This is a genomic window from Vibrio hangzhouensis (genome assembly GCF_900107935.1).
Classification (GTDB): Bacteria; Pseudomonadota; Gammaproteobacteria; order Enterobacterales; family Vibrionaceae; genus Vibrio; species Vibrio hangzhouensis.
In genome coordinates this window covers 1-115,343 of the sequence record NZ_FNVG01000012.1, presented here as the reverse complement: position 1 = coordinate 115,343, position 115,343 = coordinate 1, and the positions used below count along the sequence as shown (strand labels likewise).

103 protein-coding genes and 1 pseudogene (1 of these 104 running past the window's edge) are annotated in these 115,343 nt (G+C 46.9%); 44 read left to right on the top strand and 60 right to left on the bottom strand.

From position 1 onward, the window contains the following. Positions 1-665 carry the 5' portion of a medium chain dehydrogenase/reductase family protein gene (locus C4S60_RS13415; RefSeq protein WP_103880865.1) on the bottom strand. It extends 394 nt beyond the left edge of the window, so the window shows 665 of its 1,059 coding nt (coding positions 1-665); it begins with the start codon at positions 663-665; the stop codon falls past the left edge of the window. A 144-nt stretch (positions 666-809) separates the two neighbouring features. On the opposite strand from C4S60_RS13415, the gene C4S60_RS13410 reads away from it, so the two are divergent. Continuing rightward, complete coding sequence (locus C4S60_RS13410; protein WP_167390984.1) at positions 810-1,685, top strand: LysR family transcriptional regulator; 876 nt, start codon at positions 810-812, stop codon at positions 1,683-1,685. A 110-nt stretch (positions 1,686-1,795) separates the two neighbouring features. Here the strand turns inward: C4S60_RS13410 and maiA are convergent, their stop codons facing one another. The 6 genes from maiA to C4S60_RS13380 all read right to left on the bottom strand — a co-directional run bounded on the left by maiA (position 1,796) and on the right by C4S60_RS13380 (position 9,594). After that, complete coding sequence (gene maiA, locus C4S60_RS13405) at positions 1,796-2,461, bottom strand: maleylacetoacetate isomerase (RefSeq protein ID WP_103880863.1); 666 nt, start codon at positions 2,459-2,461, stop codon at positions 1,796-1,798. Further along, the gene (locus C4S60_RS13400) at positions 2,461-3,495 is read right to left on the bottom strand and encodes a fumarylacetoacetate hydrolase family protein (protein ID WP_103880862.1); all 1,035 of its coding nucleotides are present in this window, start codon (positions 3,493-3,495) and stop codon (positions 2,461-2,463) included. The genes maiA and C4S60_RS13400 overlap by 1 nt, the downstream gene beginning before the upstream one ends. Position 3,496: 1 nt before the next feature. Beyond that, a complete protein-coding gene (locus C4S60_RS13395; protein ID WP_103880861.1) occupies positions 3,497-4,630 on the bottom strand; it encodes a homogentisate 1,2-dioxygenase in 1,134 nt (377 codons plus the stop codon). Next, positions 4,623-5,696: a 4-hydroxyphenylpyruvate dioxygenase gene (gene hppD / locus C4S60_RS13390; RefSeq protein WP_103880860.1), complete on the bottom strand. Its 1,074-nt coding sequence runs from the start codon at positions 5,694-5,696 to the stop codon at positions 4,623-4,625. The genes C4S60_RS13395 and hppD overlap by 8 nt, the downstream gene beginning before the upstream one ends. Positions 5,697-6,079: 383 nt before the next feature. Beyond that, positions 6,080-7,501, bottom strand: coding sequence for an anaerobic C4-dicarboxylate transporter (locus C4S60_RS13385; protein ID WP_103880859.1), 1,422 nt, complete (start codon positions 7,499-7,501; stop codon positions 6,080-6,082). A gap of 242 nt (positions 7,502-7,743) precedes the next feature. Then, positions 7,744-9,594 (bottom strand): ABC transporter ATP-binding protein, encoded by a 1,851-nt coding sequence (locus tag C4S60_RS13380; RefSeq protein WP_103880858.1) that lies wholly within the window; start codon positions 9,592-9,594, stop codon positions 7,744-7,746. A 462-nt stretch (positions 9,595-10,056) separates the two neighbouring features. Between C4S60_RS13380 and C4S60_RS13375 the strand changes: the two genes are divergently transcribed. From C4S60_RS13375 to C4S60_RS13360, 4 genes are all read left to right on the top strand, one after another. Further along, the gene (locus C4S60_RS13375; protein WP_425275130.1) at positions 10,057-11,052 is read left to right on the top strand and encodes an arginine deiminase-related protein; all 996 of its coding nucleotides are present in this window, start codon (positions 10,057-10,059) and stop codon (positions 11,050-11,052) included. A 404-nt stretch (positions 11,053-11,456) separates the two neighbouring features. Next, on the top strand, positions 11,457-12,275 hold the full coding sequence (locus C4S60_RS13370) for an NAD-dependent epimerase/dehydratase family protein (protein ID WP_103880856.1): 819 nt from the start codon (positions 11,457-11,459) through the stop codon (positions 12,273-12,275). A 35-nt stretch (positions 12,276-12,310) separates the two neighbouring features. Beyond that, positions 12,311-13,738, top strand: coding sequence for a sugar porter family MFS transporter (locus C4S60_RS13365; protein WP_103880855.1), 1,428 nt, complete (start codon positions 12,311-12,313; stop codon positions 13,736-13,738). A 58-nt stretch (positions 13,739-13,796) separates the two neighbouring features. After that, on the top strand, positions 13,797-14,975 hold the full coding sequence (locus C4S60_RS13360) for a lactonase family protein (protein ID WP_160111365.1): 1,179 nt from the start codon (positions 13,797-13,799) through the stop codon (positions 14,973-14,975). A gap of 46 nt (positions 14,976-15,021) precedes the next feature. Here C4S60_RS13360 and C4S60_RS13355 read toward each other — a convergent pair whose 3' ends face one another. The 6 genes from C4S60_RS13355 to C4S60_RS13330 all read right to left on the bottom strand — a co-directional run bounded on the left by C4S60_RS13355 (position 15,022) and on the right by C4S60_RS13330 (position 20,355). After that, positions 15,022-15,882 carry a DMT family transporter gene (locus C4S60_RS13355; protein ID WP_103880853.1) on the bottom strand — a complete coding sequence of 287 codons (861 nt, stop codon included), beginning with the start codon at positions 15,880-15,882 and terminating at the stop codon, positions 15,022-15,024. Positions 15,883-15,894: 12 nt separating this feature from the next. Beyond that, positions 15,895-16,887: a zinc-binding dehydrogenase gene (locus C4S60_RS13350; protein ID WP_103880852.1), complete on the bottom strand. Its 993-nt coding sequence runs from the start codon at positions 16,885-16,887 to the stop codon at positions 15,895-15,897. A 77-nt stretch (positions 16,888-16,964) separates the two neighbouring features. Next, the gene (locus C4S60_RS13345; protein WP_160111364.1) at positions 16,965-17,945 is read right to left on the bottom strand and encodes a 2-dehydro-3-deoxygalactonokinase; all 981 of its coding nucleotides are present in this window, start codon (positions 17,943-17,945) and stop codon (positions 16,965-16,967) included. 51 nt (positions 17,946-17,996) lie between these two features. Then, positions 17,997-18,683 (bottom strand): RraA family protein, encoded by a 687-nt coding sequence (locus C4S60_RS13340; RefSeq protein WP_103880850.1) that lies wholly within the window; start codon positions 18,681-18,683, stop codon positions 17,997-17,999. Positions 18,684-18,685: 2 nt separating this feature from the next. Then, positions 18,686-19,339, bottom strand: a complete 654-nt coding sequence (locus C4S60_RS13335; protein ID WP_103880849.1) for a bifunctional 4-hydroxy-2-oxoglutarate aldolase/2-dehydro-3-deoxy-phosphogluconate aldolase — start codon at positions 19,337-19,339, stop codon at positions 18,686-18,688. A gap of 2 nt (positions 19,340-19,341) precedes the next feature. Next, on the bottom strand, positions 19,342-20,355 hold the full coding sequence (locus C4S60_RS13330; protein ID WP_103880848.1) for a C-terminal binding protein: 1,014 nt from the start codon (positions 20,353-20,355) through the stop codon (positions 19,342-19,344). A gap of 208 nt (positions 20,356-20,563) precedes the next feature. Here C4S60_RS13330 and C4S60_RS13325 point away from each other — a divergent pair, with 208 nt between their 5' ends. From C4S60_RS13325 to C4S60_RS13310, 4 genes are all read left to right on the top strand, one after another. Then, the gene (locus tag C4S60_RS13325; protein WP_244183098.1) at positions 20,564-21,046 is read left to right on the top strand and encodes a TRAP transporter small permease; all 483 of its coding nucleotides are present in this window, start codon (positions 20,564-20,566) and stop codon (positions 21,044-21,046) included. A gap of 1 nt (position 21,047) precedes the next feature. Then, entirely contained in the window at positions 21,048-22,334 is a 1,287-nt protein-coding gene (locus C4S60_RS13320) for a TRAP transporter large permease (RefSeq protein WP_103880847.1), read from the top strand. Positions 22,335-22,592: 258 nt separating this feature from the next. Next, on the top strand, positions 22,593-23,588 hold the full coding sequence (locus C4S60_RS13315) for a TRAP transporter substrate-binding protein (protein ID WP_103880846.1): 996 nt from the start codon (positions 22,593-22,595) through the stop codon (positions 23,586-23,588). 80 nt (positions 23,589-23,668) lie between these two features. Further along, entirely contained in the window at positions 23,669-24,958 is a 1,290-nt protein-coding gene (locus tag C4S60_RS13310; RefSeq protein ID WP_103880845.1) for a nickel pincer cofactor-dependent isomerase, group 22, read from the top strand. Positions 24,959-25,013: 55 nt separating this feature from the next. On the opposite strand, the gene larB is transcribed toward C4S60_RS13310, so the two are convergent. Genes larB through larC form a run of 3 tightly spaced genes read right to left on the bottom strand, consistent with a single transcriptional unit; the run spans position 25,014 to position 27,695 of the window. Next, positions 25,014-25,673, bottom strand: a complete 660-nt coding sequence (gene larB / locus C4S60_RS13305) for a nickel pincer cofactor biosynthesis protein LarB (RefSeq protein ID WP_103880844.1) — start codon at positions 25,671-25,673, stop codon at positions 25,014-25,016. Then, the gene (larE, locus tag C4S60_RS13300) at positions 25,658-26,482 is read right to left on the bottom strand and encodes an ATP-dependent sacrificial sulfur transferase LarE (protein WP_103880843.1); all 825 of its coding nucleotides are present in this window, start codon (positions 26,480-26,482) and stop codon (positions 25,658-25,660) included. The genes larB and larE overlap by 16 nt, the downstream gene beginning before the upstream one ends. Continuing rightward, a complete protein-coding gene (gene larC, locus C4S60_RS13295) occupies positions 26,457-27,695 on the bottom strand; it encodes a nickel pincer cofactor biosynthesis protein LarC (protein ID WP_103880842.1) in 1,239 nt (412 codons plus the stop codon). The genes larE and larC overlap by 26 nt, the downstream gene beginning before the upstream one ends. A 278-nt stretch (positions 27,696-27,973) precedes the next feature. Here larC and C4S60_RS13290 point away from each other — a divergent pair, with 278 nt between their 5' ends. Both C4S60_RS13290 and C4S60_RS13285 read left to right on the top strand, forming a co-directional pair. Continuing rightward, entirely contained in the window at positions 27,974-28,555 is a 582-nt protein-coding gene (locus C4S60_RS13290) for a HupE/UreJ family protein (RefSeq protein ID WP_103880841.1), read from the top strand. A gap of 189 nt (positions 28,556-28,744) precedes the next feature. After that, the gene (locus C4S60_RS13285; protein ID WP_160111363.1) at positions 28,745-29,401 is read left to right on the top strand and encodes a GntR family transcriptional regulator; all 657 of its coding nucleotides are present in this window, start codon (positions 28,745-28,747) and stop codon (positions 29,399-29,401) included. A gap of 227 nt (positions 29,402-29,628) precedes the next feature. Here the strand turns inward: C4S60_RS13285 and C4S60_RS13280 are convergent, their stop codons facing one another. Beyond that, positions 29,629-33,501, bottom strand: a complete 3,873-nt coding sequence (locus C4S60_RS13280; RefSeq protein ID WP_244183097.1) for an Ig-like domain-containing protein — start codon at positions 33,499-33,501, stop codon at positions 29,629-29,631. 501 nt (positions 33,502-34,002) lie between these two features. Beyond that, the gene (locus tag C4S60_RS13275; RefSeq protein WP_103880838.1) at positions 34,003-34,476 is read right to left on the bottom strand and encodes a Dps family protein; all 474 of its coding nucleotides are present in this window, start codon (positions 34,474-34,476) and stop codon (positions 34,003-34,005) included. A 655-nt stretch (positions 34,477-35,131) separates the two neighbouring features. Between C4S60_RS13275 and C4S60_RS13270 the strand changes: the two genes are divergently transcribed. From C4S60_RS13270 to C4S60_RS13240, 7 genes are all read left to right on the top strand, one after another. Beyond that, positions 35,132-35,818, top strand: coding sequence for a DeoR/GlpR family DNA-binding transcription regulator (locus C4S60_RS13270; protein ID WP_103880837.1), 687 nt, complete (start codon positions 35,132-35,134; stop codon positions 35,816-35,818). A 59-nt stretch (positions 35,819-35,877) separates the two neighbouring features. After that, the gene (gene fucP, locus C4S60_RS13265; protein ID WP_103880836.1) at positions 35,878-37,179 is read left to right on the top strand and encodes an L-fucose:H+ symporter permease; all 1,302 of its coding nucleotides are present in this window, start codon (positions 35,878-35,880) and stop codon (positions 37,177-37,179) included. Between the two features lie 66 nt (positions 37,180-37,245). Next, complete coding sequence (locus C4S60_RS13260) at positions 37,246-38,994, top strand: L-fucose isomerase (RefSeq protein ID WP_103880835.1); 1,749 nt, start codon at positions 37,246-37,248, stop codon at positions 38,992-38,994. Positions 38,995-39,052: 58 nt separating this feature from the next. Further along, positions 39,053-40,501, top strand: coding sequence for an L-fuculokinase (fucK, locus tag C4S60_RS13255; RefSeq protein WP_103880834.1), 1,449 nt, complete (start codon positions 39,053-39,055; stop codon positions 40,499-40,501). Next, entirely contained in the window at positions 40,494-40,928 is a 435-nt protein-coding gene (gene fucU, locus C4S60_RS13250; protein ID WP_103880833.1) for an L-fucose mutarotase, read from the top strand. The genes fucK and fucU overlap by 8 nt, the downstream gene beginning before the upstream one ends. Before the next feature lie 12 nt (positions 40,929-40,940). Then, positions 40,941-41,591 (top strand): L-fuculose-phosphate aldolase, encoded by a 651-nt coding sequence (locus tag C4S60_RS13245; RefSeq protein WP_103880832.1) that lies wholly within the window; start codon positions 40,941-40,943, stop codon positions 41,589-41,591. Between the two features lie 48 nt (positions 41,592-41,639). Further along, positions 41,640-42,788 carry an iron-containing alcohol dehydrogenase gene (locus tag C4S60_RS13240; RefSeq protein ID WP_103880831.1) on the top strand — a complete coding sequence of 383 codons (1,149 nt, stop codon included), beginning with the start codon at positions 41,640-41,642 and terminating at the stop codon, positions 42,786-42,788. Between the two features lie 97 nt (positions 42,789-42,885). On the opposite strand, the gene C4S60_RS13235 is transcribed toward C4S60_RS13240, so the two are convergent. The 3 genes from C4S60_RS13235 to C4S60_RS13225 form a co-directional block, all read right to left on the bottom strand. Beyond that, entirely contained in the window at positions 42,886-43,614 is a 729-nt protein-coding gene (locus tag C4S60_RS13235) for a nitroreductase family protein (RefSeq protein WP_103880830.1), read from the bottom strand. A gap of 42 nt (positions 43,615-43,656) precedes the next feature. Continuing rightward, on the bottom strand, positions 43,657-44,724 hold the full coding sequence (locus C4S60_RS13230; RefSeq protein WP_103880829.1) for an acyltransferase: 1,068 nt from the start codon (positions 44,722-44,724) through the stop codon (positions 43,657-43,659). Between the two features lie 439 nt (positions 44,725-45,163). Then, positions 45,164-45,823, bottom strand: coding sequence for a pyridoxamine 5'-phosphate oxidase family protein (locus C4S60_RS13225; RefSeq protein ID WP_103880828.1), 660 nt, complete (start codon positions 45,821-45,823; stop codon positions 45,164-45,166). 89 nt (positions 45,824-45,912) lie between these two features. On the opposite strand from C4S60_RS13225, the gene pdxR reads away from it, so the two are divergent. Further along, a complete protein-coding gene (pdxR, locus tag C4S60_RS13220; protein ID WP_103880827.1) occupies positions 45,913-47,358 on the top strand; it encodes a MocR-like pyridoxine biosynthesis transcription factor PdxR in 1,446 nt (481 codons plus the stop codon). Here pdxR and C4S60_RS13215 read toward each other — a convergent pair. The 3 genes from C4S60_RS13215 to C4S60_RS13205 form a co-directional block, all read right to left on the bottom strand. Continuing rightward, on the bottom strand, positions 47,351-47,890 hold the full coding sequence (locus C4S60_RS13215) for a hydrolase (protein ID WP_103880826.1): 540 nt from the start codon (positions 47,888-47,890) through the stop codon (positions 47,351-47,353). The genes pdxR and C4S60_RS13215 overlap by 8 nt on opposite strands. Further along, complete coding sequence (locus C4S60_RS13210; protein ID WP_103880825.1) at positions 47,891-48,775, bottom strand: LysR family transcriptional regulator; 885 nt, start codon at positions 48,773-48,775, stop codon at positions 47,891-47,893. 234 nt (positions 48,776-49,009) lie between these two features. Continuing rightward, positions 49,010-50,014 (bottom strand): linear amide C-N hydrolase, encoded by a 1,005-nt coding sequence (locus C4S60_RS13205; protein WP_103880824.1) that lies wholly within the window; start codon positions 50,012-50,014, stop codon positions 49,010-49,012. A gap of 169 nt (positions 50,015-50,183) precedes the next feature. On the opposite strand from C4S60_RS13205, the gene C4S60_RS13195 reads away from it, so the two are divergent. Beyond that, the gene (locus tag C4S60_RS13195) at positions 50,184-50,618 is read left to right on the top strand and encodes an Mpo1 family 2-hydroxy fatty acid dioxygenase (protein ID WP_103880822.1); all 435 of its coding nucleotides are present in this window, start codon (positions 50,184-50,186) and stop codon (positions 50,616-50,618) included. 57 nt (positions 50,619-50,675) lie between these two features. Here C4S60_RS13195 and nhaD read toward each other — a convergent pair whose 3' ends face one another. Continuing rightward, positions 50,676-52,118: a sodium:proton antiporter NhaD gene (nhaD, locus tag C4S60_RS13190; protein WP_103880821.1), complete on the bottom strand. Its 1,443-nt coding sequence runs from the start codon at positions 52,116-52,118 to the stop codon at positions 50,676-50,678. A gap of 236 nt (positions 52,119-52,354) precedes the next feature. Here nhaD and C4S60_RS13185 point away from each other — a divergent pair, with 236 nt between their 5' ends. Then, positions 52,355-52,918 (top strand): SPOR domain-containing protein, encoded by a 564-nt coding sequence (locus C4S60_RS13185; RefSeq protein ID WP_103880820.1) that lies wholly within the window; start codon positions 52,355-52,357, stop codon positions 52,916-52,918. Here C4S60_RS13185 and C4S60_RS13180 read toward each other — a convergent pair whose 3' ends face one another. Both C4S60_RS13180 and C4S60_RS13175 read right to left on the bottom strand, forming a co-directional pair. Then, on the bottom strand, positions 52,919-53,785 hold the full coding sequence (locus C4S60_RS13180) for a glycerol kinase (protein WP_103880819.1): 867 nt from the start codon (positions 53,783-53,785) through the stop codon (positions 52,919-52,921). Between the two features lie 137 nt (positions 53,786-53,922). Further along, entirely contained in the window at positions 53,923-54,879 is a 957-nt protein-coding gene (locus tag C4S60_RS13175) for an AEC family transporter (RefSeq protein WP_103880818.1), read from the bottom strand. 132 nt (positions 54,880-55,011) lie between these two features. Between C4S60_RS13175 and C4S60_RS13170 the strand changes: the two genes are divergently transcribed. Next, a complete protein-coding gene (locus tag C4S60_RS13170; RefSeq protein ID WP_103880817.1) occupies positions 55,012-55,593 on the top strand; it encodes a TetR/AcrR family transcriptional regulator in 582 nt (193 codons plus the stop codon). Between the two features lie 63 nt (positions 55,594-55,656). Then, the gene (locus C4S60_RS13165; RefSeq protein WP_103880816.1) at positions 55,657-56,514 is read left to right on the top strand and encodes an alpha/beta hydrolase; all 858 of its coding nucleotides are present in this window, start codon (positions 55,657-55,659) and stop codon (positions 56,512-56,514) included. Positions 56,515-56,977: 463 nt separating this feature from the next. Here the strand turns inward: C4S60_RS13165 and C4S60_RS13160 are convergent, their stop codons facing one another. After that, positions 56,978-58,309: a fibronectin type III domain-containing protein gene (locus C4S60_RS13160; RefSeq protein ID WP_103880815.1), complete on the bottom strand. Its 1,332-nt coding sequence runs from the start codon at positions 58,307-58,309 to the stop codon at positions 56,978-56,980. 478 nt (positions 58,310-58,787) lie between these two features. On the opposite strand from C4S60_RS13160, the gene trpS reads away from it, so the two are divergent. The 6 genes from trpS to C4S60_RS13125 all read left to right on the top strand — a co-directional run bounded on the left by trpS (position 58,788) and on the right by C4S60_RS13125 (position 64,273). Beyond that, positions 58,788-59,810, top strand: coding sequence for a tryptophan--tRNA ligase (gene trpS / locus C4S60_RS13155; protein WP_103880814.1), 1,023 nt, complete (start codon positions 58,788-58,790; stop codon positions 59,808-59,810). 346 nt (positions 59,811-60,156) lie between these two features. Then, positions 60,157-60,429 (top strand): polyhydroxyalkanoic acid system family protein, encoded by a 273-nt coding sequence (locus C4S60_RS13145; RefSeq protein WP_103880812.1) that lies wholly within the window; start codon positions 60,157-60,159, stop codon positions 60,427-60,429. 153 nt (positions 60,430-60,582) lie between these two features. After that, a complete protein-coding gene (locus tag C4S60_RS13140; protein WP_103880811.1) occupies positions 60,583-61,215 on the top strand; it encodes a phasin family protein in 633 nt (210 codons plus the stop codon). 30 nt (positions 61,216-61,245) lie between these two features. Further along, positions 61,246-61,617, top strand: coding sequence for a phasin-related domain-containing protein (locus C4S60_RS13135; protein ID WP_244183096.1), 372 nt, complete (start codon positions 61,246-61,248; stop codon positions 61,615-61,617). An 81-nt stretch (positions 61,618-61,698) separates the two neighbouring features. Next, positions 61,699-63,258 (top strand): wax ester/triacylglycerol synthase family O-acyltransferase, encoded by a 1,560-nt coding sequence (locus tag C4S60_RS13130; protein WP_103880809.1) that lies wholly within the window; start codon positions 61,699-61,701, stop codon positions 63,256-63,258. An 85-nt stretch (positions 63,259-63,343) separates the two neighbouring features. Then, the gene (locus tag C4S60_RS13125) at positions 63,344-64,273 is read left to right on the top strand and encodes an alpha/beta hydrolase (RefSeq protein ID WP_103880808.1); all 930 of its coding nucleotides are present in this window, start codon (positions 63,344-63,346) and stop codon (positions 64,271-64,273) included. Between the two features lie 63 nt (positions 64,274-64,336). Here C4S60_RS13125 and C4S60_RS13120 read toward each other — a convergent pair whose 3' ends face one another. The 6 genes from C4S60_RS13120 to C4S60_RS13095 form a co-directional block, all read right to left on the bottom strand. After that, entirely contained in the window at positions 64,337-64,969 is a 633-nt protein-coding gene (locus C4S60_RS13120) for a TetR/AcrR family transcriptional regulator (RefSeq protein WP_103880807.1), read from the bottom strand. Between the two features lie 44 nt (positions 64,970-65,013). Next, positions 65,014-65,520, bottom strand: coding sequence for a DUF2505 domain-containing protein (locus tag C4S60_RS13115; RefSeq protein ID WP_103880806.1), 507 nt, complete (start codon positions 65,518-65,520; stop codon positions 65,014-65,016). A 64-nt stretch (positions 65,521-65,584) separates the two neighbouring features. Next, complete coding sequence (locus C4S60_RS13110) at positions 65,585-67,597, bottom strand: SDR family oxidoreductase (protein WP_103880805.1); 2,013 nt, start codon at positions 67,595-67,597, stop codon at positions 65,585-65,587. 436 nt (positions 67,598-68,033) lie between these two features. Beyond that, positions 68,034-68,573: a glutathione peroxidase gene (locus C4S60_RS13105; protein WP_103880804.1), complete on the bottom strand. Its 540-nt coding sequence runs from the start codon at positions 68,571-68,573 to the stop codon at positions 68,034-68,036. Positions 68,574-68,863: 290 nt separating this feature from the next. Continuing rightward, a complete protein-coding gene (locus tag C4S60_RS13100) occupies positions 68,864-69,124 on the bottom strand; it encodes an acyl-CoA-binding protein (RefSeq protein ID WP_103880803.1) in 261 nt (86 codons plus the stop codon). Positions 69,125-69,236: 112 nt separating this feature from the next. Then, positions 69,237-70,916, bottom strand: a complete 1,680-nt coding sequence (locus C4S60_RS13095; RefSeq protein WP_103880802.1) for a GMC family oxidoreductase — start codon at positions 70,914-70,916, stop codon at positions 69,237-69,239. Between the two features lie 883 nt (positions 70,917-71,799). On the opposite strand from C4S60_RS13095, the gene C4S60_RS13090 reads away from it, so the two are divergent. After that, positions 71,800-73,188, top strand: a complete 1,389-nt coding sequence (locus tag C4S60_RS13090; RefSeq protein ID WP_103880801.1) for an SLC13 family permease — start codon at positions 71,800-71,802, stop codon at positions 73,186-73,188. 66 nt (positions 73,189-73,254) lie between these two features. Here the strand turns inward: C4S60_RS13090 and C4S60_RS13085 are convergent, their stop codons facing one another. Together C4S60_RS13085 and C4S60_RS13080 are read right to left on the bottom strand one after the other, a co-directional pair. Beyond that, complete coding sequence (locus C4S60_RS13085; protein WP_103880800.1) at positions 73,255-73,857, bottom strand: SGNH/GDSL hydrolase family protein; 603 nt, start codon at positions 73,855-73,857, stop codon at positions 73,255-73,257. Positions 73,858-73,922: 65 nt separating this feature from the next. After that, positions 73,923-74,600 carry a DUF2057 family protein gene (locus C4S60_RS13080; RefSeq protein ID WP_103880900.1) on the bottom strand — a complete coding sequence of 226 codons (678 nt, stop codon included), beginning with the start codon at positions 74,598-74,600 and terminating at the stop codon, positions 73,923-73,925. Positions 74,601-75,144: 544 nt separating this feature from the next. Between C4S60_RS13080 and C4S60_RS13075 the strand changes: the two genes are divergently transcribed. After that, on the top strand, positions 75,145-76,146 hold the full coding sequence (locus C4S60_RS13075) for a BamA/TamA family outer membrane protein (protein ID WP_146060868.1): 1,002 nt from the start codon (positions 75,145-75,147) through the stop codon (positions 76,144-76,146). A gap of 139 nt (positions 76,147-76,285) precedes the next feature. Next, a complete protein-coding gene (locus tag C4S60_RS13070) occupies positions 76,286-77,161 on the top strand; it encodes a LysR family transcriptional regulator (RefSeq protein ID WP_103880798.1) in 876 nt (291 codons plus the stop codon). A gap of 65 nt (positions 77,162-77,226) precedes the next feature. Here the strand turns inward: C4S60_RS13070 and C4S60_RS13065 are convergent, their stop codons facing one another. Further along, positions 77,227-78,987, bottom strand: a complete 1,761-nt coding sequence (locus tag C4S60_RS13065; RefSeq protein WP_103880797.1) for a sensor domain-containing diguanylate cyclase — start codon at positions 78,985-78,987, stop codon at positions 77,227-77,229. A gap of 156 nt (positions 78,988-79,143) precedes the next feature. Next, positions 79,144-81,105 (bottom strand): glycogen debranching protein GlgX, encoded by a 1,962-nt coding sequence (gene glgX / locus C4S60_RS13060; protein WP_103880796.1) that lies wholly within the window; start codon positions 81,103-81,105, stop codon positions 79,144-79,146. A gap of 437 nt (positions 81,106-81,542) precedes the next feature. Here glgX and C4S60_RS13055 point away from each other — a divergent pair, with 437 nt between their 5' ends. The 6 genes from C4S60_RS13055 (at position 81,543) to C4S60_RS13030 (ending at position 88,770) form a co-directional block, all read left to right on the top strand. Continuing rightward, positions 81,543-82,871: a maltoporin gene (locus tag C4S60_RS13055; RefSeq protein ID WP_103880795.1), complete on the top strand. Its 1,329-nt coding sequence runs from the start codon at positions 81,543-81,545 to the stop codon at positions 82,869-82,871. 87 nt (positions 82,872-82,958) lie between these two features. Then, the gene (locus C4S60_RS13050; RefSeq protein ID WP_103880794.1) at positions 82,959-83,819 is read left to right on the top strand and encodes a MalM family protein; all 861 of its coding nucleotides are present in this window, start codon (positions 82,959-82,961) and stop codon (positions 83,817-83,819) included. A 465-nt stretch (positions 83,820-84,284) separates the two neighbouring features. Continuing rightward, entirely contained in the window at positions 84,285-85,586 is a 1,302-nt protein-coding gene (gene lamB, locus C4S60_RS13045) for a maltoporin LamB (protein WP_103880793.1), read from the top strand. 68 nt (positions 85,587-85,654) lie between these two features. After that, positions 85,655-86,470 (top strand): MalM family protein, encoded by an 816-nt coding sequence (locus tag C4S60_RS13040; RefSeq protein ID WP_103880792.1) that lies wholly within the window; start codon positions 85,655-85,657, stop codon positions 86,468-86,470. Between the two features lie 105 nt (positions 86,471-86,575). Further along, the gene (locus C4S60_RS13035) at positions 86,576-87,733 is read left to right on the top strand and encodes a tetratricopeptide repeat protein (RefSeq protein WP_103880791.1); all 1,158 of its coding nucleotides are present in this window, start codon (positions 86,576-86,578) and stop codon (positions 87,731-87,733) included. A 323-nt stretch (positions 87,734-88,056) separates the two neighbouring features. After that, on the top strand, positions 88,057-88,770 hold the full coding sequence (locus C4S60_RS13030; RefSeq protein ID WP_103880790.1) for an oligogalacturonate-specific porin KdgM family protein: 714 nt from the start codon (positions 88,057-88,059) through the stop codon (positions 88,768-88,770). 80 nt (positions 88,771-88,850) lie between these two features. Here C4S60_RS13030 and C4S60_RS13025 read toward each other — a convergent pair whose 3' ends face one another. From C4S60_RS13025 to C4S60_RS13015, 3 genes are read right to left on the bottom strand one after another with little or no spacing between them, the layout of a single operon-like run. Next, on the bottom strand, positions 88,851-89,951 hold the full coding sequence (locus C4S60_RS13025; protein WP_167390983.1) for an ABC transporter permease: 1,101 nt from the start codon (positions 89,949-89,951) through the stop codon (positions 88,851-88,853). After that, positions 89,948-90,874, bottom strand: a complete 927-nt coding sequence (locus C4S60_RS13020; protein ID WP_103880789.1) for an ABC transporter ATP-binding protein — start codon at positions 90,872-90,874, stop codon at positions 89,948-89,950. Before C4S60_RS13020 ends, C4S60_RS13025 begins: the two co-directional genes overlap by 4 nt. Beyond that, entirely contained in the window at positions 90,875-91,822 is a 948-nt protein-coding gene (locus C4S60_RS13015) for an HlyD family secretion protein (protein ID WP_425275131.1), read from the bottom strand. A 432-nt stretch (positions 91,823-92,254) separates the two neighbouring features. Between C4S60_RS13015 and C4S60_RS13010 the strand changes: the two genes are divergently transcribed. The 5 genes and pseudogenes from C4S60_RS13010 to C4S60_RS23890 all read left to right on the top strand — a co-directional run bounded on the left by C4S60_RS13010 (position 92,255) and on the right by C4S60_RS23890 (position 95,695). Then, positions 92,255-93,208, top strand: a complete 954-nt coding sequence (locus tag C4S60_RS13010) for a M23 family metallopeptidase (RefSeq protein ID WP_103880787.1) — start codon at positions 92,255-92,257, stop codon at positions 93,206-93,208. After that, positions 93,112-93,496: pseudogene (locus tag C4S60_RS13005) on the top strand (bactofilin family protein); the annotation flags it as partial. The gene C4S60_RS13010 and the pseudogene C4S60_RS13005, both read left to right, overlap by 97 nt. Positions 93,497-93,937: 441 nt before the next feature. Continuing rightward, positions 93,938-94,714 (top strand): ferredoxin-type protein NapG, encoded by a 777-nt coding sequence (gene napG, locus C4S60_RS13000; RefSeq protein WP_103880785.1) that lies wholly within the window; start codon positions 93,938-93,940, stop codon positions 94,712-94,714. Continuing rightward, positions 94,714-95,568: a quinol dehydrogenase ferredoxin subunit NapH gene (gene napH / locus C4S60_RS12995; RefSeq protein ID WP_103880784.1), complete on the top strand. Its 855-nt coding sequence runs from the start codon at positions 94,714-94,716 to the stop codon at positions 95,566-95,568. The genes napG and napH overlap by 1 nt, the downstream gene beginning before the upstream one ends. Next, positions 95,561-95,695, top strand: a complete 135-nt coding sequence (locus C4S60_RS23890) for a hypothetical protein (protein ID WP_279626950.1) — start codon at positions 95,561-95,563, stop codon at positions 95,693-95,695. The genes napH and C4S60_RS23890 overlap by 8 nt, the downstream gene beginning before the upstream one ends. A gap of 24 nt (positions 95,696-95,719) precedes the next feature. Here the strand turns inward: C4S60_RS23890 and C4S60_RS12990 are convergent, their stop codons facing one another. The 9 genes from C4S60_RS12990 to C4S60_RS12950 form a co-directional block, all read right to left on the bottom strand. Next, positions 95,720-96,487, bottom strand: a complete 768-nt coding sequence (locus C4S60_RS12990; RefSeq protein ID WP_103880783.1) for a hypothetical protein — start codon at positions 96,485-96,487, stop codon at positions 95,720-95,722. After that, positions 96,484-96,867 carry a hypothetical protein gene (locus C4S60_RS12985; RefSeq protein ID WP_103880782.1) on the bottom strand — a complete coding sequence of 128 codons (384 nt, stop codon included), beginning with the start codon at positions 96,865-96,867 and terminating at the stop codon, positions 96,484-96,486. The genes C4S60_RS12990 and C4S60_RS12985 overlap by 4 nt, the downstream gene beginning before the upstream one ends. Before the next feature lie 105 nt (positions 96,868-96,972). Beyond that, positions 96,973-97,677, bottom strand: a complete 705-nt coding sequence (locus C4S60_RS12980) for a Crp/Fnr family transcriptional regulator (protein ID WP_103880781.1) — start codon at positions 97,675-97,677, stop codon at positions 96,973-96,975. Between the two features lie 212 nt (positions 97,678-97,889). Continuing rightward, on the bottom strand, positions 97,890-98,492 hold the full coding sequence (locus C4S60_RS12975) for a 2OG-Fe(II) oxygenase (RefSeq protein ID WP_103880780.1): 603 nt from the start codon (positions 98,490-98,492) through the stop codon (positions 97,890-97,892). A gap of 238 nt (positions 98,493-98,730) precedes the next feature. Continuing rightward, a complete protein-coding gene (locus C4S60_RS12970; RefSeq protein ID WP_103880779.1) occupies positions 98,731-100,053 on the bottom strand; it encodes a CoA-disulfide reductase in 1,323 nt (440 codons plus the stop codon). A gap of 68 nt (positions 100,054-100,121) precedes the next feature. Next, entirely contained in the window at positions 100,122-101,534 is a 1,413-nt protein-coding gene (locus C4S60_RS12965) for a cation:dicarboxylate symporter family transporter (protein ID WP_103880778.1), read from the bottom strand. A gap of 25 nt (positions 101,535-101,559) precedes the next feature. Then, positions 101,560-101,943, bottom strand: a complete 384-nt coding sequence (locus tag C4S60_RS12960; protein WP_103880777.1) for a RidA family protein — start codon at positions 101,941-101,943, stop codon at positions 101,560-101,562. Positions 101,944-101,970: 27 nt separating this feature from the next. Then, a complete protein-coding gene (locus C4S60_RS12955; RefSeq protein WP_208623269.1) occupies positions 101,971-102,636 on the bottom strand; it encodes a helix-turn-helix transcriptional regulator in 666 nt (221 codons plus the stop codon). Positions 102,637-102,970: 334 nt separating this feature from the next. Next, positions 102,971-104,782: a trans-sulfuration enzyme family protein gene (locus tag C4S60_RS12950; RefSeq protein ID WP_103880775.1), complete on the bottom strand. Its 1,812-nt coding sequence runs from the start codon at positions 104,780-104,782 to the stop codon at positions 102,971-102,973. A 132-nt stretch (positions 104,783-104,914) separates the two neighbouring features. Here C4S60_RS12950 and C4S60_RS12945 point away from each other — a divergent pair, with 132 nt between their 5' ends. Then, the gene (locus C4S60_RS12945) at positions 104,915-105,370 is read left to right on the top strand and encodes an Lrp/AsnC family transcriptional regulator (protein ID WP_103880774.1); all 456 of its coding nucleotides are present in this window, start codon (positions 104,915-104,917) and stop codon (positions 105,368-105,370) included. 29 nt (positions 105,371-105,399) lie between these two features. On the opposite strand, the gene C4S60_RS12940 is transcribed toward C4S60_RS12945, so the two are convergent. From C4S60_RS12940 to C4S60_RS12895, 10 genes are all read right to left on the bottom strand, one after another. Next, positions 105,400-106,407: a substrate-binding domain-containing protein gene (locus C4S60_RS12940; RefSeq protein ID WP_103880773.1), complete on the bottom strand. Its 1,008-nt coding sequence runs from the start codon at positions 106,405-106,407 to the stop codon at positions 105,400-105,402. A gap of 59 nt (positions 106,408-106,466) precedes the next feature. Next, the gene (locus tag C4S60_RS12935; RefSeq protein WP_103880772.1) at positions 106,467-107,108 is read right to left on the bottom strand and encodes a bifunctional 4-hydroxy-2-oxoglutarate aldolase/2-dehydro-3-deoxy-phosphogluconate aldolase; all 642 of its coding nucleotides are present in this window, start codon (positions 107,106-107,108) and stop codon (positions 106,467-106,469) included. Positions 107,109-107,147: 39 nt separating this feature from the next. Continuing rightward, the gene (gene edd / locus C4S60_RS12930) at positions 107,148-108,947 is read right to left on the bottom strand and encodes a phosphogluconate dehydratase (protein ID WP_103880771.1); all 1,800 of its coding nucleotides are present in this window, start codon (positions 108,945-108,947) and stop codon (positions 107,148-107,150) included. Between the two features lie 39 nt (positions 108,948-108,986). Next, positions 108,987-109,469, bottom strand: coding sequence for a gluconokinase (locus C4S60_RS12925; protein ID WP_103880770.1), 483 nt, complete (start codon positions 109,467-109,469; stop codon positions 108,987-108,989). A 33-nt stretch (positions 109,470-109,502) separates the two neighbouring features. Next, entirely contained in the window at positions 109,503-110,780 is a 1,278-nt protein-coding gene (locus C4S60_RS12920; RefSeq protein ID WP_103880898.1) for a TRAP transporter large permease, read from the bottom strand. A gap of 151 nt (positions 110,781-110,931) precedes the next feature. After that, on the bottom strand, positions 110,932-111,477 hold the full coding sequence (locus tag C4S60_RS12915; RefSeq protein WP_103880769.1) for a TRAP transporter small permease subunit: 546 nt from the start codon (positions 111,475-111,477) through the stop codon (positions 110,932-110,934). Positions 111,478-111,532: 55 nt separating this feature from the next. Next, a complete protein-coding gene (locus tag C4S60_RS12910; protein WP_103880897.1) occupies positions 111,533-112,537 on the bottom strand; it encodes a TRAP transporter substrate-binding protein in 1,005 nt (334 codons plus the stop codon). Between the two features lie 412 nt (positions 112,538-112,949). Beyond that, the gene (locus tag C4S60_RS12905) at positions 112,950-113,438 is read right to left on the bottom strand and encodes a porin family protein (RefSeq protein WP_103880768.1); all 489 of its coding nucleotides are present in this window, start codon (positions 113,436-113,438) and stop codon (positions 112,950-112,952) included. Positions 113,439-113,685: 247 nt separating this feature from the next. Beyond that, entirely contained in the window at positions 113,686-114,285 is a 600-nt protein-coding gene (locus tag C4S60_RS12900; protein WP_103880767.1) for a hypothetical protein, read from the bottom strand. A gap of 81 nt (positions 114,286-114,366) precedes the next feature. Next, positions 114,367-114,747 carry a hypothetical protein gene (locus C4S60_RS12895; protein WP_103880766.1) on the bottom strand — a complete coding sequence of 127 codons (381 nt, stop codon included), beginning with the start codon at positions 114,745-114,747 and terminating at the stop codon, positions 114,367-114,369. Positions 114,748-115,343: the final 596 nt, after the last annotated feature.

The window sequence follows — 115,343 nt, the reverse complement described above, 5'->3', positions numbered from 1 at the left end:
AGATGCTCCCCCCCAATAGGGTCGAAGGCGGCATCAACACCTTCGGGAAAGTGTGCATGCACTTCTTCAACAAAGTCTTGTGACTGGTAGTCTATGTGAGTCGCGCCTAACCTGCGGACAACATCATGCTTTTGATGAGACGCCGTTCCTAACACCTTCACGCCCGCTAAGTTGGCTAGCTGAACCAGAGCCGAGCCGACGCCTCCGGCTGCAGAGTGAACCAGAATGGTTTGGCCTGGTTGGATGTTGGCTTTTTTAAACAGCATACAGTGAGCTGTTAAGTAGTTCAGACACAGACTGCAAACCTCTGCAGGGTCCAGGTATTTCGGAAAACGCACCAGGAAATCTGAAGAAATACACAGATACTCTGAGTAGCAGCCAAAGTTTGGGTTGAGACCGACAACATGGTCACCAACGTTGAAGTCAGATACTTCACTGCCTATTTCATCGATGACACCAGTGAAATCATATCCCGGGGTAAAAGGAGGCTTTGATGCTAATGGATAGCCTCCTCGTCGGGCCATAATATCAGCCCATCCGACACCTGCTGCCAACACCCTGACTCGTACTTGTTTATGATTCGGTTTAGGTAAGCGTTCAGTGAGGGAAACAAGATGGGTAGGATCTCCGTAGCTATTTACAACGATTTTTAAGTTACCTTTCATTAGACGCTCCTTTCATTCGGTTAGGCTTCTGACAGCATGACAAGTCGAATTCATTTATGACGGTGATTTACAAAACGATGTAACAATTTTAATATTCACAAATAAAATAATGAATGGGTAAATGTGATAGGTGGTTATTCAAATATGAATATCGATTGGCGCTCTTGGCACATGTTTTTGGCGATTGTTGACAGTGGTAGTCTCAATCATGCAGCCAAATTGCTTGGCAGTTCACAACCAACTTTAAGTCGACAACTGCTCGCTTTGGAAACACAGCTGGGACGTAATTTGTTTGACCGTAGTACGCAGGGGTTAACGCTCACAGACTTTGGCAAGATGTTGCTGGAAGAGAGCCGCAGTATGGCCGTGTCTGCAAACAGACTTCAAAGACTTGTTCAGGGGCAAGATATTACGTTGTCGGGTAGTGTGCGGTTGTCAGTGAATGAGATGATTGCTCAGTACCATTTGCCAGCGATATTAGCTGAATTTCTAGACCTTTATCCGGAGTTGCAAGTACAGGTTGTCGTGACTAATCAGGTATCCAATCTTGATAAGCGTGATGCGGATATTGCTATCAGGATGTTTCGCCCACACCAGCAAGATTTAGTCATGAAGTATTTATTCGACATCGAGCTTGGAACATACGCCAGTAATGCTTACTTGCAATCTGCAGGAACGCCAACGACGCCGGCAGAGCTCGCTACCCATAGAATCCTTGGGTATGATCGTGATAAGCAGCTTGAAGAGGGATCTTCTGCATTAGGGTGGCCAATAAAAAACGACGAGCTTTGTTTTCGAACCGATAATATGCCATTGATGCTTGAAGTTGCCTGCAATGGTGGCGGGGTCATATTTACTCATTCCCATGTCGCAGAAAGATTAGGGCTGACGCGTATTGATTGTGGGATTGATATTCCGGACTTGCCCGTTTATCTGACTTGTCATAGAGATGTACAACATAACCGAAAAATACGCGTTCTGATGGACTTTTTGACAGAAAAACTGAAAATCAGCGAATGAACCTGGCACTAGTGACGAGCCTGAGGGGCCGAGGTTAGACAAGTATCAAACACGGTGATGATGCGATCCTTGCTTTGGGGTATACCACTTTATCAAGTTCTCCACCGATATCAGACCACCGCATCTTTTTGCCGTTCAGGTTCTGCAGCCTGAAAAGCCGGGTGGGTTCTCAGGTGCGCACCTATGGCACTGATGATAGGAAAGGCAGTCAAATCGACGTTAAATCGCTCGGCGTTATAGAGTTGCGGGACCAGACAGACATCAACTAGCGTGATGTCATCCCCGACACAGCACAACCCCGAGACCTTAGCCAGTTTTTTTTCTAGTGCGTGAAAACCGATTTCAATCCAGTGACGCATCCATTGTTGCCTGCTATCGTCATTCATCACAAACTGCTGACTGAGATGCTGAATGACTCGTAGGTTATTGATCGGATGAATATCGATAGCGATATCCTGGGCCAGTGCCTTGACCCAATACCTTTCTTGGCCCGACTCGGGTGTCAGCCTTGGCGTGGGATAGTGGTCATCCAGGTAATCGATGATGGTCAGTGACTGATTGAGCACCATTTCCCCCCCTTCAGGGGCGGGGGCGACCAGCACTGGTACCAACTCGTTGGCATTGAGTGCTGAGAACGCTGCCTTATGCTGTTCACCACCGTCTTTAACAAGATGAACGGGTACCGCCTTGTAGGGTAGCTGCTTTAGGTTTAACGCAATACGCACCCTATAAGCGGCTGAGGAACGCCAGTATTCATACAGAACCAAGTCTGACATCAAGCCTCCTGAGCGTTAGGTGGGCGGTACGGCTGAACCACTTGCTCTATAGTGCCAAAAATGCTTTGGCCGTCGGCATCCTGCATGTCCAGTTTGATAGTGTCACCAAAGCGCATGAAAGATGTCGTGGGTTTTCCGTCGCGAATGGTTTCTATCATGCGTCGCTCTGCAATGCAGGAGTAGCCAACCCCACCTTCTTCTATAGAGGTACCGTAGTCGGTGCCTTGTTTATTGGACACGGTACCCGAGCCAATAATGGTGCCCGCAGAAAGTGGGCGCGTTTTGGCGGCGTGGGCAACGAGCTCGGCAAAACTGAAGGTCATATCAACACCGGCATTGGGGTAGCCAAAAGGTTCCCGGTTGTAGGTTGAGATAAGGGGAAGGTGCACTTTGCTGTCTTGCCATGCCTTGCCAAGTTCATCTGGTGTTACAGCCACTGGTGAAAAGGCCGACGAGGGTTTCGACTGGAAAAAGCCGAATCCTTTCCCCAACTCCTGGGGAATCAATCCTCTCAATGACACGTCATTGACCAGCATTAACAGTCGAATGGACTCTGCCGCCTCATCGGTTGTGCTGCCCATCGGTACGTCACCGGTAATAACGGCCACTTCACCCTCAAAGTCGATTCCCCACTCTTCACTGCCCATGGTGATGGGCGTGCGGGGGGCGATAAAGGCATCCGAGCCGCCCTGATACATTAAAGGGTCGCTCCAGAAACTCTCGGGCATTTCGGCACCGCGGGCTTTGCGTACCAGTTCAACATGGTTCACGTAAGCGGAGCCGTCGGCCCATTGGTACGCTCTCGGTAAGGGAGACTCGCAGTTTTCCTGATTGAAGGGGATTGCCTGAAGCAAAATGCCCTGATTGAGTCCCAGAGAAACCTCTTCGAGTAGCGGTTTTACACGATGCCAGTCATCCAGCGCGGCTTGTAGGGTGGGTGCGATCTCCGGAACGGTGATGCAGTGTCTGAGATCGCGGCTAACCACCACCAGTTGGCCATCGCGAGTATGATTATTTAACGTTGCTAATTTCATCTTAACTTCCTGTCTTCCAACTGTAGACGTATTCGGTATTTTCAACGTCACTCGCCGCCTGGCTATGTTGGAGTGCGTTGCGGGTGTCAATCATGACAGCCACTTCGTCAGTGAAGGTTTTTTTCGCTTCTCTGCCAGCCTGAAAAGCTTTGGGGTGCGGACCGTGGGTGAATCCAGCCGGGTGGAAAGTCACCATGCCCGCTTCAATGTTGTCACGACTGAAGAAATCCCCTGCGTGGTAGAACAGCACTTCGTCATAGTCGTCATTGTTGTGATAGAACGGCACTTTTAATGCGCCGGGATCGCTTTCGATGGGTCTTGGCACAAAGGTGCACACAACAAACCCGTTGCCTACGAATGTGGTGTGGGCTGATGGCGGCAAGTGGTAGCGATGAGACATTAAAGGTCGTATGTCGCGCCAGTTCAGTTTGAGTACCGACAGGTCGCCATGCCAGCCAATCGCGTCCAGTGGATTGAACGGGTAGGTAATGACGTTGACCTTATTGTCCCGTTTGAGCGCAACTTGGGTCCGTTTCTCGCTGTACTGTGCTTTAAACTTGTCGTTGATGGAAGGGGCTTCCAGTACGGCTGGGTCAAATACAGCGTGCTGGCCAACGATGCCTTTGTCAGGCAAGGCGTAGGCTGAACCGGTATTTTCAATCATCAGGATGAATAACGGGGATTCAGGCTCAAGACGCCAGTTCGTTGAGCGAGGGATCATGACGTAGTCTCCCTCGCTGACGTGCAAATGTCCGTAGTCGCAATATAGATCAGCACTGCCCTGATGAATGAACAGCAGCTCATCACCGTCCCCGTTACGCGCTAGCTGAGGCATTGCCTCATGGAGACGCCAGACCCGGACCTTACACTCGTTATTGTGTAACAGATCGGGTACTGACCAGGGAGAGTTGTGATGCGCTTGTTGTACCTGATTAAAGTTAAACGCTCTCGGTTTTAGCTCCCCTTCCCATTCACTCCAGCCGGTTGGAGCATGCTGGTGGTGAAAATGCGTTGCGGGGCCAAAAAATCCTTCCCGACCTGCTTCGCGTTCGTAGATTGCCTGCTCTGGAAAGTCGGCATGCGCTTGTTTCGAGTAGGTGCCTTCCCGATGAGGAAACGTCGGCCATTTACGCATCGTCCAGTACTCCTCTGCGAATTTGATCTTCTTCTATTGATTCAAACAGGGCCTTGAAATTGCCCTCGCCAAAGCCTTCGTTTCCTTTGCGTTGGATGATTTCAAAGAATACGGGACCGATGACGGTTTGAGTAAAAATCTGCAGTAAGATGCCGTCTTTCATCGGTGCACCGTCAATGAGAATGCGCAGATCTCTGAGTCGTTTGACGTCTTCGTTGTGACCTTCCACTCGAGAATCTACTTTTTCGTAGTAAGTATCCGGGGTCGGCATAAACTCCATGCCTCTGTCGCGCAGGGTCTGCACCGTTTGGTAGATATCATCCGTGGTCAATGCGATATGCTGGATGCCTTCTCCGTTGTATTCTCGAATGAACTCTTCGATCTGTGACTTGTCATCGGAAGATTCATTGATGGGAATGCGGATCTTGCCACAAGGCGCGGTCATTGCTCGGCTCACTAAGCCGGTGAGTTTGCCTTCGATGTCAAAGTAGCGGATCTCGCGGAAGTTGCCCAAGCGCTCATAAAAGCCTGACCAGGTATCCATTTGTCCCTGTTTCACATTGTGGGTGAGGTGGTCAAGTTCGTAGAGTCCAACATCTTGCTCAGCGAGGCGCTTATCCGCATCGGGATAGAACTTAAAGTCCACATCATAAATACTACTGCTGCCGTAGCGGTCGACAAAATACAGCAAACTTTCGCCAATCCCATAGATGGCAGGGATGCTGAGCTCCATGGGGCCAATTTCAGTTACGTATTGCTTGCCGCCATTGTCGAGAGCATGAGCCATGGCTTTGCCTGCGTCTTTCACACGAAATGCCATACCACAGACCGAGGGACCGTGAATTTTGGCGAACGCTTCTGCCTGACTGTGCGGTTGAGCATTGACAATAAAGTTGATGTCGCCCTGACGGTACAACCATGCCTCTTTGGAGCGATGCTTAGCGATTTCTGCAAAGCCAAGCGAATCGAATAATCTTTTCAGATCATTGATGCCTTGCTCATTGGCCGCGGTATATTCGACGAACTCAAAGCCATCGGTGCCCAGAGGATTGAAGTTGATGCTCATGAAACTTTCCTTTTGATAGTTGTAACGGTTCCCACTTCCGGGGAACTTAATGTAGGCAGGCGTTGTTCGCCCTTCTATAAAACTGGACAACAAGTAAAAAAAAAGAAACCGACTCAAGGATTTAGTTCAAAAGCGCTGATAAAGTCACTTTGTAACATTTTTGCTACAAAGTGGATGTTTCTGTCATTGTCCGGAAAATGCACATTTTTAACTTATTGAAAGATAAGCGTGAAAAAACAGGATCGTGAGAGGGCTCACAGTGTGCTACAAGGTGTAAAAATTAATAAAAAACAGTACAACCACCTTTACGTGGTTCCGTTATGTGCATCAATTACAATAAAAAAACGGAGCCAGTGGCTCCGTTTAACTGATGACGAGGGGACTTAAGCAATCCTCAGCGTTTCACTGCTCAAACGATTCATATAGCTATTGACTGCAAACGCCAGTCCAGCGATGGCAATGGCCCATAGCCAGATAGGCAGCACGCCGGTAGAGAGGGCGTAACCAATGCTGGTAGCCGTAAAGACACCAATAAAGCCCGGAATCAGGAAGCTGTGGTTTAAGATGTATTTGCCGATTCTTGTGGTACCTGAGCGGTCAAAGGTGATCGCGGCAAGATCGGATGGATAGAATGGGAAGAAATAATAGGCATAACAGGCAGGTAATACGCCAATCAATACTTCTGCCGGAATACCAAGGGCGAAGCCCAGAGGTAACATAATGGTCAAGACCGCCGCCTGACTTTTCAGGAACACGGACGAGACATACATGGCAATGGCGAAGGTCCACGGGTGAGTTTTCACCACATCTTCGACCAGACTGATAATGTAGGGTTTGTTGTAAGCGATGATGGTGTCACTCATCCAGGCAATACCAAAGATGATGATGACCGCACTCATACCAGCGATAAACACGTTGGTGTTGACGATTTTTTTCGGATCTACATTGGTGGTTAATAGGATGATGGCACCGACTGACAACATTAGAAATTGCAGTGCTGTTGACGTCTTAACACCATCTGGAAGCAGTCCGAGATCTTTACCAAACATGGCGACGCAAATCACCGTCAGGATACCGAGTAAGAAAACCGTGAGACCGCGTTTGGCTTTCTGATCTTCCTGTTGACCGGTTTCATCTGTGCTGGTTTCGCTGGTGTCAATCAATTGCGCTTTGAACTGAGGATCCTTGCAGCGCTCTAGGAATTCTGGATCGTCGTTCAGTTCTTTACCGCGCTTAAGGCTCCAGGTGGCGGCAATCAGCACACCTGTCAGTGTTGCCGGGATAGTTACCAGTAGTACCTGACCCAGTGTGATGTCGAGGTGGTTAGTTGCTGCTGTAGCCATTACCACGGCGGCGGCAGCAGCGATTGGGCTGGCTGTGATGCCCATTTGAGAAGCTATCGTGGAGATGGCCATGGGGCGTTCCGGGCGAATTCCGCGTTTGATGCTTACGTCATAAATTACCGGCAGGAGAGGGTATACCGAGTGACCCGTTCCGACTAACACCGTCAGGGAATAGGTACAAAGTGGCCCGAGGAAAACAACTTTGGAAGGGTGTTTACGCAGTAAGCTCTCAGCGTACTTTACTAACAGTTTTAGACCGCCAGTGGCTTCGAGTGTGGCGGAAGCGGCGACAACCGCAAGGATGATCAGCATAACGCCAATCGGAGGTTTGCCCGGAGCGATGCCAAAGACGAAGCTTAGAATGGAGACGCCTAATCCGCCCAGCAAGCCAAAGGCGATGCCGCCGTAGCGAATACCAACAAATATCACTGCCAAAAGTAGCAGCATATGAACATAAAACATAACAACTCCTTTTACTCTACGATGAAATCATCATACGACCGTGTAATTGGCAAATTACTGATCTCAATGAGGTAAAACGTATAAATTCAAACAAGGTTACAAATTTCAATAGCCGGTCACATTATTGAGGAGTCACTCGCATTTGAGTGGAATCAAGATCAACGGTACGAGTAATGAGCCGCAAAAAAACGAAAAAAGCGGAGCCCTGAGACTCCGCTTTGTTTGGTGAAATAGAACTGAAGTTAAGCGACGTTGCTAGCGTCGTCTTCGGCGCCAATAAACCCGCCGGTCTGATGAGCCCAAAGCTGGGCATAAATGCCCCCTTGAGTAATCAACTCCTGATGGGAACCTTCTTCGACGACTTCGCCTTTATCCAGCACGATCAAGCGATCCATCGCCGCAATGGTCGATAAACGATGGGCGATAGCGATAACCGTTTTCCCTTCCATAAGCTCATTCAAGCTCTCCTGAATAGCGGCTTCTACTTCAGAGTCCAGTGCGGATGTTGCTTCGTCCAAAATAAGGATAGGGGCGTTTTTCAGCAGTACACGCGAGATGGCAATGCGTTGTCTTTGGCCACCGGAAAGTTTCACTCCCCGCTCTCCGACCTGAGCATCGTATCCGACGTTTCCGAACGGGTCGGTGAGAGTGTCGATGAACTCGTGAGCATGGGCTTGTTGTGTGGCGGCGCGTAACTCTTCTTCTGACGCATCGGGTTTGCCATACAAAATGTTGTCGCGAATGGAACGATGCAACAAGGAAGTATCCTGAGTCACCATGCCAATCTTGCTGCGTAGCGAATCTTGGGTCACCGCTGAAATCGACTGACCGTCAATACGGATATTGCCGCCTTCTACGTCATGGAAGCGCAACAGTAAGTTGACCAACGTTGATTTACCAGCCCCCGACCGTCCGACCAAGCCTACCTTTTCACCGGGCTTGATATTGAGGTTCAAATGACTGATTACCCCTTTGTTTTCACCATAGTGGAAACTGACATCGTCGAACTCAATACCACCTTGATCGACAACGATAGGCTGAGCATCTGGCTCATCTTTAATCGCAATAGGTTTGGACAGAGTCTTAATCCCGTCGACAACCGTACCCATGTTTTCAAACAGGGCTCCCACTTCCCACATAATCCACATCGACATGCCGTTGATACGCAATGCCAGACTGATGGCTATCGCTATTGCGCCGACGGTAATGGCACTGTCCATCCATAGGTAGATAGAAATGCCTGCTATGGAGAACAGCAAAACATAGTTAGCCAGTTGCACAGCCACGTCAAATCCGGTGACCAGACGCATTTGGCGATGGACAGTATCAAGGAAGCCTTCCATGCCTTCTTCGGCATATTCGGTCTCACGGCGACTGTGTGAGAATAGCTTCACCGTCGAAATGTTGGTGTAACTGTCAACTATGCGACCCGTCATGAGTGAACGCGCATCGGCTTGCTCTGAGGCCACTTTCTTCAGTTTAGGGACGAAATAAACCTGAATACCAATATAAGCAAACAACCAGAACAACATCGGTAGCATTAAACGCAAATCCGCCTGAGCCAGAATGACGAGCATGGAGGTAAAGTAGACAGAAACGTAGATAAATACGTCCGCAGTCTTCATGACGGTTTCCCGCACAGCAAGGGCCGTCTGCATTACTTTCGTTGCCACCCGGCCTGCAAAGTCATCTTGATAGAAGGAGAGACTTTGCTTAAGCAAGTAGCGATGGGCCTGCCAGCGGATTGACATCGGATAGTTACCCAGCAGGGTTTGGTGAGTGACTAACGAGTAGACCAGTATCAATACTGGCATAACCACGAGAATAACCAGACCCACCCAAAACAGCGTTGTGCCATTTTCTTGCATAAAGGTGTCTGGATTACTTGCAGTCAGCCAGTCTACAAGTTCACCCATAAAACCAAATAGGGCGACTTCAATGATCGCGACGGTCGTACTGAGCAGGGCCATAACAATCAATGGCTTTTCAAAGCCTCGGGTATAGTGCCGACAGAATGCCAGTATGCCTTCAGGTGGCTGGTCGGGCTCCTGCTTTGGAAAAGCTTCTGTGAAATTTTCAAAGCGTTTAAACATGATTCACCTAAAACGTTGGAAAGCGCCCTTGATGTGTGAGTAAGGGACTTTCAAGAAGAGACAACAAATCCTCCTATCCGGAGATAAGAGTGAAAGTAAGAGCAAAATATAATTATTTGAATATTACATAGCGAACGATCCGTTTCGCAGGTTAGAGCAAGTGATTGAGGTCTGAAAAATCAGATATGAAACAGTGTATAACCTTTAACCAATCCACTCAAGAACAGCGGTATTGAACTCGTTGCTTTTCCGACACCGCTCTAATCACAAGGCATTAACCTTGCCCACGAGGAATGGAGCTTATTGTCTAATGTGGCAGTTATTATTACGGTGTAATTTGAATTTTTCCAGAATATTTACTGATGATTAGTGTGAAAAATTGACTATTCAGTAAATTAACAGTTAACACATTATTTACAATCTAACTCTTGTTATAGAATTTTGTAGTTAAGTGGATTCCCTATGAACCAAGGAATGACAGCGAACATTGATTGTTCAGTACCGGCGAAGTTAGGCAAGTCGGTCCAAAATGCGAACTGTGTAGTGATGGTGCCACCCAAAGAGTTTGGCTTTAATGCCGAAACAGCGGCGGATAACGAATTCCAGCATCAGGTTTCTCTGGATGCCAATGCGGTGAAAACACAGGCAATGTCAGAATTTAGATCAATGGTCGCGGGCTTGCGCAGGGCGGGTGTACAGGTTGTAGAGTTTGATTATCCGATAGATGTACAAGAAACGCCTGACGCGGTATTCCCCAATAACTGGTTCAGTACCACCCTTGACGGCACTTTCTATACCTTCCCTATGGCCTGCAGTAATCGCCAGAGAGAAGTGCGTCCCCACGCACTCATTGAAAGCTTGAAAGAAGCGGGAAGGCAAGTGCATGCAACGGATTCGCTGGTGGAGTATGTCGATCAAGGTGCCTTTCTGGAAAGCACTGGCGTGATGGTGAAAGATCACATCAACAAAACCATCTACGCCGCGTTGTCGCAACGCTGTGAACGCGAAGCGCTGGAAGATTACGCTAAACGCATCGGCTACCACAGGGTGGTTTCGTTCCAGACGGCGCTGCCTTCCGGTCATCCGATTTATCATACCAATGTCATGATGGCGATAGGCGAACATTTTGCAGTGATTTGCTCAGAGGTGATTCCGGAGTATGAGCGCCGCTTTGTGGTGAAATCGCTGGCTAACACCAAACAAGTGATCGACATCAGTTTAGAGCAGGTGAATCAGTTCTGCGGCAATATTCTTCAACTCGAAACAGTCAATGGTGATAAGGTGATTGCCATGTCTCAGTCAGCCTATAATGCCTTTTCCCCGGCGCAGAGGCAGCAGTTGTCTACTCACGGTAAGTTATTACCCTTCGATGTCTCGACCATCGAAAATATCGGAGGAGGCAGTGTGCGATGCATGTTAGGGGAGGTGTTTTTGCCGACACGCGTAAATTCACTTTAATCGTTTTAAATATGCCTCATTGAATGTGAGGCATATCTTCTCTGTTTACTTTGCCTTTATTTCTTCCGACTAAAAGTTTGGCAAAAATAGATGTCATTACTCATTTTATATAATTGACATTTAATTTTGATAAAGCACTCAGCTTGTGCGTAGAATATCCCCTTAGTCTTTATTTCCCTTCCTGCTTTTCAATTTCTCTTTTATAAAACCAACAACTCCCTGTTGGAGTTTAATTCTGTTTTGTTGTGTTTTTTAAACTATATTTGGTGTATTGCGTCTGAAATGATGCAAATTCCAGCATTTATCACTGCCATTTTCTAACTATGACCGCGATCCATATATCGTATCTAACATCTGATATATTAGTAATCAGGATGTTAATGAACGTGATATAGAGTAAACATATGAGAAAAATAGTGATAACGGGAGCAACCGGTCACCTGGGAAATAAACTCTACCAATATCTGTCTCAAAATGATCAATTGGATGTTTGGGGGTTAGATATTAGACCAAGTGATGACCCGAAAATAATAGTCGGTGATATCACTCAGTATGATGAAGCATGGGCAGATGTATTCGCCGATTGTGATGGTGTCGTTCATCTGGCGGCTGATCGTGATAATCAGTGTAACTGGGATTCTGCTATCCCAAATAATATTGATGCCACCTTTAATGTATTCCAGGCAGCCTCGAAACACGGTGTTAAACGTTTTGTGTTTGCCAGCTCCAATTGGGTGGTCGGCGGTTACCGCTTTATCGACGCGCGTCTTACTCCAGACATCTTACCAAATCCTGTCAATCCGTATGGCGTGACCAAGTTAGTGGGTGAGCGCATGGGTAATTTCTTTAGTGAACAGTATGGCATGAGCGTGGTCAGTGCTCGAATTGGCTGGACGCAATGGACCCATGACAATCAGCCCGGTGCACATATGGAAATGGGACGCTGGGGCCAGCTCATGTGGTTGAGTGACCGCGACTATTTACACGGAATGGAGCGTTCTCTGTTTGCCGATGTAGAGGGGCATATTGTGGTCAATCTCATGTCGAACAACAAAGGCATGAAGTGGTGTCTGGAAAGTTCGGCCAGTCAAATCGACTATCACCCTCAAGACAGTGCAACGGCTGAGCTGCCTTTAACGATAAGAATAAAAGAATGTTTTGCCTGGCTAGGGCAACGCTTTATCCCTTCGATAGGGAAGTGGATAAATAACCCTAGCTTTTAATTAAGAAAAATAACGTACAAAAGGAATAAATAAATATGAGTAGGAGTAATCACTACCTCTGGTTTATCTGTCTGGTCTCTGCCTTGGGTGGCTTCTTCTTTGGCTTTGACCTGATTGTTATCTCTGGAACGATCAGTTTGGTGAAAGCCCAGTTTGGGTTTTTACCGTGGCAAGAAGGCTTTTTTGTCAGTAGTGCGGTTGTAGGTGCAATTGCAGGTACGGCGGTTGCCGGTAAATTGAGTGACAGGTTTGGCAGGAAAAATAACCTTTTTCTTGCGGCGCTAGTCCTGTTTATATCTGCAATGGGGTGTACGTTTGCTTCCGACGCCAACTCACTGATTTTCTATCGCTTGATTGGCGGGTTTGGTGTCGGCGTCGCGACGCTGGTTTCACCACTCTATATCGCTGAGATTTCACCTGCTAACGTTCGTGGACGTATGGTAACGCTATTCCAGTTTGCTATTACTGTCGGCATTATGATCTCACTTTTCTCGAATGCTGCGATAAAAAACTGGTCTGACTCACTGATTGCAAGCGGCAATTTAGAGGGATCCATTGGCTGGCTATTTGGTGCAGAGCCTTGGCGTGGTATGTTCCTGGCAGAAGGGATTCCTGGTGTGTTTTTTGTTCTCTTGTGTCTGTTGATTCCTGAATCACCTCGATGGCTGATTAGTAATGGCCAGGAAGAGAAAGCGAAGCAGATCATTTCTCGAGTCTCGGGCAAAGAGTGGGCCAGTAAACAAATAAAAGAAATCAAAGAAGTCATCTCTGAAGAGACAGGCAAATTCTCCGACCTATTTAAGGGGGGCTATAAAACGGCGCTTACAATCGCTGTGGCGTTATCTATCTTCTCAGAAATGAGTGGCATTACCGTTGTCTTCTTCTATGGTCCAACCATTTTGGAAAAAGCGGGCCTTTCTCTTGGTGACTCGTTAGGTGGTTTCGCCATTATCGGTATCGTAAACGTTTTGTTTACCATTGTTGCGCTATGGCTCATGGACATCTCCGGACGCAAAAAGCTACTCTTAGCAGGCACGGTAGGGGTGATTCTGGCGCATACGGCAATTGGTATTCTGTTCTTGAACAACTACGATACTGGGTTTGCACTTGTATTCCTGATGTGTGCGTTTGTTGCATTCTTCGCTTTCTCTATGGGACCAATCAAATTCGTCATTATGAACGAGATATTCCCAACAAAGGTGCGTGGTCGAGCGGTGGCGATTGCGACTATTACCATTTGGGTATGTCAGGCCTTCTTGAACCAGTTTTTCCCAATGCTTAGAGAAATCATTCCGGTTGGCGCTATCTTCATCTTCTTTGCGCTTATCCTGGTACCGCAGATTTTCTTTGTATTGAAAGTGATGCCAGAAACCAAGGGCATGTCACTGGAAGAGATTGAACAGCACTGGAAAACGCAGTCTGAAGAAGAAGAGCAGAGCAAATTGAGCTCGGCAAAAGCATAGAGACCTTTCACCCAAGCGAAACGATTTCGCTTGGGTGATGTTGTATAAGGAATATCGAATGATTGATGATCAAAGTGTCAAGAAAAGTATCGGTCATTACATGTATGTGGCTAGTTACACATACCCTCATTGCGCTCCCGGGTCTGATACGGTCAGCACTGCGAAAGGGATTGCGGTTTATGAAATCGACGGACGTGGACAGTATCAACTGATTCAAGTCATCGCATCTGAAAATCCCTCTTATTTATCAACCAATGCCGAGCAATCCATCCTTTATTGTGTGAATGAACTAGGTGTCGATGACCGAGCTTGGGAAGGCAGAGTCAGCGCTTATCGGATTGACAACAATACGGGTAAGCTGGAGTTTATTAATACCCAGCGCACCAATGGTAACTGGCCTTGCCACTGTGAGGTGAGCCCATGTGGTCGTTATCTGGTCAGCGCGAACTACGGCAGTGGAAATTTCGTTGTTCACCCCATCGAGTCAGATGGCTCAATTGGTCAACTGCTCGACGAGGCTGTCATTTCGCATGATGGAGTAGGGGCAGATCCCAATAGACAGTCAGCACCGCATCCGCACATGATGACTTTCCACCCTTCTGGAAAGTTTGTTTTTGGGGTGGATCTTGGCAGTGATCAGGTGTTGGCATGGGCGCTGCGAGAAGAAAGTAGGTTAATACCTGCTCCTAAAGCATCAACTCAGATAGCGTCCGGAAGTGGCCCTCGTCATATGGTGATTCATCCAACCGGCCAATTAGCGTATGTGTTGAATGAGCTTTCATCGACGTTAGATGTGTTCGAGGTGAACACTGACACTGCGGGCATGATTTGGAAGCAATCCGCGTCATTGTTGCCAACGCATACCGATTTTGTCCGGCCTACATTTGATGCGACGAATCCCGGAAAGGTTCCGGCTGGTGGCAATACCGGCGGGGCGATCTGTATTGATGCTAAGGGCGAGTATATCTATGCCACCAATCGGGGCATGAACAGTGTGGTGACCTACGCGATTAGTCCGGATTCCGGCCGAGTTACAGCAATTGACTGGATCCCTACAGAAGGTTGCATCCCCCGTGGTTTGGCCATTGAACCCGATGGCGAACACGTTGTGGTTGGCAATCAGGATTCGGACTGCATCGCTCGATTTAAAGTGGACCGACGTAGCGGAAAACTGCAACACAACCCTCAAATTATTGACTGTCCGGTACCTACCGATTTTGTTTTCATCCCCCGCTGACAAGTATGAGCATTCGACGCACTGTCGTTGCATGCTCCCACCCAACTTAACCATGCCGTGACAGGCGAATATAGAGGTACAAAGAGAGGACGATCAACGCGCTACCCAATGATTTGTAGAGACTTAGTGATTCTCCCAGCAAAGTCACACTCATGATTAACGTCCAGATAGGTTCCAGGATCATAATAAGTGCCGCCACCTCAATATTGGCAGAATGCTGACCAACGGTTTGGGTCAAATACCTGAGAGCGGTTGCGATAAAGGTGGCGATAATGAACCAACCCCAGGTGTTGACTGAAAACTCCATTGAGGGAGCCCCGTCAAGTAGATAAAGCAGCAGACCACTCAATCCAACCACCGACATTTGTAAGCAAATCGAAGACAGAGGGGATACGACATTGCTGGCTCGTTTGTTTAACACAAAATGTACCGATAACAGGCAGGAAGACAGCAAGAAGTAGCCTTGGCTCACATCAATGTTCCACCCATTGGTGAGGGTGAGAAACATCATCCCTAAGACGGCAATAGGTAGGGAAAGCCAAAAGGCGCGATTAGGGTGTTGTTTGAACAAAAGCCATCGGGTCAGGGGGGCAATAATCATTGCGAGGCTCATAATGAAGGCCCCTTCAGAAAGGCTTTGAGTGATGCTGACAGCATAAACCCAAACGTGAATAGACAGTGCCAGAAGGCTTCCGACCGCAATCAGTTTCCAGATCAGATGTTTTGAAATTTGCCGGATATCTCTGAAGCAAAACGGTAGCAATAGCGTGCTGGCAATCAGGAACCGTCCGCCAATAAATGAACTGCTGGGCATTTCCTGTAATACGTATTTGGAAGCAACCCAACCAACAGCAGCAAACAGTGTTGCGAGAAACAAATACCCTTCCCCTTTGAGTGATCGATGCACGGGTTTACTCCTTTAATTTGGCTCAGGAAAAACCACAACGATTTTGCCTACGGTGCGCTGCTTCCTCATTTCGATTAAAGCCTCCCCGGCTTGATCCAGGGCGATGGTTTTGATTTGGGGTACATTAAGTGCACCTTGACTTAACAATTCGCTGAACGACAGGCCGGCCTTTAAGATCGAGTCTCGCCCTTTTGGGCCATTGGCGTATCCTGCTCCAAAGCTCAATTGATGAACAGTGAGCCCTCTCGCCTTTGCCTGATGATATTGTGTTAAGTTTGCTGTTTCTACGAGTTCAACCATCTCGCCTTCGAACTCCAATGCATCGGCACAAAATCGCTCAGACTCAGCGCCCACACAATCCAGAGCGATATTCACTCCCTCATTGGCAGTGATCTTCATGATCTCATCAACGACATTTTCATTTTGGTAATTGATGGCATGTGTCGCTCCAAGCTGTTTGACGTAGTCGGAGTTTTTCTCGGAGCACGTGGTGATAATCGTATTAAGACCAAAGTACTTGGCTATCTGAATGGCGAATCCGCCAACCCCACCAGCACCGCCACTGATGAAGACGGATTGTCGTTGCTGCACCTTGAGTTTGTCGACCAACGCGCGCCAAGCGGTCCAGCCGGCACAAGGTGTAGCTGCCGCCACCTCTACCGGTACATCGGGGAGCGTGGTGAGAGTTCGGCTATCCTGAAGGCAATACTCTGCCAAGCCACCATACTGGCTGAACATATTGCCGTGAAATAACACGTTATCGCCCACCTTCCAGTCCTTCACCTGGTCGCCGGTTTCAATGATTTCCCCGACCACATCCAGTCCAACGACAAAGTCGTCTCCCATGTTGCTGACAAGTGACTGCCAGTGAACGATTTTGGTGTCCACTGGATTCAGGCCGCATGCACGAACTTTGACTAATACCTGGTGCTCATTAGGTACAGGTATCGCCAGCGTTTGAATCTGGAATCGATCATGTTTTTTTTGGTAGGTCAGTGCTTTCATGTTGTGAGCCTCTAAAACAATAAAAGGAGCTTTCGATTGGGGTCGAAAGCTCCAAAGTGGTCACATGGGGTGAGTGACTAAATAAGATTCGCCTTTTGAGCGACATAGATAGAACCAATAGCCGACAGATCCTGAACATCCTGGCATTGAATCACTGGGTTGTCCGGGAACTGGTGATTGAGGAGTACCGCCGTTGCATCACACAACAAACCAGATCCTCCGATATATACTGGCGTCTCTGAACTAAAGTGAAGCTGTGGAGCGGAGCTTAATGCTTTTATGTCAGAGTGCAGTATGACACCGATGAGGAAACTGGCGAGCTGCTCATGTTGCTTGCCACCAAATTGTTCCTGCAGACGGATTAAGAACAGTGCATGTCCTAACCCATAGCTTTCTGAAGCCTGGTAGCCTTCTAACAGCGAATCGGTACACAAGGTTTCGGAAAAACGATCCTGCAGAGAACTGGTCAAAATCGTGTGGTGTGTGACGATAGCATTTAATTCGCCTGCCAGTGTGGTACAGCATCCGCGAATAGTTTGTTGAGCGTCTACAGAAACAAATTTCGAATGAGATCCAGGAAGAGCGATAATAGCGTCTTGCTCAATATTGAACAGGTCGGCGATCGCCAGCGCCTCTACTTCCTCACCGCGCATAATGTCGAGACCGACTACAGATTGCAGGTTGTCGGTATCAAGGTTTTTAACACCTGGAATAAAGTGGATGGGCAGATCAGAGACTTCAGGAATGACAACAGATTTGATGTTGTCAGCGAAGTTGCTGAGCGAAACCGGTGCGACAAGGTGTGGCACTTCATACAAGCCCAGGTTCGAGGTAATCATACCTGCTGCCAGAATGGCTTCAATATCTGTATCTTGCAGTGAGTGTGATTGCTTTAGCTGACTCACCGCGTTGGCGATTGTCGTCACCAGTTGCTGATTATTGCCGTCGATACTGGTATTACGAACACCGATATTCGCTTTAACCTGATCAACGCGTTGTTTACCATCGAAAAGCGCTACTCGAGTGTTGGTAGTGCCTGTATCTATTGTAATGATCAATTGGATATCCCTCAGACGAGGCCCACGTCAACCGCAGGCCTCTCATACAGATTAGATGCGGCCAAACTTAGAAAGCAGCTGCTCTACCGTTGCGCCGTTAAGAATTTCTTCGCGCACTTTTTTCTCGTTTTCTGCCAACTGCTTAGCTGCTGGGTATACTTCTTCAACGAACTCGTAAGGAACCACTGTCACACCCAGTTCATCAGCAACTACTAAGTCGCCTGGTTTAACGATTTGGCCACCACATACTACAGGCACGTTAATTTCGATCGGCTCAGTGCGACCAGTCTCTGCAGAGTGAGCTGCGCGAGGAGAAACTGAGCGTGAAGCAATTGGGAAACCGAGAACTTTTGACTCATCAGTATCACGAACAGAGCCATCAACAACCGCACCAACAACACCCGCTGCTCGTGCAAGGCCAGACATTAAACCGCCCCAGATTGATGTGTTTGGCGTGCCGTTCGCATCGATAACCACAACATCACCTGGTTTTGCGATATCAAAGATTGGCAGACAGTCAACAATATCACCTGGCTTAAGTTTTACCGTTAATGCCTGACCAATGAATGGTTTGTTGCTTGAACGGAATTTAATCTCATGATCCATTACACCGTCACGTTTGAAAGCGTCACTGAATACGGCACTGACACTTAATGTGTCGACCATTTCTGCACACTTAGCGATAAGTTCTTCGTTTACTTCTGGACGTGGATTAATAATTTTCTTTGCGTATTCCATTTTTACTTCCTAATCAATTCAATAGCTTGTTTATAACGACAAGCGTTTTGGTAAATTTTGTCGAACTCTTGGTTCTCTACGAGGGTGTTGTTCACTAAGTTAGAGCCGATCCCGAAGCCAATCGCACCAGCTTTGGCAAAGGCTGCAATGTTGTCTGAATCCACACCGCCAACGGCTATAAATTTGAGGTCAGACAGCGGAGCACTTAGTGCGCCTAAGTAACCAGGGCCAAGTAAGCCTCCAGGAAACAGTTTGATGAAGTCAGCTCCGGCTGCATCGGCCTGCACGGCCTCCGTGGGGGTCATGACCCCTGGTAGGGATACCATGTCTAGCTCACGCGTTGCCTGAATCACCTCTACATTGAGATCCGGCGAGACGATGAACTGGCCGCCAAGTGCTTTTACTGCTTTTACTTGCTCAACCGTTGTCACTGTGCCCGCGCCGAATATCAAACGGTCACTGAACTCACTCGCGAGAATATCGAGGGCCGCAAGTGTGCCTTCATCTCCGTTTTTTCGATCGAACGTTACTTCAACCAGGCGAATGCCACCCTGATGGAGGGCTTCCATGGTCGGACGAACGTTCTCTGGTGATATACCTCGAACGATGGCAAACACCTTGTGCGTTTCGATTGCCGCGATGGTTTCCTGTCTCATGATTACTGTTCCGAAATAGGGGTTTTAACTCGAGCTACTGGGTCAAGAGGCTCGCCACCTAGCAATACTGCTTTCGCATTTTCTGCAGCAATGCGACGGCATTCCTGGAACGCTTCCTGGGAAACATAAGCCACGTGTGGTGTGACGATGCAGTTATCCAGACCAAAAATCGGGTTATCGTTTGGATTCCAATCGTCCAGCTTAGCGGGCTCTTCCTCTGGATCATCCAGACCAGCTGCGGCAATCCAACCTTCTACCAGTGCTTTGTAAAGCGCTGTGTTGTCAACGACTTTGCCTCTTGCACCGTTGACCAGAACCGCGTTCGGCTTCATTTGACGTAGACGATCTTCATTGATCAAACGATCGGTTTCAGGCGTGTGTGGGCACATCACGTTGACCACGTCTGACGTGGTAATCAGCGTCTCCAGATCTACTTTTTCAACACCAAAAGTATTCATGTAAGAGGCGGATACATAAGGGTCAAATGCCACAACCTTAAAGCCAAGAGCCGTCATTTTTTTGGCGATATTCTGAGCGATTCGGCCAAAGCCGATGAGGCCCCAGACAGAAGAACGGAAGCGTTTAGGAACTAGGCCGTCCATATCCCAATGCCAGTTGCCTTCATGAGTGAACTTGTTATAAGCAGGAATTCTTCTGAAAAGCGTCAGACCTAATGAAATAGAGTGGTCTGCAACTTCGTCGATACAGTAATCAGGTACGTTGGACACCTTGATCCCGTGGTCATAACACGCTTCTACGTCAAGAATGTCGACGCCAATCCCGTAGCGACAAATGATCTTGCAGTTGTCGAGCTGCTCAATTGTTGCGCGAGGGATCTTGGCATATTGCTGCAGGATCGCATCCGCATCTTTGGCTAGCTCACCTAAACCAATGCCTGTTTTGCATTTTAAGCCGATTACTTCTGCGCCAATTGGTTCGAGTACGCTGCGTTCAATATCCAAATCAGGATAGTCATAGTCGGATACATAGACTTTGAACTTGGTCTCAGCTGTCATGTCACATCACCTCTTTGTTTTAATATTCGATATCTGAGATCTAACATATCAGTTGATTTTTTGGATCTGAATTCATTTGTTTTCAAACTGTGATCAATCACAAGAAACTCGACTTTGCACAGGTCAAATGGCCTTTCTAGGGTGTTTTCCGTCCACTTTGCAGTCTATGATATCTGACATATCAGTATTTTTTGGTGATGAGACTAGTATGATGAAATGGTTAAATGACAATTTGGAGGCGGCCCTTGGAGGACTGCTTCTAGCGGGAATTGTAATATTGATTACAGTCCAGGTAGTGATGCGATATGTGTTTCAAAATGCCTTATCTTGGTCTGAGGAATTAACCTTATGGTCCTTTATTTGGTTTATCTGGATAGGCATTGCTTACGCGTTCAAAGAGAGAAAGCACGTAAAGGTAACGTTTTTCCAAGACTTACTCCCGGCTAATGCAAAACGAATGTTGGAAGTGGCGATTGACATAGCGATCGTCGTGTTCTTGTTAACGATGACGTATCAATCTTACAAGTTGATCACGCTACCGTATGTACTCTCTCAAAAATCTGTGGTTCTCAATCTTCCAATAGCCATCATGTACGCTTCGGCTCCTGTCGGATCGTTATTGTCGGTATTCAGGATTCTTCAATTTTACGTTGCAAAGCCAGCGCAAACATCATCAGCAGTAGGGGTATAAAATGTCTGGGATTATACTATTTTGTGCATTAGGTCTTTTACTTATTCTGGGTATGCCTATTGCTATGAGTCTAGGGATGAGCTCTCTATTTGTGATGAGTTTTGTTGAGGGCACACCTCCTTTGAGTCTAATGGCTCGCTCTATTGTGACGGGGGCTGACTCATTTCCACTGATCGCGGTACCGCTATTTATTCTGGCGGGTGACTTGATGCAAAAAGGTGGATTGTCGAAACGAATTATCGGTTTTGCTTATTCGTTGGTTGGTCACATCAAAGCGTCGCTTTGTTATGTGAATGTCATTGCATCGATGTTTTTTGCGGCTATCTCAGGCTCAGCACCGGCAACAGTGGCCGCTATTGGATCGAACATCATTCCTTCGATGACACAGCAAGGTTATAAGAAGGACTTTTCATCAGCGCTAACGGCTTCAGCGGGTATGATTGGTGTAATGATTCCACCGAGTATTCCATTTATTATTTATGGAGTATCTGCAGAAGTTTCAATTGGTAAATTGTTTTTAGCTGGTATTATTCCAGGAGTATTGTTCGGCATTACATTTATGGTAATGAGTAGAGTTGTTGTAAGAAATCAACCTATTATGGATGTTGAGCCAACGCCATTTTCCTGGGCCGGTGTCGCCGCACAATTTAAAGAATCAATTTGGGCGCTAATTGTACCTGGAATTATTCTCGGTGGTATTTATGGTGGGGTATTTACTCCAACGGAAGCGGGTGCAGTAGCTGTTGTTTATGCAGTAATTTGTGGCTTGTTTATATATAAAGAAATTTCATTTTCAGATTTGCCAGGAATATTTGCTCGCTCGACATTAACCTCGGCAACAATACTTGTTCTAGTGGTATTTGCTGCTGCATTTGGTCGCTTGGTGACGTTTGAGCAGATCCCTTCAGTGGTGGCAAGTACGCTGGTTGGGTTATCGGATAATCCGGTTGTGCTACTACTACTTATTAATGGTATGTTGTTGATTATTGGTATGTTTATGGAAACGATATCTGCCATTATCATTCTTACGCCAATTCTGCTACCAGTGGTTAAACAGCTCGGTGTCGATCCGATAGTATTTGGTGTTATTCTTACGGTTAACCTTGCTATTGGATTCTGTACGCCACCGTTAGGGGTTAATATATTTGTAGCAAGTCAGGTATCCAATGTTAGTATAGAGAAAATATCGAAGGCACTTATTCCTTTCTTATGTTCTATGTTGGTTCTATTACTCGCGGTAACATTTATTCCAGAACTTTCCTTAGCCCTTACAGGATTAGTTGGTTAGCAATAACACTTTTGTGGTAAGTAAATAGGAGCCTTAGTTCATACTAAGGCTTTTTTATTTTTGATCTTTTTATTTACGGCACGATATATTCGTGACCCTTCTCACAGCAAAATATAAATGAGTCAGTAATAATTAACATCTAACATGTGATATGTCAGATGTTAGATTGAGAAGAACATTTAGAATGTTGCCATATCCATTCTGGCAGCTTTTAACGATAAACCTAGAGTCACCCTACAAACTTTAAAAGAGGGCACAATGAAAAAACTTATTATGGCCACTGCGGTATCTATGCTCGCACTTTCCACTTCAGTAATGTCCGCGACCACGATCAGAATTGGTCATGGCGCTAACGAAAATTACCACTTACATCGTGCTCTAGAGAAATTTAAAGAAGATGTTGAGACAAAGTCTGATGGCAAATTTGAGGTGCAGATCTTTGCAAACTCTCAGATGGGGCCAGATCGTGAGATGATTGAAGGTGTTCAGTCTGGTATGTTGCAAATGGCGGTTTCTCCATCTTCTTTCTATTCTTCTTGGGACCCATCATTTGATGTTGTTGAACTTCCATTTATCTATCCAAGCAAACAAGCTGCCCTCGATACGGTACACAGCCCAATGGGTGACAAAATGCTTGCGAAGCTGAACAACATGAACCTACAGGGTTTAGGTTGGATGGAGAATGGCGTTCGTCACGTAACGAACAACAGCCGACCAATTAACTCGCCGGAAGATCTGAAAGGTCTGAAAATCAGAACAATGAAGGTGCCAGCGCACGTTAAGACTTTTAACTCGCTTAACGCATCAGCGACACCGATGAACTTTGGTGAAGTGTATTCGGGTTTGCAACAAGGCGTGGTAGATGGTCAGGAAAACCCAATCGCACACATTTATGCTCAACGGTTTTATGAAGTACAGGATTACGTCAGCTTAACGGGTCACGTTATTACTTTCTATATTCCTGTAATGAACCTGGAGTTCTGGCATGGCCTTTCTGCTGATGATCAGAAGCTAATCAAAGAGTCCATGCGTGCGGCAGAAATCTACCAGCAGGAGCTTGTATCCGCGGAAGAAGGTCAGCAAATCGAAGAATTTAAAAAGCAAGGCACACAGGTTAACGCACTTAGTGAAGAGCAGTTGCAAAAATTCATCGATGCGACAGAACCAGTTCGTGAGGAGTACAAAGAAAAGCTTGGTGCTGACGTGTATGATGCATGGATGAAAACTATCCAGGAAGTGACTTCTAAAGGCTAATTCACCTTATTGAAGTAAGACCACGATTTGGGAGGGCAGTGCCCTCTCTTTTTGCTTTCAGTTTGGGTGAGTAGAAGACTATGTTCGATAAAGAGATTAAATTTACGCTAGACGGTGGCTTTGAGTGCGAGCTACCCAACATGTACCGGGTCAATCAGCACTTTGACAGACATAAAATACAAGATATCCCCTCGCGCATAAACAAGGAGTTAGCGACGTTTCCAAATCCGGAGCGCCTACGAGACATGTCACTAGCGATCACTGTCGGTAGCCGTGGTATTTCGGGTCTGATCCCGGTGTTACAACAAACGATTCAGTTCTTGAAAGAACATGGAGCTAAGCCTTTTATTGTACCTTCAATGGGAAGTCACGGTTCAGCGAACGCTGCTGGGCAGGTCAAGATCCTCGAAACCTATGGGATTACGGAACAGTCGATGGACGTGCCCATTGTTTCATCCATGGAAGTGGTTCAGGTTGCGACTATGTCGGACGGTGTACCACTGTACCTGGACAAGGTAGCTATGGAGGCTGATGGCATTATCCTATGCAATAAAATCAAACCTCATGCAGACTTCAAAGGACGTGTCGAAAGTGGTTTGCTGAAAATGCTGTGTATTGGGTTGGGCAACCACGTTGGGGCATCTTCTCTTCATCGCTATGGATTTCACAACTTTCATCGCGTGATCCCGGAAGCGGGTGAACGCTTATTAGAAAAGATTAACGTCCCTTTTGCGGTCGGTCTGGTCGAGAATGCCTACGATGAACTTATGGACATTGAAGTGGTAGAACAGTCGGATATTCTGACGCTGGAGCCTAAGTATCTGGAAAAAGCGAAACAGAACATTGCCCAAATCATGATACCGGATATCGATGTGCTGATTATTCAGGAGATTGGGAAGAACATTAGCGGTGAGGGTATGGATCCTAATGTAACAGGGCGACCTGGCTCTGGTGTTGGTGGTTTTTCAGGTCCCAATATTGCGAGTACGGTTGTGCTATCACTCACAGAGGCCACCCATGGCAACGGGGTCGGTATCGGTATGGCTGACATAACAACCCGCCAGCTGGTTCAAAACCTTGATTTCGCCGCCATGTATACCAATGCAGCGACGGCTGGGACGTTAGCTACAGCGAAGATCCCCATGGTCATGGGCAATGACAGAGAATCCATTGTATTTGCACTGAAAACAGCACCAATACACGATATTCAGAATGCCAGAATTGTTTGGATTAAGAACACTCTGGAACTAGACAATATTTATGTGTCAGAGGGGCTAACGAATGTTGTTGATTCACTTGAGAAAGCCAACCGTACTGGAAATTCGGTGGAATTCAGCTTCGATGAGTCTGGCGCTTTGTTGCCATGGTGAGGTTAAGCCGAGAAAAGGAAAATGAGGGCTGCTGGCCCTCATTTTAGTGAATAGCTCAATGCGTAAAGCTATTGAGCAGCTTAATGGCCGCACAGGCGGCGCCAAATCCATTGTCGATGTTGACCGTCATTAATCCTGCAGCGCAACTCCCAAGACAGGCATTGAGCGCCAGCTGGCCCCCTTTAGATACACCGTAACCAACCGATGTAGGTACAGCAATGACAGGGCGATCCGTCATTCCACATAAGACGGTGGGCAACGCGGCTTCCATTCCGGCAACGGCGATGACGACATTCGCCTTGTTAATTTCGTCCAATGCATCTGTTAACCGCCACAATGCCGAAACACCGACATCTTCGTGCAGTGATGCATTGAAACCGTGATAATTCAATGTTCTGAGTATTTCACGGCACACCCGGGCATCGGATGAACCACCTGAGACAATGGCCACCTTAGTGTCTTGTTCATTAAGATCATCTATCTGCCCCAGTGCAGCGGTGTTTGATAGCGAACAGTAGTCAAGTTGTGCACTCAATTCTGGCTTAAGATCTGAAAATTGTTGTGGCGACAGGCGGGTAAATAGAAATCGTACTTCCTGTGACAAACCAATATGAATGATCTGCTCAATTTGTTCGATACTTTTACTTTCACAGAAAATGGCTTCTTCTACACCGCAACGCTGTCTGCGATTGAAGTCGATTATGATGTCAGACATTGTTTGTCCCCTACAAAGGCGCTACCTCGCTCGTATCGCATAAACTGGATCGGCACGGAAGAATCAAAACGGGCGGTAATCAATCCGACTTCTTGCGTTAGAGAGGTCACTTCTTGTGATGTTAAACGGGCAAGCGTGTCGTCATCAAGCTCGATACTAACCTGTTGCTTTTGTACCCGGCATCGAAGTGTTTCACTGTTTATCTTCGCTCTCAAGTGCTGTTCGACAGCATTAACCAAAGCCAGATTGTTATCGTCGATGTAAATACCCGTTTCGATTCGGCTTGCCAGGCACGGTGAAGCTGGCAGCCTGGACAATGCAGGCAGGCCAAGCTGCAGGGCCAGTTGTCGAATATCTTGCTTGCTAAAACCCGCTTCAACGAATGGATGAACGACTTGATACTCCTTGGCTGCAACCAGACCAGGCCGGTAGTCGTCGAGGTCGTCAAGGTTTGTACCAGAGACCACTTGGCCAAAAGACAGTGCACCTAATGTGCTGTAGAGGCAAGACTTGCAGTAATAGCAGCGATTCACTGGGTTTGATTGGTAACTTGGTGTCCGGATCTCACCGCTCTCAACAAAGTGAATGTTCCAACCGTATTTTGTGGCAAATTCCTGTATTCGTTGGGTATCGTGAGGGGGAACTGCTGGTGAGATTGAGTGCACCATTTTTGCATTTGAGCTCAAAACCTCATGGGCTACAAATGCAAGGGTCATACTATCAACGCCACCACTTACCGCTACGGTCACCCGACCGAGCTTCTCCAAGTAACGTTTTAATTGTTCAGTTTTTTGATTGAGTGAACTCATCGGATGCTAACTTCTCTGTAAGTGACTTTATCTGGGACTGCGAATGGAAGTTCATGTCTTGCTTTTCTAATTCATCAGATTCGAGCTTACTGGTGACAGAACCATCTGGACGGAATGCCGTTTTTACGTCATAAGTGGACGAATCGATAGTAACGGTGTGATGTTGTCGAGGGAGTACCTGACGTTGGCACACCCAGTACCGTACGCCCAACGTGGAGGTATTATTAAAAATGAATTCTATTGTGGCGTCTTGGTGTTTCAGGTGACTGAGTACTGTAATAGTACTGATATGGCGATTCTTTTTTCCATGAGCAATCATTTCGGTGACCTCAAGTACACCATGCTGTTCGCGAATTTTCTCTCTGGCAATAGCCAAGAGTTCACCAGTCATATCATCAATGTCGAATTGAATCACGCACACCAGTTCATGGTGTGTTAGAACGGGCTGCTCAGTCTCTAGGACAGTAGCACGTAGCAGGTTGGCCCGGTCGGCCAGTGCTCGCTTGCCGAAGCCATACCCCACGTTGACGATTGAACCACGGGTTACACGTTGTGCAGGATTTAGCCATGCGAGAATAGCCGCCCCCGTTGGCGTTACCCTTTCTCCTTTAATGCCATCGTCATTCATTATAAAACCTTTCAATAAGGATAATGTGGCTGGGGCAGGAACGGGTATTTCACCATGGGCACAATGAACGGTTCCTCCTCCCCAGGGAACGTCAGAGCAGGACCATGATTGAGCGTTGGAGTGAACAATCAGCCAACTGGCCGACAGAATATCGATAATACAGTCCCAAGCGCCTACCTCATGAAAGTGAACATCGTCAACATGCTTTCCATGAATTCCCGCTTCTGCTTCGGCCAGTAGCCCAAATATCCCCAGTGCATGGTGTTGAACTTGGCTATCTACGGGCAGCTCTGATATGAGCTGCCGAATCTGTTTCCAGCTTCTATGCTCGTGGTGATGGTGATGGTGATGGTGATGGTGATGGTGGTGTTCAGACGAGTGTTCACGGTCGGCCTCGACAAAGAATCGTTTTCCACTCAGGCCTTTATCCATGGCATCTTCTACCCAGTATTTAGCCTGAGTTTGTTTTTTGACGATCTCGAGTGCAGTGAACAGTGGCATCTTGAGTTCTGGCAACGTATCGACGATTGCCGCAGTGAACATGTCGCCAGCGATGCCACCAACAAGATCCAAGTGAATATGCATTTTCTGCTCCCCATTTTGGTGAGATGTGCCACTATATTTTAGAAAAGGTAGTGGTTTTTATTTATTTTGATATATCAGATACTCTAAAGACTAATTGGATTCTGATCTAGCGCTTGATCTGTGGTTATAAAGCGTTTTTATCTAAATGTGATCTGCCTCTTTAAAATGAGATATATCTCAAATATTACCTCTAGTATCTGATATGTTAGTTGTTGCTGGTTACAGTGTGATAGTGTAATCATCCATTAAAACTCATCAAGAACAACAAGGCTAGGGTTATGAAGAACGTCTGGATTCTCGTACTTATTATGTTTCCGTCTTTAGCGAGTGCGCATCCTGGGCACTCAGAGTTTGGTTTTATCTCCGGTGTTGTTCACCCATTTACCGGTATAGACCATGTGGCGGCCATGATCGGGGTCGGGCTTGTGAGCAGTTTGTTTTTTGGACGAGAGAGTGCCATGAAATGGAGGCTATTGGGCACATTAACCGTCAGCCTTGTCATGGGGGCAGTACTGGCCGCAGTTGGTGTGAACATCCCTATGTTTGAAAGCTTAATTGCATTATCTGTGGTTGCGACGGGAGTAATGCTCTCTTTTGGTACATCCGGTCGTACTGTAAATAAAGGTTTGGCTTACTTATTGGGCTCTTTTTCGCTGTTTCATGGTTATGTTCATATTCTAGAGGTGCCTTCACTCCAGAGTCTTGAGGTCTATACTTTGGGTTTTGTTGCCGCCAGTGCTGCATTGTACATCGCCGGTTTCGCTATAGGAGCGAAAGTGGAAACCCTTAACCTAAAGAAGCGAGCATTTTTGTACTCGGGAAGTATGTATCTGGCAATGACGGCAATGTTCCTTGTCTAACCTAGATAGATATCACTAAAACACCAAATAATACTCTGAATTAATTAATGATTTCGAGAAATACAAATAAGATAGTATGCATATTTATTGTGCATGGATAACCCCTGTATATCGTTGGATTTGTAGCTGTCAAGTACGGGATATTCGGGTAAACTAACGTCAGTAGAATTAATCATTGAGGTAATGAGATTGAAAGTCATCACTCGACCTAAAAGTCTAACGGAAAATGTTGCCGAAAACTTGCGCTATTCAATTGTGAGTGGTGAACTAAAGCTAGGCCAACCACTGTCTGAAGCGTCATTATCAGAAACCTTTGGTGTCAGTAAAACGCCAGTTCGTGAGGCTCTGTTTATACTCAAGCAAGAAGGGCTAATCGACATCATTCCTCAAAAAGGGAGTTTCGTCTTTCAGCCCGATGAAGTTTCGATAGTAGAGTTATGTAATTTTCGAAGCTATCTAGAGCCAATAGCCATTGAAGAATCTATGCGCAATGAACCTCAAGCTTTTTTAGAAAGCCTGGAGATCAGTATTGTGAAAATGGAGCACAAATTAAAGAACAAGGACTTCAAAGCTTTCTTGCTTCTTGATGGTGAGTTCCATGAGTCGTTCTTTAAGTATTGCAACAACTCGTTACTGCAAAAGAGTTACCAGTTGGTGCAGTTCCACATCGGCGCAATCAGAAGTCACCTTACAAGCACTGAGGACGCATACGCTGAAATTCTGGAAGACCACCGTCGTATATATCAGATGTTGAGTGACGGTGAAATTGCCGAAGCGCAATCGATGCTCAAAAAGCATGTTCTTGATATTAAATCATTGATTGATGCTTGTGTATTGGGTAAATAGCCCTAAACCGCGATAGTCGATGCATTAGCCTTGAGCCAACAGCTCAAGGCTTTTTTATAGCTACCTCTCGGTAATGAAGCCTGTGCGAACAAACCGGTGTAGGTGAGATTTGTGAAGGTAATCGTTGCTACCACTTTGCTATTAGTTCCCGTCCATCGCCGCCACTCTTTCTTATTGTAGAGAGTGACGGCGGTTGTTATTGGGACGGATGATAAACGGAAAGCCTACTAGTTGTTACTGCACATGATCGACAAGGTGTCGACATTACTATTTGCATCCACATCAACCGTGATGTCCAGAGAACCCGAATAGGTACTGTTACATGTAACAGCCAGCGTGTAGGTACCATCGTTATTGTCGGTTGTTTGAACACGGACCAACTCCAGAGTCAGGGCGATGCCAGACAAAGTAATGATGTGATTACCGTGTCCGACGAGGGAGTTATCTGATTGTCGCACCGACAAAGTCACGTTACTGGTCTCTCCCATATTCTGCGACACACTGGTCGCAGATAGGGAAGTCGCAGTGGCATCTACTTCAGTGAAGGTTATCGATGGGGAGGCTGTAAGTGTGAGCCCTCCTACTTCCGCCAATACCGAGTAGTTGCCCACACTACTGGAAGACACTGTAGCTGTGTAACTGCCATCACCATTATCAGTGACGCTCTGGAATGAAAGCCCAGACGGAGACGAATCCAGCACGAGTGTCCCTCCCGACTGACCATAATCTTGACCATCAGAGGTCTTGAGTACCAATGTCACAGAGGTTGAATCTGCAATATCCAAAGCGCTAGTAGCGAGTGCCACCGTCGAGTTATCGGCGCTGGGGCCAGTGCCGTTGAAGGTGATAGACAGAGTACCAATATCCTGAGAGTCAAACGTGGCGGTCACGTTAACACTGCCCGCCGTACTCGAAGTAATACTGCTGGTATAAGTACCATTTCCGTCGTGACTGGGTACAGGAACCGTTGCCGTGCCAGTATGAGAGAGCGTAACCGTGCCACTGCCAGGGACATATATCTCGTTGGCAAAATCTCTAAGCACAATGGTTGCAATACTTGCCGTGGAGCCATCAGCGTCAACACTTTGCGAACTTAAGGTAAAGCTAGAGTTCGATACGCTGAAAGCGGGCACGAATTCAACTGACACGCTGCCAATGGTTTGCGATCCCAGTTTGGCAGTAATGGTCTCGGAGCCAGATTGCGTTGAAGTCACACTGCTGGTGTAGATCCCATCACTGCTACTTTGAGGTGTGGAAGTATTTGCAGATCCCGATGCATTCAACGTGATATTACCCGAGGTGGGAACAAACGCATTTCCTGCATAATCTCTGAGAGTCACCGTGATGACTGAGGCAGATGAACCATCTGCATTAATCGAACTGGTGCTCGCTTCGACCGTAGAATTACTCAAACTGACCGCTGCTGAAAAATTAGCAGACGCTTTTTGGGTAATAGAATTTGAGCCAATGGTCGCTTCAACTTCATAGTCACCAGCAACCAAACTTGTCATGGAGAATTGGTAGGTGCCATCCTGGTTATCAGTTACAGCAGAGGTTGAAAGATTGGCTGGTGGCGTAATTTCCAGAGTGCCAGCAGAACTGGTGTAATTATTGCCTTCCATGTCCACAAGCTGCAGTGTTGCTGTTATTGAATCTGTTCCATCAGCAGAGGCTGATGATTGATTCAGTGTCCATGTCGAATTTGCAATGTCGACCACCGGAGTAAATGATAACGTGACGTTTCCTCCCAATGGATTATCGTCAATAGTGCCTGAAATGGTGACAGATTGTACTTTGTTAGATGAAACTAAAGCGGTATAGGTACCATCTCCCATTGATTGAATGTTCGTGATTGAAACGCCTGCCGATGGTGCTGCGATCAGCGCCAACACACCACTATTTTCGGATCTTGCTTCACCGAATTGGTTGCGTTCCTGAACGGTAATCGTAATGGTACTGCTTCCGTTCGCCAGCGCAGTTAAAGGAGAGCCCGAGATAGAGGTGGTATCGTAATCAATGGTTAATTCTTCAGTACAGAATGCGTTGTCAGAAGGCAACGAAATATCGAATACAATGTTTTGTCCAGCGCTACCCGTCACGGTTTTTCGGGTGCCCCAGTAGTATCTATTATCTAGTCGGATATAGGCTGAACCTTCATATTGCACTGTGTCTACAACGCGCGCCTCTTGTGCTGTCCCCTCTTCATTCGTTTGCCCCCACAAATAGTGGGAGTAGTCGCGATTGTACATCCAGTACCATGCTGAAGGAGCGGATCTATGACGGACAACAGACTGGTTATCGTCAAGGCAAACAAGGCGAGAATTGATGGTTTGGTTAACTTTGTCGCATGCTGCTAGCGATGTCAGTTGGATATTTGAGAGACCTTCGCTGGCGGTAAATTCAACTTGGCCCCAAGTCTGATTTCCATAGTAGTAGAGGCGATAGCGCGCGTCTTCGATTAAATTATCGAGCGATATAGTCTCTCCAGAAATTTCGCCGGACATTTCGTATGAATATCCTGAATAAAGGTAAAATCGACCGGAGGTTGCCGTTAAAGTGCTGCCGGTATCGATTGGGCAAGCGAGAGTGAGACTGGGTTGTAAGTCGATTCGAGGCGGGTTGGTAATATTCAGTGTTGCTTTGAACGTTTTGGTCTCGTCGGTGGATACGCCAAAGCAAAAGTCCGTCAGGTCAAGTCCGCTTTCCTCATCAGAGACAGGTGTGACCTCGCCGTCCACTTCTATCGAGGCGAGCAGGCTGTTGCTTTGACTGTCAAGGAGATCGAAATGCCCAGCGAAGGCGGGGACGCGATTTATTTCCAGTTTCTCAGGGTTAGGTCCCCATCCGCTCGGCTTATATGCCCATCCGCCACCTTCTTTAGCGAAGGAGAGCCGGAGTTTCTGATTGTTGGGTGCTCCATTTTGATCAACAACGTCAATTTCTAGTTTACATCTGTTTGAACGATACCAGTCTAGGTTGTAGTATGATAAGTGACTGATTTCTTTTGATAATGTAAAGGTGTTTGTGTTCTCACTTACAATGGGGGCATCTCCTTCATAACGCCAGCGCCCGTTGGAATCTGTATAGCTCCAAACAGGAATAGAGGCATCGTTTATGGTGAGTGCGGCTCCCGTTTCTGGATTGATCGTCGATTTTGGTACATCAAATGTCAGGTTTACGCCGTTGCCTTCAAATCCTGCAACCTGATTCCCCGCGGAATCTTCAAGTTCAATAGCAACAAAACCAGCGGATATAAAGGTCAGTTCCGAACTATTTATATTTTCGGGCAAGTCACCGTCCAGATTCTCTGGTGATAGTCCACCCGGGAATAGATAGAGAGGGTTGTTGTCTACACCGGAAACTGTTTTTGGATCAGCGGAGAAGACCATAATCGATGCAGTCACATTTCCGATAGGCTCAAAGACGGAGCCATCTGCGGCCAACAGTGACGTACCTGCTGGAATGGTTAGGCTTGCGCTGGCACCATCGAGAATATTGCCGCCAACGGTAGAAGTTGATTTAACGGGTGTGACAATGACTGCTGTGCTGGCGACAGCAGAGCCTGTCAGAGAAATTGTTTGTTCGGCGTAGGAAGTGGCAATGGAGTCATTAGAGGACTTAGGGACAACCTCGACCCAATAGCTGTTCTCTACCGACGTTTTTGATAGGTTTAAGCGCTTAGAGTTGGAAAAAAAGCCTCGTCCATGCGTGATTATAGTCAAAATACCCGTCGCATCACTGGCAGAAAGAACATTGGATACGTCAATGGAAAGAGGGACAATTCCTGATTTTGGCACTAGCACAATATTGTTTTGATAAAATCCGCCACTTTTGTATCCTGCAACCTCCCTACCCAAAACGTCCTTGATGGTGACAGTGAAATCCTCGGGTTGATTGGTGACGTCGAAGACGAAATTGACTTCGAGGTTTGAGAGTGGGGTATCATCAGTCTTATTTGACAGGTTATAGGCAAATGTATGGTTGTGACTTGATTTGATTTCAGCGTCGTTTGAATCATTATTGCAACCCGCAATTCCTAATGTGATTAGTAAGCATGCGAGCATATACCTGAGAAATCCTTTCCAAATCAGAGAGCTCATTGTTTATCCCTTCTAGAGTTAATTACCCATAAGTAACTAGTACAATAACAATTGGTTGCATATTTTTGTTTCAGTTTTTGCGACGTACGTCGTTCTTTAAATGCGTGATGTTGGTTCCGATTGTGTGGCGTTTACCATCGCGGCAGAAGAGGTGACAATTCTTGATCTGTTATTACAGCAATTTTCAGCCATTAACATAACATTGATGATCTCAGTGATATTCAAGAGGTGCAGGGATGAAGTATTGGATAGGATTGTTCGCCATTGTATCAGGCGTGGCGTACGCAGGGGAATTCTCTGGCACTGACAATCCGGTGTCAGGTTGTCCGGGTTGGTGAGTATTATGGAGTCTCAACAATATCATTACCCTAAATCGCATTGGCCTGATGGCTATTATGTTCATGAGGACAACATTATGTTTGTTGGTGCAAAGAGAGGCCAGTGAGTCTATAGAGAAGCGAAACAGTGGCGCTTGTGCACCACTGTTTGTCGAAATTGCGCTTATTGCAGATAAGCGTTTAGCATCCAAAGCAACTTTTCTTGCTCTCGAATGTAGTCACCCATGAGCGCAGCGGTTCCTTCGTCGCTTGCTTCACCCGCTTGCTCAAGAATTTCCCTTTGCTTGCCAATCAATACTGAAAAACCGTTTACTAACCCCGAGACACACTCTTTACCTCTGAAGGCATTTTGATGCTCCTCAATGGCACTCAACTCCAGGTATCGGCTGAAACTGTGGTCCGGTGTGTGACCAATGGTCAGAATACGCTCTGCCAGCTCATCGATTTTGGTCTGCAGATCGGTGTAGATCTCTTCAAACTTCACGTGCAGCTCAAAAAACTGCTCGCCTTTAATGTTCCAATGATAGCCGCGTGTATTCATGTACAGCACTTGATAGTTGGCCAGCAATTGGTTGAGTTCAATAGCAATGGCGTTTGATGCAGTTTTGTCTAGTCCGATAAAGTTAGTGTTTGTCATGATGACCGTCCTCGAAATTCAAAGTGGAACCTTGTGTTGTTGAGGCTAGTATAGGGTGTTGACTTTATTAGTTAAAATCGATTGTAAGTATTGAATTGATAGGTAAACTCAATTGATCATTGAGGAAGCTCGTAGAACATAAAGCAATTATTTCATCGATTACATTATGTTAACGGCATCAGTGTGACTAATATCGTTGATGATGGAGCAACTAACACAAAAACGTGTTCTTCATTCCAAAATTACCACTTCTAAACGGATTTCTTATGCTGTCATACAAATATATTGATTAATAAAATATTTATATAAATAAAATAAACAAATAAGAATCTTATAAATCATCAGCTTTAGTTGTGTTGAAATATCTAGAGTGGCCATTCAAATACAACCAACCTACATGGTTAATTTATTGTTTATTTATATGTTTATTTTCGATGACTTCAATGTGTGATGCCCGATTTTCTTCTATTATGTTGGAAAATGGTCATTTAAAAACGCTAATTTTTGACCGTTATTTTTAAAAGCGGGCATTTATGACCGATAGTTCACAATAATATTAATAAAAAGGGCAAATGCGGGCATCATGAGGTGGTGGTCACAGTTTTGCCAGACTGGCGTTGCTAAATTAATGTTCAGACAAGAGGGGTAGCCATTTATGAGAAGTCGGCAGATTATTGATCTAGTTAACGAGCAAAGAAGTGTTTCAGTTGAAGAAATGGCAGAAGCATTTAGTGTTTCTGTTGAAACAATTCGTCGTGATTTGAAAAAACTAGATAAATCTGGGGCGCTAAAAAGAGTGCATGGTGGTGCGGTAAGTGTACAGGAAATTGACGAAGGTCAGTCATTTAGTGCTAGGTCAAGAGATTCTCTTAAAGAAAAGGAATTCCTAGTAGATAAGGCAGTGAATTATATTAAAGAGGGTATGGTAATAGGTCTTGATGCCAGTTCTTCAAGTTGGTGTTTAGCTCGCAAAATACCCGACATAAACTGCACTATCATTACTAATTCTCTACAAAATGTCATTGCTCTTGAAGGGAAGAGCAATATTAAAGTCATATGTACTGGCGGAACATACTCCGAGAAATACAGTAGTTTTTACGGACCATTAGCCATCAAAACGCTTGCTAATATGTCTGTGGATGTATGCTTTTTTTCTTGTGTTGGATTTGATTATGAAACAGGGGTTTGGGACTCTAATGAGTATAACTATCAAATAAAGCAAAGCTTTATTGATATTTCTGAACGAGTAATTCTTATTGCTGATAAGTCGAAGTTTAAGAAGAAGAGTTTATTAAAAATATGCGAAAGTGACTCTGTCGATACAGTTATCACTGATCTATAAAAAACACACAAATAATACGTGAATCAATGGTTTGATTTTAAATTAAACAAGGATATCTTATGTCTGATACTTTAAATATACCTAGAGCTGAATTAAAAGGTTCAAATAAGGCAGAGGTTATACCAAAGGAAATTAAATTTGGTTTTTGGCTTCTGTGTACTTGCTTTGCAATGTGGGGACTGGCTAATAATATGACGGACGTGCTTATTGCACAGTTCCGAAAAGTATTTACCTTGACCGACATGCAATCAGGCCTTGTACAAACGGCATTCTATGGTGCTTATTTCTGCTTGGCCTTACCAGCTGCACTTTTTATACAACGCTTTAGTTATAAAGCTGGTGTACTGCTGGGTCTCGGGTTATTCGCAACTGGTGCGTTGCTCTTTTATCCAGCGGCACAAGCTATGGAATACCTGCCATTTCTACTGGCGTTATTCGTATTGGCTGGTGGTCTGTCGATATTAGAAACCAGTGCCAACCCTTATATCTTGGCGATGGGTCCGGAAGAAACCGCGACACGACGCTTGAATATCGCCCAAGCCTGCAACCCAATTGGATCCATCACCGGCGTTTTAATTGGTAAGTTCTACATTTTGTCTCAGCTCAATCCCGCAACAGACGCTGAACGTGCAGTCATGCCAGTAGAGGAACTGTCTCAGATTCAATCTGAGGAACTCTACGCAGTCATGATGCCTTATCTGGCGGTTGCTTGTGTGATTGCTGTTATCTGGTTCCTAATTCTAAAAACCAGGATGCCTGCAGCAAAAGATACCAGTGCAAATGGTGAATCGACATTTGGACAAGCGTTTAGTCGTATCGTGAAACGCAGTCACTTTACCAAAGGCGTGATTGCTCAGTTCTTTTATGTCGGTGCGCAGATTGGTTGTTGGTCCTGGACCATTCGTTACGTAATGCAAGAAGTCGGTGGTACTGAGGCTGAAGCGTCGACTTATTTGTTGACGTCCATTGTGATTTTCTCGGCAATGCGTTGGGTTTGCGTGGCGCTTATGAAGCACATTGAACCGCAACGTCTACTCGCCATTCTTGCTGCTATCGCCACTGTCTTTGTCGCTATGGTGATGTTTGTGGGCGGTGTTGCCGGTGCCTATGCACTAGTGGGTGTCTCTGCTTGTATGTCACTCATGTTCCCGACGATTTTCGGCTTGTCTCTTCGTGACCTTGGCTCAGATTCTAAATTTGGTGGCAGCTTCCTGATTATGGCCATTCTTGGTGGTGCGGTGCTGACTGCAATTATGGGTCAAATTTCTGACGCAGCGGGTATTGGTGCCGCATTCATCGTGCCGCTTATCGGTTTCATCTACCTCGTTTACTACGGCTTTAAAGGCTACGAAGTTAAATAATCAATACCTGATGAGGGGCAGCTATTAATTGCCCCTCATAGAGAAAAAACTATAAGGAATAATAAGATGTCAAACTTAGTCAAAATTGGTATTCGCCCTACGATTGATGGACGCCAAATGGGAGTCAGAGAGTCTCTGGAAGAGCAGACCATGAACATGGCAAAACGTGCTGCTTGTTTTATTGAAGAGAAGATCCGTCACTCTAATGGTGACCACGTTGAATGTGTTATTGCTGACACATGCATTGGTGGCGTCGCGGAATCAGCGGCAACAGCTGAGAAATTTAAACGTGAAAATGTAGGACTGGTTCTAACGGTAACACCATGCTGGTGTTACGGTACTGAGACCATTGACATGGACCCACATACACCGAAAGCCATCTGGGGTTTTAATGGTACAGAACGTCCGGGAGCGGTTTATCTTGCGGCCGCGATGGCAGGACACTCTCAAGTTGGTCTTCCTGCATTTTCGATTTATGGCAAAGAAGTCCAGGATGCGGATGATGAATCTATACCAACGGATGTACAGGAAAAGATCCTGCGTTTTTGTCGTGCCGGATTAGCGGTAGCATCGATGCGTGGTAAGTCTTATCTGTCAATGGGCTCAGTGTCCATGGGTATCGCTGGCTCGGTTGTTAACCCCGAATTCTTCCAAAAATATTTGGGTATGCGCAATGAATATGTCGATATGACGGAAATCAAGCGTCGTCTGGATCGTGAAGTGTATGACAAACAAGAGTTCGAACTTGCGAGCGCTTGGGTAAGAGATTGGTGTAAAGAGGGTAAAGATTACAACGGAACGCCTTTCACTGAAGAGCGTAAAGCGCAAGATTGGGACACAGTCATTAAGATGACGATGATCATGCGAGATCTTATGCAGGGCAATCCTAAGTTAGCTGAGCAAGGCTTCGGCGAAGAGTCGCTGGGCCACAACGCCATCCTAGCGGGCTTCCAGGGACAACGTCATTGGACAGACCATCTTCCGAATGGTGACTTCTCGGAAGCGATTCTGAATTCGTCATTTGACTGGAACGGGATCCGTGAACCGGTATGCGTCGCAACAGAAAACGATGCGTTGAATGGTGTCAACATGCTGTTCGGTAAGCTTTTGACTGGTGAGGCTCAGGTCTTCCATGATGTACGAACGTATTGGTCAGAAGACGCCGTAGAGCGAGTAACAGGTTCTCGACCAGAATCAGGGTTCCTCCATCTGGTGAACTCAGGCTCTGCAGCACTTGATGGGGCTGGTAAAGCAAAGAATGCGGGCGGCAAACCGACAATGAAACCTCACTGGGAACTTACCCAGGCAGACGTTGAGGCGTCACTCAATGCGACCAAATGGTGTCCTGCGATTGAAGAGTACTTCCGCGGGGGCGGCTTCTCTTCCCAGTTCCTAACTGAAGGTGGCATGCCGTTTACCATGCATCGCGTTAATATCATTGCGGGGCTTGGTCCGGTACTCCAGATTGCGGAAGGCCAGTCCATTGAGCTACCTGAAGATGTGCATCACATCCTGAATGAACGTACCAACGCAACCTGGCCTACCACTTGGTTTGTACCGCGCCTGACCGGGGAAGGTGCATTCAAGTCGGTCTATGACGTTATGGCGAATTGGGGCGCGAACCACTGTGTGATTACCTCTGGCCACGTCGGAGCGGATTTGATCGCGCTCGCAGCCATGCTTCGTATTCCTGTTTCTATGCACAATGTAGATAGTAAAGACGTATTCCGTCCTCACACATGGTCTGCCTTTGGTCAGGATGTTGAAGGTCAGGATTATCGAGCTTGTCAGAATTTTGGTCCTCTCTACAAATAACGAAAACGAATCGGTTTTGCCCACCCAAAGTTGGGTGGGCGTTTGAAAGAGGTAAGTTATGTCGATTGCTTTAATTCTTGATTGTGGAGCCACCAATGTCCGCGCTATTGCGGTTGACCAAAAAGGTGACATTGTCGCTTCACACTATGTATCTAATGAAACGATACAAAATGGGACTCAACACGTTTGGGACTTCCAACAGATTTGGCGAAAGCTCGTTGATTGTGCCAAAACGGTGACGGCGCAAATCAACTCAACGGACATTGTAGCAGTTTCAGTCACCACCTTTGGCGTAGACGGTGCACCTTTTGATAAAGAGGGGCAACAGATCTATCCGGTTATTTCCTGGAAATGCTCTCGAACGTCAACGGTAATTGAGCAGGTATCACAGGATCTCGATCGTGACGAACTGTATTTAGCCAATGGAGTAGGGGACTACTCATTTAATACCCTTTTCAAGCTCAAATGGCTGAAAGAAAATGAGCCGAAAGTCTACAAAAACATGGATAAATGGGTGTTTATCTCATCCATGCTCAATCAGAAATTAACCGGAGTATGGACGACTGATCGCACCATGGCCGGAACATCAATGATGACCGATCTGGACACCGGTGATTGGAATGAAGGTGTACTGCAGTATCTTGAGTTAAACCGATCCCATTTCCCTCCAATGGTGGAAGCCGGAGAGATCGTTGGGACACTAAAAGAAGACATTGCGTTTTTGCTCGGTATCCCTGCTAAAACCCCGGTTGTTTCTGCCGGGCATGATACACAGTTTGCCCTGTTTGCCTCCGGTGTAAAAGAAAATCAGCCTTTTTTGAGCTCGGGTACCTGGGAAATTTTAATGGCACGCTCACCCCGTCCAACCCTACACCCGGACTACTTGAAAGATGGGATGACAACCGAACTTGATGCCAAAAATGGTTTGTTTAATCCAGCGATCCAATGGCTATCCAGTGCAGTGATGGAATGGGTGGCGAATACCTATTTTTCAGACATCAAAAACAGTGACAACAAATACGCAATTATGGTCGCCGAAGGCGAGGCTGCGCCAATTGGTTGTAATGGTGTGAGATTTAACCCTTCGTTCTTGCTGGATGCAACAGGTAAAGGCAATGGTGGTATTACTGGCTTATCAATAAATACAACAAGAGGTGAAATTTATCGTGCTGCCCTTGAAGGTTTGGCGTTTCAGCTCAAAACCAGTTTGGACTCGCTCTCCAACACCTGTCACCTGAATAACGAGTTCCTGATGGTCGTAGGGGGTGGTTCCAGAAATAAGCTCTGGAATCAAATTCGAGCCGATGTCACGGGCATACCCATCCACGTTGTTGATCAACCAGAAGCGACAGTGACGGGAGCGGCTATGTATGCATTGGGTGGGTCAGGTGTGTTTATAGATGCCTGTCAGGCGCAGGAATGGATGAAACCCGGTTATCAAGTGGTTACCCCTTCGAAAGGGCAGGTTGACTATGCCGAACTGAATAAGGAGAGGCAAGATGCTTAAAGGAATACACCCAGCAATAAGTCCCGAGCTGTTGGCGGTTCTGAGCCGAATGGGACATGGCGATGAGATTCTATTTGCCGATGCACATTTCCCGGCAGAGACGTTCGGCAAAAATGTGGTTCTGAGAGCGGATGGCGTCAACATAGACACACTACTGGGTGGAACCCTGCCGTTATTTGAGCTGGATGCGTATTGTGAATGTCCATTGGTCATGATGCAGGCGGTCGAAGGGGATGAACTCGATCCTGGTGTAGAAGCGAAGTACATGGCCGCCATTACGCCTCACACAAATACAGTGCCTGCTCTGGAGCGTATGGAACGTTTTGCGTTCTATGAGCGAGTTGAGAAGTGCTTTGCGGTGGTCCTCACCGGTGAAGTCGCGAAATACGGCAATATTATTTTAAAGAAAGGCGTCACGCCAGTTTAAGGAATCCATACAATGACACTAAGACAAGAATTAGCACAAGAGATCATCGATACCTGTTTAGAAATGACCAGACTGGGTCTGAATCAAGGTACCGCGGGAAATGTTTCTGCTCGCTATGAAGGCGGGATGCTCATTACACCAACCGGTATTGAATACGACAAACTCACACCCGAGCATATTGTCTACGTAAGTGGAGAGGGCGAATTCGAAGAAGGCAAAATCCCTTCGAGTGAATGGGCTTTTCACTTAACTTGCTATCAGGCCCGAGAGGATTGCCATGCCGTTGTACATAATCACGCGATCAACGCGACAGCAGTATCTATACTCAATCGTCCAATCCAGGCGATCCACTATATGGTTGCAGCATCGGGCACGAATGAAATACCTTGCGTTCCTTACGCTACTTTTGGTTCTCCTGAGTTGGCTGATTTCGTAGATAAGGGTATCCGTCAAAGCAAGTCTATTCTGCTTCAGCATCATGGCATGATCACTGTGGGTGACAATCTCAAAAAAGCACTGTGGTTGGCACACGAAACAGAAGTGCTGGCAGAGCTGTATTTGAAGTGTGCAGCGGTGCAGCAAAGCGTAGCGGTGCTTCCAGCTCAAGAAATGAACCGAGTGCTTGATAAGTTCAAGACATACGGCCTTCGTGTGGAAAAGTAATTGGTGAATTGGGCTCGATAACATCGGGCCCGTAAGGAGAGTGTAGTTATGGTGTTTGCATTAAATTTACCCAAGCTTTCTCTGTCTGGCGTAGGGGCCGTGGAGGAGTCTGTTGCAGTGCTGGATGCGCAGCCAGTAAAAAAGGCGATGATAGTCACTGACAAGAACCTGATTGAGCTCGGCATCCTGGAGTCTTTGTATGCGGCGCTCGACAGTAAAGGTTTCGATTACGTCACCTTTGACCAGGTAACGCCCAACCCAACCGTCAAGCTCGTGGATGTTGGCTTGAAGTTTTATCAGGACAACCACTGTGATTGCTTCATTGCTGTCGGTGGCGGTAGCCCAATAGATTGTGCCAAGGCGATTCGTATTGTTGCTTCGAACGATGGTCCCATCACGGAGTACAATGGCGTAGGCTTGGTCAAAAATGAAGGTGCTTTCTTCATTGCCATCAACACCACGGCAGGCACGGCGGCGGAGATGACATCGAACTCCGTCATCACAGATGAAGTGAACCACGTCAAAATGGTATTGGTGGATACCAAACAGATCCCCAATGTTGCGGTGAATGATCCGTCCTTGATGGTCGGTTTGCCAGCATCGGTGACAGCGGCGACAGGGATGGATGCGCTGACGCATGCCATTGAGTCGATAGTAACCCCGGGTGCACACAGGCTCACTTTGCCAACAGCTCTGGAAGCGGTGAAACTCATTGCCCAATGGTTGCCAGTCGCGGTGAAAGACGGCAACAATATGGAGGCTCGGGCCGCATTGGCTGATGCGCAGTTCTTGGCGGGAATGTCATTCAATTCAGCGGGGTTGGGGGCCGTTCATGCTCTGTCACATCAGCCTTCAGCAACCCATAACCTTCCCCATGGCGTCTGTAATGCAATTTTACTTCCCCATGTCAGCGCGTTGAACGCACAAACCGCTCCGGTTGCCTACCGACCTGTGGCGGAGGCGATGGGCGGCGATACTAGTCGCCTCGATGACCGCGGTGCTGCCGAGTTGGCCGTGGAATTGATTAGGAAACTGTCGAGTGAAGTGGGCATACCCAGTGGTTTCACCAGTCTGGGTATTGAGACTGCTGATATTGATGGTTGGGTTCAAAAAGCGATGGACGATGTGTGTATGGGGGGGAATCCGCGTACTCTAACGCCTGAGGAAGTATACGGCTTATACACTTCCGCGCTCTGACGAATGTGCCCCCATTAATATGGCGGTCTGATAAACGAAAGGTCTGGCACCTACGCCAGACCTTTTCAATGCTCTAAAGTCACTACATTATACTAACTTAGTGAGTAAAAATAACCTCATCGCTGGCCACGCGGTGGCGGTTTCCATAAATGCCTTCTTCGGTTCTGACACCGCAACTGATGATCATGGTGATTTCGTCGTTGTCGCCTAGTTCTAATAACTGTTTGGCTCGCACAGAATCGAAGCCTTCCATTGGGCAGGTGTCGTATCCCTGCTCACGCATCGACAGCATAAAAGTCATGGCTGCCAGTGACGCACTTTTATGCAGGCAGACTCGAACATCTTCTTTGCTGACTTCACGAACCATGGGTTTATTACGGCCTAACCAAAGACTGTACAGTTTACGAGCGATACCGCGAATGCCGAAGCGATCGTTGTTGTACACCATGGGAATGAGCTTGTCGTAGTACTTGAACGCGCGTTTAGAGATCTCGTCCTCTTCACGCCCGGCGAAGTTAGCTCTGACCACGTCCGCATTCATTTTTGCCCGTTGTTTCCATATGTCGGGCGTAACCGTGACCACCACTAACTCATTCGAGGTCTTAGCAGCATTTTGGCCCATGCAGATCTCACTGAGTTGTGAACGCTTCTCGGCACTGATGACACGATGAAAAGCCCACATCTGCATGTTACTGCTGTTGGGGCTTAACGTAGCATTTTCCAGTGCTCTTTGTACCGCGTTATGGTCAAACTTCGCATTTTGATCGTATTTACGCACCGATCGGCGAGAGCTGAGAAGCTGCTCCAGGCTTGAAAGTTCTGTCATGATGATACCGGATTACTCATTTGAGTGTCTTTCTATCAGGTATCAGGTCTCGCGACAAGTAACACGCCGACGCGTTAGTTTGATTTGACGAAGGTTGGCAAAAGAGAATGGTGTCTTTTCAAGTAGATAGACCAATACGCCCGAGCCTATGATGGTCCCAAAAAATACGATGGTATCTCGGGAAATAGTCGAGACGCCGACAATTCCAGCGACGTTATTCATGTAGATGGTGATAAGCAGATGCACAACGTAAATAGGGAGCACCCACTTTGCCAACGTTAGCCAGATTTTATGGCCACCAAAATTGGGGTTACGCAGTAACCAGAAGAACAGCCCCGCCCCCCAAAGAGCGGTGCCAAGCAAAAAATCATTCATATTGAAGATTTGTCCTTGGCCATGGAGGAAGTAGGCTTCGGCAAAGTGCATCGCCATTCCAACCAAAGCCAGTGCCAGTGCCTGAGCTGATGTCATTGACCAGTTTCTACGGCGGGCTTCAAATCCAATAGAGACCATCAGAAAACTGAAAAATGGTCCATTTCTAGTGAATATGGGGGTTTCGACCCCAGTGACAACCTGATAGCTGCCGGCCATTAGTCCGTAGATATAGAATATGGCGGCAAATGGCAGTAACAGTGAACGACATCTGTTGTCGACAAACCATGCGATCATCAGTACGGCAAGTGCCAGCGACGGGATGAACCATAGATGCACTAACCCGCCCTCAAACAGGGTATTTATAGGGTTTTGCATGAGGTAGTTCCAGTATCCCTGACGTTCCGCGAGATAGCCATGCTCAGCCACAATCCCTAGATTAAAGGGCGATACCAGGCAGATAATGCTCCATACTACCCATATCAACATCAATGGCAGGCCGTAGCTTTTGGCTGTCTGATAGGGCTGGTCATTGAGTTTTGGATATATCAGATAACCGGCGATGAGGAAGAACACCGGAACAGCAAATCGCGCCAATTGGTTGGTGATATAGTTTAGCCAGGGCTCTTCGTTGATAAACCCATAGTCCATAAATAGTTGACAGTGGATGCTGATGATAGCGATAAGCGCAATGACGCGGGCGAATTCAAAACTGGCGATTTTTTGGGGCGTTGGCATGTTGGGCTAGGTGGCCTTTCTACTAAAGTAATCTTGAGCCAACATTAGCATTTCTCATGCATATAAGGGTGTTTAAAGTCAAAAAACGCATCTGGATTGCTTAGGAAATTGAAACAATTTGTAGCTCATCGCAAAAAGGCCAAAGAAGAAAAGCGTTTTCTGACAAGAGTACGGAATCAAGTATCAGCATTGCTGATATGACCTATTTTGCGGCTGGTGATGAACAGCGTTAATGTACTCACCATCAAAGCGTTGTAATGCTTTGGTACCTTAAGCTTGTAATTTATTTAGAGTGTCATTCTAAATCTTGATTGATAGATGCATCGTGTATCCATATTTTCAGTCTCAGCGGTTCCCGTTAAAGGAACCGCTTTTTTTTTTTGCTGTATCGTCCAGCAGCTATGAATGTATCCCTATGTTTTAATTGATGTTCAATCTGCTAATAACGATGCCAGCGATCACCATAGGCTTGAGAATAGTCTGGTTCTGATATTTCCAGATTCAGATCGTCACATGGTTGCAGTGGGCCAATAACCGTTCTATAGGGAAGTATGCCCGCCCAAACGCGCAGGTCGAGATCGTCTTTGTCATCGTTAACACCGTGACGACCGATCTTTACCGAAGTTTCTCTCAATTCGATGGCCAGTACGTCTGTTGCAGACAGTTCTTTGTCATTGCTTAAGCGAACCTCTTGTGTTCTCCCGGGGGCAATGTGCTCAATAAAATGGTTGAGCACTCTATCCTTATCATGGTGTGACTCAATGGCCTCAAATTGCCCGAACACCATCGCGCTTCGATAGTGTGCACTGTGATGAAATGCGGACCGTGCCAATACCCAACCGTCAAAAAGAGTGAAAGTCAGACAGGTTGATTTTCCTGACTTTAACGACTTAATCAGGCGACTATTCTTTGCCCCATGAACATAGACTTTGTTATCTAATCGCCATGCAAGCATGGGAATCACCACGGGGTGATTGTCGTCATTGATGGCGATATGAGCTATCAGTGCTTCATCAATAATGTCGTAAAGTGCTTGTGTGTCGAACACCGCTTTGTGATTACCTTTTTTTATTTTCGTCCGCTCTGTGCCTGATAACATGGTGATCTCCTTGTCGTTAGTTTTACTGCAAAATAGGAAAATTTTGGTACTATAGTTAGGTCCAAAATTAAAATAATGGTGGATCCAGTTTGAATCGTATCGATTGCAGCGATATCTCATTAACTAATGACGATACGACGCTTCAGAACAGTTTGTTTGAGCAGATTCGTTCACGCATCCTTAGTGGTCTCTGGTTATCAGGGGCAAGACTCCCCTCAACGAGAACGTTGGCTAGTCAATTACAAGTAAGCCGAAATACGGTGATCCAGACTTATGACCAATTGGTGGCCGAAGGGTATCTGGTGGCGAAGCCAAACAGTGGGTATTCAGTAGCATTGACTCTGCCTGACCATTATTTGCAGACACGAACCAAAGACTTGGTTTCTGAAGCGGGGGTTGATCAAACCCCGGACAATGGTCTGTTTGCGCCAGGCGTAGCGGATCTGTCTCTCTTTCCGATTCATCAGTGGAACCGATATATTCAGCGGCATGCGGGTCGCCGTTCTTTGTTGGGAAATCAGGATCTGCAAGGATTGGTCGCACTTCGGGAAGCACTGCATCGTTATCTCACCAGCAGCCGCTCGGTGGTCTGTCATCCGAATCAAATCATCGTTACAGCAGGGGCGCAACAAGCCATTGCTATTGCTCTGATGGCGATTCGTAAGCAGGGCAAACAAGGAAAATTTCTGATTGAGTTTCCCGGCTATCGCCAGGTAATGAAGGTACTTGATACTTACGACATGGATTATGGCGTGGTGGACGTCACGGCAGAGAGAGGCTTACAGCTCTCGCAAATTACCGGACAAAACGCATTGGGTGTCTATCTTACCCCTAGTAATCAGTACCCAATGGGAAGTTCGATTCAAACCGATCAACGCCTGCAGTTGATTCAGTGGGCCCACACGAATCAAAGTTGGATCATTGAAGATGATTACGATAGTGAATTTCAGTTCGACAGTCGTCCACTACGAAGTATGCAGGGTCTGGCGGCTGAAAGCGGTCACGCAAGACAGATGGTCTACATCGGTTCAATGAGCAAAGTGATGTTTAACGCGCTAAGGGTGGGCTATATGGTTGTACCTGAGCATATGGTAGAACCTTGCCTTCAGGTCAAAGATGCATTGTCAGGTGATACACCATCACAGATTCAGGCAGCATTAGCCGATTTTATCGACGATGGTGCTTTGGTCAGGCATGTGCGCAAAATGCGCCGCCAATATGAACAAAAATATCGTTTGCTCACACTGTGCATTAAAGATAATTTTGGTGACGAGTGGCAGGTTGTGTCTCAAGGGGCGGGGTTGCATGTTACGGTGCAGTGGCAAGGCATGGTCGATGAGAGTGAGCTGTCAGCTATTGCCTCTCAGCATGGCATTATCGTTCGGCCCATGAGCTACTATGAGTATCAGAATCGGCCTCGACAATTCGGCTCTGTGGTGTTGGGATACGGTAACGCTTCTCTCGCGGCCATTCCTGATAGCATTAACCAGTTAGCTCAAATCTACTATGCTCTGAAATCAGAGGGCATTACTTAATTAATTTCAGTAGCGCTTTAAATTGATCACCGCGGGCGACTTTTTGCAACTCAAACAGCGCCATTTCTGTTGACGAGAGCACGACACCTTCTTGTTTGAGTCGCTCCAAAGCGACGGCTTTGTTGTCAGGATGGCGTGACGAGACGGCATCAGTGACAAGATGAACCTCATAACCTTGTTCGAGTAAATCGCAGGCTGTTTGATGGACACAAATGTGAGCCTCGATGCCGACCAAAAGGATCTGTTTTCTGTTGTTTTCAGAGGTGCTGCGGCGAACAAGGTCTTCCCCCCAGGCACTGAATACGTCTTTGGCGATTGGAGTAAGGTGTGGGATTTCTTGACGAATCTCATCAATAGTGGGACCCAATTTGTCAGGAAGTTGTTCAACCCAGATGATGGGAAGCTCCATAAGTTTGGCGGCCTTGGTCAGTGTATTCAGGTTACTAAACAGAGTATCCTTGTCGTGCATAATTTGGGCGAGCTTTCCTTGTACATCGATGATCATCAATTGAGTATTATTTTGCTCGAGCATTTAATTCTCCTGTTCTAATATATGTTCGACAAACCATGAACCAGCACGGCCCAGTCCGCTACGCCATGATAACTCCACAGGCCAGACAAGTGTCCCATCATAACGTCCCACGTTCAGTCTGGTAACTAGACCATGGTCGATAAACGGTTGAGCCAGTTTTGTTGGATAAGCAACATACCCCATACCTTGGAGTAACATATCTTGCAGTTGATAGTGGTTTTCATAGCGAATTAGTCGCGGACTATATCTCAGTGATTCAAGTAGTTCGCTAGTGGCCACTTTCCCTTCCAAAGAAAGGATTTGTGGGTAACGTTGAAGATCCTCAGTTGTGATTTCGCCACGAAGTTGTGCCAGAGGATGATTTGGCGATGACAAAAAGCACCAATCAATAGAATCCACCGTTTGCACATTACTCCCTCTGGTTGGACAAAGTCCACCAGGCGCAATCATGATGTCCGCGCCCTCAGACTCGTTTATCGCAAGCGAGTGGGTTTCGGCATCGACCAGCACTAAGTCGACTTCAGGAAACTGATGAGAGAGTTCAGCAAGCGCTTCGGTAAACCTGGGATAGAGGGTCATGCTGTGTGTCGCGATAGTTAGGCTTGGTTCATCACCTTTTTGCAGGGCCTTAACCTTTCGGTCGATAGCTCGCAGTCGCGGGACGATTTCAAGCGCTTGGAAGTAAAGAACTTTGCCTTCTGGTGTTAAAGTGGGGGCTTTGCCAGCGACACGTTCAAAAAGGGTAATGCCTAGATCAATCTCCATTGCCTGAACTGCTTGATTGACCGCAGAAGGACTGACATTAAGTTGGCGTGCAGCGGCAGAGAATGAACCTGTTTCGGCAATGGATACGAGATAAAGGAGTCGTTCGGAGTTCAGTAACATGTTGCCCACTAAGGTTGATAATTCTTACCGCTGTTTAAGAAAGCGAGGATCCGGTAACGGCTAATGGCAGTTTATTGAATTATAGAAGATCTTTCAGCTCAATATGTGATACAGAGTTCGAAGATTTCCTCACATTTACATAGTAAATCACCGGATTTTTTCCTTGATAACTGCACAGTACATTGATGTGTACTCAAGGCCACTTAATTGTGGCCTTGGTGAATCAACAAGCGTCTATTTATTAGAATTAGGATGAGCCCCCAATACGACCACTTGGGCATCATTATTGTCAAACATAGTGAAATCATATTGTTCTACCTGCCATGTGTCGTAGCGGTCAAGATAGATTTCTTTTGCGTTTTGGTCGGTATAGATGGTCCATAGTGTAGGGAACACATTATTCACATATGGGTCAAGTTGATCGTAGCCTGAAAATACTGACGCACCGGCCGCCTTGAGGCTATTGAGTGCTAATTGGTTGTCAGTAACGTCACGAGCGTACATGTCTTCAATGACTTCTTTGGCACGCAGTCGACGATCAAAGGCGCGAATCGTTGAGCCAGATTCAGTTTGTTCTTTATCAAGATTCATATGGAAACCAAACTCAGGATCATTTGATAGATACTGCACACTGGCTGCCTCAGTCACATCACCTTGATAGATTTTCACTTCACCTTTGATGAACTCAATAACCGCGCTTTGTCCACTGGCATCTGTCAGGTGATAGTGTACTGGTGCGGCAATGCATTCATTTTCGTGTCCAGGTAAGTCACATACTTTGTCTTGAATCACATCGATATTATCCAAGTGATGAATAACTTCTGCGACCGAGCCAAAGTTATCGACGGCATAGTTAGGAAATTGTGATGCTGCGACGTCTGGCACGCCTGTGCGGTCTGGTGCCATCTCGGTATAGTCGTTACCAAGGTAAAGAATTCGCGCCACAAGGCCGTTATCGTTCATGGCTTCAGCAACCAGTTGAGGGGTAAAGGATTTTATCTTTATGGATGCGTACTTGCTTTTCGTTTTCATAGCTTCAGCAGTATCACCATACTGACTGGTAATGCCTTTCCCTGCTCCCACCACAATCGCATCGTCATGACCAAACCAGTCCATAGTTCGTACGGAAAGACTGGCCTCGCCATTGTTATAAATAGCGGATGTACACGCGACACTATTGGCAATATAACCTGTCGATAGAGTTACGACTACAGCTAGGCTAAGAACTGACTTTTTCATAATGACCTCATTTGATTTTGGGGAATGCGTTTCGTTGAGGACATAGTAAGTACTTTCATGAAATAGGCTAAATTAACACCTGTAAGTAGTGCTAATAGGATGCTAAAGAGGAAGAGACTCTGTTTTTGGTCTAGAGTATTAACACCAATCATAACCTCAAGGAAGAAGTATGAAATCATTGCAGCAGTGGTTAGACGCGTATGGAGAGAGCCATCAAAATAGCACCAACCGAAAAATCCACAAAATAGCGGTGCCGGGGATCTATCTGTCTATCGTTGGCTTGATTTGGTGTTTGCCTCAGTTGCCTGCGGGTAGTTTGAGTATTAACTGGGTGTGGATCGTTATGGTGCCAGTGATGGTGTTTTATTTGCGTTTATCACGCTCTGTGTTTATCCAGATGTTGATATTTACCTTAGCGTGTCTGGCATTGATTACGTTTGCCGCTATGTTGGGCGTGTCAATTTTTTACCTGTCGATTGTGTTATTTGTTGTGTTATGGGTCATGCAATTTATTGGTCACAAAGTTGAAGGTAAGAAACCGTCGTTCTTTGACGATTTGCAGTTCCTGCTTATCGGCCCAGTATGGGTTTTCAGACAGAAATAGCCAGTTGTTAATAGATCAATGCCCCTTTTGAAGGGGCATTGTCTTAGTGAGCAGTCGTTAAAACAACCCGCCGTTCATCGATAAGTGGACGAAGATACTAGCGGCATAACCGAGTGCAATTACAGGCATCCACTTCAGATGTCCGAAGAAGGTGTATTTGCCATGGGCTGCCCCCATCAATGCGACACCTGCGGCTGAACCAATCGATAGCAGGCTACCACCGACCCCGGCGGTCAGCGTGACCAGAAGCCAGTTACCCATTGAGAGCTCGGGGTTCATAGTTAATACAGCAAACATAACCGGAATGTTATCGACGATTGCTGACAGGATTCCCACCATGACGTTGGCCCAAACAGGATCCCATTGGGTATACATAACCTCTGATACGACACTGAGGTAACCCAGTAAGCTAAGACCGCCAACACACATTACAACGCCATAGAAGAACAACAGTGTGTCCCACTCGGCATGCGATACACGTCTGAATACATCAAATGGAACGATAGAACCCAGTCGTTTCAAAGCCGCTTCATCGTTGTTGGCAATTGCGATCGCTTTCTTCTTAGCAATGGAGCGTGGCAGGGTCTTGCGCAGGAAGAAACCAAAGAACTGTAAGTATGCCAGTCCCATCATCATTCCCATTACTGGCGGGAAGTGAAGGACTGCGTGGAACGCAACAGCGGTAGCGATAGTCAGGATAAACAGACCGACAATTCGGAAGGCTCCGCGCTTTAATTCAATGTGCTCATGAACTGAGTCCGGTTGCGCTTTCGGCACAAACAACGACATGATTACAGCGGGTACCAGATAGTTAACGACGGAAGGTACGAACAGAGGCATAAACTCTGAAAAGGAGACGTGACCTGCTTGCCAAACCATCAGGGTAGTAATATCACCAAAGGGGCTGAACGCGCCGCCGGCGTTTGCTGCAACCACGATGTTAATGCAGGCGATATTCACAAATCGCAGATTGCTGCCACCCACTTTTAGCACCACGGCACACATCAGCAATGCGGTTGTCAGGTTATCGGCGATAGGTGAAATGAAGAACGACAGAATACCCGTCAACCAGAACAGTGACCGGAAATTAAACCCCTTACCCACCATCCAGGATTGTAATGCGTCAAACAGTCGCCGCTCTTCCATTGCCGAGATATAGGTCATGGCGACCAGAAGGAACAGTAGCAGTTCGGCGTATTCCAACAGATTATGTTCCAGTGCTGACTTAGCTAAGTCTATCTGTCCTAGATCCTTGAAGACAAAGCCAATCAAGATCCAAATCAGACCCGCGGCCAGCAGTACTGGTTTCGATTTTCGTAGTTGTAAGTATTCCTCCATCATCACCAGGGTATAGGCAATGCCGAAAATCAGCAGCGATGCGTAACCGACGGTTGACTGAGTAAAGTTAAAGGCATCGTGAGATGCAGTTTCAGACGCGAAAGTAGACGTGGCGATAAAAGGGAGAACAAAAAGGGTCTGCCATCGACTTTTTTTCATCATGTTTTGATCCTTCAAAAGCTAAATAAAATCAGGCGCTAACAATTGCCATACGATATTTTAAAGGTTATTCAACATCTTCGTTGTGAGCTATCTCGTATCTGACGAAAGGTGAGTAAGCTTTTTGACAAAGTATTAGGAGGTTCTAGGCTAAAGAGAGAACAGGGAAGAGTGAGCGCTGGTCGTAGATGGCCATCAGTGAATCACGGGGTTTAAGTCTTTATAAGGGAGCGCATTTTATGTGGAGATACGTGTCAGCATTACTGATGATTGTGACGGGTTTCGCTGCCCAGTTTGTTCATGCCGAACCGTCGACCTATGTTTGCGACAGTGCATATAAATCGAGTCATGCAGTCCCCATTCTGGAAAGTGAATGTCCGATAGGAGATGGGCTGTGGGGCAATCAACAGCCCAAAAGTCCGGCTGAGTCTTACTGGATTCAATGTGGATTTGTTAAGTCCGGGAGTTTACGTTCAATCCCGAATCGTCTTCAGCAGCTCACCAATAAATCTGTGTGGCTAAAACCTGAAATGAAAGGAGACCGCTGCCTTATCGGGCCCTATGAAGAGTTCAGTGCAGCGCAGCAGGATCTGGCAAAAATCAAATCGATACCATCTTATAGTGATGCGTTTATTCGTTCATTAGCCCAGCGAATCACCACCAGTAAAACCCAGTTGATTGCCGGAGAACGTACTTCTCGTGCTTCGCAAGCCAGCCAACCGGTTCATTCTACTGTTGTCGCAGCGACACCTTATATGATCGCCGGGAAGCACAGTCGCCAAGACTGTCAGTGCTACTTTTAGTCAGTAGGCTTTAATACCGTAGTTCTTGAGTTTCTTAGGGAGAATGTCATTAAGCTGATCAATGTCCTCGGGAAAAAGCTCAATCAGCTGCAGATTATGTTCGTGATAGAGTTGCCGAGTTCTCTCGATGAGTTTTGAGTCTTCGGGACCTGAATCTGATCCCCAGAACTGCAAATACACCTTGCCTGATGGAAGATAGAAGTCGCTAATTACATCTTCTTCGATCGGTAATTGCCTCTGGTAAGCATGGACAACACCAGCCATGTAGAGCCAGTTGTCGATAATCAGTTCGGCCTTGGATCTGACATAATGACCATCTAAAGTGCGGTGTTTGGCGACAAATTTCTGCCGGAAGCTGGAAAAAGACTTTTCGGTTGAATGCGCTTCGGCGTCTTCGCCTTTAAATTCGATGACCGTTTGCTTCAGACGTGCATTCCTGAGGATAGATGGATGCCAGACAACAAACTGTACTTGCTTGGTCTTGTCGTGACGTTGTTGAGCACCGGAACGAAGCCCAATATCGGTAACCAGCCAATTGACCTCATCTCGCTGTATCCAGCCCAGTTCACTGAGCAGGAGGTTGATTTTTTTGGCTGGTAAATCAAAGTGCTCCCCCAGTTGGGTGGCTGTAAGTGCTTTATCTGTGATAAGTGCGTCGTCTATAAGAAGCTTTTCCGGCCAGACAATAAAGCGGCCAAATTTCTCACTGTCGATGTACTCCCCGCCAAAGCGATAGCCGGTATCGGTAAGGTGCCAGCTGGCGTCGTGCCAGACGACGTATCCGGCTTGCTTGAGGGTTGTAAACAGTGCTTTGGTCTCAACCCCTTTCACTTTGGCCAGTGCCGACGTTGAAAGCTTTTTGTTCATAGTTCACTCCTCGAGACAGACTGTGAGTCGAGATAAACGCGTCTAACAATATGAAAGATCATGATTTACCCTATCACTGAACGGCATTGGATGCCAACCATCGCTGTGCTGCTGTATTGAAGGTGACGTTATTAGTTTCAAATAGCAGAAAGTGCAGACAGCAGTGCTACGCCCATCGTGACCGTGACTGTAGAGAGCACGGTCGTCAGCGCAATAATGTTCGCGGCAAGCACAGCATTGCCCCCCATAGAGCGTGCCATCACGTAACTGGCAGCAGCGACAGGGGAAGCATTCATTAAGAACAGAATGCCCAACTCCACACCGCGAAAACCGTAACTATAAGCTGCGGTGGAGATCACTAAAGGAGCAAGTATCAGCTTGTAGCTGCTGGCTACCCAGGCCGGAGCCTTTTCTTTTTTCATCGATCCCAAGTCTAGTGAACCGCCAGTACACAATAGGGCAAGTGGTAGCGTCATACTTGCAAAGTAGCTCCCGGCATCCACGGCAATATCAGGAACTGGAATTGACAGTAAATAAAACAGCATTCCTAACAGAATAGAAATGATCAGTGGATTCTTAGTGAGTGTTTTCACGACGATTTTGCCAGCAGAGAGTCCAGATACACTTCCTTTTGGTGTTAAACAGACGACGGCCTGTACATTGTAAATGAAGGTGGTGAGTGCCACGTAAAGTGCGGCGAGTGCTATGCCTTTATCTCCATAGGCGTTGGCCACGTAGGCGATACCTATGATGCCCGTATTGGCACGAAATGCCCCTTGTACTATGACCCCCTTGTCTGTTGAGCGCTTAAACACGGAGCCGACCGACACATAGGTAAAAAGAAAAAACAGAATATTGGCCAGCATACTGAATGTGAGAAATTCACTGGCAGCAGAAAAATCGTGTTCAGACGTGACGATACTAAGAAATAGCATTGCCGGTAGTGTGACCTGGAATACCAGTCTCGACGCCACATCAATGAAGTTTTCGTTGATCAGCCCGATGCGTCTGAACGCCACCCCCAGAATGAGCATCAGGCAGATAGGCCCGGTGATGGAGAAAGAAAACAGCATCTGAGCAAACAGTGAATCCATTACAACGTCCATATTGAGGTGAACACAACAATGAATAATTATTCCACATTTGGTCATGTACATAAATGTGGCTTGATAAATAGTACGACCGTGCTAAATTAATATCTAGTAGTCGTCAATACTGAGAATTCAATGCGAAAAGGTAAGCTGACAAAAGAACATATCCTGAATCAGGCTTTCGATATTGCCAGTCGAGATGGGCTGGAAAGCCTAACGATCGGTGAGCTGGCCAAACAGTGCCAGATGTCGAAAAGTGGTTTGTTTGCTCATTTTAATTCAAAAGTAAACCTTCAGGTGGCGGTTGTCGAACATGCGGACTCGACGTTTCAGGCGAGGGTCATTGCCCCGGTTCGTGAGCAACAACATCAGATGGTGCGAGACAAACTTAAGCACCTCATTGATAACTGGATGAGCTGGAATCACTCTTTTCAGGGAAGCTGTATGTTTATCGATGCCTGGCGTGACAATGGCCAGGATGAACTGCAACAGGCGTTACGTAACACAATCTACCGTTGGATAGGTTATCTGACAATCCAGATAGAGAAAGGGGTGACCAGCGGGGAGTTCGATGCTCAGCTCGACGTCAGGCAAGCAGCTTTTGAGCTATATGGGCATTATCTCAGCGCGCATGTCTTTTATTCGCTGGTGGGTGAACAAGAGAGCAGTCAACGATTTTGGAGCAGTGTCGAGAAGTCATTGAACTCTTGGTCTTGATAGGTAATTTTTTTATTATAAAAAAGCACGACCGTTCTAATCGTGCAAAAGGGAAAGTCAGTCATGAGTGATAAAATTTATTTCAACACATCCAACAAGTTCAGTTTTAAGAAACGTATGGTTAACCTGACCACGCGCGCCCACCATAAACTTGCGCCCAGTCATGCGAAGCAAACCGCCAAAAAGCTGTTGCTCACTCCCGTGCGTTCAAAACCCAAGAATGCAGAGCCAACAGGACTGATTAAAGCAGAAGTGGTCACCTCCGAAGGCGTATTAAAGACCTATCGGTTGGGGCAGGGCCCTGTGTGGTTGTTAACTCACGGTTGGTCAGGTACGGCGAGCCAGTTCTTTCCGCTAATGGAGCACATTGCAAGCCGGGGGTATACAGCATTGGCTTATGACCACCCGGCTCATGGTCAGAGCGAGGGGGTATATGGCCATATTCCGGCATTTGTGGGGGGATTGGAAGGGTTACTTGACAGCGAAGATGAGGTTGCGGGACTGGTTGGGCATAGCATGGGCACCGCCGCCGCCATTGAATGTAAGCACATCAAGTTACATGACAAGCCTCTACTGCTTATCGCACCGGTTCTGGATTACCTTGATAACCTGTTTGGTAGTGTTGCTCGTTCTGGATACTCGATGAGACTGTTTGAGGCCGTGGTCGATGAGATCCAAACGCAATATCACTATCCAATACAAACCATTGATCCGTATAACAAACTAGCGTTACGAGAAGCGCCAACCATTATCGTTCATGATGAAAAGGACCGCTTTACCAATTATTCGGTGTCAAAGCGTGCCGCAGAAGAGATGGCACAAGTCACCCTGGTGACGACACATGGACAAGGGCATGGGCGGGTAATGCAATGCGAAGAGACAAAGGCAAGTTTCGACCAACTGATCAATTTTGATCTTTAACCTCTAGGGTTAGTTACAGGCACTTAATCTGGGATAAATGTGAGATGATTTGAATACCGCCAAAAACAAACAAATCCAGTTTATTTGAAGTGTCTATTGAAGAGATAAAAGTGAATGTTTTTACGGATATGAATCAGTCTCCTATTTCCTGATTCGAACCCAAGCAACAACCCAGTCATCCCCTTGAGAAAGGGGATCTCACTCAGCGCGTCACGAAGCTTACTTGCATTTTTTTATTTAATTTCAGCTAGCTATGCGTTTTAGGAGAACCTCACTTTCGTAAGAATGATGGGGACTTTAGGTTTGGAAGATAATGGAAGCAAAGCAGTTTCTGGACAAGGACGTCAAGGACGTACAGTGTGATTGACGCTCGCACGTACATTCTTCAAACTTTCATTTTTATAGAATGCTCAAATGTTGCGTAGGTCAAATCAGATGTTCTATGAAGATTTGGGCGATTTTGTTATCTGTATACGATACCAATTTCTTCTGAGGTTTCCCCCTCTCCGAACGGATTCTCAGCCGTCACACGATATCGATATGCCTGTCCCAATGTCGCATCCCGATCTTGAAATGATACCTCTGACCCACTATAGACTTCTTCCCAATAAAATTGAAACGGCCATGAACTATCACACAACCCCGCTTCTGGTGGTTCAGACGTTATAGTAAACACTGCACATCGCTCTAATTTATAGTTACTGGCACCTGGCACTGGATTCCACTCAACCTTGATGTATATGCCAGAGTATGGTGTTGCGGTTAAATTTGTCGGTGCCGGCGGGGGGAGCTGAGGCATTGCTGTGACTTCAAGCGATGGATTACCTTCCCCCCAATTATTTACCCCGGTGATAATGTAGTAATAGGGCATACCGACTAAGTTCGTATGGATAAATGGGTTGACGATATCTGCAATCTGAGAACCGGTGAAAACCGTTACATTGGGATTATTAGACCAATACAAGTTATAAGAGGTTGCGGTAGGTATGTCATCCCATGAAATGACAATTTCGGCATCTTCTACTGTTGCCGCTATCTCCGTTGGTCGTGGAGGAAGGCCTGCGATGACAGAGACTTCTGCTGATACCGAGCTTTCATAGTCGTCGAAAACGGAAGTAATCACATAATAATAAGTCAGGCCATTGACGAGATCGGAGTGGGTAAACGGGCTATTCACATTCGTAATGATACTGCTGTTGTATTTTGTCACACTAGGTTGCGTTGACCAGTAAATATGATAGGAGTCGGCTCCCCATACACTTTTCCACTCAAGGGCTATCTGGCGGTCATCGGAATCTGTCCATACACGGTTAGGAGCTGGCGGGAAGTAATTAATTGTGACGGAATCATGACCAATGTTTCCAGCAGGATCAAACGCTGTGACGGTAATATCATTACTGCCGACGGAGAGAGGGACGGTCGCTGACCAAAGGTGATACCAGTCCGTTAGGGTGCCATATTGGCTGTCTGCGAACCCAGACCAATAATTGGTATTATTCGTCAACTCGACATCTACGCCCGGGTATCCGTTATCGAACCAACACAAAAAACAACAAATTCCAGCACAGGGGAGCATGATATAGGATTCGCTGATAAATGCCGAGCCAGATATCAGCGCATAAGCACCATCATCATTGTAGGAAACCAATGTTGCCTCTGATGATATGGTCACCCATCCAATGCCTACATCAGCCTCACCATTACTGTCACCATCACTATCACTGCCGCCACATGCAGTTAATAGAACGGTAAGTAAAATCGTAAACAGTACCAAAATGGACGATGAGCTTCTCATAACCGTACCCTTTTCACTTAAAGTTTGCGATCAACACTCGATTAATATCCCTGTCTCAATTAGTGGTCATGATATAACTGAGAGGTGAAATTATGATGCATACCTAGATTATAGAATTACTCTTGGTTGACCACGAAAAAAACTCATTACTTTTGGTGATGAGGCACTCTAGTGACGTTCTACAAAAATGTGATTCTGCCCCTTTGTGATTTAGAGGGTGTTAATTATTTTGTTTAACAACAGTGTTTTTGCATTAACTTTTCTATTGGTAAACCATTATTGCTAGTTGAGTTTCAAAATGATTGTTGTTAAGTTGTCTGAATGAAATACACTTCAACGCCTACATCATTCTTCTTCTGGTGGCGCTCTATATAGAGCGGCACGGAATTCTTACATTCTTAAGCTGCTGGAAGGTAGCTAAGACTGTAATTTGTTTTGTATCTCCAGTAGCGATCTGTTTTAACTAGGAGATACTCCCATGAATACAAAACAAAATGCTGAAAAGCCAGAAATTATTTTGACCGGTGATAGAGCTACAGGTCCGTTGCATCTCGGTCATTATGTCGGCTCTTTAAAGCAGCGTGTAGCTTTACAGGAAATTCACGAGCAAACGATCCTTGTTGCTGATATGCAAGGCCTGACTGATAATGCTCACAACCCCAAAAAAGTATCAGCCAATATTCTAAATGTCGTGGCTGATTATCTGGCGGTGGGTATCAACCCGTCTCAAACAACTATTTGCCTTCAATCTCAACTCCCCGCACTTGCTGAGTTGACCATGTATTACAGCAACCTCGTGACTATCAGTCGTCTAGAGCGAAACCCGACAGTTAAAAGTGAAATACACAATAAAGGATTTGAACGATCTATCCCAGCTGGTTTTTTAACATATCCTATATCACAAGCTGCTGATATAACAGGGTTTAACGCATCTTTGGTTCCAGTTGGGGATGACCAATTACCAATGCTTGAACAAACTAATGAAATAGTGAGAAAGGTTAACTCACTAGCAGGACGTGTTGTTTTAAATGAATGTAGACCTTTGCTCAGTAACGCATCGCGACTTCCTAGTACAGATGGAAAAAATAAGATGTCCAAATCGATGGGTAACGCCATTAACCTTGGTGCTTCTGAAAAAGAAATCTCCGCCGCTGTAAAATCGATGTATACCGACCCAAATCACCTAAAGGTCGAAGACCCTGGCAATATCGAAGGAAATGTTGTGTTTACTTATCTCGACGCTTTTCATCCTGATTTGGACTATGTCAATCAACTAAAAACACACTATCGACGTGGAGGTCTTGGCGACGGTGCAACGAAAAAAATACTGGAAGAGTGTTTGCAGGATATGCTTCGCCCAATAAGAGAGAGAAGAAGTCAGTTTTTGAATGATAAAGCTCACCTAGTTGATATTTTAGTCAAGGGCAGCCAAGTCTCTAGAGAAAAGACATCGGAAGTACTTTTTAATGTTAAAGACATTTTTGGACTAAATATATTCTGAACCTCTGGAAGCTGTTTCTATAAATGTGGCAGTTTAAATTATGCGAATGTAGTAGAAATAGCGAGTGCCGGTAACTCATTTCGGTCTACATTCGTTCTAGCTGAGCAAATTGGCATAACGTAGAACATCCCCAAAAAGTTTTAGAAAAAACTTAGCTATCATGCAGGTAAATCTCAGTTGTCCCAACTTTTCTTGATACTTATAGGGTGTCTTTAACATTGAGGGCTTCTTCAGGTTTTGCCCTATCTGAAAAGCGACACGCTGGATCTTTACCATGCTTTGCGCTATGAATAGTCAACGACAGTGATTTATCGAAACTTAGAAGTAAGAGGCGGTCTGATTAACTATGTTGATTTTTATCGAGCGTAATCATGAATTATCACACAGCCAGGCCAGAAATGTTGCCGAGCAAGTAGCCAATGAACTGGAGCAGGAGTTTGGCCTGCGCTGGCACTGGGACGATGAACATCTGCACTTTCAGCACCATTCTGCCCGCGGGTGGTTGTTGCCAACCTCCGGCAAACTGAGCATGAATATCCGCCTCGGCTTTGCCGCCAGTCTGTTTGCATACTCCATCGAACAACATATTTCCCTGCGCCTGGACGAACTGCTCGGCTAGCCCCCCCATGAAAAATTGATCCAGCACAAATCCCATCAATATTTTTTCGATTTTTTTGTGCACTGACAAGCTATTAGAAAGCTGACTCTAACTTCTCTACCTATGATGAAACTGGAATGAGAATTCAGTCTTATTCATTTTAAGGAGGGAAAGATGGGGATCTTCTCACGCAGCGCAGCCGACAATGAAAAAAGCGTCGAGAGCATGCGCGAAACAATGATGTATAACATCTGGCTGGCCGGACTCGGCGCCTATGCCAAAAGTGCCGAGGAGGTCAATCAGATCTCTGGACGCGGCCGCTCGGTATTCGAAGACCTGCTCGAGCGCGGGCGTGCCATCGAAAAACAGCAGAAAGAGCGTGCATATACCAGCCGTAGCCAAGCCGCTGTGGCAATGGAAGAGCGACTGCATCAAATGGTGCAGAAAGTTACTGGTGTCGACAGCTACAAACTGAACCAGGTTGATGACAAGCTGGACAGACTGACCGAACAGGTCGAACTGTTGCTCAAGCAGAGCCAGGATCAGAAAGAGAGCTCGCCAGCAGCGACTAGCGCTGCAAATACTGCAGCTAAAGCGCCACCTGCCAAGCCAGCTGCAAAAACCGCCAAGGCCAAGCCGCGCGCAGCCTCAGGTGTAGCAAGGCGAAAAGCTCCGGCCAGCAAGGCCAAAGCCGCTAATGCTCCGGCTAGCAAGGCAAAAGTCACTACTGCACCGGCCAGCGAGGCAAAAGCCACTAATGCACCGGTAAGTAAGCCAAAAACTGCAACAACCGAAAAAGCGGAATAACCCGACACACCAGTTTATTGGGAGGACATCATGAGCAAATTGAGCACAGTTGACCAAACCGCCACTCAAATCGTTGAAAGCGGTGAGTCTATGACACGAAACATCTGGCTGGCCGGGCTGGGCATGTATAGCCGCAGTGTCGAAGAGGCCCAGTCTATCAACCAGAAAACCAACCGCATGTTTGACGAACTGGTAGAGCGTGGCAAGGAAGTGGAACAGGCTGCGAAAGACAAGATCGATCTAACTCGCGATAAAACCGCCGACCATCTTGAAGACCAGATGAACGACGTAATGTATCGCTTTAGCGGTATCGACCGGACCAAACTTGATCGGTTAGATGAAAAAATCGAAAAGCTGACCACCATCGTGGAAGCAATGCTGGAACAGCAAGCGAAAAAATAGCCGGCAACTTGCTGGTAAACAGGTGGGGCACTGCCCCCACCCCTTTTTCATTTGTTTACAAGACTGGGGCGGCAGGTGTCTATGAATCAACTCTCTCTTATCGATCTAGCGTTTGTGTTGTTTGAATCTGGTGACACGCCAATGCATGTCACTGGATTAGTCCATCTGCAGCCACCTACTGACTCCGAGAGCGCAGAGTTCGCATGTAACTTGTACAGCCAGTTGCTTTCCTATTCCGAGGTCAAGTCACCGTTCAACTGGCGCTTGAACCTGTCATTGACCGAATGGCCAAACTGGCAGGAAGTCCCGAACGTGGATATCACCCAGCATGTTCATTTGTCGATGCTGCCTCAACCGGGTAGCCGTGAGCAACTTCTGGATCTGGTCGGACGGATCCACAGCCATCAACTGGATCGCTTCCGCCCATTGTGGGAAATGTGGGTGATTGGTGGCCTGGAGAACAACCAGGTGGTGATCTGCTTCAAGGTGCACCACGCCATTGCTGATGGCATGAAAGTCGGCAAGTTGTTTGATTTCTGCACGTCACAGGATCCCGCTGAGTCGGGCACGCCATTCTGGCAGCAGGATCTGGGAAAATCGCGCAAGCGACAGCAGGAAGAAAACAAGCAGTTGATCACCCAGTTGTTTGGCTCGGTCTGTGAACTGAAACGTCAACTAAGTGCCTCTCTCGGCTTGGTCAGCCTGGGCACAGGTATGCTATCGAAACTGTTTTGCGGCAAACGTCCCGATCTAAAAGTCCCCTTTACCGCACCCAAGACCCCGTTCAATCAGAAGCATCACAAATCGCGCGCAGTTGGCCTGGGCCGCCTTCCTGTCAGCCAGTTTCGGCAGATTAGCCGTCTCACCGGCGCATCACTGAACGACGTGATGTTATGCGTGTGTGATATTGCCTTGAACCGCCACCTGCAGGATCACCGTTTGTGTCTTGAGAAGCCTCTGGTCGCCCTGATGCCGATTGATCTGCGGGAAGAGGGCGCGGTCAAAAAAGGTGGCAACAAGTTCGCGGTTGGCCTGGTTGAACTGGGCCATGCCCTGGATACGCCGACCAGGCGCCTGGCAGCGATCCAGCAGTCGACCCAAGATGTGAAGCACCAGGCGCAGGAGGTGTCACCCGGGGGGTATATCAATTATTCGATTCTGGTCAACGGACTGGCATTGTTAGGCGGTAAACTGAATATCAACCATGTGGTACCGCCAGCCACCAACCTGATCATCTCCAATGTGCCGGGACCAGCGCAGCGGCGCTATTTCTTCGGTGCCGAAGTGCAGGAATGCTATCCGCTGTCTCTGCTGATCCCTGGCCAGACCATTAACATCACCATGTTCGGCTACGATGACCACCTGCATTTCGGACTGGTCAGTTGCCCGTCTAGCTTGCCCCATGCGGAGAAAATTCCCGACTACCTGGAAGAAGCACTGGCGTCCCTCGACCAGGATGTGATGGAAACTGCGATGTCAGCGGTAAATGGTGGACTGTTCGATCCCCTTGCCGACGATCATTCACAAAACCTGGCATACGAGGCCGAGATGCTGCTTGCCGAACTGAAACAGTTCAAGGTATCACCTCTTCCTCGGCAACACCGTAGGGTAACCAGAGAAACCGAGCCAGCGAAGGAGTAAGACTAAAGGTCCGATTTGTTCGTCTATACTGTTGAGAAGATTGAAAGACTGCACGGGTTCCCCTACTCAGTTCAGGGAGGTAAACATGGCACATTGGAAAAGTCGGGCATTTAACAAAGTGCTTGAGCGCGTTATGCGCCAACGTATGGCTCGCTGCAACGATGTACATGAAATGCGAGAGCTGATCACCAACATCGATCAGTATGGCGCGCTTATCAACGCTCCCAAACTAATCAAGCGCTCCCCGTGCAGTTGGGCTGATATTCCCTGTGAATGGGTTGACATGCCAGCATCCGACGACAACTTGCTGCTGCTCTATTTCCATGGCGGCGGCTTCTGTTTTGTCAGCCCGAATACCCACAGCAGCTTCATCGCTCGGGTGTGTCAGAAGATCTCTGCCCGTGGCCTGATGGTTGATTACCGTCTGGCTCCGGAGCATACGTATCCCGCAGCCCACGATGACTGCTACAGGGTCTACCGCGCGCTGCTAAAAGCAGGCTACGACAGCAGTCAGATCGTCCTGATGGGCGATTCGGCCGGCGGCAATCTGGTACTCGGGACCATACTGCAGGTTCAGCAGAGTAAATTGCCACTACCCGCCGCTGCAGTGTTGCTCTCGCCGGTGTCAGATATGGAGATGACAGGAAACAGCGCCTATGAAAAACGTAATGACGATCCGTTTTTCGATCTGCCCTCACTGCTGCTGATGCGCAATACTTATCTCAACGGTGCACCGCCCAGGGATCCCTTGGTTTCACCCATTTACGCCGACTATTTGAAACTTCCTCCCACGCTGATCGTGGTAGGCTCTGAAGAGGTCCTGCTGGATGATTCAACTCGTCTGGCCGACAAACTGACACAGGCCGAACACCCGATCGAGCTGATTGTGGGTAACGGTATGCCCCATGTTTATCCGTTGTTTAGTCAGATCCGTGAAGCCGGAGAAGCGATTGACCGCATTGCCCACTTTCTTCGGCAACACGATGTGATAAAAGGCGAAGAACCCGCTGCTTAAAAAGCACTCTAATATTGGAGGGCTCAGCAGCGGGAATTCGGCTCTCGATGATATGAATTTAGCCTAGCCCGTGAGTTGCTCTGCCCAGCGCTGATGCTGAATCAGTGCCGCCCCATGCTCAGGCGCCACGTAGGGAGAAACCAGGGTCAGCATGCGAATCACGCCTTTTCGCAGCAGTGCCGGCTCGTCGAGGCCAGGATCCTGAAGAATTTGGTAATGCGCCCAATGCAGGCCAACCAGCAACAGGTTGTCGGCCAGAATAGTCTGCTCGGCTTGATCGACCTGTAAAACGCCGAGACTGGACAGCTGTTCCAGCATGGTCATGATCAGTCCCTTCAGTCGACGAACCAGAGCGCGGATCCGCCGACCAAGGGCCGGCGAGTCACAATGCAGGTGATCCAGACTCCTGAAGATAAACTGGTAACGCAAGAAGTGCTCCATCAGTCGGTGCAGAAACGCCCAATAGTCCTCCAGGCTCTCAACCTCTCGTGAAAACGCCTGACTATCGTCGGCAAACAGCTGGTCACATTCGCTGATCAACACAGCGAGGATCTCATCCTTGCCGCGAAAGTGGTAATACAGGTTACCAGGGCTGATCCCAAGCTCAGTTGCGATCTGCAGGCTGGAAATGGGCTCAACCCCGTGCTGATTAAACAGACATCGGCTTGCCTCAAGGATCTTGGATTTGGTCTTCACTAGGCCTCCATACTCCGGTTACATCAACGCGGTTATTTACCTGACTACGCGGCGCTGACTGCTATCTGCTGCTGAATATGTTTAAACTCGGCCTCGGCCAGACGCTTGATATCCTTAGCAACAAACTCCCGCAGGGTGCCGCCAATAAGTGGCAGCGATGCTGATACCGAGATGGTGACGTGGTTCTCACAGCGTTGATTGTCATCAAAGGCGATCAGTCGCATTTCACCTTGCACCGTCACCGGCACGCCGACGATCTCCACCACCAGGTCACAGGAGATGGTGTCGTCGTCCAACCAGTGCCACTGCTCCTGCTGACGGATCTGATTCGAAGCGCCAAGCACAGCTTTCAGTACCGATGGTACCTGGGCTGGCACTTGTCGTTCGGTGCGGGTCCTGAACCCGTCGTCGGTTTCTGCCAGTTCCCGGACCTGAGTATGATGTGCTCCGAGCTTTGCATATTTCTCTTCGATAAGGTCGGTTTCGCTAAAAAAACGGATCACCTCATCCAGAGGTGCCGCGTAGGCATGAACCAATTCGATTCGTTTCATTCCCACTCCTTGGTCGTCTGATTTTCTGTTTACTGATTATCCTGCTGCTTAATCCAGCACAGGCTTACAGATGAATATCCCGGATAAAACTGGACAGGGCCTGTATCTCCCGCTGTATCTGCTGCTGATTTTCGTGGGCAGCCTCAGCTTCGGGTAGATCCGGTCGGTACTTTTGATCCAGCTTGTCTGGGTACATATGAAAATAAGTGTTCATGATCAGCTCACCCAGTTTCGGGAATAGCCCGTGCACCAAGGCACCGAACATACCCAGCCGGGTAGCGACGCGCTTCGGCCGATCAATAACAGCTTTGGCAACCATCTCTGCTGCTTCTTCGGGGCTGAGAGTTGAGACCGAACGATAGGTTTCCACCGGCTCAAGCATCGGCGTGTCGACCAAGGGCATATGGATCGTCGTCATATGTATGTTGTAGTCAATCAGCTCTGGAGCCGCACAGCGGGTGAAGCTTTCCAGCGCGCTTTTAGATGCAGCATAGGCAGCAAAGCGTGGCGGATTGGTCAGCACTGAAATCGACGAAATATTGATAATGTGGCCACCGTTACTGGCGATCATGCCGGGCAGACAACCGTTGATAAGCCTCAGTGCGCCGAAATAGTTTATCTGCATCAGGCGCTCATAATCGTGGAAACGGTTTAGTGAGTTGATTACCGGGCGGCGGATCGAATGACCGGCGTTATTGATCAACACATCGACCTTACCGAACTGCTGTCCAACCAGTTGCATCATGACATCCACGGCTTCAAGGTCGGCAATGTCGCAATAATATGCCGCCGCATTGCCACCTAGCTCTTCGACTTCGCGAACCGTCTCCTGCAGTCGTTCGGCGTTACGCGCCACCAGCAACATCTGTCCCCCTGCCTTCGCTAGCTTAAGGGCAACGGCTTTACCTATGCCTGATGATGCGCCTGTGATCATCACCGTTTTACCCTTCAGCCGTGCGTTGAGACTGCGCGCCAGATGCAGGTCAGGGTCCAGGTTTCGCTCCCAGTAATCCCAGATTGCCGGGGCGTAATCGTCAAGCCTTGGACAGCTGATGTTAGTGCCTTCCAGGGCCCGTTGGGTATTGCGGCAGTCAAACAGCGTTGGCGTGGTAAAAAACGCGGCCACCGCTGGCGGGATCCCGAACTCCTGGCACAGGGATTGGCCCAGACGCTTTAACAGGGGCTGATTGCCTAGCTCCTTGCGCAGCGTTTCGGGCAGTAGCTCCAGCAGACGCAGGTCAATCCGCATCGCCATCCGAGGCGCGTGTCCTGCGCGGGCGAAGATATTCACTATCTCGCCGGCTCGGAAAGGCTCAGGATCGGTCAGATGAAAACACTGGCCGTTCAAGTCCGGCTGATGGGAAATATGATCCATGGCATCGGTGACAAAATCGACCGGCACCAGGTTCAGGCGCCCCCCTTCAAGCCCAAGCATAGGCATCCACTGTGGCAGGGAATCGCGCATTTTCTGAATTAACTTGAAGAAATAGTAAGGACCATCGATACGCATGGCCGCACCGGTTTTCGAGTCTCCGATCACCACCCCTGGCCGATAAATTTTCCATGGTAATGCACTCTGCTCACGCACCAGCGCCTCGGAGGCCAGTTTACTGGTCAGGTAACTGTGACCCTCGGGATGAGCTTGCTCGAACATATCTTCATGGAACCAGCCACGATACTGGCCAGCGACGGCTATCGAACTGACATGGTGAAAACAGCCGGCACCCAGTTTTTCAGCTAACTGAAGCGCATGACGGGTACCGTCGATGTTGACGTTGTCGATAGTGTCACTGTCGGCTTCGAACGAATAAACTGCGGCTAGATGGAAGAAATGTGTCACGGAGTTGCTGAGTTGATCGATCCACTGGGTCGCGATCCCCAGCTTCGGTTGGGTCAAGTCGCCCTGGACAAACACCAGGTGATCCGTTGGGAACCCGAGCTGTTTTGCCGCATTCAGGATCTTAATCTGGCTATCGTCATTGCGAACCAGCAGGTAAAAGGTTCCTGGCCGTTTGGTCAGCCGTTGTAAGAGGTTTAAGCCAATAAATCCGCTGGCCCCGGTGATAAAGTAGTTCATATTCATTCCTTGACTAGCCTCCATAACATTTATTTAACCGTGCCAATTTCGCGTGGCAACATTATTTCCCTATGCCATTTAAGCATAGCAAACTGGTACGACCACTTTGTGTTAACTAGGCCACACAAACGCCAAAAAATAAGCTGCGCTAGTTTATGATATGTGCCGGCCAATGTTGGACCGGATGAAATACTCAAGGAACAGGTTGTTTTAAAAGTGTTGCCTGACAGTAACTTGCGAGAAAAGCCGCTTCTGCCATCAGCAGGGTGATGTTGAGAGCAGAACAAACCCGAGATTCGGGTTTCACTGTAGCTTCAAAGAAGACGGCCTTCTGACCCGTGATTACAAGGGCTTTGAAAAGGGCATTAAAAAGAAGTCTGGCCGGTATAGCCGATCATATTGCATTGGCGATGAATAAGACCGGCGCGTTTTTGAGTTATTTGGCTAGCTCACGCTCAATCGCTCTCACCAGCTTCCGGGCATCGGGTTTGGTGGTCGACGAAAACCAGTCAACCAGTTTGCCGTCTTTATTCACCAGGAATTTGTGAAAGTTCCAGCGCGGTTTACCCACGAAACCGACTTGCTGCCCGGCCCAGGTATAGAATGGGTGCTGACCTTTGCCTTTCACCTTTGTTTTTGCGGCTAGTGGGAACGTCACCCCGAAGTTAAGTTCACAGAAGCTATTGATACTGGCATTGGAGGCTTTTTCCTGACCTCCAAAATCGTTACACGGCACCCCGACTATTACTAACCCCTGGTCACGATAGGTTTCCCACAAAGTCTGCAATTGCTTGTACTGCGGGGTAAAGCCGCACTCTGAGGCAGTATTGACCACCAGCACTACTTTGCCCTTGTAATCGGCTAGTGATAGCACATCACCAGCGATAGTATCGAAACTAAAATCGTGGGCATTGCCTTCGCGACTTTGCCAGGGAACACTGACTAAAGCAGCGATATATTGGATTTTACTAAACATCAAAAGTCCCTTCTGGTTTAGAAAATGGGAGACCTGCTGTTACGCTGTGTGAATCATAAAGTTCACACTGACTTGGTTTTAATCCCTTTGATATGTGTAGCTCAACAAATTAGAAAGGGCACCCTAAAACGGTTCTGGATCAGGTGGTGTTGCCTTGAGCTATACCTATCAGACAATCAGACAATCAGACAATCAGACAATCAGACAATCAGACATGTCTGTGCGATTTACGGCTGCAGCCCGGCGAAGAATAAATTAGAGGCCTGATCCGATGAACTGTATCTGCTTGATCAGGCGCTGGCCAAACGCTCGACCAGGTCGACGTATGCCTGTTTAGCCTTATCTGACTCCATGCCACGCAAGCGTTCCCACGCTGCATACTTGGCGCTACCCTTAAAGTCGAACAGACCAGGCCGTCTGCCCTGTACATCGCCAGTGCTGCCTTGTTTGTAGTAGGCGTAAAGTGACAACAGCGTTTCATCATCAGGCCGTTGCTTCAACGTTTTTACGGCGTCGGCTGCCGCTTCGAACTGGGAAGAGAGATCACTCATGGAAAAGTCCTTTTTCTCGATAATTGAAGGTCACCGTCAAGCAGTGCTCCGACCAGTTTACAGCAGCCATAAATGTTTACACAATAGCTCAAAGAGTGACCTAGGCAGTAAACTAGGAAAAATCCCTTCCCGATAGATTCGCGTCTTGATGTACAGATAAATCAACTCGACGGTACAAATTATTCACAGTGCCTGCGTGTCTCTTTTTGATTTGCTCAACGATCTTCTCTGCCATCATGATGGTTGGGGCATTGGTATTTGCACCAACCAAGGTTGGCATGATAGAAGCGTCAATAACACGAAGCTGCTCGATACCATAGACTCGGCCTTGATTATCTACTACCGCTTGCTCATCCTCTTTTGGCCCCATTTTACAAGTACTGACCGGGTGATACTGAGTATCGGCTCGGTTTCGGATGTCTTGCTCAATCGCCTTATCATCATTAGGATCAACAGGGTAGAAGTTGTCACCACGCACATCATCAAAGGCTGAGCTTTGCAACATCTGATACTGCTTTTTCCACCCTTTGATCATTAAAGGCATGTCATCAGGGTGACTGAAAAAGTTGGGATCAATCGCCGGAGCCTCATATGGATTGCTACTTTTGATGGTAACTGTGCCACGACTCTTAGGTCTCAGCAGTGTCACATGGCAGCTAAACCCATGGCTAGTATGAACCTTTCTTGCATGATCGTCAGCCACACCCACCAAAAAGACAAACTCCAGGTCGGGCACATCTACCCCTTCTCCAGAGCGGAAAAATCCAATCCCTTCAGCAATGTTACTACTCAGTTTGCCTTTGCGCTCCTTCTTCCACTCCGGTAACGCCTTGCGGATATCGTTGAGCATTTGCAGTGAAATACCAAACGTCTCATTCTTGGCTGAGGTCTTAAAGCTATGTATTAGGTCGATGTGGTCTTGCAAGTTCTTGCCTACACCTGAAAGCTGGTGTACCTGCTCAATGCCGTGTGGTTCTAGATCGGCTTTATCGCCAATACCAGAAAGCTGCAGGATCTGCGGAGAGCCAAACGCACCTGCAGACAATATCACTTCATGTTTGCAATAGATGCGAAACACCTTGCCTCTAGAGCCATACTCCACACCCACCGCGCGCTTACCTTCCGTCAGCACTTTATGCGTGGTGGCTTTGGTCACAACAGTTAGATTAGGGCGATCAAGATTCGGGGTAAGGTAAGCTTTTGCTGCGCTGCAACGCTCACCATTTAATTGAGTCACTTGGGTCCGCATGGCACCGAATTGCTCGGCGCCATTCACATCTGGATTACGCGGAATGCCGACCTCTTCACAGGCATCAAGATAGCGTTCAACCATAGGACTTGGTGAACGCAGGTTAGCGACATTCAATGGTCCACCTTGACCATGAAACTCATCTTTTAACTCTTCATTGTGTTCTGCCTTTTTGAAGTAAGGCAAACACTCTTCATAGCTCCACCCTTCGTTACCTAAGCTTGCCCAAAGATCATAATCGTACTTATGGCCTCGGGCATACATCATCGCGTTAATAGAGCTTGAACCACCTAAAGTTTTACCTCTAGGTTGATACCCTTTACGGCCATTAAGACCAGACTGCGGCACCGTTTCAAATGCCCAATTGTTGATCTTAGTCGGCACCATGGCCACCACACCTACCGGTGTGTGAATAATGGCACTGTCATCTTTACCACCTGCCTCTAGCAGACATACTGAAATAGTTTCATCCTCAGTAAGGCGTGAAGCCAGCACACATCCCGCTGAGCCTCCACCAACGACAATGTAATCGTAACGCTCCATATTACTCCTCCTATGTCATTTCTACTGTTAACTCGCGTTTCAGAGTCTTACCTGTCGCCGTGATTGGTCGGGATTCACGAATAAAAAGACGACACGGGTATTCGTAAGCAGCGAGTTGCTCTTTACTCCAAAGAATAAGGCTCTCTTCGTCGACTTGTATTTCCGCTTCTAATACGATGTAAGCGTATACTCATTCAGATAATTTTTCATGTTCAGCACCGATAATCTAGGTCATTTCTACCGCTTTCTCTGTGGCTTCTGGACTACGGTAATAGCCTTTCATCACGCTTTAGCTGTTAATGCATACTTCACCTGTTGCCAGCGCGTTTCCTTGTTTATCAGAGAGTTGGGTCGTTATCGAGTTACTGCTTCTTTGATCGCTACTTGAGATCGGCCTTACTAGCAAACAGCATCAGCCCCTTGAATAGGGGAATCTCATACAACGTGCTGTGAAGGCAAATTACGTGACTTAGTCTTTATTTTCAGTTGCCTACGTGTTGAGAGTGCTCTGTACTCTTTTGACGATGACGGCGCTTATTGGCGTGAGTAGTATCAAAATACGACATACCCGAACAAACTATATTGTCCCCTGATAAAGGCATAGGAGTGCTATCTAGTAATTAGTGATGTATCCACAATGTTGATGTGGTTAACAGAATGATAATTTTTCATTATGCGCTTGGTTTTCTATGTGGGATCATGTTCTGGTCCCATAAGCGTGGAAACTGTGTATCAGTGCCTTTGCCAAGTCTCAGTACAATTACAACTCACTGGAAAGGGTCAGCCTTCTGATCGAATCGAATTCAAGTTTCCAGTACTGCTTATGGCTTTCGGATACTCCTCCTTGGAGCGTCTGCCCGTTTACTCAAAGGAAGCCATAATAATGAATAGAAATGATAGTGTCCCTTTGCCCTCCAATACCCGGGAGTGGTTGTTTAACCGAAACAGCATGATCATATTAGCGGACCTGGTGTTGTTCACGGTGCTCTACAATACGTTACCTTTCGAGTCGGATGTGGTTTTAGGCATCAGTATTCTGGTGTTTATTGCCGTGCTTTGGCTGACGGAAGCTCTGCATGTGACGGTGACCGCGATTCTCGTGCCGGTGGTCGCCGTTTTGTTTGATGTCTTTAATACGCAAACCGCTCTCAACAATTTTGCCAACTCGATCATTTTCTTGTTCCTGGGAGGATTCGCGCTCGCTGCTGCGATGCATCGACAGGGGTTAGACAAGGTAGTGGCAGACAAGGTGCTGGTGATGGCTAAAGGCCGAATGAGTGTGGCGGTCTTCATGCTGTTTGGTGTCACGGCTTTACTGTCTATGTGGATCAGTAATACTGCGACGGCGGCCATGATGCTACCACTGGTACTCGGAGTACTCAGCAAAGTGAACGAGGATAGTGGTCACAATACCTATGTTTTCGTCTTACTCGGAATTGCCTACAGTGCCAGTATTGGCGGGATTGCCACTATGGTTGGAAGTCCTCCTAATGCGATTGCGGCCGCGGAAGTGGGGTTATCCTTTACAGACTGGATGGCATTCGGCCTGCCCACATCGATTATTTTGCTACCGATTGCGCTAGCGGTGTTGTTTTTCGTGCTTAAGCCCAAATTGGATGGTGAGTTTGAGATCAGCCACGAACCCGTCAATTGGGATAAAGGTAAAGTGGTGACCTTGCTCATTTTTGGCCTCACCGTATTCTTCTGGATTTTCAGCAAGCCCATCAACGCCATGCTCGGTGGATACTCTAAGTTCGATACCATTGTAGCCTTAGGTGCCATTGTCGCTGTCAACTTTGCTCGGGTTGTTCATTGGAAAGATATTGAGAAAACCGCGGATTGGGGAGTATTGCTGCTATTTGGCGGGGGTATCTGTCTGAGCAACGTATTGAAAGCAACAGGAACCAGTGTCTTTCTGGCAAATGAACTCAGCGATCTGATCTCTCAGTTTAGTATGCTGTTCATCATTCTTGTGATCGCTGCGTTTGTTGTATTCTTAACAGAGTTTGCCAGTAATACAGCTAGTGCGGCATTGCTGATCCCTGTATTCGCTAGTGTTGCCGAGGCGTTCGGTATGTCACCTGTGATTCTGTCGGTACTGATTGCGGTCGCGGCATCTTGCGCCTTCATGTTGCCGGTTGCAACGCCACCCAATGCGATTGTCTTTGCGTCCGGGCATATCAAACAACAGGAAATGATGCGCATTGGTATTGTTTTGAATATTGCCTGTATTGGGGCGTTAACGTTTATTGCGCTCAGTTTTTGGGCCTAATCGGCGCTTAACTACCAACAAAGGAGTCACCAGAAGGTGACTCTTCTACTTTTAACGGTTTGTTTGCTACCTGAACAGAGAGAGCAGATTCTCATAAATGAGGTTTGCTCCAAGCGCAGAAAGGTGGATTCCATCATTTTGATATAGTGACGAGTATCCTTCTTTTTCTGCGTACCGTTCAAATGCCTGGTAGATGTTGATGACGCAGAGGCTTTCGGGACCATGTCCGTACATCTGCATCAGCTTAGCTGCATGAACATCACTCAATTCGGTCACTGCTGCTCTCAACGTATCGACCAACTCGGGTTTGTGGCCAAACATGGGCAGTGAACCAATCGGATCGATGGCTGAAGTGACCACCATGACAGGACGAATACCATGATGCTGAGCCTGAGCGATCATTGAGTTTATATTGCTTGCTACCACACTAATATCGGTGCCCCAGTTAAGGTCATTGAGTCCACCAAACAGAACGAAACAGTCCGGTTTTTGGTCCAGAACCTGCTCTTTAAAGCGTGCGAGCATGCCAGAAGTTGTATCACCCGGAATACCACAGTTAATAAATTCACTATCCGGAAAGGTATTTGCCAGTTTATCGGCCCAGTTTTCTCCGGCCTTCAGACCCCAGCCTGCGGTCAAGCTGTCTCCCAGTAAAACGATCTTTTTCATTATTTTGCTCACCTGATGATCGAAAAAGCCGCTCGTGTAGAGCGGCTCACGCAATGAGTTCCACGCTAGTTTTTGTTAATGTACTCTTTGAAGCGCGCTTTAGTTTCGGCGTCAGCCTTGTTATACCAAAAGATCAACATTTCTTCCGCAGTATTGTCTGCAGTGCCCGCTGGTGATGCGACTTTAGCGTCAGCCGGGTCTGCTGGCAGTGTTGTTGGAATGGCCGCGGCGGTGACCATACCTGCAGCCGCAATCGCAGCGACACCACCTTTACGGTTATAGTCTTCAGATTCACGTTGGTAATCTCGCCCAATCTGCATACCGTCTTTTACCAGTTTATCTTGAGTAACAGGAATGACATTGCCGTTTGCATCGGTCAGGGTCCATTCGAAGCTATCAATGTTTTTCCTGGCCTGACGTTCATTTTGGTAGGTCGGAACGGTAAGTGTAAGCTCTGCATCCGTTGCTTCAAACCTTGCTATGATCGCCTTACTAGGCACATTTACCCGCTCCTCGCGGTTCAGGTCAAAGTAAGGTTGAAATCGAAACACGATTTGGTTAACACCATCAGGCAGCGTTGCGGTTTTACCCGAAGAGAAGAAGCCATTAGATTTCGTGTCAGGGTCACCTGCATTAACTGCAAGCAGGTCTACTGACTCAGGAATTTTGATCGTCACATCTGCGGCAGCCATCGTGCTGAAACCGGCAAGAAGTGCAATAGTAAGAGTCTTTAGAGCTTTCATGGTAGTTTGTCCTAGCAAAATCATTCTTTCATTTTAGCGTACTCTAGCTTGCCTATGTTAGTTGTTGATTGCAACCAGGACAAATCTCTGCAGGACAGTTTTAATCAAGAATTGACATGATCTTAGCAACCTTTCGCACCTTCTTCTTTAGTGAGTATTTTATCGGTGAATCACTGTATTTCAATTTATTGGCTTTGATAATGCCCTTTGGGGGAGTGCGGATTCATCTAATGGGTCTTAGTGTTAAGTATTGCTTTTTCGAATAGGTTGATTTTGTCGGTTGAGGCGACTCTAGTAGCATTTTGACGCATTAAATTTGATTGTTTACACACGCACGTGATGGGCTTACCGCTCTTAAGAATGGAATCTCGGTGCGAACTTAAAAAAATAACGAGTTACCTAGAGATTTCATTTGAAAACACCGACAAAGTTAATCCCGATGTTAGCCTTGTGCCTGCTAACGCAATCGCCATTTTCCTATGCGCAGAAATCAGCGCCTTCTTCGTCAAATACTGAGGGCACGGAGGAGGGGGTGGAAGGCGAGATGTCCACTTTACCAGACAGAAAGTTTGCCGCTTTCCCGGTTCCCATCACTGATGACGCACTCGGCGTTGGTCTTGGCATCAACGCCATGTATTTGCACGATCGTGCAGAAGGCGCCACTAACCCTTCCACTAGTATGTTTTACGGTCAATATACCGATTCTGACAGCGGGATGGCCATTGTGGGGCACGAGCATGTTTTTGCTTACGATGCCTGGCGCGCAGGTTTTTACGCTGGACATTTTAGTCTGAATTTAAAATACACAGGCCGAGTTGGAATGCAGTTGCCAAAGGCGGTTCAGTATTCAACCTATTCAAATTTTGTCTATGGTGAAGTGCGAAAGCAAATTATTGATGATCTCTACTTTGGTGTGCAGGGATTATGGAGCGGCGGTGATGCCAGTCTGAATGAAAACACCGATCCTGCAATTAAAAAAGCCTTTGAACAGGAAATGAGTGGCAGCAACCATGCCCTTGGTTTCTTGATGACTTATGATTCAAGGGACAATATGATGGGAGCTACAAATGGGTTAAATGTCGATTTGAGCACACTACACTACTCAAAAGACAGGAATACCGGAAAGCCGTTTCATCGCCTAGATGCCGAGGTGAGCCAATATTTCCCAATCGGTGATGATGTACTTGCCTATCGGGTGATTGGAAAGGAAATGCTAGGTGAGACGCCAGAGTACGAGTTTGTTACGCCCGACCTGAGAGGTGCTGACTGGAATAAATATCGAGGAAGTGCGGTGTACCAGGCGGAAATAGAGTATCGACGTAAGTTTACTCAGTTATGGAGTGGAGTCGCGTTTGCCGGTGCAGCGATGGTTCGCAATGATGATCGACATCTCGCTAATTCGGTAAAGTCAGAGGTGATTCCTTCAGCGGGTATTGGTATTCGATATTTGTTAAACGCGAAAGAGCGATTTTCAATTGGTGTCGATGCCGCAGTCTCTAAGATGGGAAATACCAGTTTCTATATTCGATTTGGAGAGGCGTTCTAGGAATCATCAGTTTTATCATATTGATTTATCGCACAAATGACCGCTCAATCAGGTATGTTGCCGGGTTATAGTTGAGTGCTTTTTTTGTGCTATTGTTTTACGATAGTCGCTTGTTAATAATTAAGTCAAAGGGTTGGATATGCTGAATATTGAACAGCTTGTCGCATTTGTCGCTGCCGCGGAGCAAGGCTCCTTTTCTGCCGCCGCCAGGCATTTGGGGAAAAGCCAGAGTTCGGTGAGTATTGGTGTCAATAATCTGGAAGTAGACCTTGGGGTCACTCTGTTTGATCGCAGTACGAAATATCCAAAACTGACGCCTCAGGGAGAGCGAATGCTTTCTCAGGCGAAAGTTCTACTCAGACAGGCGGAGCGAATTCGCAATTACTCCAAAGCGAGTGTCGACAGCGTGGAAGATACGCTAAAAATTGCCATTGACCCGTTGCTTCCGTTTGCGTTGCTCGAATCTGCGATTGAAAAAATGTCGCAACGTTTTCCCTTCACTCAAGTCGATGTATCACGTTTGAGTGCCCAGCACTTAACTAATGCCATCCTTAATGACGATGTCGAGTTAGGCTTCAATCTAGCCGCGGACGCAGTTCCTGAAGGACTGGACTTTATTTCGATAGCAAATATTGAGTGGGTGTGCATCTGTAGCCCAGACTCAATTTTTGCTGATATGCCTCAGGTGAGTAACGAGACTTTGATTGGTGAGCGTCAGATTGTATGCAGAAGTATGATGCTAAACAACGTCCTAAAGGCGCAAGGGGCATTCTCTCAAGATATCTGGCAAGCGGACGATCAGGAAGACGTAATAAAGTTGGTAGAGCAAGGTATAGGCTGGGCGATTGTTCCGAGGGACTTTATTGTCGATAAACAGTCTATGGGGACGTTGATAGACTTTAGACCGGAATTCCAGCGTTATGAGATGTTAAACTCCGCCGATGTATTGTGGAAGTCCAATACTCGTTTGGGGCCGGCAGCGAAGTACCTATGTGAAATGCTGGGCGTTTTTTAGACATATCCAGGCGTGTCACCCAACTGAAATGATATAGCCGTGTGAGTTGTACTCACACGGTTTTTTTATTCCTGATACACATGCACTTTATTACGCCCCTGTAGCTTAGCCTGTTGCAGGCTTTGGGTGGCTCGTCCAATGACGGCATCGGTGCTGTCTCCTGTCGCGGTTAGGCCAATTGAGACGGTAGCTTTAATCCATTCATCATGTACGTTCAGCGGTAGCTTCTCGATAAGTTGACGTAACCAGTCTAATTGCTTTTTGGCATCTGACATGTCATTGGCATTGAAGAGAAGGGCAAATAAGCCGCTTTCATACCGGCCAATGCAATTGGACTTGGGTTTGGGGAAACTGCGCTTAATGATATCTGCAATATAGAGAATAATGGTATCTCCCACCATGTCACCATAGTCTCGATTTAGCGAGCGAAGCCCATTAATATCGATCAAGGCAAAATAACAGGATGGATTGTGCAACTGCACCGAGAGTGCATTTCTCATCGTTAGTTTGTTGTCCAACCCGGTAAGCGTGTCTTTGCTGTTGAGGCGCTGAAACAGTAAGAGATTGGATAAGGCGACTTCCGAGAAGTCTCTGATCGCCCGTATAACACCATCAAAGGCGAAAAAGGAGCTACGCAGATAGATGATACCAATCAGGGAGTCGCGCTGATACAACGGCAGTGTGTAGTGGCGTCCATGTATCTGTAACTTGCGGGCGAGTTCATCATAGTCACTGTTGTACATGTAGTTGAGTTCACGCAAAGTTAGTATTTTTGGTAGTGTTTCACATTGATGAATAACCTTGCTATTACCATGGAAGTCAATGGTTTTGAAGTTTCCGCTCTCTTGTTCATAAAGACAAAACTGCATACCTCTATGGAAGGTGAATCGATCAAAGACTGCGCGCAAATCATGTTTGAAGTGGGCAATATCTGGAGCTTGATTCAATTTAGCCAGGGACTGGTTGAGTTGATAGCTTATATAGTTGATAGAAAACAGCAGCAAGAACAGCGCAAAAACGACCAGTGCACTGAGGCCAATCTGATAGGAGGTAAACAGGATATCTGCACGACTGGTTCCTGAGACGAACACCCAGTTCATTGGATTACGCGCATCAAACTCACTGATTTTGAGCTGGCCGTTGTAGAAATACTCGTAGCTGCCGCGATTTTGACTATTTTGTATCTGTTCATCCAATCCCCCGAAATAGCTGATGGATCGCGTGCCAATTCGCGTAGGGTTAGGGTGGAAAATTAACTGACCAGTTGTCGCATCAATCACGAAGACATAGCCTTCTTTTAGCGTTTTCAGGTTGGCGAGGTATTGTGTGATGTGTTGTACGTCCACTTCAAACCATACTTCTTTTTGTTGGTTATTCAGTTGTTTAATGGCAAATACCCAGAAGCCATCGGATTTTTGGTACAGGGTTGAAACCGCATACTTATGAGACAGCGCATTAAACGCATTCCATTGAATGCTTTCCAGAGTTGAGAATGGCAGGCTTTCCCCTCGTGTATCGACATACGATTGGGTGCGCTGATCATATTGGGCAATGCTTTTATACAAGTAGGTATTAGCGAGAGTTTGATGAGCCAGGGAAGAAAATATGGGGGTATTTGCTTGCTCCTGAAGGAGATCAACCTTGGCGAACGTGGTTTCTATCTGCGACCAAACCAGAGCTGAAGCGGTTTTGACATTCGATTGCGACTGCTCTTTGGCAAGTTGCTGAGAGTTTTGGTACTGGCGAAAAGAAATCACCACAAGAATCACGATGAGAGTGAAAGTGAGTGGTTTAAATGCTCGCAGCAAAAATTTAGGTAGAGACATTTTCTATTAAACGAGTTGGGTATGAAGGCATGGTACTACTTGCTCAGGGACAAGTTCAAAGGAAATTTGATGTAAAGCTATTTGAGATCAAATTGATACAAAAAGAGCTTGAAAAACAAGCTCTTTTATAGAAAATCACAAAGACTTTATATCGGATTAAGAATCACGCGAATAATGCAGTATGGCCATCGACATTGGAGCCTGTAGAATTTCGCCTTCAGCATGTCCGACTTCCGACTCCGCGATATGAGTATCGCAGATCGTTTTCCAAATCTGACCTTTATCCTTTGGCAGGCTGAATCTGGCCGGGGCTTTTGTTTGGTTGATAAGATAAACCATTTCATCGCCTTCTTCACCGATACCGATGTGCAGTGCAACGCTGCTGAGTTGATTCCAGTCTTCCATACTCATCAATTTCCCGTCAACACGACTCCAGAAAATCCGATTGTCATTGCGCTTCTCACCACTAAATGCACGAATAAATGGCACCATGTATTTCTGACGAGCCGCTAACATATCGGCCAGCCATTGCTTAAAGTGATCTTTCGCTCCGGTCATTTCCCAGCTCAGCCAGCTGATTTCGTTGTCCTGACAGTAAGCATTATTGTTACCGCGTTGAGAGTGTGACAGCACGTCAGCGGTTAGTATATGTGGGATCCCAAATGAAAACAGCAAGGTTGCCATAAAGTTGCGTTTCTGCTTCTCACGAGTCGCTAATACCACAGGGTTGTCGGTTTCGCCTTCGGCACCATAGTTGTCAGAACGATTGTCGCCATGACCATCACGATTTTGCTCACCATTTGCTTCGTTGTGTTTGTGTTTATAAGACACAAGATCCTGCATAGTGAAACCGTCATGGTAGGTAATGTAATTGACGGTGAGCTTATAGGGCCAGTTCGCAGCGCTATAGAGGTCTCGAGACCCCATCAATCGTGTCGCAAACTCCTTCAGATAGCCTTGATCACCTCGCCAGAAACTACGGGTAATGTCACGCAGACGGTCGTTACACTCGTTCCAACCAAATGGGAAATTTCCTACCTGATAGCCATTGGGACCAATGTCCCACGGCTCTGCGATGAGCTTGGTTTGCTTAAGAACCGGATCCTGAGCCACGGCACGGAAAAAGGCGGCCTCTCGATTGAAGTTGTCACCGTTACGACCCAGCGTCGCGGCCAGATCAAAACGGAAACCGTCTACTTTAAACTCTTGCACCCAGTAACGCAGGGTATCCATGACTAGATTAAGCGCTGGTTGATAGTTTAGATCGACGGTATTGCCGCATCCGGTGAAGTTAGCGTAATACTCGCCATGACGAAGATAGAACTTCGAATCCAGTGCCTTCAAGTTAAATACAGGTCCGTTATCACCACCTTCTGCGGTGTGGTTGTAGACAACATCCAGAATCACTTCTATACCGTGGCGGTGCAGTTCTCTAATCGTAGTTTTCAGTTCAGTGACTGCATCGTTATTTGCGTACCTTGGGTCCGGAGCCATAAAGACGTAGGGGTTATACCCCCAGTAATTGACTTTATCCATCTGCAACAGGTGTGGTTCGTGCATACAGGCGGCAACAGGGAGCAGCTGAATGGAGCTGATGTTCTGCTGTTGGTAAAATTCCAGCATTTCCGGGCTGATCAATCCGAGGTATTTGCCCCGGTGCTCCGATGGTACTTGATGATTGAGTTGGGTTGATCCCTTGACGTGAGTTTCAAACAGAACCATTTCTTCACGTGGTATGCGTGGCAATTCTGTATCCTGCCAGTCAAAGCGATCATCTGTGACGACACAGCGCGGCAAGTCGAGGCTTTTCTCGGTATTGAATGGAGGTACGTAGTGCAATGAAGAGTCTAATGCTTTTGCATAAGGGTCAGAAAGATAATGACTTTGCTCATCATGCTTGATGACATAACCGTAGCGTTGGCCTGCCATAATATCAGGAACATAGATGTGTCGTATTCCCGCATATTCTTGAGTTAGCGGGAACAAAGTACAATGATTGTTGTCATCAAAGAGAGCCAATTGAATATTGGGACAATCTGGTGCATGTATAGAGAAATTACAACCTTGAGCATCCAGCGTTGCACCTAAAGGATATGGGCTTGATTGATGTTGTGTCATAAGATTTTTTTCTATTTGTTCGTGAATGACATTACTTAAACCTTCACTAGTTAATAGGTTTGTAAACTTTAGGTCAAGCTAAGATCACAGAATTTTAAATGTAATTTAATTTCAGCGTGTTTACTCAGATGTTATAAAAGGTGATAGGAAGCGTATTCTGCGCGTCAAAATATTACTGATATCAATGCTACTCCCCCCTTTTTTTGTGATCTAGTCTATAAAAACGCCGTACGGTTATTTTTCTACTCCTCTCTCATCCCCCTTAAGTTAACAAAAGGTGGAGGACGTATCACTCCTTCGACTCCGTTAACCTGACATCGTTCAATCAACTCGGGACCCTAAACCGATATTTCAAGACTGGAACACTTCGGTACTGCCTCTGAAGCGTTTTAGAAATAAGAAATTGAATATAACGATAAGTTAAACGGAGTTTTCTAATGAAAAAAGTAAGTGTAATTGCTGCTGCAGTGGTAGGTGTGCTAGGCGCTGGTTCAGTATCAGCGGCTGATGTTGATTATCACGGTTATTTTCGTGCAGGCTTTGGTGCGAATGTAGATGGTGGTTCTCAATATTGTTACGGTAACGGTGGCCCAACAACGTTTGGTCACGCAGTAGGTCGTCTGGGTGATGAGTGTGATGTTTACGGTGAGCTGGCTCTTAATGTGAACAACGCATGGGAAAGCCAAGATGGTGGTGCTTTCAACCTTCACACACTTCTGGCATTCGGCACATACGAAGATGGTGGATTGGATTACCGTGGTAACTCATTCCAAAGCATCGGAACTGACCCAGAGAATCCATGGAACGGCCAACGTGCCTCTTTCCGTGAAGCGTGGGCAGACTACACCATGTCTAACGGCCTGAAACTTTGGGCAGGTAACCGCTACTACGGTCGTAAAGACATCCACATTCTGGACATGTATTACATTAACAACTCAGGTAATGGTGTTGGTCTGGAAAACGTGGATCTTGGTTTTGGTAAATTCCACGTTGCTGCAGTTCAGCACAAATGGAAAGCGCCAGTTGCTGATGCAGATGGTAATCCAGTTGAAGGTACTCAAGTATTCTCAACGGCAAACACAGTTGACCTTCGTTTGACGGATATTCAAACAAACGAAGGAGGCAGCATGGAGTTCATTCTTCTTGGTGCAATGCCTTCACACACTGATGCGCAAAAAGACCAGGAAAACAACCCTGATGGCAACTTTGGTGACTATGGTCTGGACAAAGCGGGTATCTCTTTCACAGCAGAGCATACTCAAGGTCACGGCATGGGCTTCAACAAAGCAGCAATCCAGGTTTCTACTGAGGGCTACGCATGGTCTGGTTTCGTAGGTAACCACCTAGGTGACTCATACAACATGGAAACGGGCCAAGAAGGTCGTAAATCTTACCGTTTCATCGACTGGGGTGTGCTAGAAGCGGAAAAATGGAACCTAGGTTACTCGTTCGTATACGCGCAACTTGACAAAGGTACTGACGGCGAAGATGCAACAGCAATGAGCGTTGTTGTTCGTCCGGGCTACAAGTGGTCAGAGACTATGAGCACAGTATTGGAACTGGGTTACTTCCAACAGGACTTCGGTTCTGACTGGGGCGCGGAGAAGCAAGATCTGAACAAAGTAACGATTGCTCAACAATGGCAAGCGGGTTCTAACTTCTGGGCTCGTCCGGCAATCCGTGTCTTTGCAAGCATGTACAACGGTGACCTGGCTGTCGAAAAGAACGACATGATGGTGGGCGCGCAGGTTGAAGCTTGGTGGTAATCTAACCGCTAACAGTTATCTGCTGTCCAAATAAAAACGATAGCCAGCAGTTCATCGCTGGCTATTTTTTTCTTCAAGGTGATATATATGAAACGGATATTGTTTTCTTCTCTTGGCTTAATGGCTCTGCTGGGTTGTTCCAGTGCCATTGATGTATCAAACCAAGTGAGCTCAGTAGAACTCGCCAACATTTCTGCGACGAGTTCGGTACAGTGGAATGACGTATCCGTCCCTTCTGCCTTTACATTTAACTTTGATGAACATTCACAGCGACTGGCTTCGGCTGATATCAACAGTCCGGTTGCAGGGTTTTCGTTTGAACCCGTTGAACAAACGATAAATATCGCACTTACAGCACCGATGAAGAATCTGTCGGTGTTTGCTCCCAGTCTGGCGCTGTACGATCAGGATTATCGATTGCTGAAAGTCTTCAAGTCGACTGCATTTGGCTATGACCGTAACGACTTTATCAAAGGCGAGGTGTTGTCCGGTGAGGTGTCGATCACTCTGCCGCTGACGACCACTCGTGTAAATGCCGTCATCTTTACTACGCCAGAAGACATAGCGAAGACAACCACAATCATTCACCCAGCGAAAGCGATGGCGATTGCCAAACGCAACGATCCACCAGCCATTGCCGATCCGGTGGTCAGACATAGTGATATCGGCAGTGTGAACGTTAAGCTATCCACACCAAATTCATTCTCTTTGTTACCAGAGAACAACAAAGCGCCGTCCACACCAGTCGCTGCAGTGGATCCGGACTTGAATCAAGCTGTAATGGTCGCACCACAACCGGAAAGTTCGACGTTCTATCTCAACGCGATAGAAAAAGCCGTGGATGCGGGCGATATTCCCAAAGCGCTGGCTTTGCTTGAAGAAGCTAAGACCTTAAAAATAGAAGGCGCTCAAGAAGCCTTTGTTAAGGCAATTAATAGTAAGAAATAAATTCACAGTACGACTTTTATTAACCCTGAGCATATTTCTCATTAATTTATGAGTGAATGGCTCGGGGTTTTTTATTTCTTTTGGGTGGTGTTGCCTCTTTTCTGTTTACATTTCGATAAACACAAAATGTGATTTTCGTCAAAAGATTGACCGTCTATAAAGTGGGGAATTGTCAGTAGGACTTTGTGATTCAAATCACGATATTTAGGTCATCTTGTCGTCGAAAGTCCTCATGAATCATATTTTTTGTTGCCGCATTTTCGAGAAGTTCCATTTTGCTTAGTAACAACTAACTAGTAACCCGATAATAGCGGGTGCGTTACTCACGAATCAGGCAATAGGAGCGTCTATAAAACTGAGATTTCTTCATTATTCTCTCACTTCGATTTTTCTCATCGAATCATTCTATCCACTGCCTTTTCAGAATATCGATAGAGAAAACAATAATAAAAAACGGAGTTAATAATGAAAAAGTATTCTCTTATCGCTGCTGCGATTGCAGGCGCATTGGTTGCTACCCCTTCTTTTGCTGTTGATTATTTCGGTTATTTTCGTGCAGGCACTGCATTGAGTTCAAATGGAACTGGTGACGCGAGCTACGAAAAGCAGAAAGTCGGTCGTCTGGGTAACGAAAATGACAACTACTCAGAGTTTGGTTTTGGTAAAGATCTGCAGACCGGCGAGCAGACATGGCGCGTAGAGTCGATGATTGCTTCGGGTAATAGCGGCACTAACGGCTGGCAAGACGGTGACTTCAATGTGGCGCAGTACAACGTTCAGGCGACTGGATTGTTTAGTTTTGATCGCCAAGCTACTGTCTGGGCGGGTAAACGCTACTACCAACGTAAAGACGTTCACATTACCGATTTCTACTTCCTGAATACCTCGGGTACAGGTGGCGGTATTGAGAATATCTCTGTCGGTAATCAAAAACTGTCACTGGCGCTGATCGATCACAGCAGTTCAAAGCAAAAGACGCTGGATGGCAAGGAGTGGGTTCGAGTTCCAGGACAAAACCCTAGTTCTCCTGATGGTTGGAAGGAACAAGACAAATACAAAGAAGACGAAGTTAAAGCTTACGTAGCAGATGTTCGCCTGGCGAATATCGGCCTTTGGGAAGATGCGACACTGGAAATTGCGGGTGTCTACAACTTTGCCACGGGTACGGCATCGGGTGATAAAAACGTAAAAGCCGACGATGGTGTGCTGGCGACTGCGATTCTTCACCAAAACATGTCCAATGGCTTTAACCAGACAGTGGTTCAATACGGTAATAGCTCATACGGTGCGCAAATGGCCGACTTGGGCAATGGTGGCAACTTTGACCGTAAAGATGACGCTAACAACGGTGCGCAGGGTGTCCGTCTTCTGAACTGGGGTGTGATCAGTCTGGGCGATAAGTGGGAAATGGGTCACCAATTACTTGCTGCGCGTTCAACAGATGCTGCGATCTCGGCGACAAACAGAGCAAAAACGGATCACGATTTAATCTCCGCAGTGATTCGTCCAATGTATCAATGGACAACTACCGTTCGTACCATCTTTGAGGCGGGTGCTTATCAGGAAAACTACAGCAATGCTGGCAATAAGAAAGGCAGCAAGTTTACTGTGGCGCAAGCCTTCTCAATGGGAGAAGGATTCTTCGCTCGTCCAGAAATTCGAGTGTACGGCACCTATCTGGATGACCGCTCTGACAGCGCTCAGTTGTCTGACAAATCGAAGAAAAAAGAATTCCTTCTGGGTGTGCAAGTAGAGGCGTGGTTCTAATAACCACACAGAATCAGGTCGGGTATTGTCCCGACCTGCATTTATGATCAAGTGAACAGGAGATTAGCATGAAAGTATCATCCATATTTTTAGGCAGTTGTGTTCTGCTCGCTGGCTGCCAGAGTACCGAGGTCATTGAACAAGATGCGGTTCACAGCAAGTTAGTTGAACGCAATCAGATGGGTCTGAACGCATTCGCGGTTAAAGTGCCCAGTGAGCACAAGTTTGCCATTAACCGTAATACTCAGCAGTTTGATATTGATGGCGTGACCAGTCCGGTGACGGCGGTGGCATTGCCCAACTCTGCGGGTGCTCTCGACATTACAGTGACCAGCGTTATTGGAAAAACCGCCTTTGCACCGTATGTTGCGATCATCCGAGAAGACGGGACGGTGGTTGATGGCTATCAATTTGACCAGTTTACATACCAGAAACCTCGTTTCCATTTGGGAAATCGACTTACCCTCAATTTTGTGTTCATGCCCCTGGCTATGGACAGTGAACTGACGCTGGTTGTGTACACTAAGCCAGAGATGATAGGAAACAGTGTGTCAGTGATTCATCCGGCAAGGTTAGATGCAGAAGCAAGAGGAAACCATCTTCCTGAGGTAAAGGACATTGATATTCCATTTGCGCTACAGGGTGAGATTGTTATCGAAATTGACACTGCTCGTCATCAGCTTGATATTGGGTCCGCAGATAAAAGACCCCATTCAGTGACCGAGCAGAGTGCGGCATTTTACCGACAAGCTATTCGAGATGCAGTCAAAGACAACGAACTGCAAAAGGCCGTGAGCATGCTGGAAGAGGCAGAGTCACTAGGCATTTCAAACGCCAGAGAAGTGTTTAATCAGGCAATCAACGATAATTCGAGTAACAACTAGCAAAAAGTTGTAAAACCGTGTGACGGATCGTCAATCAGATTTAATTAATCCGTCAACCTGCCGTTACTATAGAGAGTAACCGTTACTGAAAAAGCTTGTAAAACGATGTCGACACTTTCTATTGCTATTGGTGCAACTGGTCTTTCGCTTATTTTGGCGTTCGTCTGGATGTTCTCGTTATCCCTGAGAACAAAGCGGATGGAACAAGAGCGCCTTGAGCGAGAGGCTGCCTATCGTCGTGCGATGGAAAAAGCACGTCAGCAAGAGAAACAAGACAGAGCGTATAAAGCTGAAACAGGCCACATTCCGACCATCTTGTATCTGGCAAAAGAGGCGGAGCGCAATAATTTCAAAGAAGCCCTTTACTGGTATCACAAAGGCGCCCACCTCGATAACATTACCGCGATGTACGGCATTGTTCGTCTTAGTGATAAAAAGCGTGAAGATCTGGTATTGAGAGAGCAGGCCAATTATTGGCGGATGTGCATTGCAGGTGCTGAAGGAGACTCTCACGCTAAGTTCGAAGCCGCCAAGGCACTGATCTTTGGTAGAGGCGTAGAGCGCAATATTCCCAAAGGGGTTTCAAACGTTCAGGAAGTGGCAGAAGAGGGCAACCTAGAGGCCATATTGTTTATGGGTGACTGGAGCATATCGTCGGATAACCCAACGCCAAAGCCTACGCAATCGACACTATGGTTTGAAAGGGCTGCCGAAAAGCAAAGTGAAGAGGGCATGACCAAACTTGGTCTCAACTACCTTAATGGCGTGGGTATCGAGCAAAATACCGAACGCGCCTGTTACTGGCTTGAACGAGCCGGTGAGAAAGGTAATGTTGAGGCGATGTATTATGCTGGAGAAGCCTGGCGGGATATCCAACCTAACGGAGCCGCGATTGCCTATATCTGGCTGTTTATGTCGGCGTACATGGGGTACGAACCTGCCAAGTCTGCCCGTGACACTGTAGGTTCAACTCTGGGTGTCGATTCTGTCGTTGGCCTTCAGTCGCTGGCGAAGCCAATTCTGAAGAAGCTTCAGTTTGGTCCTATGGTAAAACACTCGCTTATTAAAGCATTGAATAAACTCTATAAACGTCAATTGCCTCTATTTGCGATTGAGGAATCTCAATCGGAGAAATCCGATGTCAAAGTGGACAATAACGAGACGGTAAGCTCGCAACAGCCAGTCTCTTCTGAGCAGAACGAGTCGATAGAGGACAACCGTCATACGTTCACCCAATATCAATCCTCTTATTCGAATCAGTAACAGAGAGTGTATCTCTGGTTATGATTTGACATGACAACATCTGTTTCATTAATGATACTTAAAGTTCATTGCTGATTAAATTGTGCTTGAAATGTTATCAATATGGGTGCTTTTTGTTCATTTTTAATTCATTAATTCAAATTTGATGTGATTGTCATCACTTTAGGTGTCGGTTTTACATTGTCATGACATTTATGAGCGGTAAAAAAATATTCTGAGCGAAGTTTCGGTGTCGTGATCAAGGATGCTTGGCAGTGGCCTTGTCGCGAACACATAAAAATCCGTGCCATTTTGGCATTCCTGTTCTATACGGAGCTTTATTCATGAAAACTTTTAAAATGACCCTTGCTGCAGCACTAGTTGCAGCTGTTGCACTTCCTGCAAGCGCAAACTACGTTGACGTTCGTGGTGCTTACAAGACAGAAGCAAAACAATATGAAACTCGTGTACGCGCTGGTTTTGATTTTGCTGAAGACTGGCAGATCCACCTTGAGGGTACTCAAGGCCATGGTGACAAGCTACTAAGCAACAACGACCACAGCGTTGCAGCGTTCGAAACAGAGCTAAACTACAACTACGCTCTGAACGACAACTTTACGTTGACTCCAGGTTTTGTCTATTGGAATGGTACAAACCACTCTGAATACCGCCCATACCTAAAAGCGACTTACGCGACGGGCAACTTCTATACGGCTGCTCGTTACCGTTATCAAGCTGCAACTAACGGTAAAAATGGTGCAAAAGTTAACGACACTAACCAAGTTGACGCATGGGTTGGCTACAATGTTGCGGATTTCAACCTAGAGTATAACCCTGCGTACATCAACCAAAAAGACGGTGGTGCATACACGAACGGTGTGACTGGTGAGCAAGCTGATAGCAAATGGGAACACACGTTCCAAGTTAAGTACACTGGCTTCGACTCTTGGGCACCATATGTGGATTACCAGATCCTGGACAAAACATTCCGCGATCCAAATACAAGTGCTATTAAATCTGAAAGCCGCATCCGTGCGGGTGTAACGTTTAACTTCTAATCGTTACTCAACCACTTATCTCTCAGCGGTAAGTAAGTTGAAGAAAAGCAGCACGTTGGTGCTGCTTTTTTGTATCTGGGTTAATCCAGATTCTTCTTGAACCTCATCGCTGCCACAACAATACCGATGATAGTAAAGCCTGCCAACCACAGCGCGTCACGCCACAAATCGGCCAAATTTGCGCCCCGTAATATAATCCCTCTGATCATACGCATAAAGTGTGTCGCGGGTAACGCTTCGGAGATCCATTGTGCTGCAACTGGCATGGCTTCAAACGGAAACATAAATCCCGAGAGTAGAATGGAGGGGAGCAAGATAAATACGGTCATTTGCATTGCCTGCAATTGAGTCTGTGCCACAGTGGAAATCATTAACCCTAAAGTGAGACTGGCAGCGATAAAAAGCATGCTGCCTAACAATATCTGACTGATCTGACCGTTGATAGGTACGCTGAAAATCGCCCATCCCAGCCCGAGAATGATGAAGATCTGAATCAGACCGATAAAAATGTAGGGGACGATTTTGCCGATCATCAGCTCTATAGAATGAATGGGAGTAGTGATTAGCAGCTCCAGATTGCCTCGTTCCCGCTCACGAACTATGGCGGCGCTGGTGAACAGGATCATGGTCATGGTGAGAATGACCCCCAACAGGCCAGGGACAATATTGACCGCAGAGCGGCGACTGGGGTTGTAGAGCAACGTCGCTTCAAAGGTCTTGCTTTGGTTGGGATGATAGCCAGCGATAGCGAACTCTTTAATGGGCATTGATTGCAGTGCCAATAACGCCGAGCTTATCATCGTATCTGAACCGTCTACTAGCCATTGACCCAAAATGCCCTGATGAGTAATCCGCTGAGTCAGGTTATCCGGCAGAATCAGTGCGGCTCTGACAACGCCTTCCTGAATCGCAGTCTCTGCTTCTTCGACAGTAGGATAGTAGGCTTTGACCTGTACTACTTGTGTCACTTTCACCGCTTCAACGATGATTCTGCCCGGAGCGGATTCACTCTGGTCAACTACCGCGATAGGGATATTACGGACATCGGTGTTCATGGCAAAGCCGAACAACAAGAGTTGAATCAGTGGGATCATCACCACCATACCGAATGTGATACGATCTCTGGAAAGCTGTCTGATCTCTTTAACCATGATGGCGCTCATGCGCGTGAAAATTTTCACTGTCGTCCTACCCCTGTTACCGAGACAAAGACATCCTCCAGACTAGGTCTGGCAGGAGTAAGTTCAGCCGTTACGAGCTCGGGAAAGCGATATTGCAACCAATGAATGGGATCCGTTACTTCCTGATAGATCAATACCCTTAGGCGAATACCTAGCTGAGCTGCAGAACGAACTTCATGACAGGCTAGTAAGCGCTCTTTTAAGTTACGAAGGTTGGGGGCTTTCACTTCAATGATGTTAACGCCCAAATTGTTCATGAGCACTTCGGGTTCATCGTCTGCGCGCAATTTCCCCGCTTCCATGATCGCAAGGCGGTGACAACGTTCAGCTTCATCCATATAGTGGGAAGTGACCAGTATCGTCGTCCCTTGATCACTGAGATCAAACAATTGCTCCCAGAATTCTCGACGATTCTCAGGATCAACGGCTGAGGTTGGCTCATCAAGAAACAGTAACTCGGGTTGGTGCATGGTGGCAGTAGCGAGCGACAGTCGCTGTTTTTGGCCTCCACTCATGCCCCCGACGCGCTGCTGTTTTAATCTGGTCAGCCCGTAAATACTCAACTGCTGATCGATTCGTTGTTGATAAACATGACGGGGCATCCCAAATATCTGAGCAATAAATTGCAGGTTCTCCACGACAGAAAGGTCGTCATACAGGGAGAATTTCTGTGTCATATACCCAATTCTCAATCGAAGTGCTTCTGCCTGTTTAGGGATAGCTAATCCCAGTACATTGACGTTGCCCGAGGTGGGTTTTAGCAATCCCGTTAGCACCCGAATCGTGGTCGATTTTCCGCACCCATTGGGCCCGAGGAACCCGTAAATGCTGCCTTTAGGTACCGTAAGGTTGACACCATTGATAGCAGTAAAGTCCCCGAATTTCTTAACGATGTTTTTCGCAGATACAGCAATCTCAGTCATTTATTTCAGTCCTTCCAAACCTACTTGTGCTGGAACCCCGGTCGGCAAGTATTGAGCAGATTCGGGCAGGTCGATTTCAGCCAGATACATCAGCCGTGAGCGTTCGTCTTCAGTGAGGGCATAATAGGGAGTAAAAGAGGGATTAGAGGCCACCCAACGCACTGTGCCGGTTAAGGGTTGTTCCAAGCCATCTACGTATACCGGGACTTCAAGTCCTGGAACAAAGTGGACTCTGGCAGACGAGGGTACATAAACTCGGGCATAAGGGATTCGGTCTGCCAGAACGACGGCAACAAAAGAACCCACAGCAACGCGTTCTCCAAGATTGTAGGGAAGGTTATCTAATACCCCGTCGCGTGTTGCGACAATCGTCAGCTCATCCAATTGCTGTGTCTGTAACGCGACATCGGCTTTTGCTGCTGCAAGAAGAGCTTCAGCCTGCGTGATGTCTTCTGGCCGGGAGCCTGCGGTAAGTTTCGAAAACTCCTCTGTTGCGGAGCTCAGCTCGGCCTTGGCGGCATCACGGTTCGCCAGTGTCTGATCTTCTTGGGACTGACTGGCTAGTTTTTTACGCACCAGTTCCGCAGCTCGCGCGTAGTTTTTTTCGGCTTCGATAAGCCGGGCCTGAGCCATATCGACTTTAGCTTGAGCCGCCGCGATGTCCTCTGGGCGTTCACCATTAGTTAAGCGAAGTAAGTAGGCACTTGCTTTTGCCTCTTCAGCGATGGCATGAGCCAGTATCGCCTGCTGACGCTTGGTATCTAAACGTACTAATACATCACCGGTTTTAACGACACTGCCTTCACGGACAGGCAGATCCCGAATGATTTCATTGGCGGTCGCGGAAAAGGTGATGCGGTCCCGCTCAAGAGTCCCCAATGCTTTACCATTATCGTCATTCTGACAGGCGGACAGCGTCACAACGAGTGGCAGTATTAACAGAAACATAGGCTTCATTGAAAAGCTCTCCTAACAACCGTATATCCTAATTTTAGAAGGGCATTGGTTATTTTCTAGCTAATATTCATAAACTTATGAACTCAATGTGGCTTTATATCTGACAAGAATTTCAATAAGGAGGCATGACCTTATCGAGATCCGGGACGGCTGTTCTCTAGGGCTGGGTGAGAAGGGGGGGAAGTCGGGGTTAGTGGTAGATACACCGGATCTTTTTAGTGAATTGTTAAACTTAGCATATTACTTTTCTCAATTGTTTGACACAACATCACGTCCTGACATTTCCTTGTTTTTTCTGACTAGTACCTGTCATCGCTATTACGTAAATTAACCCTAAGCTCAGTGTAATAAGGCAGTCAAGAGTATGTCACTTGAAGGAAAATGCTGCCCTCACTTACGGATAAGAAAAGACAGTACCTGTAGATGAAAGACCAGTTAACGATCTCAATATCAACCATTAATGGTTCCAAACATTGGCAACTAAGCAAATCCATGCGCCGCAGCTTAAAAAGCCTCGCGTGGATAAGTGCCATTGTCGTGATTAGTGGCGTGCTGCTCATCCAGCATTTGTATAAAGTGGTTGATTACGCACAGCTTAAGCAAGCTGAGCTCGCAAATGAGTCACAGACTTTGGGAGATGAACTGGCGAATCTTCAAGATCTGAAGCAAAGTCTTGAGAGCGACCTGACCCAGCGTGAGGAACGTATTGCACTGGTATCCGAGCGACTGTCCGATTTGGAAAAAGTCTTAGGCGTGGCTGAAGATGGTTCTGAATTTGAGCTGGAGGAGCGCCTGGATGCGGCAGCGATTCATTCTAACATTCGCATGATTATGTTGACGCAGATACCGAGCGGCTCACCGGTGGGTAAACATCGTATGTCGTCTAAGTTTGGTAAGCGTACTCACCCTGTGACCAAGAAAATTAAAATGCATCGCGGTCTTGATTTTGCCGTGAATACCGGCACAAAAATATATGCCCCAGCGGACGGCGTTGTCGAAGTGACCCGTCGCAGCAGCAAAGGTTCGGGCAATTTTCTTCGATTACAGCATTCTTTCGGTTTTTCAAGCTCTTACTCACACCTTAAGGGCTTTAAAGTGAAGAGCGGTCAATTCGTTCGTAAAGGGGAATTGATCGCAATTTCTGGCAATACCGGTCTATCTTCAGGGCCACACCTACACTACGAAGTACGATTTGTGGGGCGGGCACTCGACCCGAAACCTTTCGTAGAGTGGGGCGTTAACGAATTTGAAGACATCTTTAAAAAGGAACGAGGAATACGATGGGAATCTTTAGTAAAAACAGTGGAACAACGAGTCGCTCAACAGCTGCAACTCTCATCGCCAAAGGCTGTACTATTAGCGGAAAACTCAAATTAGAGAACGATATCCAGGTTGACGGTACCGTTGATGGTCAGGTGCATGTTGAAGGGTCACTGGTGGTGGCTGAATCTGGCAGAGTAAAAGGTGAGGTTTTCGCCAAGCAACTTATTGTCAATGGGATGTTGGAAGGAGACTGCCATGCTGAGCATATCCAGATCCTGTCCAATGGACGTGTCAAAGGCAAAATCTGGAGTAATAATCTCAGCATTGAGCCAGGCGGGAAGTTCTTCGGTGAGACTGCAGAACTACAAGAAAAGGAGGTGGTCAATCTAAAAACCACTGAGCCAGCAAAAGCGTCAACCACAGTGAGCGCATCAGCCCCAGCGAAAGTATCAGCACCAGTGAGCGCATCCACTGCAGCAAAAGCACCAGCAGCAGCGCCCGCTAAACCAGCAATAAAGCCCACCCCTAAGACCGAAGTCAAAAAAACTGCCTAAACATTCAGGCACAGTGTTCTTGCTGTGCCTATTTTTTTACCATCGGTATGTTTTCCTACACATTGCCGTTCTCTTTTCGCGAAACTTCAAGAGATGTGACGCACATTCACATTCAGAATTGATATGAATCAAGCGGCATTGAGTATACCCCTTTTGTATAGTAGGGGGTGCTAATTTAAGGCGTACAATCTAGGTATCTGCTTAAGCAGTTACTCTGAGCTCCGCATCTTAACGTTCACTTGGGTGTATACTTAGGAGAGCCTTTGACTGCGGGTGAAAGGATGTGAGTATGTCGAATAAAAGTAAGATTTCTTCGGAAAGTCGCCGTCGCTTTCTGCGCGATGCTGCCAGAACCGCTGTTGGTGTTGGTGCCGCTGCTACGGTATTGGGTTTACAATCCAAACAGGGACAAGCCAAGACCAGTGGCGGTGTTCCTATTCGTCCTCCAGGTGCGTTGGAAGGGAATAAGTTTGACCAGGCCTGCCTGCGGTGCGGCCTGTGCGTTCAGGCATGTCCATACGATACGTTAAAGCTGGCTACTTTGCTTTCTCCGGTGGCCTCCGGTACCCCATACTTTACTGCTCGGGACATTCCTTGCGAAATGTGTGAAGACATTCCATGCGTGGTAGCCTGCCCGAGTGGCGCGCTCGATCATTCGCTCACTAATATTGACGATTCACGCATGGGGCTCGCGGTCCTTATTGATCATGAAGAATGTCTCAACTGGCAAGGGTTACGATGTGACGTATGTTATCGCGTCTGCCCACTCATTGATAAGGCCATTACCCTGGAGTCAATCCGTAACCAGCGGACTGGCTATCATGCCAAACTCATTCCTACAGTGCATTCTGATGCCTGTACCGGCTGTGGCAAGTGTGAGCAAGCCTGCGTGACCGAAGTTCCGGTGATTAAAGTTGTTCCGATTGAACTCGCTAAAGGTTATATGGGCGATCATTATCGATTGGGTTGGGAAGAGCAAGTTGAGCTTCGGGATGGTACCTTCCCCGAAACGCCGGAAATTGCGCCAAGTGAGCATATTCGCATCAATGATGGGGGTAAAAACTGATGGCTAAAAATCTTGCAAAGAATGCCGGAAATGACGCAATTCGTGAGTTGGGCTGGTGGAGGGCGCATCGCTTTCTCATCCTCCGTCGGGCGTGTCAATTTGCCATTATGGGGCTGTTTATGATGGGGCCAACGTGGGGAATCCTCACTGGCAACTTGTCGTCAAGTATGCTGTTTAATACCATTCCCTTAAGTGATCCCTTATTGGTGCTGCAGACGCTCGCCACGGGCCACTGGCCGGAAGTCAATGCTCTTATCGGGGTAGCAATTGTCATTGTGTTTTATGCACTGCTTGCGCCTCGTGCTTTCTGTGCCTGGGTCTGCCCCCTCAATGTCGTGACTGATGCTGCTGGTTGGTTGAGACGTAAGCTCAACCTAAAAGCCAGCTTTAAATGGTCACCTAAAATTCGCTATTGGTTGATCCCAGTGATTCTTCTAGGAAGTGCGGTTTCGGGCTCTTTGCTGTGGGCATGGGTCGATCCCGTTGCGTCACTGCACCGGGGTTTGGTGTTTGGTATGGGAGCCGGGTGGATTTTGATCCTACTGGTCTTTTTGCTGGATCTTGTTCTGGTTGAGCATGGCTGGTGTGGACATTTGTGTCCGTTGGGGGCAACTTACGGCGTGATTGGCCGTAAAAGTCTCATCCGTATAAAAGCAACCCAACGTGAGGCCTGCACCAAATGCATGGACTGTTATCATGTATGCCCGGAACCAGAAGTGCTCAGGCAACCCCTCAAAGAAGGGGATCGTAGGGTGATGAGTCAGGACTGTATCAGTTGCGGACGTTGTATAGATGTCTGCCCTGAGAAGGTATTGGAATTTAGCACATCTTTAGCACGAGTAAAGGATGATTAGAATAATGGCTGAGCGTTGCCTATTCGGCAACGCTCACTTCGGTATGATTAAAGTGATTTGTCATGCGCGCGATACACTGTTTATGAATGTCAGCTACGGCGATACAGGTCGTCAAAAGCAGGCTTAGCATTTCTTATCGTCCTTAGAGTATCTAGTCGTAGATCAGTACCAGATGACATTGACCTTCGGGCGCCACCACAACTAGCCATGCACCATCTTTCCACTCAACGGGCTGTTCTTCGTAAATATGTCGATTGCGCGTTAATAGGTTGTCGCACATCACTGAAACTTCATTGTTATGTTTGACTTCGATAGCCAAATCATCCAGATTCATGGGCAGGTTTATTTGCTCTGATAATGAGAGCGGAGTTAACTCGACAAGGGAACCCTGTTGATCGAGATTGATGCTGGTTGCTTGACCGCCATGACTATCGTTCGTATTGACGATAAATAAGGGTACCAGACCGTCGACTCGCTGGATTTCGGGCCTGCGTTGAGCATACAGTGAATAGGATTCTGACATTGAATCTCCGAAAGCAAATATCCAATAATAAGCTCCCTCCTCCGCCTCAATTTGTATTTGATCCAACTCGTACTGTGAATTGCGGGCTATCAAGGCTACGGTTACAGGTGCTGTACCATCGTCCAGATTGGCGAATGTAGCTTTGCTTCGGGAACTCGAGCGATATAACGCATGGTCCTTGAGCAGGTCGTGTGTTCGGCCTGACTGCTCGCGCGCGACGATGTCAGTGGTAGCCAAATCACTTTTGTCGTAAACAAAATCGAAGGCGCGAATTGTCATACTGGCATACGTGGTGGGCGTTACCGGCGATGTTTGTGAGCTGTGTCCTCCGCAACCGACTAGCGCGCTGATGGTAATAAGTAAGGTCGATGAAGACAATAAGCGTAGAATACTCATAACACGTCTCTCAGCAAATCGGAATAAAAAGAACCGCGGCTTAAATCGTAACTTTTTACATACAGCGCCATTTTGGGGCAGCGAAAAGGCTGGCTGATGTTTATCCAAGTGGGGGTGCGGTTTTCGACCACCACGGAGTAATGAGCTTCCATAAATAGCAGCGTTTTTTCGATCACCGAATTCCAACGTTCATCCTGACGAACAATCAATTGACTGGATTTTGGATAGAACTTCCACTTCTTGGTACTCAATTGAGGGCAGATGTAAACATTGCCCAAATGATCAACGATCACTTCACCCTCTAGGTTATTGGTGCGAAACTTCTTATTCACATCATCTTGGCTATCGGTATTAATTTTTACGGCATATATAAACGGCATGTTAGACCTACAGTTGTGCTCATTTCTCAGGCAGAGCCCGATTATGTTTAAGATTAATATTTTCACTGGTAGTGAATGACGACTTCCAGTGGCTGGACGAAGTTATTAAATGAATTGACGAGGATCCCTGATACTCAGGTCAATGTTATTCAAATAATTGCCAAGCAAATGAGGAGACTCAATATTTATTTTTCCTCGATACAATTTAACTAAATGATTTCTTTCGAGATCTTTCAAAACCTCATTGACTCTTTGTCGCGCGATACCAGTCATGTCACTGAGTTGTTGTTGAGAGACCGATATCTCAATCGGAAAGTGTTTATCTTTAATGTGAGCCAAAATTTCTATTAGCTGATAAACCACTCGTTCAGTAATGTTTGCGCTATTAATTAGCTGGCTTTGTAGCCACTTTTCTCTCGATTCAAAGGTCAGCGAATAAAACCATTTGTAGATTTCATTGTTTCGAGAACAAATTGAACGCAGTCGTTCATTATTGAAATGAATGATGGTGCAAGGCTCAATTTCCACAAAAATGAACGGCAATAGTGACGCACTTGGCTCAATATAGTTCCCGAACCAACCGTCTTGACCTACAAGCAGACAGTTGGCGGTTTTCAGGTTCGGTGTCTGGATACATATCGCCAGAGTGCCCCTTTCTACAAAATTAATGCCTCGGTTAATGAGGTTTGTACTGTCAAGACAGAGTTTCTCAGTTGTTATACGCTTAGCGACCGAAATCAATTCATCAGACAGTTCAGCAGACAGATTTGTTGTCCACCTTAATTGGTTGGCACTCACGGTTTGATTCATTATGACCTCACATGCACGTTTTTTTTAATTATAGAGGCTACCGCGTACGCTGTATTTTGTGCTGTCGTTGGCGATGAGTATAACGGGAGGCACCGTTGAAGAAGTATCCGCTAGCGGACACTTGAGAGGAAATAATCAAAAAAAGTGTGAAGTGGGAAGGTCGCCCTCAGTGCAACGGTTAGCTGAGCATTAAGGGCAGGACTGAAAACGGGTTAGCGAGCAATGTCTAACACATTGCCTTTAACGCCGTTGGTACGGAACCACCCGGCAATACTGAAGCGCTCACGATGAGTGGGCAGCACTTCATGCGGGAATTGCTCTGAAAAGAACACAAATAGTCGTCCCGCTTTTGGTTTAATGCGAGTTAGCTCATTGTCCGCCAAATCGTAAACCACCAGATCGCCACCATCTTCTTCGGACCATTCATCATTCATGTAGAAAACGGTCGTCAGCCTGCGATTTTCATTACCTCTGAAACAATCCAGGTGCTTTTGATAGAAGTCGCCTTTTTCGTATTTTGCAAAGTGTGCTTCGTACTCAAACAGTCCCAGAAAAAAGTTCTGGTTGGCGGCCTGACGGATCACTTCCATTTTGCTGAAATACTGTTGTACCGGTTCACCAAGATCGTTTGATAGCCAGCAAATTTTGTCGCTGCGAATGGCACTCTCGCGCATGATTTCGTCGTTACGACCGATGCGGGCTTTTTTCCAGGTTTCTGGCAAACACTCTTTTAATGCATTGACTTGCTCTGGAGAGAGGAAATCATCCCAAATGTAATAGCCGTGAGTGTTAAGGTTCTCGATGAGTGCGTGCATGTGTGGCGCCTTGAGTAGGGAAAGCTGGAAGGCGCTTTATAGGTAATTACCGGATGGGCTTCAATTCAGATTATTTATCGTGACGATAACCAGCCCTGAGCCGTATGAGCCTGAGGGTTGGGTTAGATCAGAGCTCGATTTTGTATATTGAGGTAGTGCCGTTGACTGGCAGTGAGATGACATTTCTGGAGTGGGTTCAAGAAAAAAGCGAGAGTTGCCTCTCGCTATACAGGTAGTGTTATTTGGCGACATTCCCTGCCACGTTGAGGGCGTCCCAGGTTCTTGCGAACGGTGGCGCGTAACAGAAGTCCAGATAACCGAGCTGTTGGGTGGTCATTTTAGCCGTGATTGCGACAGCGAGTGCATTAATGCGTGCTACCGCGCCTTTTTTACCGACGATTTCGCCACCAAGCAGTACGTTGGTATTTGGCTCGTACACCAGTTTAATGCTGATGTCTTCCTGACCCGGGTAGTAGTCGGTTTGGTTCTTATCTTTAATGGTGGACGTTTTCACTTCTAGCCCATGATCTTGTGCCATAAGTTCAGAGACACCGGTACAAGCGAGCTCATAATCTAGCACTTTGAGACACGATGAGCCCAGGAAGCCGCTCAGGTGTGTGTCTTTGCCTGCCAGATTATCTGCCATCATACGAGCCTGCTTATTGGCCGTAGTGGCAAGTGGTACGTATATGGACTTGCCCAGAGCCAGGTGATGAACAACGGCACAGTCGCCTACGGAGAATATGTGTGGATCTTCCGTCGCACCAAACTCGTCAACCAACAGGGCGCCATTGTCTGCTTTCGCCAGCTCAAAGGCTTCGGTATTGGGTTTAAAGCCAAGAGAGAGAATAACAATATCCGCTTCAATATTTCCTGTGTCTGTCTCAACCACATAACTTCCGTCGTCAGCATCGACAATCTTGTTGACACTACAGCTGGTGAGCAGATTTGCACCCGACTTACGCAATTCCGTTTCGACCACCTCAATCATTTCAGGACTAAATTGGCGACTCATAACGGTTTTTTCACGTTCAACAATGGTGACGTCTTTACCCAGAGCGTGGGCAGCGTCAAAGACTTCAAGACCGATAAACCCTGCGCCAATGATACAGATGCGCTGTTTACTGTTGTCTTTGAACGCCTCTTTGACTGCCAGACCATCCTCCTGACTGGTCAGGGTATAGACGTGGTCACGGGTGTATTCGCCAAAGGGAGGGACAACAGGACGGGCGCCTGAGCAAATAATCAATTTGTCATACGCAAGGTGACTTTCCGTTCCCTGGTGGACAACCGTAATCTGCTTGTCCAGTCGATTTAGCCCGACCACTTCCGAGTCCAGACGGACATCCAACCCTGACGCAATGGCTTGTTCCGGCGTTCTTGAAATCATTCGCTCAGTATCATCAAAGAAACCGCCAGCAAAGTAGGGAAGACCACAGCCACCAAATGAGATGTACTGACGTTTTTCAATGACAATGACCTCGTCATTAGGTTGATTTCGTTTATATTTTGCTGCGAAACTCATTCCTGCGGCATTGCCGCCAACGACTACAACTTTCATACGTTTACCTAAATTAAAAAGAGGGAGCACCCCTAGAGAGTGCTCCTTAAAGACTGACTTTTGGGGGGTTAGATTACAGCTTCGCTTTCTTTTGTTGGTGCAGTAGCACCTTCTGCGTTGTACTGCTCTAGGTCTAATGTGCCATTTTTCTTCGCGGTGACTACACCTGAGAGCATTGAGCCGGAGATATTCAGTGCGGTACGGGCCATGTCAATCAGCGCTTCGATAGAGACCAGAATTGCAACCACGGTAATGTCCAGTCCCATGATAGTCAGCACGGCAACTGCGGCAAATGTTGCACCACCACCGACACCAGCGATGCCGAAAGAAGCAATGGCGATAACAGCTATAAGCTGTAGGATAAAGCTAAGATCGACAGGTAATCCCATGACCTGTGCCGCCATGATAGCAAGCATGGCTGGGTAAATACCGGCGCAACCATTCTGACCAATACTGGTACCAAAGGTCGCAGACATATTCGCCGTTTCTTCATCGACACCCAGACGTTGTGTTTGCGTTTCAACGTTCAGAGGGATGGCTGCCATACTTGAACGAGAGCCAAAGCCGAATACCAGAACTGGCCAGGATTTCTTAGCGAATTTCGCAGGAGACAGACCAAACATAGATACCATCATGAAGTGAATAACAAACATCACGGCAATCGCTACGTAGCTCGCAACTAGGAAGCGGCCCATTTCAGCCAGAGCGAACAGATCATTGGTCATCATAAACGTGGTCATCAGAGCGAACACACCATAAGGCGTCAGCTTGAGGATTTCACGAACCATGGACAGGACAACTTCTTTCGCCGCGTTGATGAAATCAACAAAGCTCTGAACTTTCTCCGGTTTGCGCTTCTTAACTTGTAGAATGCTGTAGCCAAGGAACATACCAAACAGTACTGTAGATAGTGTGGATGTTCTTTGAGAGCCCGTTAGCATGTCGAAGATGTTGGCTGGGATGATCGACAGAACCAGACCAGAAAGCCCGCTGCTTGCCATCGCATCCTGAGTTGCTATCAGTCTGTCACCACGCGCTTCAATCGCACTGTTCGTGCCGATAGTGCTTACCAGTGCGTTGGCATCAATATTGAAAATGTAGATGCTTGCGATACCGACTGCTGCTGAAATTGCCACCGTGAAAATGAGGATACCGATAATTTTCGGTGCAATTTTAGATAGAGCGCCACTGCCATCAACATTCATGATCGAAGAGATCATCGCAACGAAGACCAGCGGAATAACGATCATTTGCAGTAGTTTGATGTAACCTTTACCGAAGATGGAAATGAATTCGGCAAAGCCCGTGGTGGCTTCGTTACCAAAGCCAAGAACGAGTTGGATCGCACCACCAAATAAAAGACCTGCGACTAAAGCGCTAAGTACACGGAAGTTAAAGCTCTTTTTCTGTTTTTTAAAGTTAGCCAGGATTGCGTAAAATCCCAAAAACAGTATACATAACGCTATAAATGTAAGACTCATGAGATACTCCTATTGTTCCCCATGGTTATTTTTTATGAGCAATGGCTTCAATTTCAACCAGAGCGTCTTTTGGTAAACGAGCGGCTTCAACGCAGGAGCGGGCCGGCGCATTTTCAGTGCCGAAGACCTCGGTGTAGATTTCGTTGAAAGCGGCGAAGTTTTCCATGTCAGACAAGAAGCAAGTTGTCTTAATGACGGTATCCAGGCCTGCGCCACTTGCTTCAAGCACCGCCTTTAGGTTTTCTAAAGACTGACGAGCTTGTTCTTTGATTCCACCTTCTATGAATTGCATCGTTTCTGGAACCAGAGGTAGCTGGCCAGAGGTATAAACCACTTCACCGTAGATCGTACCTTGAGAATAAGGACCGATAGCTGCTGGGGCTCTTTCTGTGGCAATAATTTGTTTCACGGTTAACTCCTAATATCTTGTTTTTTATTATTCAGATTTGAATTCTCGGATGAATTTGTAAACAGCCTGGCGACTGATGCCGAGCTGCTCGGATACTTGGGTTGTTGTCTCTTTGAGCTCGAAAATTCCGTTGTCAAACAGGCAGCGAATAATGGCTTTATTACGTCCCTTCGCGGTGACAGCGGTATTTTGGTCGACCTCGGAAATGGCAGAATTGAGCGCCTGAGTGATGACGTCGCTGGCATTGTTGCTGAAGTTTTCGTTCACCAGTGTTTGGGATGTCGAGCATTGCGGCATCAGAGTTTTAATAATTTCAGGAAATGGGAATGATAGATTCATGTTGATGCACAACATTCCGATGGGCTTGTTATTAGGGCCTGCAAGTACACAGGTTGTAGATTTCAGTAGAGAACCATCGCTGGCATTGGTGAAATAGCTTTTTGGCGAGACTTCTCCGGTTTGCTCGAAAGCACGCCACATTCTCAATCCTAAATCCGTGATTGGAGAGCCAATTTTACGCCCGGTGTGATGGCCGTTGACGATCTTGACCACGGAGCTCTCTAAGCTTTCGAAAGAGTGAATAACCACTTCGCAGTGGGGACCAATAAGATCGGCGATGGTATCAGCGACACGAAAGTAGTTACTGAGAAATTCTCTGTCTTCATCGGTAAATCGGACTTGTTTTACATTCATAATTACGGTTTACATTTTTCAACTTTATGCTGTCAATCTACTCCTTTTGGATTAGTTGGGCAATAGAGTAGTAAACTTCTGTAAACTCGCGTTTGGCATTTTTAATGCTTTGTTTAACAGTGTAATAACAAGTTTTATGCGCGGTTTTTGAGCGTTGTCACGACATTTCTAAAGTGATAATTGAAAAATTTAAACTGCATCAAAGTTTACTTTTTTAAATTTAATGGAAGGGAGTTTATTAAAATTATGACGGGGTTCAAGTTATGGTTTTCGGTCTTAAGAAGAAGGCTCTGCTGCAGGAAAACAACAGAGCCTTTGAGTGCTGTTTTTGGACTTAGCGACTCAGTTCATTAAACCTTGGCAAGCTACTTGAGAATCTGCGATGAACATCCATATACGTCTGCATATAAATGTCATCGATACTGTCGGCACATGGAAAACTGGACGAAAAATCAGAATGTTTGCGGTCAATGGACAGCTTTGCTGCTTCGATAATATGGGCGATAAACATTCTGGGATCTTCCAGCCCCACCGAAATTCGCATGGTTGTCGGCTTAATGCCTGCTTCTGCCAGTGCTTCATCATGGAGTTCTGAGTGAGTAGTAAGAGCCGGACACAGGGCGACGGTATTGGTTTGTCCGAGGCTGACCTGCATACCGATGGCAGGCTCTAGCATGTCGAAAAACTGTTTAAAGACTTCGCGGTTGATTGGTTCACGGTTGCCGTTGCCTTCCATATCAATGGTAAATAACGCCGCAGGTAAGCCAAGATGCATGTTGTTCTGACAGTGGGCGTAGTTATCACTGTCGGGTAACGCAGGGCAAGAGACGTTGATGTCAGGGTGGGCATCAAAAATCTTTGCCAGTGTCAGGGTGTTAATGGTTTTCTGAACCACGCGCATCTCGTAAGTTTTCATTCCGTTGAGTACCTCAAACGCTTTATCTGCGTCAAGGAAAGCGCCTTTGATGTAATACACGTTCCAGAACAATGTTTCGTTCCACGGAATCGTTATTTGAGCACCATTGGGTTTAATGAATGCTGCCTCTTCGCCTTTCGGAACAAACATGGTCTCATTACGACCAATCACAACCCCAGCCGTGGTGGTACCGGAACCGGCAAGCTCTTTGGTGTATGAGTGAATCACAAAGTCAGGGCGTTCCATCACATCATCGCGTTTCAGAACAGGGTGCAATAAAGGTGTACCTACCGTTGAATCAACAATCACGTCCCAACCTCGCTGGTGGGCAACCCGGCTGATACTCGCGACATCGAGTACATAACCGTGTGGGTTACAAGGTGATTCGAGATAGATATAGATCTTTTTACCGGCAGTCAGGCGGTCAGCGTATTTATCCGCGACCTCATCCAGGCGTGTTGCAAACTCATCGCCAGAATAGCCATCTACCCACTCGACGGCGACATTGAGGTTGGACGGTTTACCAAACCAATCTTCTAACAATTGGTATGAGCCACCATAGATATTGCGTGAGGCCAGTACAATATCTTCATGACCTAACAAGTGGCTTAATAACCCATCAATGGCTGCCATTCCTGAGTTAAAGTTCCAGGCTAGATACTCACTCGCTCTGGTACCCGCTTCAAGATCCACCATGTGGTTAGCCAGTGAAATGGACGTAGGGTTAAGCAACCGTGAATAGATATCATGCAGTGGCTCTTTGCCGTTGAATGCGTCTTCAATCCATTCGGTGCATGCAAATAGATAAGTAGCGGTACGAGTAATAACAGGACTTGCTGAGAAGATTGCGGCGACATTGTCGAAAATAGGGTATGCCCCCTTAGAGGCGAAGTGGCCGTTATTGGTGGCGATCGACTGGTAGGTAGTTCGCATCGGGTTTTGCAGGTTATCGAGGATCTTCGCGATCTGGAATGACAAAAATCGTTTGGCATTGAACCAGGCGATTCGATCGCTTTTATCAAGCTCGGAAAGCCCATCGACAGTTATTGCCCAGAGATCATGTGTTTTGGTATTGGCCTTGTAGAGCGTTGTCGCCAGTTCGACTAACGTGGTTCCGTATTCACTGTTCGGGTCAATACCAAAATGTTTGGCTTGTTCAATCGCGAGCGCTTCTGCTTGTTCGTGTTTGGTTGTTTTACGCAGAGGGCTAAGTTGAGTTGAGGTATTCATAGTTCCATCCTTTGTTTTACCTCTACTAAGTTTAGTGTTATAAAATTGTTAATGATTGCGAAATGAGAAGTGTCTGATGCTTATTGAGCAATAAAATTGCGTAATGAGGCTAGTATTTGATGGAATATGCTAATGGATGAGATCGACAAGAAAATACTTATAGAACTCCAAAGCAACGCCCGGCTAACTAATCAAGAGCTTGCAGACAGAGTGGCTCTTTCGCCGTCCCCATGCCTTCGTCGCGTGCGTGAGCTGGAAAAAAAGGGAATTATTCGAGGTTACCACGCCAGTGTGGACCAAGAAGCTTGTGGACTCCCCATCAACGTGTTTGTCCTGGTTAAACTGGAGAAGCCTACCGAAGAGAACATGCGTGACTTTGAACATCATATTGCGTTGATCGATGAAGTCATTGAATGTTTCCTGATGACCGGAAACCACGATTACCTTTTGCATGTGGTCAGTGAATCACTCAAAAGTTATGAGCAGTTTATTCGCAAGGAGCTGACCAGGCTGCCTAATATTGCCTCGATTGAGTCGAGTTTTGCGTTTGGACAAGTTAAAAGAAAGACCAAGTTGCCGGTGCGGTAATATGTATTCTTCAGGGGAGATTGCGATCACTAAATGGTTTCACCAAGATGAAATTGAGTATCCAGTTCGATCAACTTTTGCGCCACCTTTGCTTCAGGATTGATGATCCGCGCCATTAACTGCTCGGCAGCCATTTTGCCTATTTTTTCTCTGGGCGTAATCACAGTTGCAAGTCTTGGGCTTATTTCAGAAGTAATATTGTGGCCATGAAATCCGACGATGGCGATGGCCTTTGGTACCTCAATACCCTGGCGCAAAGTTTCGTAAAGTGCCCCTATTGCGATATCGTCATTGGTGCAAATCACGGCATCAACATCAGGGTAGGATGCCAGCGTGTCTTTCATCAACTGCGAGCCAAGCGTATAGGTGGAGGGTTTCATGGTAGAAATCACCAAAGGGGTTAGCTTTTCAGCTTCCATTGCTTTCTCATATCCATGGATCTTTTGTTTGGTCCGCTCGTCCATTCGAGCTGCCAGGTAGACGATGCGCTTTCTTCCCCTTGAGAGCAGCATGGTTGTTGCGTGTTGACTGGCTTTCACATTGTCAATGCCAACCGCTTGATGTATTGGAGCCGAAACAGAGTCCATGATCTCGACGATGGGGATGCCAGAGGCTGTGAGGATCTTTTTGGCTCGCTCAGTGTGAAAGCTTTCAGAAAGAATAATTCCGTCGATGTTGTAACTGAGTAAATTTTCGATTCGCTTCTCTTCAGTGTGTTTTCCATAGCCGTAATGAGCGAGCATCGCCTGATAGCCTTTGGGCTCAATCACCCCCTCGATGCCTCTCAATACTTCGTCAAATACTTGGTTGGTTAATGAGGGAAGCAGGACACCAATGGAGTAACTTTTGGCTTTGGATAAGATGTCGGGGGCACGATTGGAAACATAACCAAGCTCTTTGGCGACTTCATCAATTTTGGCTCCGACGGAAGCTGAGACTTTACTGGGGTCTCTTAAATACCGGCTTACCGTCATCTTGGTGACACCGATCCTATCCGCGATATCTTGTAATGTGGGTCTATGCTTTTTGTACGTCATAAAACATTCCTGGTTATGGTGAGGCTACCGTAGTTAATGTAGCCTCTTCATGTTTGGAATTAGTTGCCTGAAGCAATTGCGATGGCTTCTCTGGTAAGTTGCGTAATGCGAGGCCAATCTTTACTTATGATAGCGTCGGCGGGGATCATCCAGGTGCCTCCAACGGTTTTAACGCAAGAGAGCGCTTGGTATTCGGCGATGTTGTTTGGATTGATTCCCCCGGTAGGGCAAAAGCATGCTTGTGGCAAAGGGGCCGAGATAGCTTTCAATGCTTTTGCTCCCCCATTGGCTTCAGCAGGAAAAAACTTCAGGTGGTCGTAGCCATGGTTCATAGCATTCATGATTTCTGTTGGCGTGGATACACCGGGAATCAAAGCGACTGGGTGATTGGCTGCGTGTTGCAATAAGACGGAAGGGGCTCCCGGAGAGATAACAAATTTTGCTCCTGCCTCCACAACCGCATCATATTGCTCTGGAGTCAGCACTGTGCCTGCACCTACCATTGAATCTGGCATTTCATCGGCAATGGCACGGATTGCCGCGAGCGCTGCCTCTGTACGTAGTGTAATCTCGAAAACATTAATCCCACCTTCTGATAAAGCCTTGGCGAGTGGAATGGCATCTTCGACATGGTCAATGACCATGACGGGTACGATTGGTGACGATGCAAATACGTGTTGTGGAGAATGTAACCAGTTCATGTTTCAATCCTTGCTTAATTGGTTAGTGTAGTTAGGCGACTAAAAAAGTGTCGCGCCTTGTTCTGCGCTGGAAATTAAATGGCGAAAAACACCAAACAGCTCTCTGCCGCTGCCTCTTTGACTGTTGGACAGATTTGACTCAGCGATTAGTCGGTGTTCTATATTGTTGAGGACACTGACCTTGCCAGTCTGGCCATCGATCTCAATCATGTCACCATTCTGTATTTGTGCTAAAGGACCACCGCGCTTTGCTTCTGGCGTCATGTGAATCACGGCCGGAACTTTTCCTGACGCTCCGGACAGTCTGCCATCGGTGACCAGTGCCACTTTCAGACCCTGTTTCATGAGATTCCCCAAAATCGGCATGAGCTTGTGCAGCTCAGGCATGCCGTTAGCGGCTGGTCCATTAAAGCGGACGACAATGACGGCATCGTCCTTGATAAGACCGTTTTTGTAAGCGATTTCGACGTCGTGCTGGGACTCAAATACTAAGGCGGGTGCGGTGACTTTTTGGTGCTCCTCGGCAACGGCACTCACTTTCATGACCCCACGTCCCAGGTTGCCACTCAGAAGTTTTAAGCCGCCTGTTTCGCTGAAGCTGCCGCGACTATCCGCCAGCACCTTGGTGTCAGAACTCTCCATAGCGGGAGCGAAGCGAACTTGTCCCACCGCATCCAAATATGGAGAGGTCAGGTAATCTTCCATTGTGCCGTAGGCAGGGTTGGCATCCATGAAAATCAGGCCACGCAGGCTGAGGTTTTTCATTAATGCAGGAACCCCTCCCGCTTTGTGGAACGCATTGATATCGGCATCTCCATTGGGGTACATGTTTACCAGCAGAGGTACGACCCGTGAAAGCTCATCGAGGTCATCCCAGGTGACTATCCAACCTGCAGCTTTGGCGACCGCGACAAGATGAATGGTATGGTTAGTGCTGCCACCCGCCGCTAGAAGAGCGACCAGTCCATTAACGACAGACTTCTCATTGACGACATGCCCGACGGCCTTTTTGCTATGCTGGTTGACGCTAACGGAGGCAAGATATTGCGCTGCCTTTTCGGTTAACTTGTCACGTAACAGGGTATTCGGGGCGACAAAAGCGGAGCCAGGGAGCATCAGCCCCATGGCTTCAAATACGAGCTGATTGGTGTTTGCGGTCCCAAAAAAGGTACAGGTTCCCGCTGAGTGATACGCTTTGCATTCAACCTCTAATAAGGCGCGTTTGTCCACTTCGCCGGCGACGTACTTTTGTCGGGTTGAGACCTTCTCATCATTACTGATCCCGCTCGCCATCGGGCCGGACGGGACAAACATCGTGGGAAGGTGCCCAAATGTTAAGGCTCCCATAAGTTGCCCAGGTGCGATTTTGTCACAGACACCAAGCAGTAATGTGCCGTCAAATGTATTGTGGCTGAGTGAAAGTGCGGTTGACTGGGCAATGAGATCGCGTGAGAAGAGCGACAGTTCCATCCCATCGTTGCCTTGTGTGATGCCGTCACACATGGCGGGGACGCCACCCGCCACCTGTGCAGTGTTACCAAGTTCCGCCAGAGCCTTTTTAATGAGTTCTGGGTAGTACAGATACGGTTGGTGTGCACTCACCATGTCATTGTATGAGCTGACGATGGCCAGATTGGCTTTGGTAAAATCGAGAAGAGATACCTTCTCCGCTTTTGTAGATGCGGCCACGGTATGTGCCAGATTTCCGCACGACAGGCTTGCACGAAGTTTTCCTTTGTTTGCGGAATGCTCTAGATTCTCTAAGTACGTCTTTCGGCTTTGCTCACTTCGCTGAACGATGTTTTGTGCCACTTTTGTAATTACTGAGTTTATCGTCATCTTTAGTTACCTGTGGGCTGCGAGTGCAACCCACTTTTGTTAGATCCTGGAGAGGATGTCTTGGGTAATCTGAGTAGGTGTCTGTTTGATATCTATGTGTAGCGCTTCGTTTTCAGAAGGCTCAATGAGTGTTTCAAACTGACTCTCAAGCATTGCAGAACCCTGAAAGTAGTGCCCTTGTCGCGCTTTATGTCTTGACCATATGGTCTCGAAGTCACCTTTGAGGTATAGATAGACCAGTTCCTGACAGCCTTTTCCCAGAATATCGCGATACTCGGGCTTGAGTGCTGAACAGGCCACAACCAGACTATCGTTCTCTCGTAGCAGTGCATTTAGCCTTATTAACCACGACCTCCGGTCTTCATCCGTTAAGGGCACGCCACTTTGCATTTTCTGTACGTTGGCTTCTGAGTGGTAATCATCACCATCAAAAAACGGGATGTTGAGTTCATCGGCAACAGCTTGACCGATTGAGGACTTCCCACATCCAGAAACCCCCATTACGATATATTTTCTTTTCATTCAATTTTCTCTATCTAGGGCTGTGTGAACGGTTTATTGCCACCATAGTGCAAGCTGAGGGAACAGGATGACTAAGGCTAGAACGGAGATCTGCAGGGCGATAAACGGCAGTAGCGATACGAAAATTTCACCCAGACTGATGTCTTTAGGAGCAACAGACTTAAGATAGAATGCAGCAGGACCAAATGGTGGAGATAGGAACGCCACCTGCATGTTCAGACAGAACACAACGCCAAACCAAATCGGGTCCATACCTAAGCTGGTGATGATAGGGACAAAGATAGGCATTGTAAGCAGTGCAACACCGACCCAGTCGAGGAACATACCCAGCACAAACAGAATGGCCATCATGATGAGCAAGGTCGTCATCGCATTACCACCACTGAGCGCGAGGATCGTTTGTTCAACAAAATCGATACCACCCATGAGGTTATAGACACCGACCAGAGCGGATGCACCAATACCAATCCACATGATCATGCCGCAAGTACGCATTGTGGCGATGGCCGACTCTTTGATCATTGTCCAGTTAAGCTCTTTTCGAATCGCTGCGCTGACGGCAATACCCACTACACCCAGAGCAGAGGCTTCTGTGACAGACGCGACACCTGTGTAGATACTGCCCAAAACGGTTGCGACAGAGAGTAAAGGGAAGAACAGTGCTTTGAAATAACTAGGATTTTCTTTTGCATCTTCTTCTAGCTCCTCCTGGGAAGGTAGCGGTGCCAGACTCGGGTTGAGCTTACAGCGGATCAGTACATATCCGATGTAGAAGAAGGCCAGAATAAAGGCAGGCAAAAATGACGCCTTAAACAGGTCACCAATAGAAACAGACGCTGATAGGCCATATATGATAAGAACGATACTTGGAGGGAGCATCGTACCCAGTGCCCCACCTGCGCAGGTGGTACCAATGGCGAGTTTGCGGTCATAGCCAAGGCGCAGCATCTGAGGTAGCGCAAGGATGCCCAATAGTACGGTTTCACCACCAATGACTCCAGACATGGACGCCAGTATGACGGCAACGATCAGGGTTTGAACGGCAACGCCGCCTCGCACTTTTCGACCCACGCTTTTCATTGCATCAAACAAATCTCTGGCAATACCCGAGCGATCAAGAAGTGCAGCCATCAAAACAAACATGGGGACGGCTAGAAATACGTAACCATTGACAAAACTAAAGATTCGGCTCGTCACCAGAGGTAAGGCATCAACGCCAAACCATCCAAGAGTGAAAATAAGTGCGACGAGTCCAGTGACGAAGGCCAATTGCATACCAGTTAATAGCAACCCGATCATCAGCACCAGCATCAGCAAACTGCCATAGGCAATGCCGATTGAAGAAAGATCAGTGGATATCACGTATGAGGCTAACCAGCCAAGCGCGCTCAGAATTATCACCCCGCCAGCAAGTAGGATAAAATTGAAGCGGTTAGCAGATTCGGCTTTTGCAGAAGATAAGTTAAACATTGTTCTCTTCCTTCAGTTGTTGAATTTCATTGATCAGGTGCAGAGCAAACTGGATAAACATCAGACATACCGTGAAGCCAATCAGTCCTTTGAGTAGCGCAGGAAAAGCGGGATCCCATGCCGTACCGGAGGTTTCTAACCTTAGTTCTCCCCAGGGTGTAAACCATGAGTTACTGACCATTTGCCAGGCTGCAAAAATCAATAATCCGCTGAACAACAATCCTGCTAAATGATGAAAAATGTTGAGGTATTGCCTTGTTTTCTGAGAGACCGAATCATAAATGAGTACCACACGCACATGCTTGTCGGTTGCCAGTGCGTAAGCACCGCCAATGACAAATAAGGAGCCGCCAATGAACGAGGCTGTTTCGTGCACCCAAATCGTGGGTGAATCGAAAACGTATCGGCTGACGACCTCGTAAAAAGAGATAATGACGGTGAAGGCAAAAAACAGGCTTAATACTTCACTGACACGCGCGATGACTTTATCTAGGGTGTTCTTGGGCATTTCAGCCACATTTGTGTCTGAGTTTTTCATATCTATACGTCCGGAAAGGCGGGAGGTAAGAACTACCTCCCTATATTGTGTTTACTTACAGAAGATCAGCGTCTTTCAAATAAGTCGTGATGGAGTCATACACCTTTTGTGCGTTTGGTGAACGCTTAGCGTATTTCTCCCACTCACCCATTGCGATCTGACGGAACTTCTTGCGCTCTTCCTGAGACCAGTCGTGAATGGTGATGTCGGGATTTGCCTTTGCTTCTTTGACCGCTTTCTGATCGGCAATGCGTAACTGAGTGGTAATGTTCTGTGCAAAGTCACGCACAGATACGGTCATGATGGTCTGCAAGTCAGCGGGCAGTTTGTCCCATTTTTTCTGGCTCATTGAGATATCAATGGTGGGTAGAGAGTGAAAACCTGGTTGTACTGGGTGCGTCGCGATGTCATTCATGCCAGCTTGATGGTTTGTTGAGAATACGGTGTAGTCCGCAGCGTCGATAACGCCTTTGCTTAGTCCGGTAAACACTTCTGAACCTGGTAGATTGACGGGCGTGGCACCTGCTGCCGCAAAGACTTGTTGCACCAGGCCTTCCGGTGCTCGAAGTTTCAGACCTTTCAGGTCCGCAACACCATTTAGAGGAACTTTGGATACAAATGCCTCAACACCTGTTGTTGAGCCACCGATGTATTTAACACCGTATGGAGCATATAGCTCGGTCATCAGTTCATATCCACCACCGTGATTGATGTACTGCAGAAGTTGGCGAGTATCTGACCAGGCGCCAACCATGTTGCCGATGAGGCCAAAGGCTGGATCTTTGCCAGAGAAGTAGCCCGTTGCGGTAATGTGGCCATCAATGACCCCCATCTTAATTGCATCGAGAGTTTCAGTGTGCTTAACAACCGCGCCGACAGGTAGCAAGTCGATTTCGATACGGCCAGCCGACATTTTTTCTACGGTTTCAGCCCATTCCTTTTGTACTTGGAAGTTCTTATCACCTGACGGGTCACTCGATTGGAACTTGAAGCTAAAATCAGCAGCAATGGCGGTTGTTGAAAGTAACGCTGCCGCTACGAGGGTTGAGAGCTTTTTCAGGGGACGATTCATAAGTAGATCCTTTGCTTGTTTCGTTATCGTTTAATTTGAAGTTACGGATGTTCCCGGTAACATAAGCTATGTTATCGGTAACATTGTGTAACATCTAAGCGATTGGTCACACTTATTCTATAAACTTGATTATCGGCTTTGAGAATTTATCATGACTTGATATGCAACTTCTTTGGTATTTGTTGTGTTGAATTGAACAAGTTTGAATAGAAGGCTGTGGCTCGTTGACAGGCAATATCATTGGCGCAGGCAAGTTGATTCTGGTAGTGAATGAACACGAGAAAAGATGAACGACGTAGGTAGAGTGTGTAGGCGAGTAGAGAGTGCAGAGGGCGATAAGCCCGGTGGTTGGTAGCGATTTTGAAGTCAGAAGTGCATCCTTGCACTTTGTTTTATGGGGTTAGAAACGGTAATCTATCCCAAAATAGGCCGCTGACAGTGAATAATCTCGTGCTGATACGACAGAGACATATTCAGCGTTGACGCCCAGACCATCGGAAATTTCGTAACGAACACCAAGACCCACGCTCGGACTGGTAACATGTGTCTGTTTATTCCAGAAATATCCGTTGGCCTGAGTAATACCGACCAGGCCGTAAATTTCAAAGTTCTGCTCTAGCTCGTAACTGGCACGCAAAAGGAGGCTGTTGTAGGACTTAGGGTTAATTTCACTGTTACTCGCATTTACCCCTCCAAAGCGATATTCAGCACCAATGTTGTCATTAATTCGATAACCTGCCATTAAATAACCGGTACCAGAACCCAAATCATCGAATAGATTTTGCTGATTACCATAACCAATACTTGCTCCCGCGTAGAAACCCTGTGCCAGAGCTGGCAGTGCAAATAGTGACGTTGATAATAAAATAAGTTTATGCTTAAGTTTCATAAGTGATATACCTTAGTTGATGAAAGTTATTCCTATAGAAGGAAAGGTGAATAAATTACTGGCTAATTAAAATTGTTTTTCTTTATGGCTCAACTTTATTAAGTCAGTTCTTATTCGTAAATTTTTGCTTATTCGTGAATTTGTGCATATTGAAATAACGCCGAGGTAGCCCTGCGACCATGTCAAATTATTGTCATGCCAAGTGCATGTTTATTGTTTTCAAAAATAGATCCTATGAGAGAGCCAGTTATGCGACCTGAACAGACTCGCATGGCGTCGTTGCCAATTCCCCATTGTTGTCGGTAACCTTGATGACGCGCTGCATAATCAAGCTTCGACAATACGGCAAGTAGGACGCTCGTTCCTCTATATCCAGTGACTCTAAAAGCTCTAGCGCAGCAACAAATCCAGTAGCAATTAATGAACTGTTAGGGAACATTCGTCGCCGAACCATATTACTGAGCAAGTCTAATACCTGAATTAGTATTATTCGTTTCTGTTGGTCCAGCTCCCAATTTGGCATAACCCTTAAGCTCTCTCCCTTAAGTGCTGGAAGAATGGAAAGCTTGAATGCTTCGAACATAAGTTGGTGCTTTATTATCAAGCTGCTGAGTAACGATATTTCAATATTGCTCCTGTTGGAGATTGAGCATTTTTTTTTGTCAAATGAAACACCAGATTCATTAAAACTATTTAATAAGTCCTGCGCTAGTATTCCCGCTGAATAGGATTGAGCGGCAGATGCGCACATTTGTGGTATACGAGTTTCATCCAAAGTGGCTTTGAGAGGCGGAGTAGACTGACTCGTTCTGATAAACTCTACGGGTATATTCATATCTTTATTCATAGGACCACCATGGAGAACGTTATCCTGTATTGAGCGATACATGGTAAAAATAGGGATGCCAAACGGGTCTATTTGGCTTTGCTATTGTGTATCAGACGTTTTGTGTATCGGGCGTTTGATGACCGCGGTAAAGCGGTTGTCTGTGGTGGTGGCTGACACTAGAGTCCAACCCTGACTATTCATAAAGTTGAGCGCATCCATCGGAGAGTTAAATGACAGGGTATTGCCATTGTCATCACGCAGTAGATCTTTGTTCTTAATGCCAATCTCCAAAGCCTGACCAAAATCCACCTCCACTTTCCATTTGCTCAGGCTCAGTAATTTTCCTGATGCGACCATTAACGCGTACTGCTCTGTCTGAGCCTGTCGGGCTGTCGGCTCGGGTGATGATGCTGCATAACTCGATGACACTGGCAAGATGAACATCAACATGAGAGGAAATAGTTTTGGTAAAATTTTCATAAGGTTGTCTCCAATAATCTTTCTCTTAATGGCACACGTTGAGTGCCGTTGAAAGAAAGATTATCAGAGTGGATATCCAAGATATGGAAACTGCTGGGACGTAAAGTTTGAAATACGGAAAGCGTCCACGATCAATAAGACAGTGGACGCTTCATCGTTAAAGGTTAGGACTTATACTCAAGTGACCTCAAGATGCAGGACTCAGAGCTTCATCAAGGTATTCAGTTCAAGGAAAATAGTTGAAGGAATGGTATTCCCTTTCGAAGCTATTTGACGCAGAAATGGGCACCTTGATGAGCTCCCAAAGGGCGAGTTTACTTGGCTTATATGCTTTGTTAGCGATTTTCGATTTAGAGCCACTAGATCTCCAAATCACTGCTGCGCCTAGAAGCCAAGTAGTTCTCGCTGAACAGACATCTTGATGTTACTTGAGTATATCTTCATCACGCTTTTTTAACTCGCGATAAAAGTCAGAGAGAAACTCGATATCCTCTTTCGGGGCTGCCAGCATGATATCCAGAAATTTAAGTGTGCTGGCAGATAATGGCAATTGTCCACCGTGAAGCCGTTCCAGACTGGTCATGGGGAACAGCTGA

Coding starts and splice junctions, on each gene's coding strand:
- C4S60_RS13395 (WP_103880861.1), bottom strand. CDS start 4,630: ATGCGTAAATGGCCGACGTTTCCTCATCGGGAAGGCACCTACTCGAAA.
- C4S60_RS13135 (WP_244183096.1), top strand. CDS start 61,246: ATGAGCAAATTGAGCACAGTTGACCAAACCGCCACTCAAATCGTTGAA.
- C4S60_RS13090 (WP_103880801.1), top strand. CDS start 71,800: ATGAATAGAAATGATAGTGTCCCTTTGCCCTCCAATACCCGGGAGTGG.
- C4S60_RS12920 (WP_103880898.1), bottom strand. CDS start 110,780: ATGCTGGTGCTGATGATCGGGTTGCTATTAACTGGTATGCAATTGGCC.
- C4S60_RS13325 (WP_244183098.1), top strand. CDS start 20,564: ATGATGAAATGGTTAAATGACAATTTGGAGGCGGCCCTTGGAGGACTG.
- C4S60_RS13205 (WP_103880824.1), bottom strand. CDS start 50,014: ATGAAAAAGTCAGTTCTTAGCCTAGCTGTAGTCGTAACTCTATCGACA.
- C4S60_RS13105 (WP_103880804.1), bottom strand. CDS start 68,573: ATGTTTAGTAAAATCCAATATATCGCTGCTTTAGTCAGTGTTCCCTGG.
- C4S60_RS13175 (WP_103880818.1), bottom strand. CDS start 54,879: ATGGATTCACTGTTTGCTCAGATGCTGTTTTCTTTCTCCATCACCGGG.
- larB (WP_103880844.1), bottom strand. CDS start 25,673: ATGTCTGACATCATAATCGACTTCAATCGCAGACAGCGTTGCGGTGTA.
- maiA (WP_103880863.1), bottom strand. CDS start 2,461: ATGTCAGACTTGGTTCTGTATGAATACTGGCGTTCCTCAGCCGCTTAT.
- C4S60_RS13365 (WP_103880855.1), top strand. CDS start 12,311: ATGAGTAGGAGTAATCACTACCTCTGGTTTATCTGTCTGGTCTCTGCC.
- C4S60_RS13410 (WP_167390984.1), top strand. CDS start 810: ATGAATATCGATTGGCGCTCTTGGCACATGTTTTTGGCGATTGTTGAC.
- C4S60_RS13140 (WP_103880811.1), top strand. CDS start 60,583: ATGGGGATCTTCTCACGCAGCGCAGCCGACAATGAAAAAAGCGTCGAG.
- C4S60_RS13225 (WP_103880828.1), bottom strand. CDS start 45,823: ATGTTATCAGGCACAGAGCGGACGAAAATAAAAAAAGGTAATCACAAA.
- C4S60_RS12955 (WP_208623269.1), bottom strand. CDS start 102,636: ATGAATGTAAAACAAGTCCGATTTACCGATGAAGACAGAGAATTTCTC.
- C4S60_RS13230 (WP_103880829.1), bottom strand. CDS start 44,724: ATGCCAACGCCCCAAAAAATCGCCAGTTTTGAATTCGCCCGCGTCATT.
- C4S60_RS13280 (WP_244183097.1), bottom strand. CDS start 33,501: ATGAGCTCTCTGATTTGGAAAGGATTTCTCAGGTATATGCTCGCATGC.
- C4S60_RS13050 (WP_103880794.1), top strand. CDS start 82,959: ATGAAACGGATATTGTTTTCTTCTCTTGGCTTAATGGCTCTGCTGGGT.
- C4S60_RS13185 (WP_103880820.1), top strand. CDS start 52,355: ATGTGGAGATACGTGTCAGCATTACTGATGATTGTGACGGGTTTCGCT.
- C4S60_RS13095 (WP_103880802.1), bottom strand. CDS start 70,916: ATGGAGCGTTACGATTACATTGTCGTTGGTGGAGGCTCAGCGGGATGT.
- C4S60_RS13360 (WP_160111365.1), top strand. CDS start 13,797: ATGATTGATGATCAAAGTGTCAAGAAAAGTATCGGTCATTACATGTAT.
- C4S60_RS13035 (WP_103880791.1), top strand. CDS start 86,576: ATGTCGACACTTTCTATTGCTATTGGTGCAACTGGTCTTTCGCTTATT.
- C4S60_RS13165 (WP_103880816.1), top strand. CDS start 55,657: ATGAGTGATAAAATTTATTTCAACACATCCAACAAGTTCAGTTTTAAG.
- C4S60_RS13375 (WP_425275130.1), top strand. CDS start 10,057: ATGAACCAAGGAATGACAGCGAACATTGATTGTTCAGTACCGGCGAAG.
- C4S60_RS12940 (WP_103880773.1), bottom strand. CDS start 106,407: ATGACGTACAAAAAGCATAGACCCACATTACAAGATATCGCGGATAGG.
- C4S60_RS13400 (WP_103880862.1), bottom strand. CDS start 3,495: ATGAAATTAGCAACGTTAAATAATCATACTCGCGATGGCCAACTGGTG.
- larC (WP_103880842.1), bottom strand. CDS start 27,695: ATGCATATTCACTTGGATCTTGTTGGTGGCATCGCTGGCGACATGTTC.
- C4S60_RS13020 (WP_103880789.1), bottom strand. CDS start 90,874: ATGACTGAGATTGCTGTATCTGCGAAAAACATCGTTAAGAAATTCGGG.
- C4S60_RS12965 (WP_103880778.1), bottom strand. CDS start 101,534: ATGAGTCTTACATTTATAGCGTTATGTATACTGTTTTTGGGATTTTAC.
- C4S60_RS13075 (WP_146060868.1), top strand. CDS start 75,145: ATGTCCACTTTACCAGACAGAAAGTTTGCCGCTTTCCCGGTTCCCATC.
- napG (WP_103880785.1), top strand. CDS start 93,938: ATGTCGAATAAAAGTAAGATTTCTTCGGAAAGTCGCCGTCGCTTTCTG.
- napH (WP_103880784.1), top strand. CDS start 94,714: ATGGCTAAAAATCTTGCAAAGAATGCCGGAAATGACGCAATTCGTGAG.
- C4S60_RS13380 (WP_103880858.1), bottom strand. CDS start 9,594: ATGTTTAAACGCTTTGAAAATTTCACAGAAGCTTTTCCAAAGCAGGAG.
- C4S60_RS12980 (WP_103880781.1), bottom strand. CDS start 97,677: ATGAATCAAACCGTGAGTGCCAACCAATTAAGGTGGACAACAAATCTG.
- C4S60_RS12925 (WP_103880770.1), bottom strand. CDS start 109,469: ATGAAAAGAAAATATATCGTAATGGGGGTTTCTGGATGTGGGAAGTCC.
- C4S60_RS13320 (WP_103880847.1), top strand. CDS start 21,048: ATGTCTGGGATTATACTATTTTGTGCATTAGGTCTTTTACTTATTCTG.
- C4S60_RS13310 (WP_103880845.1), top strand. CDS start 23,669: ATGTTCGATAAAGAGATTAAATTTACGCTAGACGGTGGCTTTGAGTGC.
- fucK (WP_103880834.1), top strand. CDS start 39,053: ATGTCGATTGCTTTAATTCTTGATTGTGGAGCCACCAATGTCCGCGCT.
- hppD (WP_103880860.1), bottom strand. CDS start 5,696: ATGAGCATCAACTTCAATCCTCTGGGCACCGATGGCTTTGAGTTCGTC.
- fucU (WP_103880833.1), top strand. CDS start 40,494: ATGCTTAAAGGAATACACCCAGCAATAAGTCCCGAGCTGTTGGCGGTT.
- larE (WP_103880843.1), bottom strand. CDS start 26,482: ATGAGTTCACTCAATCAAAAAACTGAACAATTAAAACGTTACTTGGAG.
- C4S60_RS13080 (WP_103880900.1), bottom strand. CDS start 74,600: ATGAAAGCTCTAAAGACTCTTACTATTGCACTTCTTGCCGGTTTCAGC.
- C4S60_RS13015 (WP_425275131.1), bottom strand. CDS start 91,822: ATGTTTCTGTTAATACTGCCACTCGTTGTGACGCTGTCCGCCTGTCAG.
- C4S60_RS13240 (WP_103880831.1), top strand. CDS start 41,640: ATGGTGTTTGCATTAAATTTACCCAAGCTTTCTCTGTCTGGCGTAGGG.
- C4S60_RS12935 (WP_103880772.1), bottom strand. CDS start 107,108: ATGAACTGGTTACATTCTCCACAACACGTATTTGCATCGTCACCAATC.
- C4S60_RS13270 (WP_103880837.1), top strand. CDS start 35,132: ATGAGAAGTCGGCAGATTATTGATCTAGTTAACGAGCAAAGAAGTGTT.
- C4S60_RS13180 (WP_103880819.1), bottom strand. CDS start 53,785: ATGAACAAAAAGCTTTCAACGTCGGCACTGGCCAAAGTGAAAGGGGTT.
- C4S60_RS13010 (WP_103880787.1), top strand. CDS start 92,255: ATGAAAGACCAGTTAACGATCTCAATATCAACCATTAATGGTTCCAAA.
- fucP (WP_103880836.1), top strand. CDS start 35,878: ATGTCTGATACTTTAAATATACCTAGAGCTGAATTAAAAGGTTCAAAT.
- C4S60_RS13210 (WP_103880825.1), bottom strand. CDS start 48,775: ATGTTACTGAACTCCGAACGACTCCTTTATCTCGTATCCATTGCCGAA.
- trpS (WP_103880814.1), top strand. CDS start 58,788: ATGAATACAAAACAAAATGCTGAAAAGCCAGAAATTATTTTGACCGGT.
- C4S60_RS13070 (WP_103880798.1), top strand. CDS start 76,286: ATGCTGAATATTGAACAGCTTGTCGCATTTGTCGCTGCCGCGGAGCAA.
- C4S60_RS13330 (WP_103880848.1), bottom strand. CDS start 20,355: ATGACAGCTGAGACCAAGTTCAAAGTCTATGTATCCGACTATGACTAT.
- C4S60_RS13100 (WP_103880803.1), bottom strand. CDS start 69,124: ATGAGTGATCTCTCTTCCCAGTTCGAAGCGGCAGCCGACGCCGTAAAA.
- C4S60_RS13145 (WP_103880812.1), top strand. CDS start 60,157: ATGTTGATTTTTATCGAGCGTAATCATGAATTATCACACAGCCAGGCC.
- C4S60_RS13350 (WP_103880852.1), bottom strand. CDS start 16,887: ATGAAAGCACTGACCTACCAAAAAAAACATGATCGATTCCAGATTCAA.
- C4S60_RS23890 (WP_279626950.1), top strand. CDS start 95,561: ATGATTAGAATAATGGCTGAGCGTTGCCTATTCGGCAACGCTCACTTC.
- C4S60_RS13040 (WP_103880792.1), top strand. CDS start 85,655: ATGAAAGTATCATCCATATTTTTAGGCAGTTGTGTTCTGCTCGCTGGC.
- C4S60_RS13245 (WP_103880832.1), top strand. CDS start 40,941: ATGACACTAAGACAAGAATTAGCACAAGAGATCATCGATACCTGTTTA.
- C4S60_RS12985 (WP_103880782.1), bottom strand. CDS start 96,867: ATGCCGTTTATATATGCCGTAAAAATTAATACCGATAGCCAAGATGAT.
- C4S60_RS12945 (WP_103880774.1), top strand. CDS start 104,915: ATGGATGAGATCGACAAGAAAATACTTATAGAACTCCAAAGCAACGCC.
- C4S60_RS12915 (WP_103880769.1), bottom strand. CDS start 111,477: ATGAAAAACTCAGACACAAATGTGGCTGAAATGCCCAAGAACACCCTA.
- edd (WP_103880771.1), bottom strand. CDS start 108,947: ATGACGATAAACTCAGTAATTACAAAAGTGGCACAAAACATCGTTCAG.
- C4S60_RS12975 (WP_103880780.1), bottom strand. CDS start 98,492: ATGCACGCACTCATCGAGAACCTTAACACTCACGGCTATTACATTTGG.
- C4S60_RS13125 (WP_103880808.1), top strand. CDS start 63,344: ATGGCACATTGGAAAAGTCGGGCATTTAACAAAGTGCTTGAGCGCGTT.
- C4S60_RS13030 (WP_103880790.1), top strand. CDS start 88,057: ATGAAAACTTTTAAAATGACCCTTGCTGCAGCACTAGTTGCAGCTGTT.
- C4S60_RS12970 (WP_103880779.1), bottom strand. CDS start 100,053: ATGAAAGTTGTAGTCGTTGGCGGCAATGCCGCAGGAATGAGTTTCGCA.
- C4S60_RS13195 (WP_103880822.1), top strand. CDS start 50,184: ATGAAATCATTGCAGCAGTGGTTAGACGCGTATGGAGAGAGCCATCAA.
- C4S60_RS12950 (WP_103880775.1), bottom strand. CDS start 104,782: ATGAATACCTCAACTCAACTTAGCCCTCTGCGTAAAACAACCAAACAC.
- C4S60_RS13235 (WP_103880830.1), bottom strand. CDS start 43,614: ATGACAGAACTTTCAAGCCTGGAGCAGCTTCTCAGCTCTCGCCGATCG.
- C4S60_RS12900 (WP_103880767.1), bottom strand. CDS start 114,285: ATGAATAAAGATATGAATATACCCGTAGAGTTTATCAGAACGAGTCAG.
- C4S60_RS13085 (WP_103880800.1), bottom strand. CDS start 73,857: ATGAAAAAGATCGTTTTACTGGGAGACAGCTTGACCGCAGGCTGGGGT.
- C4S60_RS13110 (WP_103880805.1), bottom strand. CDS start 67,597: ATGAACTACTTTATCACCGGGGCCAGCGGATTTATTGGCTTAAACCTC.
- lamB (WP_103880793.1), top strand. CDS start 84,285: ATGAAAAAGTATTCTCTTATCGCTGCTGCGATTGCAGGCGCATTGGTT.
- C4S60_RS13260 (WP_103880835.1), top strand. CDS start 37,246: ATGTCAAACTTAGTCAAAATTGGTATTCGCCCTACGATTGATGGACGC.
- C4S60_RS13315 (WP_103880846.1), top strand. CDS start 22,593: ATGAAAAAACTTATTATGGCCACTGCGGTATCTATGCTCGCACTTTCC.
- C4S60_RS13335 (WP_103880849.1), bottom strand. CDS start 19,339: ATGAGACAGGAAACCATCGCGGCAATCGAAACGCACAAGGTGTTTGCC.
- C4S60_RS13290 (WP_103880841.1), top strand. CDS start 27,974: ATGAAGAACGTCTGGATTCTCGTACTTATTATGTTTCCGTCTTTAGCG.
- C4S60_RS13385 (WP_103880859.1), bottom strand. CDS start 7,501: ATGTTTTATGTTCATATGCTGCTACTTTTGGCAGTGATATTTGTTGGT.
- C4S60_RS13215 (WP_103880826.1), bottom strand. CDS start 47,890: ATGCTCGAGCAAAATAATACTCAATTGATGATCATCGATGTACAAGGA.
- C4S60_RS13370 (WP_103880856.1), top strand. CDS start 11,457: ATGAGAAAAATAGTGATAACGGGAGCAACCGGTCACCTGGGAAATAAA.
- C4S60_RS12990 (WP_103880783.1), bottom strand. CDS start 96,487: ATGAGTATTCTACGCTTATTGTCTTCATCGACCTTACTTATTACCATC.
- C4S60_RS13115 (WP_103880806.1), bottom strand. CDS start 65,520: ATGAAACGAATCGAATTGGTTCATGCCTACGCGGCACCTCTGGATGAG.
- C4S60_RS13130 (WP_103880809.1), top strand. CDS start 61,699: ATGAATCAACTCTCTCTTATCGATCTAGCGTTTGTGTTGTTTGAATCT.
- C4S60_RS13275 (WP_103880838.1), bottom strand. CDS start 34,476: ATGACAAACACTAACTTTATCGGACTAGACAAAACTGCATCAAACGCC.
- C4S60_RS13170 (WP_103880817.1), top strand. CDS start 55,012: ATGCGAAAAGGTAAGCTGACAAAAGAACATATCCTGAATCAGGCTTTC.
- C4S60_RS13340 (WP_103880850.1), bottom strand. CDS start 18,683: ATGGAATACGCAAAGAAAATTATTAATCCACGTCCAGAAGTAAACGAA.
- C4S60_RS13055 (WP_103880795.1), top strand. CDS start 81,543: ATGAAAAAAGTAAGTGTAATTGCTGCTGCAGTGGTAGGTGTGCTAGGC.
- C4S60_RS12905 (WP_103880768.1), bottom strand. CDS start 113,438: ATGAAACTTAAGCATAAACTTATTTTATTATCAACGTCACTATTTGCA.
- nhaD (WP_103880821.1), bottom strand. CDS start 52,118: ATGATGAAAAAAAGTCGATGGCAGACCCTTTTTGTTCTCCCTTTTATC.
- C4S60_RS12895 (WP_103880766.1), bottom strand. CDS start 114,747: ATGAAAATTTTACCAAAACTATTTCCTCTCATGTTGATGTTCATCTTG.
- C4S60_RS13065 (WP_103880797.1), bottom strand. CDS start 78,987: ATGTCTCTACCTAAATTTTTGCTGCGAGCATTTAAACCACTCACTTTC.
- C4S60_RS13160 (WP_103880815.1), bottom strand. CDS start 58,309: ATGAGAAGCTCATCGTCCATTTTGGTACTGTTTACGATTTTACTTACC.
- glgX (WP_103880796.1), bottom strand. CDS start 81,105: ATGACACAACATCAATCAAGCCCATATCCTTTAGGTGCAACGCTGGAT.